The sequence below is a fragment of the Gemmatimonadaceae bacterium genome (genome assembly GCA_019752115.1).
Classification (GTDB): Bacteria; Gemmatimonadota; Gemmatimonadetes; order Gemmatimonadales; family Gemmatimonadaceae; genus Gemmatimonas.
On record JAIEMN010000004.1, the window covers coordinates 171,359 to 257,529 of the forward strand.

General features: G+C 67.3%; 73 protein-coding genes (1 of these 73 cut by a window edge). 39 read left to right on the forward strand and 34 right to left on the reverse strand.

The genetic code is table 11. The features are described 5' to 3' along the window. Together rocD and K2R93_02480 are read left to right on the forward strand one after the other, a co-directional pair. On the forward strand, nt 1-48 hold the 3' end of the coding sequence (gene rocD / locus K2R93_02475; GenBank protein ID MBY0488685.1) for an ornithine--oxo-acid transaminase. It extends 1,158 nt beyond the left edge of the window; the window shows 48 of its 1,206 coding nt (coding positions 1,159-1,206); its start codon lies off the left edge, out of view; its stop codon occupies nt 46-48. A gap of 70 nt (nt 49-118) precedes the next feature. After that, a complete protein-coding gene (locus tag K2R93_02480) occupies nt 119-3,823 on the forward strand; it encodes a carboxypeptidase-like regulatory domain-containing protein (GenBank protein ID MBY0488686.1) in 3,705 nt (1,234 codons plus the stop codon). A 10-nt stretch (nt 3,824-3,833) separates the two neighbouring features. On the opposite strand, the gene K2R93_02485 is transcribed toward K2R93_02480, so the two are convergent. Beyond that, nucleotides 3,834-5,105: an MFS transporter gene (locus K2R93_02485; GenBank protein MBY0488687.1), complete on the reverse strand. Its 1,272-nt coding sequence runs from the start codon at nt 5,103-5,105 to the stop codon at nt 3,834-3,836. 144 nt (nt 5,106-5,249) lie between these two features. Between K2R93_02485 and K2R93_02490 the strand changes: the two genes are divergently transcribed. The 3 genes from K2R93_02490 to K2R93_02500 all read left to right on the forward strand — a co-directional run bounded on the left by K2R93_02490 (nt 5,250) and on the right by K2R93_02500 (nt 8,815). Further along, complete coding sequence (locus tag K2R93_02490) at nt 5,250-6,848, forward strand: DUF3500 domain-containing protein (protein MBY0488688.1); 1,599 nt, start codon at nt 5,250-5,252, stop codon at nt 6,846-6,848. Beyond that, on the forward strand, nt 6,829-8,121 hold the full coding sequence (locus K2R93_02495) for a HupE/UreJ family protein (protein MBY0488689.1): 1,293 nt from the start codon (nt 6,829-6,831) through the stop codon (nt 8,119-8,121). The genes K2R93_02490 and K2R93_02495 overlap by 20 nt, the downstream gene beginning before the upstream one ends. 82 nt (nt 8,122-8,203) lie before the next feature. Beyond that, entirely contained in the window at nt 8,204-8,815 is a 612-nt protein-coding gene (locus K2R93_02500; protein ID MBY0488690.1) for a hypothetical protein, read from the forward strand. Here the strand turns inward: K2R93_02500 and K2R93_02505 are convergent. The 7 genes from K2R93_02505 to K2R93_02535 form a co-directional block, all read right to left on the reverse strand. Further along, on the reverse strand, nt 8,812-9,072 hold the full coding sequence (locus K2R93_02505; protein MBY0488691.1) for a VF530 family protein: 261 nt from the start codon (nt 9,070-9,072) through the stop codon (nt 8,812-8,814). The genes K2R93_02500 and K2R93_02505 overlap by 4 nt on opposite strands. Further along, nucleotides 9,069-9,386, reverse strand: coding sequence for a YbjQ family protein (locus tag K2R93_02510; GenBank protein MBY0488692.1), 318 nt, complete (start codon nt 9,384-9,386; stop codon nt 9,069-9,071). The genes K2R93_02505 and K2R93_02510 overlap by 4 nt, the downstream gene beginning before the upstream one ends. 75 nt (nt 9,387-9,461) lie before the next feature. Beyond that, entirely contained in the window at nt 9,462-10,166 is a 705-nt protein-coding gene (locus K2R93_02515; GenBank protein MBY0488693.1) for a hypothetical protein, read from the reverse strand. Nucleotides 10,167-10,567: 401 nt separating this feature from the next. Beyond that, entirely contained in the window at nt 10,568-10,855 is a 288-nt protein-coding gene (locus K2R93_02520) for a helix-turn-helix transcriptional regulator (GenBank protein ID MBY0488694.1), read from the reverse strand. A gap of 1,543 nt (nt 10,856-12,398) precedes the next feature. Then, nucleotides 12,399-13,181: a DUF4397 domain-containing protein gene (locus K2R93_02525; protein ID MBY0488695.1), complete on the reverse strand. Its 783-nt coding sequence runs from the start codon at nt 13,179-13,181 to the stop codon at nt 12,399-12,401. After that, complete coding sequence (locus K2R93_02530; protein ID MBY0488696.1) at nt 13,178-14,755, reverse strand: RagB/SusD family nutrient uptake outer membrane protein; 1,578 nt, start codon at nt 14,753-14,755, stop codon at nt 13,178-13,180. Before K2R93_02530 ends, K2R93_02525 begins: the two co-directional genes overlap by 4 nt. 3 nt (nt 14,756-14,758) lie before the next feature. Continuing rightward, nucleotides 14,759-17,845 (reverse strand): SusC/RagA family TonB-linked outer membrane protein, encoded by a 3,087-nt coding sequence (locus K2R93_02535; protein ID MBY0488697.1) that lies wholly within the window; start codon nt 17,843-17,845, stop codon nt 14,759-14,761. Nucleotides 17,846-18,085: 240 nt separating this feature from the next. Here K2R93_02535 and rfaD point away from each other — a divergent pair, with 240 nt between their 5' ends. The 3 genes from rfaD to K2R93_02550 all read left to right on the forward strand — a co-directional run bounded on the left by rfaD (nt 18,086) and on the right by K2R93_02550 (nt 21,706). Then, the gene (rfaD, locus tag K2R93_02540; protein MBY0488698.1) at nt 18,086-19,144 is read left to right on the forward strand and encodes an ADP-glyceromanno-heptose 6-epimerase; all 1,059 of its coding nucleotides are present in this window, start codon (nt 18,086-18,088) and stop codon (nt 19,142-19,144) included. 319 nt (nt 19,145-19,463) lie between these two features. After that, complete coding sequence (locus tag K2R93_02545; protein MBY0488699.1) at nt 19,464-20,960, forward strand: ABC transporter permease subunit; 1,497 nt, start codon at nt 19,464-19,466, stop codon at nt 20,958-20,960. Beyond that, on the forward strand, nt 20,957-21,706 hold the full coding sequence (locus K2R93_02550) for an ATP-binding cassette domain-containing protein (GenBank protein ID MBY0488700.1): 750 nt from the start codon (nt 20,957-20,959) through the stop codon (nt 21,704-21,706). Before K2R93_02545 ends, K2R93_02550 begins: the two co-directional genes overlap by 4 nt. 6 nt (nt 21,707-21,712) lie before the next feature. On the opposite strand, the gene K2R93_02555 is transcribed toward K2R93_02550, so the two are convergent. Next, nucleotides 21,713-23,152, reverse strand: a complete 1,440-nt coding sequence (locus K2R93_02555; GenBank protein ID MBY0488701.1) for a glycogen synthase — start codon at nt 23,150-23,152, stop codon at nt 21,713-21,715. Between the two features lie 43 nt (nt 23,153-23,195). Here K2R93_02555 and glgC point away from each other — a divergent pair, with 43 nt between their 5' ends. Continuing rightward, complete coding sequence (gene glgC / locus K2R93_02560; GenBank protein ID MBY0488702.1) at nt 23,196-24,458, forward strand: glucose-1-phosphate adenylyltransferase; 1,263 nt, start codon at nt 23,196-23,198, stop codon at nt 24,456-24,458. A gap of 31 nt (nt 24,459-24,489) precedes the next feature. Continuing rightward, complete coding sequence (locus K2R93_02565) at nt 24,490-24,900, forward strand: hypothetical protein (GenBank protein MBY0488703.1); 411 nt, start codon at nt 24,490-24,492, stop codon at nt 24,898-24,900. Nucleotides 24,901-24,933: 33 nt separating this feature from the next. Here the strand turns inward: K2R93_02565 and K2R93_02570 are convergent, their stop codons facing one another. Beyond that, nucleotides 24,934-26,928, reverse strand: a complete 1,995-nt coding sequence (locus K2R93_02570) for an MCP four helix bundle domain-containing protein (GenBank protein ID MBY0488704.1) — start codon at nt 26,926-26,928, stop codon at nt 24,934-24,936. A 110-nt stretch (nt 26,929-27,038) separates the two neighbouring features. Here K2R93_02570 and K2R93_02575 point away from each other — a divergent pair, with 110 nt between their 5' ends. Next, entirely contained in the window at nt 27,039-27,431 is a 393-nt protein-coding gene (locus K2R93_02575; GenBank protein ID MBY0488705.1) for a response regulator, read from the forward strand. Nucleotides 27,432-27,450: 19 nt separating this feature from the next. After that, the gene (locus tag K2R93_02580) at nt 27,451-28,779 is read left to right on the forward strand and encodes a response regulator (GenBank protein ID MBY0488706.1); all 1,329 of its coding nucleotides are present in this window, start codon (nt 27,451-27,453) and stop codon (nt 28,777-28,779) included. 15 nt (nt 28,780-28,794) lie between these two features. Here K2R93_02580 and K2R93_02585 read toward each other — a convergent pair whose 3' ends face one another. Both K2R93_02585 and K2R93_02590 read right to left on the reverse strand, forming a co-directional pair. Continuing rightward, a complete protein-coding gene (locus K2R93_02585) occupies nt 28,795-29,697 on the reverse strand; it encodes a class A beta-lactamase-related serine hydrolase (GenBank protein MBY0488707.1) in 903 nt (300 codons plus the stop codon). 365 nt (nt 29,698-30,062) lie between these two features. After that, nucleotides 30,063-30,203: a hypothetical protein gene (locus K2R93_02590; GenBank protein MBY0488708.1), complete on the reverse strand. Its 141-nt coding sequence runs from the start codon at nt 30,201-30,203 to the stop codon at nt 30,063-30,065. Nucleotides 30,204-30,360: 157 nt separating this feature from the next. On the opposite strand from K2R93_02590, the gene K2R93_02595 reads away from it, so the two are divergent. After that, entirely contained in the window at nt 30,361-31,830 is a 1,470-nt protein-coding gene (locus K2R93_02595) for a nitronate monooxygenase (protein MBY0488709.1), read from the forward strand. 279 nt (nt 31,831-32,109) lie between these two features. Here the strand turns inward: K2R93_02595 and K2R93_02600 are convergent, their stop codons facing one another. Beyond that, the gene (locus K2R93_02600) at nt 32,110-32,646 is read right to left on the reverse strand and encodes a fasciclin domain-containing protein (protein MBY0488710.1); all 537 of its coding nucleotides are present in this window, start codon (nt 32,644-32,646) and stop codon (nt 32,110-32,112) included. A 170-nt stretch (nt 32,647-32,816) separates the two neighbouring features. Between K2R93_02600 and K2R93_02605 the strand changes: the two genes are divergently transcribed. The 5 genes from K2R93_02605 (at nt 32,817) to K2R93_02625 (ending at nt 37,729) form a co-directional block, all read left to right on the forward strand. Beyond that, nucleotides 32,817-33,497, forward strand: a complete 681-nt coding sequence (locus K2R93_02605) for a sigma-70 family RNA polymerase sigma factor (protein ID MBY0488711.1) — start codon at nt 32,817-32,819, stop codon at nt 33,495-33,497. After that, the gene (locus tag K2R93_02610) at nt 33,494-34,249 is read left to right on the forward strand and encodes an anti-sigma factor (GenBank protein MBY0488712.1); all 756 of its coding nucleotides are present in this window, start codon (nt 33,494-33,496) and stop codon (nt 34,247-34,249) included. The genes K2R93_02605 and K2R93_02610 overlap by 4 nt, the downstream gene beginning before the upstream one ends. Nucleotides 34,250-34,322: 73 nt before the next feature. Then, nucleotides 34,323-34,889, forward strand: coding sequence for a sigma-70 family RNA polymerase sigma factor (locus K2R93_02615; protein MBY0488713.1), 567 nt, complete (start codon nt 34,323-34,325; stop codon nt 34,887-34,889). 12 nt (nt 34,890-34,901) lie between these two features. Next, entirely contained in the window at nt 34,902-35,504 is a 603-nt protein-coding gene (locus K2R93_02620) for a hypothetical protein (GenBank protein ID MBY0488714.1), read from the forward strand. A gap of 11 nt (nt 35,505-35,515) precedes the next feature. After that, complete coding sequence (locus K2R93_02625) at nt 35,516-37,729, forward strand: DUF2723 domain-containing protein (protein MBY0488715.1); 2,214 nt, start codon at nt 35,516-35,518, stop codon at nt 37,727-37,729. A gap of 24 nt (nt 37,730-37,753) precedes the next feature. Here K2R93_02625 and K2R93_02630 read toward each other — a convergent pair whose 3' ends face one another. The 4 genes from K2R93_02630 to K2R93_02645 are packed head-to-tail and all read right to left on the reverse strand — an operon-like array spanning nt 37,754 to nt 42,703. Continuing rightward, a complete protein-coding gene (locus K2R93_02630; protein ID MBY0488716.1) occupies nt 37,754-38,335 on the reverse strand; it encodes a hypothetical protein in 582 nt (193 codons plus the stop codon). Then, nucleotides 38,332-39,792: a YHYH protein gene (locus tag K2R93_02635; GenBank protein ID MBY0488717.1), complete on the reverse strand. Its 1,461-nt coding sequence runs from the start codon at nt 39,790-39,792 to the stop codon at nt 38,332-38,334. The genes K2R93_02630 and K2R93_02635 overlap by 4 nt, the downstream gene beginning before the upstream one ends. Nucleotides 39,793-39,818: 26 nt before the next feature. Continuing rightward, nucleotides 39,819-41,243: a metallophosphoesterase gene (locus K2R93_02640; protein ID MBY0488718.1), complete on the reverse strand. Its 1,425-nt coding sequence runs from the start codon at nt 41,241-41,243 to the stop codon at nt 39,819-39,821. Continuing rightward, complete coding sequence (locus K2R93_02645; protein ID MBY0488719.1) at nt 41,240-42,703, reverse strand: metallophosphoesterase; 1,464 nt, start codon at nt 42,701-42,703, stop codon at nt 41,240-41,242. Before K2R93_02645 ends, K2R93_02640 begins: the two co-directional genes overlap by 4 nt. A gap of 89 nt (nt 42,704-42,792) precedes the next feature. On the opposite strand from K2R93_02645, the gene K2R93_02650 reads away from it, so the two are divergent. Then, nucleotides 42,793-44,262, forward strand: a complete 1,470-nt coding sequence (locus tag K2R93_02650) for an aminopeptidase P N-terminal domain-containing protein (GenBank protein ID MBY0488720.1) — start codon at nt 42,793-42,795, stop codon at nt 44,260-44,262. Nucleotides 44,263-44,427: 165 nt separating this feature from the next. Here the strand turns inward: K2R93_02650 and K2R93_02655 are convergent, their stop codons facing one another. Beyond that, nucleotides 44,428-44,769, reverse strand: coding sequence for a hypothetical protein (locus K2R93_02655; GenBank protein ID MBY0488721.1), 342 nt, complete (start codon nt 44,767-44,769; stop codon nt 44,428-44,430). Between the two features lie 450 nt (nt 44,770-45,219). On the opposite strand from K2R93_02655, the gene K2R93_02660 reads away from it, so the two are divergent. Continuing rightward, a complete protein-coding gene (locus tag K2R93_02660; protein ID MBY0488722.1) occupies nt 45,220-47,949 on the forward strand; it encodes a prolyl oligopeptidase family serine peptidase in 2,730 nt (909 codons plus the stop codon). Between the two features lie 164 nt (nt 47,950-48,113). Here the strand turns inward: K2R93_02660 and K2R93_02665 are convergent, their stop codons facing one another. After that, nucleotides 48,114-49,436, reverse strand: coding sequence for a hypothetical protein (locus K2R93_02665; GenBank protein MBY0488723.1), 1,323 nt, complete (start codon nt 49,434-49,436; stop codon nt 48,114-48,116). Nucleotides 49,437-49,572: 136 nt separating this feature from the next. Between K2R93_02665 and K2R93_02670 the strand changes: the two genes are divergently transcribed. After that, complete coding sequence (locus K2R93_02670) at nt 49,573-50,109, forward strand: DUF1648 domain-containing protein (GenBank protein MBY0488724.1); 537 nt, start codon at nt 49,573-49,575, stop codon at nt 50,107-50,109. A 9-nt stretch (nt 50,110-50,118) separates the two neighbouring features. Here K2R93_02670 and K2R93_02675 read toward each other — a convergent pair whose 3' ends face one another. Then, a complete protein-coding gene (locus K2R93_02675) occupies nt 50,119-50,817 on the reverse strand; it encodes a hypothetical protein (GenBank protein ID MBY0488725.1) in 699 nt (232 codons plus the stop codon). Continuing rightward, the gene (locus K2R93_02680; protein ID MBY0488726.1) at nt 50,814-51,986 is read right to left on the reverse strand and encodes an MFS transporter; all 1,173 of its coding nucleotides are present in this window, start codon (nt 51,984-51,986) and stop codon (nt 50,814-50,816) included. Before K2R93_02680 ends, K2R93_02675 begins: the two co-directional genes overlap by 4 nt. 102 nt (nt 51,987-52,088) lie before the next feature. On the opposite strand from K2R93_02680, the gene K2R93_02685 reads away from it, so the two are divergent. Beyond that, complete coding sequence (locus K2R93_02685) at nt 52,089-53,093, forward strand: hypothetical protein (protein MBY0488727.1); 1,005 nt, start codon at nt 52,089-52,091, stop codon at nt 53,091-53,093. 6 nt (nt 53,094-53,099) lie between these two features. On the opposite strand, the gene K2R93_02690 is transcribed toward K2R93_02685, so the two are convergent. Next, nucleotides 53,100-54,323 carry a divalent metal cation transporter gene (locus tag K2R93_02690; GenBank protein MBY0488728.1) on the reverse strand — a complete coding sequence of 408 codons (1,224 nt, stop codon included), beginning with the start codon at nt 54,321-54,323 and terminating at the stop codon, nt 53,100-53,102. Between the two features lie 319 nt (nt 54,324-54,642). Here K2R93_02690 and K2R93_02695 point away from each other — a divergent pair, with 319 nt between their 5' ends. Both K2R93_02695 and K2R93_02700 read left to right on the forward strand, forming a co-directional pair. After that, nucleotides 54,643-55,170 (forward strand): PAS domain-containing protein, encoded by a 528-nt coding sequence (locus K2R93_02695; protein ID MBY0488729.1) that lies wholly within the window; start codon nt 54,643-54,645, stop codon nt 55,168-55,170. 11 nt (nt 55,171-55,181) lie between these two features. Next, nucleotides 55,182-56,456 carry a hypothetical protein gene (locus tag K2R93_02700; protein ID MBY0488730.1) on the forward strand — a complete coding sequence of 425 codons (1,275 nt, stop codon included), beginning with the start codon at nt 55,182-55,184 and terminating at the stop codon, nt 56,454-56,456. A 10-nt stretch (nt 56,457-56,466) separates the two neighbouring features. Here K2R93_02700 and cysM read toward each other — a convergent pair whose 3' ends face one another. Genes cysM through K2R93_02715 form a run of 3 tightly spaced genes read right to left on the reverse strand, consistent with a single transcriptional unit; the run spans nt 56,467 to nt 58,313 of the window. Continuing rightward, complete coding sequence (cysM, locus tag K2R93_02705; GenBank protein ID MBY0488731.1) at nt 56,467-57,375, reverse strand: cysteine synthase CysM; 909 nt, start codon at nt 57,373-57,375, stop codon at nt 56,467-56,469. Nucleotides 57,376-57,378: 3 nt separating this feature from the next. Then, complete coding sequence (locus K2R93_02710) at nt 57,379-57,852, reverse strand: hypothetical protein (protein ID MBY0488732.1); 474 nt, start codon at nt 57,850-57,852, stop codon at nt 57,379-57,381. Next, the gene (locus K2R93_02715) at nt 57,849-58,313 is read right to left on the reverse strand and encodes a YeeE/YedE family protein (protein MBY0488733.1); all 465 of its coding nucleotides are present in this window, start codon (nt 58,311-58,313) and stop codon (nt 57,849-57,851) included. The genes K2R93_02710 and K2R93_02715 overlap by 4 nt, the downstream gene beginning before the upstream one ends. 147 nt (nt 58,314-58,460) lie before the next feature. Between K2R93_02715 and K2R93_02720 the strand changes: the two genes are divergently transcribed. Together K2R93_02720 and K2R93_02725 are read left to right on the forward strand one after the other, a co-directional pair. Beyond that, nucleotides 58,461-58,988 (forward strand): four helix bundle protein, encoded by a 528-nt coding sequence (locus K2R93_02720; GenBank protein ID MBY0488734.1) that lies wholly within the window; start codon nt 58,461-58,463, stop codon nt 58,986-58,988. Beyond that, the gene (locus tag K2R93_02725) at nt 58,909-60,258 is read left to right on the forward strand and encodes an aminopeptidase P family protein (protein MBY0488735.1); all 1,350 of its coding nucleotides are present in this window, start codon (nt 58,909-58,911) and stop codon (nt 60,256-60,258) included. Before K2R93_02720 ends, K2R93_02725 begins: the two co-directional genes overlap by 80 nt. Before the next feature lie 4 nt (nt 60,259-60,262). On the opposite strand, the gene K2R93_02730 is transcribed toward K2R93_02725, so the two are convergent. Continuing rightward, the gene (locus tag K2R93_02730) at nt 60,263-61,198 is read right to left on the reverse strand and encodes a class A beta-lactamase-related serine hydrolase (GenBank protein ID MBY0488736.1); all 936 of its coding nucleotides are present in this window, start codon (nt 61,196-61,198) and stop codon (nt 60,263-60,265) included. Continuing rightward, nucleotides 61,195-63,840, reverse strand: a complete 2,646-nt coding sequence (locus K2R93_02735; protein MBY0488737.1) for a serine/threonine-protein kinase — start codon at nt 63,838-63,840, stop codon at nt 61,195-61,197. Before K2R93_02735 ends, K2R93_02730 begins: the two co-directional genes overlap by 4 nt. A 738-nt stretch (nt 63,841-64,578) precedes the next feature. Between K2R93_02735 and K2R93_02740 the strand changes: the two genes are divergently transcribed. Continuing rightward, the gene (locus K2R93_02740) at nt 64,579-65,259 is read left to right on the forward strand and encodes a hypothetical protein (GenBank protein ID MBY0488738.1); all 681 of its coding nucleotides are present in this window, start codon (nt 64,579-64,581) and stop codon (nt 65,257-65,259) included. 287 nt (nt 65,260-65,546) lie between these two features. Next, entirely contained in the window at nt 65,547-66,080 is a 534-nt protein-coding gene (locus K2R93_02745; GenBank protein MBY0488739.1) for a hypothetical protein, read from the forward strand. A gap of 198 nt (nt 66,081-66,278) precedes the next feature. Here the strand turns inward: K2R93_02745 and K2R93_02750 are convergent, their stop codons facing one another. After that, on the reverse strand, nt 66,279-68,258 hold the full coding sequence (locus K2R93_02750) for an amidohydrolase family protein (protein MBY0488740.1): 1,980 nt from the start codon (nt 68,256-68,258) through the stop codon (nt 66,279-66,281). A 77-nt stretch (nt 68,259-68,335) separates the two neighbouring features. Here K2R93_02750 and K2R93_02755 point away from each other — a divergent pair, with 77 nt between their 5' ends. Further along, nucleotides 68,336-69,757, forward strand: a complete 1,422-nt coding sequence (locus K2R93_02755) for a serine hydrolase (GenBank protein MBY0488741.1) — start codon at nt 68,336-68,338, stop codon at nt 69,755-69,757. Between the two features lie 3 nt (nt 69,758-69,760). Here K2R93_02755 and K2R93_02760 read toward each other — a convergent pair whose 3' ends face one another. Beyond that, complete coding sequence (locus K2R93_02760; protein MBY0488742.1) at nt 69,761-70,231, reverse strand: cupin domain-containing protein; 471 nt, start codon at nt 70,229-70,231, stop codon at nt 69,761-69,763. Nucleotides 70,232-70,269: 38 nt separating this feature from the next. On the opposite strand from K2R93_02760, the gene K2R93_02765 reads away from it, so the two are divergent. Beyond that, nucleotides 70,270-70,992, forward strand: coding sequence for a hypothetical protein (locus K2R93_02765; GenBank protein ID MBY0488743.1), 723 nt, complete (start codon nt 70,270-70,272; stop codon nt 70,990-70,992). Between the two features lie 15 nt (nt 70,993-71,007). After that, nucleotides 71,008-72,168 carry a metallophosphoesterase gene (locus tag K2R93_02770; GenBank protein MBY0488744.1) on the forward strand — a complete coding sequence of 387 codons (1,161 nt, stop codon included), beginning with the start codon at nt 71,008-71,010 and terminating at the stop codon, nt 72,166-72,168. On the opposite strand, the gene K2R93_02775 is transcribed toward K2R93_02770, so the two are convergent. Then, nucleotides 72,165-72,680 (reverse strand): pyridoxamine 5'-phosphate oxidase family protein, encoded by a 516-nt coding sequence (locus K2R93_02775; protein ID MBY0488745.1) that lies wholly within the window; start codon nt 72,678-72,680, stop codon nt 72,165-72,167. The two genes, K2R93_02770 and K2R93_02775, sit on opposite strands and share 4 nt — an antisense overlap. An 18-nt stretch (nt 72,681-72,698) precedes the next feature. Here K2R93_02775 and K2R93_02780 point away from each other — a divergent pair, with 18 nt between their 5' ends. Next, nucleotides 72,699-73,982, forward strand: coding sequence for an OFA family MFS transporter (locus K2R93_02780; protein ID MBY0488746.1), 1,284 nt, complete (start codon nt 72,699-72,701; stop codon nt 73,980-73,982). Here K2R93_02780 and K2R93_02785 read toward each other — a convergent pair. Both K2R93_02785 and K2R93_02790 read right to left on the reverse strand, forming a co-directional pair. Continuing rightward, nucleotides 73,930-74,316: a nuclear transport factor 2 family protein gene (locus K2R93_02785; GenBank protein MBY0488747.1), complete on the reverse strand. Its 387-nt coding sequence runs from the start codon at nt 74,314-74,316 to the stop codon at nt 73,930-73,932. The two genes, K2R93_02780 and K2R93_02785, sit on opposite strands and share 53 nt — an antisense overlap. A gap of 508 nt (nt 74,317-74,824) precedes the next feature. Next, a complete protein-coding gene (locus tag K2R93_02790) occupies nt 74,825-77,113 on the reverse strand; it encodes a carbohydrate binding family 9 domain-containing protein (protein ID MBY0488748.1) in 2,289 nt (762 codons plus the stop codon). 286 nt (nt 77,114-77,399) lie between these two features. Between K2R93_02790 and K2R93_02795 the strand changes: the two genes are divergently transcribed. Continuing rightward, entirely contained in the window at nt 77,400-77,852 is a 453-nt protein-coding gene (locus K2R93_02795) for a hypothetical protein (GenBank protein ID MBY0488749.1), read from the forward strand. Nucleotides 77,853-77,896: 44 nt separating this feature from the next. Continuing rightward, the gene (locus tag K2R93_02800; protein ID MBY0488750.1) at nt 77,897-79,192 is read left to right on the forward strand and encodes an alpha-hydroxy-acid oxidizing protein; all 1,296 of its coding nucleotides are present in this window, start codon (nt 77,897-77,899) and stop codon (nt 79,190-79,192) included. On the opposite strand, the gene K2R93_02805 is transcribed toward K2R93_02800, so the two are convergent. Then, a complete protein-coding gene (locus K2R93_02805; GenBank protein MBY0488751.1) occupies nt 79,179-79,850 on the reverse strand; it encodes a hypothetical protein in 672 nt (223 codons plus the stop codon). The two genes, K2R93_02800 and K2R93_02805, sit on opposite strands and share 14 nt — an antisense overlap. A 78-nt stretch (nt 79,851-79,928) precedes the next feature. Here K2R93_02805 and K2R93_02810 point away from each other — a divergent pair, with 78 nt between their 5' ends. Genes K2R93_02810 through K2R93_02820 form a run of 3 tightly spaced genes read left to right on the forward strand, consistent with a single transcriptional unit; the run spans nt 79,929 to nt 83,048 of the window. After that, entirely contained in the window at nt 79,929-80,519 is a 591-nt protein-coding gene (locus K2R93_02810; GenBank protein MBY0488752.1) for a TetR/AcrR family transcriptional regulator, read from the forward strand. Beyond that, nucleotides 80,516-81,913, forward strand: coding sequence for an alginate export family protein (locus K2R93_02815; protein ID MBY0488753.1), 1,398 nt, complete (start codon nt 80,516-80,518; stop codon nt 81,911-81,913). The genes K2R93_02810 and K2R93_02815 overlap by 4 nt, the downstream gene beginning before the upstream one ends. 40 nt (nt 81,914-81,953) lie before the next feature. Then, on the forward strand, nt 81,954-83,048 hold the full coding sequence (locus K2R93_02820) for a VOC family protein (GenBank protein ID MBY0488754.1): 1,095 nt from the start codon (nt 81,954-81,956) through the stop codon (nt 83,046-83,048). Nucleotides 83,049-83,094: 46 nt separating this feature from the next. Here K2R93_02820 and K2R93_02825 read toward each other — a convergent pair whose 3' ends face one another. Beyond that, on the reverse strand, nt 83,095-83,874 hold the full coding sequence (locus K2R93_02825; GenBank protein MBY0488755.1) for a hypothetical protein: 780 nt from the start codon (nt 83,872-83,874) through the stop codon (nt 83,095-83,097). 118 nt (nt 83,875-83,992) lie between these two features. On the opposite strand from K2R93_02825, the gene K2R93_02830 reads away from it, so the two are divergent. Both K2R93_02830 and K2R93_02835 read left to right on the forward strand, forming a co-directional pair. Then, nucleotides 83,993-84,472 (forward strand): hypothetical protein, encoded by a 480-nt coding sequence (locus tag K2R93_02830; protein ID MBY0488756.1) that lies wholly within the window; start codon nt 83,993-83,995, stop codon nt 84,470-84,472. Between the two features lie 53 nt (nt 84,473-84,525). After that, the coding region (locus K2R93_02835; protein ID MBY0488757.1) for a hypothetical protein at nt 84,526-86,171 on the forward strand (1,646 nt) is incomplete at its 3' end.

The window sequence follows — 86,171 nt, forward strand, 5'->3', positions numbered from 1 at the left end:
GCTGTCGATCAGCTCCGCGCGGTGTTTGATCGGGTCGCTGACTGCTGATTCGCCGCACTGACACAACGCTTCGGGCGCTTCCGTTGTCTCACTCGAGTCCCTGCCCTCGAGTGAGCCTGTGCGTCTGGTCCCATCCCTTGTACTCATTGCCTCGCTGACGCTGGCGTCAGCGGCGCGCGCCCAAAATGCCGAAACCCTCCGCGGCCGCGTCACTTCCGACAGCGGCCGCGTGATCAGCGGCGCCACCGTGATCATTACCCGGGGCCCCGATCGGCTCATACAGCAGGGCTTCACGAACGACAGCGGCACCTATCGCATCACCTTCGAGAACGGCACCGGCGACTATCTCGTGGCCATCCAGGCCACCGGCTACAAGCCAGCGCGGCGCCGTGTGACGCGGCAGGGCTCCGAGCGGGAATTCGTGGCCGACTTCACTCTCTCGAGCAATGTGGTGTCGCTGGACGCGGTGAAGATCGCGGCGAGTAAACCGGAACGCGTCTACACCGGTGTGTCGCCAAGCCTGCAGGACGCGGGCTCCAGTGAGCGCTTCAACGAAGGCGTGGTGGGCGGCGTGCCACCCAGCATGGCCGGGAACATCATGACCACCGTCAGTACGATTCCGGGCGCGACCATGGTGGGCGGCGGCCTCTCGATGCTCGGTGCGAGCAGCGCGAGCAATCTCACCACGCTCAACGGCATGGCAATGGGCGCCGGCAGTGTGCCGCGCGCGGCGCGGGTCAACACGCGCGTCACCGGGGCCACGTACGATGCGACGCGCGGTGGGTTTTCCGGCGCCAACGTCGATGTCCGCCTCAGTGGCGGTTCGCGCGATTTTCAGAATCGCAACATCTACGCCACGTTCGACGGCCCGGCACTCCAGGCGACCGACGCGATTGGTCGCGCCCTCGGCGCGCCGAACACCAACTGGAAGCTCTCCGGGGGAATGGATGGGGAGGCCATTCGCAATGCCCTCACCTACAATGTCGCCGTGGATGTGTCGCGTGAATCGCGCATCCGCCCTGATCTGACCGATGCCGATCCGCTCGCCTATCAGCTCTCCGGCATCGCGCTGGACTCCGTGCAGCGCATCCGCACGCTCGCCGCGCAGAGCGGATTGCCGCTCGCATTCGGTAGCCCGGCTGGTGGCGTGCGCCGCGATGCGCTGAGCGCGATCGCCCGTTTCGATGATACGCGCGACTCTGCCCGCTCGCATTCGCTGACGCTCTACGCCAACGAATCGCGTGCTGACAACGAGGGCGTCGGCGTGCTGAGCGCGCCGTCGGGTGGCGTCGCCCGGCTCGATCGCGCGATGGGCGGAATCTGGTCACGGGGGCACTGGAGTGGCCCCAACTTCAGTACGTATCGCGTATCACGCCTCAACGCGAGTGGCACGCTGGCGCGCACGACGCCCTATTCCGATCGACCGGCCGTGGATCTGCTCGTCCGCACGCTTGCCGACGCCACGGCATCGGATGCCGGCGTCGCGTCGGTCGCGCTCGGTGGCAATGGCGCCGCCGCGTCGGATGTGTGGCGCTGGACTGGCGAAGCCAATCACGAGTTCCAGCGCAACATTCGCGGCCGCCGTCATCAGCTGCGCGCGATCGCCTGGGGCCGCATGGACGCCCTCAGCCAAGAAGGTGGCGGGGCGGTGAACGGGCGCTACAGTTTCGCCTCACTCGCGGACCTCGCGGCGAATCGGCCCAGCAGCTACACGCGCACCCTCGTCAACCCGGATCGATCCGGCCAGAGCTGGAACACCGCCGCCGCCGTCTCGCACACCTACAACCCGTCACGGTTCTTTTCCCTGCTCTATGGTGTGCGCCTCGAGGGCAATGGTCTCCTCACGAGCCCCGCTCGCAACGGCGCCCTCGAGCAGGCACTCGGCCTCACCACCGGCGGCGTGTCGCCCACCGTGCACGTGAGCCCGCGCGTCGGTTTCAGCTACACCTTCAACAAGTCGCAGCGCAACGGCGGCGGCGTCGCGATGAATGGCTACGGCACTTGGTACCGCTATCCCACCGGGGTGCTGCGCGGCGGCATTGGTGAGTTTCGTGATCTGTGGCGCCCTGATGCCGTGGCCGATGCCGCCGCGCGGACCGGGCTCGCCGGGAGCGTGCTGTCGCTGACGTGCATTGGCGCGGCGGTACCGCCGGGCAACTGGAGCCTGGCGAGTTCTGCGTCGAGTCCGCAGCAATGCCGTGATGGGAGCGGTCCGCTCGCCGAGCGCGCGCCTTCGGTAACGCTCCTCGGTCGGGGCTACGATGCGCCGCGCAGCTGGCGGGCGAATCTCGACTACAACGCCACGCGCTGGCAAATGATGGTGCGCGCCAGTGCGCTTGCGACGTACGATCTCAATCAGGCGTCCACCATCGACGCCAACTTCAGTGGCGTATCACGCTTCACGCTGGCGAACGAGGGCAACCGGCCGGTGTTCGTGTCGCCCAGTGCCATCGACGCGGCCAGTGGCGCGGTGTCGGCGGCGGAGTCACGCCGGAGCGCCGAGTACGGTCGCGTGGGTGTCCTGCAGTCGGATCTCCGCGGGCGCGGCGCGCAGCTCACGATCGGCGTGGGCCCCGATCGGTTCAGTCGCTTCTGGCGCAATTGGCCATTCTGGGGGGTGAACTACACGGCGCAGCGCATCGATCGACAGGTCCGTGGCTTCGACGGCGCGGCCGGCGGCGATCCCCGCACCGTGGAGTGGACACCAGCGTGGTCGGATGCGCGGCATGTGTGGCTGTTGCAGGCGGGCCATCAGGGCAAGTTCGGCACGCTGTCGGTCTTCGCGCGCCTGCAGAGTGGCCTGCCCTTTACGCCGACGGTCCAAGGCGACGTGAACGGCGATGGCCGCGGCGGCGATCGCGCCTTTGCGCCCAATCCCGCCACCACGAGCGACGCCGCACTCGCGGCGGGGCTGCGCGCCCTGCAGACCAGCGGCAGCGACATCGCCAAGGCGTGTCTCGCCAGCTCGATCGCCAATCCCCTCGCGCGCAACGGCTGCCGCGGCCCCTGGACACGCACGCTCAATCTCACCTGGTCGCCGCCGGTGGACTACGCGAGCAAGGGATGGCGCAGCCGCGTGAACATGACGGTCTTTGCCAACAACATCCTGAGCGGACTCGATCAGCTCTTCAACGGCAGTGACCTGCGCGGCTGGGGCGGCGTGGCCACGCCCGATGCGACGCTGCTCATTCCGCGCGGCTTCGACGCGACGGCCAGAGCGTTCCGCTACGACGTCAATCCGCGTTTCGGCGAAACACGCCCGAGCCGCACCACCTGGCGCGAACCGTTCCGGGTGTCGATCGATATGCAGATCCGTCTGCACGTGGACTACGACGTGCAGACGCTGCGGCGGGTGCTCGAGCCGGTGAAGATGAACGGCCGCTACGAACGCCGCGGCATCGACTCCCTCATGAAACAGTATCTGGACGAGACGAGCAGCATCCATCGTGCCGTAGTCTCCGAAGGCGACTCGCTCTTCCTGCGCCCCGATCAGATTACCAAGCTGCGCCAGCGTGATTCGGTGTTCGCGGAAGGCGTGCGCGCCATCTATCGCCCGCTCGCCGAGTATCTGGTCAACGTCCCCGGTGGACGCGCGAGCGCCGAAGCGCTCGCCAAAGCCAAGGACGCGAAGGACGCCTACTGGGCGCTGTTCTGGAAGCAGCCCGAGATCGCGGCGGAGCTACTCGACTCCCAACAGATCGAGCTCATGTCGCTGCTTAAGGACATGCTGACGATTCCGCAGGGGAAGCGGAAGGGGCACCAGTACTTCTTCGGGAGCGAGGTCACGCTGAAGCACACGGTGGCGCAGGTACGCAAGGACTGAGGGCCGTTGATCAGTCCAGCTGGGCGCCCTGCGTATTCGGAATCACGCTCCACGTGAGGGCCGCAAGCAAGTACGCGGCGCCCGCCACCGCGAACGCCACGCTGAACCCCTGGCTCGTTGCCAGCGACCCCACCGTGAACGGCGCGGCGGCGCTCGCGATGCGCCCGATGTTGTACGTGAACCCCTGGGCGCTCGCGCGAATGGCGGTGGGGTAGAGCTCGGCCGTCACCGCACCAAAGCCGCTGTAAAAGCCCGTACCGAAGAACGCCACAAACGGGCCGAGGAGCAACAGGAAGACCGGGTTCGTCAGTGAACCGTAGAGCGGCAGCAGCAGACTCGCGCCCACGAGGTACGTCACGTAGACCCGCTTGCGACTGAAGACATCGCTGATGTAACCGAACGTGATGTAGCCGAGCCACATGCCGAGCTGCATGAAGGCCACGAAGCGCGGGCCGGTGGCGGCGCTCATGCCCAGGCCGCCCTGCTCGGTGGGGAGCGAGAGGTACGCTGGGATCCAGCTGTTCATCCCCCACCAGCCAAAGAGCGTGCAGGCGTTCATGAACGTCACCGCGCTGGTGCGGCCCAGCATCTTTCCGCGGAAGATGTCGAACACGCTCGCGCGCGCCGCGGCCGATGCGACGCCCATCTTTTCCGTGACCTTGAGCGCCACCCACCGCTCGGGTTCTTCGACGTTGCGGCGCACCCACAGCACGAGCAGCGCGGGGAGCACGCCCACGAAGAACACGGCGCGCCAGCCAAAGCGGGGAAGCACCACGCTCACCGTGAGCGCCGCCGCCCCAAAGCCAATGGCCCACGCGCTCTGCATCCACGCCAGCGCGCGGCCGCGGACATGCGTGGGCCACCATTCACTGACGAGCGCGGCGCCGCTGGCCCACTCACCGCCCATGCCGAGCCCCAGCAGCGCGCGGAAGGCGGCGAACTGCCAGAAGGTCTGCGACAGGCCGCAGAGCGCGGTGAAGCACGAGTAGAGCAGCACGCTGCCCATGAGCGCGCGCGTGCGGCCGAACTTGTCGGCCACCCAGCCGAAGAAGAGGCCACCGACCGCGCCTCCCAGCAGCGTAATGGAGCCCAGCACACCGGCCTGGACCTTGGTGAGGCCCAGTTCCTTGATGACGGCGGCCAACGTGAGCGAGAAGAGCATCACGTCGAAGGCGTCGAGTGCCCAGCCCAGCGCGGCCGCTATGAGCGCCCGTTGCGCCGCCGGCGTGCCTTCGTGCCACCAGGCGAGCAGGCCGCGGGAAGTGGAATGAGAGGTCGTCACCTCGGCAAGCTATCGCCCAAACGCGTCACCCGCAGCCACGGCGCGTTCCCTGACAGGGATTGTCGCCCCCAGGTAGGGCCGAACCGCGCGTCGCGTGTCTTTCCGCCAACCCCGACCCTGTGAGCACGAGTGATCGCGAACGTGATGCGTACGATGTGGGCGGCCCGCTATTCAGGTGGCGCCGCGATGTGGCTGGTCTTGGCGAGTGGTGCTTGTGGTGGCACGAGTAGCACAGCAACCACGGCGATCGCGCCCTCGATTACGACGCAGCCGACCGCGGTGTCGGCCGCCGTCGGCAGCGCCGCGAGCTTCAGCGTGAGCGCCTCGGGGAGCGCGCCGCTCAGCTATCAGTGGCGCAAGGATGGAAGCGCGGTCAGTGGCGCGACTGGCGCGACGTATGCGATCGCCGCCGTGGCCACCAGCCAGGCCGGCAGCTACGACGTGGTGGTGAGCAACAGCGCCGGCAGTGTCACGAGCAGCGCGGCCACCCTCACCGTCACCGGCGGGTCGAGCGCGCCCACGATCGTGACGGCCCCGGTCTCACAATCAGTGGCGGTGGGCTCCTCCGTTACGTTCAGCGTCACGGCCAGCGGGACGGCACCGCTCACGTATCAATGGCGCAAGAACAGCAGCGCGATCGGTGGCGCCACCGGCACGACGTATACCATCGTCAGCGCGGCCACCACCGACGCCGGCAACTATGACGTCGTGGTGTCGAACAGCGCCGGCAGCACCACCAGCGCAGTGGCGAGCCTCACGGTCACGACGAGCAGCGGCAGCGGCTTGAGTGCGCAGGCCACCGCGGCAGCGAATGCGTTCCTCGCCACGCTGAGCACGAGCCAGCAGACGACCGCCAAGATCGACTTCAGTGTGGCCTCGGCGCGGCGCTGGTCCAACCTGCCTGCGGCACTCTCGGCCCGGAACGGCATCAGCTGGGGCAGCCTCTCCACCACCCAGCAAGCCGCGGCCCGCACGCTCATCACAACGGCCCTCAGCACCGCCGGCAACACGTTGCATGTGGGGATGCAGGCGGCCGATGACTACCTCGCCGCGAACGGCGGTGGGAGCTCCTATGGCAATGGTCAGTTCTACCTCGTCATTCTGGGCACACCATCGGCCAGCAGCTTCTGGATGCTGCAACTCACCGGGCATCACCTCACGTTCAATCTCGCCTTCAACGGGACCTACAAGAGCCCGACCCCGCTCTTCCTGGGTGTCGAGCCGAAGGGAGCCTTCACGCAGGGCGGTGTGAGCTACGATCCGATGCTTGCGCAGCGAACGGCGATGGCCGCACTGGGCACGGCCCTGGTGGCGTATCCGGCGACCAAGCTGACCGGGACCTACGCCGATCTGCTCTTCGGCGCGAATGGCAGCGGCGGCATCGACAACACCTGCCCGCGCGCCTACGCCAGCGTGACGGAGCGCGGTGCGCTCTACACCACGCTCTCCGCCGCGGATCAGACGCTGGTGCAGGCGGTGATCACCGCCTACGTCAACACCCAGGCCAACGAATACGCCAACGAACTGCTGGGCAACTATCTGAGCGCCACGTCGCTCGCCAGCACATACGTGGCCTATGCTGGCAGCGGCACCGTGACCACCAACGGCAACTACTTCCGCATCGACGGGCCACGCGTGTGGATCGAGTTCTCGGTGCAGCGCGGGATCATCTTCAACAGCGACATCCATTTCCATACCATCTGGCGCGACAAGGTCGGGGATTATGGTGGCGCCTGTCAGTAAGCACCTCCGTCGTTGGTCGCTGGCCGCGGCGCTCCTGGCCGCGCCAGCGACGGCCGCGGCCCATCCCCTGCCCGAGACCCGCGCATGGATCGACGTGATGCCGGGCGGTGTGCATCTGCTGCTGCACATTCCGCTCAATCGCCTCGAGTTCGCGGTGGGGCGTCCGCTCGCGGATCATCCGACGCAGCTCCTGGCACGGGATGGCGAGATGCTCACCCGCTACCTCCTGCAGCACGTCGGGGCACGCACCGCCAACGTCGGCTGGTTGGTGGAGCGCCCGGTGCTCTCGGTGCTCGGGACCGATCGACGCGCAGAGCTCGTGGCCGATCTCACGCTGCGGGCCCCCGTCGGCATGGATGCTCGTCGGTTCACGTTGCTGTACGACGCGGTGCTGCATGAAGTGCGCACGCATCGGGTCGAGGTCATGCTGCGCAACGACTGGGCGGCCGGCCAGGCGGCGCAACCGCCGCGGCTCCTCGGAGAGCTCCGCGCGCCGATGCACCAACTCGACATTGCGCTCCCCGCCCCGCGGGTCGGGGGCGCCATCGGCAGCCTCGTGGCCGCGGGGACGCGGCACATTGCCGACGGGAGTGATCACCTGCTCTTCCTGCTGCTGCTCATCCTCGTCGCCCCGTTGCGCGTGCGGGCGCAGCGTTGGCGCGAGGCGCTGCCGCTGCGCGAGGCATGGCGGGGCGTGGTGCGCGTGGTGACCGGCTTCACCGTGGGCCACAGTGTCACTCTGGCGTTGGGCAGCCTCGGCGTCGTGCACGCCCCGTCGACTTGGGTCGAGGTCGCGGTGGCCGCCACGATCGTCGTCGCGGCCGTGCACGCCATCCGCCCGCTCTTCGCCCGCGCGGAACTCGCCATGGCGGTGGGCTTCGGACTGGTGCACGGCCTCGCGTTCGCCGCGAGTCTTGATGGGGCGGGGCTCTCGGCGTGGCAGCAGGCGCAGGCGCTGCTCGCGTTCAACGGCGGCATTGAGCTCATGCAGGTGGCGATCGTCGCGGTGGTGATGCCGGCGTTGATCGTGGTGCTTCGCCGGGCGCCAGCCGCCTATGCCCACCTCCGCGTGGGGCTCGGCGCGGCCAGCGGCGCCGTGGCGGTTGGCTGGCTCGCCGATCGGAGCGGACTCGCCACCGTCCCCGCGCTCGCGGTGGTCGATACCCTCATGCCGTGGATCCCGGTGGCAGTGTGGAGTGCCGCGCTCCTGTCGTGGGCGTACGCGTCGTGTAACCTGCGTCACGCGCCGAGGCCGCACCCGGCCGGTTCGTGACCCTTCATGCCGGCGGCGGACGTAACGGCAAGGAATAGGATCCGTCTCCTCGGTGAGAGTTCACCCGCCCTCACCGCTCGCCATGACGCCACGCCCTGAGCCGATCGACGCCATCCCGGATCTCGAGCCCCGTGATCACACGGCGATCGGACCAGACATGGGGCAGCTCGCGCCGTTTATTCCGGCCGATCCGGCGGCGTTCGCGCATCTCGATCTCGCGTGGTACGATCGCGTGCGGCGACGCTTCGAAGCCTATGGCTTTCGGCATCTCGGTGACTACGACGCGCCCGCCGATGCGTGTGACCACACGTGGCAGCCACTGCTCGTGCGCGCGCTCGTCTCGCGCGATGGCACCGTGACCGTGTCGCTCTCGGCGCCGCAGCTGCAGGGATTCGCGCGCCGCGTGACGCATACCCTGCTTGGCACGCTCCCGCGGCCGGTGGTGGCGTGTACAACGGCGTGCACCGATGGCACGCTCGTCCACACGAGCAATGGGCCCGCCGATGGGGCCCCGTCGCTGCCGTCCCTGCGCGACGTGCGCTGGCTCGCGCCCCGAACGTCGCCGGAAGATGTGTACGCCACGCACACCGCGCGCGTGACCGCCCATCTGCGTGCGCGGCCTGGCGTGCGGCCGCTGGTGGTTCGCACCGCCGACGCGTGGTGGGCGTCGGAGGCGCGACGGCGCGGCCGCTAGTCGGCGGCGGGAGGCTCGGCGGGCCTCGCCGCCTTGCGTGGATGCGCCGCCGAGTGCCGGTATAGCGACTCGACCTTGGCGCACGCCCACGGCGTCTTGCGCAGGAACTTGAGCGAGCTGGTGATGCTCGGGTCGTGCGTGAAGCAGCGGATCTCGATGCGCTGCCCGAGCCCGTCCCATCCGTAGCGATCCACGAGATGCTCGAGGATGGCCTGCAGGGTCATCCCGTGCATCGGATCCTTCGCCGGGGCGTTCACGCCTCTTCGACGCGCACCGCGGTGCCGTAGCAGAGCACTTCGGTCACACCGCTCATGAGCTCATTGGCATCGTAGCGCACCCCGATCACCGCGTTGGCGCCGGCGAGGTGCGCCTGATGCAGCATCGTTTCGAAGGCCTGCGCGCGCGTGCGCTCCGCGAGCTCCGTGAACAGCGAGATGTTGCCGCCCAGAATGGTCTGGAAGCTGGCGCCAATCGTGCCGAAGACGGAGCGTGAGCGGACGACCACCCCGCGTACCACGCCCAGGTTCATCACGATACGATACCCGGCGAGGTCGAAGCCGGTGGTGGTCATCTCGTGGGGGACGTCGAACGTCTGCGCAGGAATGACCGGGGGCATCGGCGTACGGGTAGGCGTGGGGAGCGGCGATCAGCTGCAGGGCGGATCGTTGGGAGCCGCCGGGTGCCCCTGAATGGCGAGCGCCGCCGTGGCCACGATAGTGGTGTCGGCGAGCGCGATCGCCTGCAGGGTGGGATAGGTACTCGTGCGCTGACAACGATAGCGCACGGTGCCGGTCTGCGCATCGAGCGAAACGCCACTCGTGTCGCCATCGAGACGCCAGCGCACCGCGGTGGAGATCCCCGGCGTGGCATCGACCACGGGTGTGAAGGTGTAGGCGGTGGTGTATGGCTCTCGATCGAGCAGGATCCGCGGCGGCAGCAGATGCGCCGAGCGAACGGCCGGCGCCCCAGGCGCGAGGGTGAGTACGACGGGCAGCGTGGCCGGCGGCTTGTCGCCCGCGCGGCAGGCGTTCCGGCTGACGCGCACCTTCCGCACAACCGCGTCCTGGTAGAACGGTTTGGAGACCACCACATCCACCACCGAGGCGCCCGCGGTTTGAAAGTACGTCACGCGCAGCGAGTCCTCGCGGAGCGTCTGCGGGTAGCGCGCATCGCCGTCCACGAGCGTGACGGTGCTCCCCACGCCCTGGGCCCGCCCGTTCGCATCGCGGATCTCCACCGTCAGCATCGGCCCCACCGTCAGGAGGCAGTCGCCCGCGCCGAACAGCCCACAGCGAGTGAGCCCCACGGCGCCCGCGCACACCGCGGCCATCGCGACCCATTGCTTCCCCACATTGCCTCCCGTTCGAGGATTCTGCTGCAACATACGCACCCCCGGCGGCGCGAAGCATCGGGGACCGCTCCGGCCAAACGAAGTTTCGCTTAGCGTTTGAAAGCGTCATCGGGGAACGACCGATCTGTCGCGGTCCCCAACTTGGACAGCATCGCGCCAAAATACTGGAGATCCTATCGAGGCGCACCTCTGGAGTCTTGCTTGTTGCTCAGAGGACCGTTCACCTTCCCCCAGCACGAGCGCTTCGACCCGATCGCCATATCACCGCGTTCGGATGAAGGACACGATCGAAGTTGAGGCGAGTCCAATCTGAGCACTCGCAAAGTAAATTATCGCCTGAGGCGCTTCGAAGTGTTTGCTGCGCGGCGGCGTAAAACGACGCAAGAGACGGACGTAATCCGCTACTCCTCAACGAGCAGCCTACAAAGGAGGAGGCCGATCGCCTCCGCTCCGCCCCTAACCGCTAACTTGCGATACACGCGAGTGCGGATCGCAGTGACATTTGCAACAGAACAATCGAATACCGCCGCGATTTGCCTCGACGATAGGCCTCGGACGATAAGCTCCGCCATCTCGCGCTCCCGCGTCGATAAACCATAAATCGAGCAGAGACGGCACCACCTTTGCGTCGCGAACACTTGCTCAAGATCACGAGTGTAGGCAGTCTCGCAAGAATGGCGATTCAGCATTTCAGTGGTGGATTTGGCAACAAGAACAAATTGAACAGACAGAGAGTTGCGTTCTGCTAGAGCGCAGTCAAGTATCGCAGGTCACACACACACTTTTCTCATCAAAGCGACCTGCAGCTCCTATTACTACTGCTAATTGCCGAGTTGGTCGATAGACGTAACGTGGGCGATGCGATCGACGGCGTGTCATGAGAGCTCAGTTCGGCTCCAAAGACCCCGACTCGATCGTGATTTCTCACCCACGGAGGGAATTATGAAACGCAGTACAAGACGCATCGGATTGCTGGCCGCAGCCCTCTCTACCGTAGGCCTCACGAGTGCTTGTCGAGACGTAATCAGCGTCGCTGAGCCAGCAATATCGAGGCGAACGGAGGTATACCAAGCCGAAGCAACGCAAGTGGCTAGCTCATCAGTGGAATTCGCCAATGCCAGCACCGGGTTCTCACCCTTCAGCAAGGACATTGCGATAGGATGGGGAAACTCGGGGAGTGGGAACACCTCCGTTTACTTTCCCCATGATTCTACGGTTGTCGCGGGCACCTTTGAGTACGCGTGCAGCACTCCGCTTAGTATCTGTCCGGTAGTGGTCGACTCAGCGAAGTTCCTCTTGAGCAACACGTCATCCTCGTATTCCCTCTATACCGCCGCGGGGCTTCACACGTTGTCGGTTGACGGTTGGCAGACCCAGCGGTTTAACGGATATCTGTGGGCTTGGAGCATGTGTACCATGAGTGGCAAGCTCCCGGCCCTTAACTGGTGTTCGAATCGGAACGCTGACGGTAGCGTTGACAGCTTTGCGCGCTATCTCAAGTTCATCTACACCAAGTCATTTTCAGCTGCACCAAGCTTGAACATATCCTTGTCGCGTGTTGGCAGTGGCCCGCTCTATGGCGAAGTAGGCTATCAGATTAGCGCGAGCTCCTCCGGTCGCTGGCCTCCCGATGTTCCCGCTCGTTACGCGTTCTGCATTCGCTCAAGCGGGGGCGCGTGCTCGTACACTCAAGCGGCAAGTTACACCTCAACTTATGGCTTCTCGATTCCATGTGAGGATATCGGCGTCAATAAGTGGATCATCGGAGCGGTGTACGACGGCTTCAATCGTTTCAAGACAGACTCGCTCGGGGTGAGCGCATCGTCCGGCGGTCCTTCTTGCGGTCCGCCAAATGTGATCATAACTGGGTACACCGACGCGAATTCGGGCAGCCAATGCCGCCTACGATACACAGCAGTAACGACTGGACGGTTCCCGGGAGGCGTAACCTCCATCGCATTATCTACGAGCACGGGGTCAGTTCACGAGGCCGGCAGTGACTACTTCGTGGTTTCGTACGACAATATCAACGGAGGCAAGCTGATCTCTGCTGTGGTGACCGATGGAACCGGAGGTACACACAGCGCGATGCTGGAGGTAAACGCATCCAGCACAGAGTACGATTGCTTCGGCCCGTATTAAATCGACACCGAAACTTGAGTGGGCAAGCGTAGGAACAGTGAACGCCCTCCGCTGAAATTGAGCGGAGGGCGTTCAGCAATACGGAGTGAATCACCGATTGAGAGTATTATCTAGGAAAGCTCGGTTCGTCGCGGTACCGGTGGTCGATACGGTCGCATCGCCTCGAGCGCCAATAGTGTAAACACGACCGGCCAAGAAAGTTACGTTCGACCGGGCGAAGACGTTTGTGCTTGACCCAGCTACCCGCGCATTCAAGTTGTAAATGCCGCTTGGCACCGCGGTAAACGCGGCCGCCGACTTGTAGGCCGCGGCCGCCCCGACTGCCGACTCGGCATTCGTGGTGGTATTCGTTGCATACAGTGTCATCGGGCTGGAGTTCGGGCTCGCGTTGACGAACCGTACGAGCGCCTGGCTGTAATCGAACGTCGCCGGATAGTCGTCGGTGACGACGAATCCTTCGACGGTCTTGGCCGTGGCGTCGTAGAACCCACTCATGTACACCGAGTAGGACTTGCCGCTCTCGAGTGTTGCCGTGATTCGAGAGACCGCGAGGTCCTTGTCGATCGTCGCGGCGATCTTCCCGGTGAACGTGTAGGCGCCAGCCGGCAGATCGGAGTAGAAAGCACCGTTCCCGGCATTCCCGTACGTCACGCCGGTCGTGGCTTCGAAGCCCGTGGTGGAGCCCACTGCCGTAACCTTGGCATCATTGGCGTAGAAGTTCACGCCCGGTGCATTGATGCCAAAGTTGAAGAACTTGACCTTGGCGCCGGCCGTGGGCGCGGCGATTTCCTGCACCGCGTTCTTGTCGCATGCGCCCAGAGTCAGGGCGCCGGTGATCGCAAGGATGAGTGATCGTGTCTGCATGGTCATCACGGCTGGAAGATCCACAACGGCTTGGTATGGTAGTCGGTGGCCAGACCGCCGATCGCATCAAGACCAGCGCGATTCCACACGTATTCAGAGTTGTATCGCGGGCGCATGCGCTGCACGATCTTCGCGCTGTTGTCCACGAACAGGTTGGTGGGGGGCGTGAAGCCCGGGTATACCTGCTGCCCCGTCTTCGGGTCGAGCCCGGTGTAGTTGTAGCGACGCATGTCCGACCACAGCTCGACATGCGACCAGGCCCACTGCGCGATGTACTTCTGCGACATGATCATCGTGAGCGTCAGGCTCGACGGGTTCGTCGGAATGATCTTGGGATCCGTGAGGAAGGCCGCCTTTTCCGCCGCGCTGATCTGCGTGACGGCCTGGGCGTTGTCGAGGTTACGCGCGTTCACGAAGTCGATGTGCGCTGACACGCCGTTGGTGTACGCCTGCAGCGCCGTCGACAGCTGCCCCGCCTTGTAAGCCGCCTCGGCCTTGATGAACTGCAGCTGCGCATACGTCATGATGGGCATGCGGCTCTTGTCATCGAACAGGTAGCGCGACGGCTGTCCTGCGCCGCCCGCCGTGCCGACATTGCCGAAGAAATTGTTCGGCAGCTGCGCGGTGGTGAAGCCCGACAGGCCACTGTTGATATCCCACCCGCGGTACTGCCCGTCCGGGCTCGGTGCCAGCATTCGCGACAGCCTCGGGTCGGGCGTGCCGAGCGAGGTGCCGTTGAGCAGGTTCAACACGAACTGCGTCTGCCGATGGGAACGGATGTTGTTGCGGGCCCAACCGAGCGGATTGGCATCCGCCAGATCCGGACTGACGTTCGTGTACTGAATGAGCGCGTCGTCCGCACTGCCTGCAAACGACTTGTCGACCGCCGCAATCACGTCAGCCGGATTGTACGTCGCCTTGTTCGAGAAGTGATTGAGCGCCATGGCGCGCAGTCCCCACGCGAACTTGAGCCACTTGGTCCGGTCGCCGCCGTAGACCTTGTCACCGCGCGCCATGTACGTGGCGCTGACCGCCCCGTCCGTGCGCGAGAGGTTGACGACCGCCGAATCGAGGAGTCGGAATACCTCCTGATACGCGAACTCCTGTGAGTCGTAGTCGAACGAGAAACGATTCTGATCGATAGCCTGCTTGATGATTAGTTCACCGTGCATCTGCGTGAGCATGAGCCAGCCCCACGCCTTGATCGTGTAGCCTAGGCCGAGCAGGTCATATCGCTGCTCCGCCTGCGACTTGGCCATCATGTCAACGAGGTTCTGCCCCATGCTCCAGTACACGTCACGCCAGAGCTGTGCGCCGCGGTCGGTGCCGGCATCATAGCCCATGCGATCCCACGTATTGGGCGTCGACGAGCCGGACGGCAGCGTCCACTCCTGCATGTAGCGGCCAAACCAGACCCCATCGAGCTGCTGCGACGTGGCCATCCAGTGCAGCATCGGCGCGAGATACAGATTGGGCGCCACGACCTGCGGGGCATTCGGATTAGTATTGACGTCCAGGAACTTGTCGCATCCTGACGTCGCCACCAGCGAGCCGGCGAGAAGCAGCGTGGTGAGTTTCTTCATGTCTTAGTACCCCACCTTGAGACCGAACGCCAAGCCACGCGGCATCGGGAAGTTGCCGTAGTCGATACCAGCCGCGCCCGAGCCGCCCACCGCTGCGGTGTTGCCGTTCACTATCGGGTCGAGGCCGGAGTAGTTCGTGAAGAGGAAGAGATCCGTGCCCGTCACGAAGATGCTCGCACTGCGCGCGCCGATGATCTTGGGCGGCAGCGTGTAACGCAGAGTGATGTCCTTGAGACGCACCCAATTGATGTCCTTTTCGATAAATAGCTCTTCCGAAATATTGGTGTAGAACGTCGGCTGGACCTGCGGAATCACCACGATAGTGTTCTTGGTCGGCGTGGCCGAGTTTTCCTTGCCGTCACGGAGCACGCCGGCAATGACGCGCGGCTGCTCGCGATCGAGCGTCCGCTTCGAAAGTCCACGTGCGGTGAGGAACTGCTCGGTGGCGTTGAATACATCACCGCCCTTCCGGATGTCGATCAGGAAGTTGAGACTGAAGCGCCTGTACTTGAACGTGTTCGTGACGCCCATCGTCCAATCGGGCTGGCGATCGTAGCCCTTGCCGGGGCCCGCGATGAACACCGACGAACGAATCGGCAGACCGGTCGTCGGATCGATGAGCAGGTCACCTGCGCTGTTGCGCAGGTAGAAGAAACCGGTGAGCGAGCGCGTCGACTGACCCGGCGCCGTACCGTTGCGCACGTTGCCGAAGAGCCACGTGTCGGACACATACGATTCCGGCAGCGCGTTCGGCAGCGCGATCGTCTTGCCGCGCGTCTTGTCCACGTTGACCATCACGTCCCAGCTGAAGTTCGGCTTCAGCAGTGGCGTGCCGCGGAGCATGACCTCGGTGCCGTTGTTGCGCGTCTTGGCGCCGTTGAGGTTGAAGAGAATGAAGCCCGTGCCGTACGAGCCACGGATGTCGTTCACGATCTGGTCGCGCGTTTCCGACTTGTAGGTCGTGATGTCGAGGCCGAGGCGATCCTGCAGGAAGCTCATTTCGGCGCCGAACTCACGCGACACCTTGAACTCGGGCTTCAGGCCGAGGTTCGGACCGGTGAAGCCGTAGCCGTAGCCGCCGCCCGTCGTCGTCTTGGACTCGAGGCTCGGGCGATACGCGTACGGGCGCGCATCCTTACCCACCTCGGCGTAGCCACCACGCAGCTTGAGCGACGTGAAGTAGGTGCGGAGGAACGGGAGCGCGTCGGTCGCGATGAACGACGAGTTGATCGAAGGATAGAAGAACGAGTTCCGCTCCACCGGAATCGTCGACGTCCAGTCGTTGCGGCCGGTGATCGTGGCGAAGAGGTAGTCGTTGTAGCCGAACGTCGCCTGCCCGAAGGCACTTACCAGTCGGCGCTGCGAGAGCGTGGTCCGCGAGAAGCGCTTCGTGGGGTCGGTGTTGTTGATCGAAATGAAGTTGAGGTCGTAGAAGTCACGCCCGACGTCGCCCGTCGTCTGCGAGCGCGCGTCCTGCAGGCTCTGGCCCACGAGCCCTTCCACCGTCAGCCCATTCCACAGCGTGCGTCGATTGACGTTGAAGAGGTTCTGCACGTTGAAGTTGCGCACGACATCGGTCGCCAGGTCGAGGATACCGTTGTTGCTGAAACCGGCGGCCGACTCGGGATGACGCAGAATCGTATTCTCGTTCGTGTAGCTGTCGGAGCCGATGTTCGACTTGATGCTGCCCCAGCTGAACGGCGTGATCGTGAAGCCGATATTAGCGATCAGACGACCCGTCTTCGCGTTCACCTTGTTCTTGTTGACCGAGAAGTAGGGGTTGTCCGTCTCGGCACTCTGCGTGAGGGTCGTGATGCGGCGGCGGGTGCCCGCGGGCGTCAGCCAATCGCTCGCCTTGTCGGTCTGCGGCCAGAGAAGTAGGCCGATCAGTGGACCGCCATCGCCCTTAAGCACCTGATCGTTGGTCTGATTCGAGTAGTTCATGGTCAGGTCACTCTTGAGCCACTTAGTGACCTGCGCTGTGGTCGCTCCGGTCAGATTCACGCGATCCAACCCCGCCTTTGGGACTACCGAACCTTGCTGAATGCCGCTGGCGGCGATGCGGTAGCTAACCTTGTTGTCGGCCGTGCCACCAGATAGCGCCAAATTGTGCTGCTGCGAAACCGCCGGCTTAAAGAAGCCATCGATGTTGTCGTAGAACTGCGTTCCAGCCGCGTACGGCCCGCCAAAGTACTGGAAACCGACGGTCGAATTTGGGGTCAATCCGTAGGTGTTCTGCACCTCCGGAGTCGCACGTGTTCGGTCAAGGCGGATATTGTTGCTGTACTCGAGCGTCCCGGTGCCCGGCTTGCCGCGTTTGGTGGTGATCACGATCGCGCCATTGGCCGCGTCGATGCCGTAGAGCGCAGCGGCTTCCGGACCCTTGAGGACGACGAGCGTCTCGATGTCTTCCGGATTGATGTCGGCGCCACGGTTCGTGAAGTCCACGCCGCGGTTGCTGAACGCCGTCGCCGAACCCGGCGCGTCGGAGCCCAGCACGCCCGTGTTGAGCGTCTTGTTGTCCATCGGCAGGCCGTCGATGATCATCAGCGGCTGGTTGCTGCCGGAGATGGACGAGACACCGCGGATGGTGATGGAGGTCGACGCGCCCGGCACACCCGAGGAGCTCGTCACTTCCACGCCGGCCACACGGCCCTGCAGCGCGTTGATGAAGTTCTCGCGGCCGGTCTGCGCGAGGTCGGGGCCGACGACCGTCTGCTGGGCGGTGCCCAGCGACCGCTTCACCGCGGTCTGGCCGAGGGCCGTGACGACGACGGCGTCGAGGTTGGTCGCCGACTTCTCGAGCGACACGCTGATGGAGTTGGCCTCGCCCACGGTGCGCTCCGCGGGCGCGTAGCCGATCAGGCGATACTGCAGCACCTGGCCGACGGCCGCGCGGATGTTGTAGTCACCATTCTGGGCAGAGATGCTGCGCGTCTCCGTCCCCTTCACGACGATGGACACACCCGCAAGCGGCTGTCCAGCATCGGACGTGACCTTCCCGGTCACGGTCTTCGGCTGCTGGGCAAACGCCTGCGCCGCGAAGAGGAGGGAGCTTATCAGCACCGGGAGGGATCTGGTCTTCAGCATGAAGGGAACCGGGTGTGACGAGCGGTGGGCAATGCGTGCCGCCGGGCCGGAGCAACCGGACCTGTGGAGTCGGCCGAGGGAGGCCAGCACGGCACTGCAGGGAGGGACGTCCAGAGCCGCGCGACCGGCGAACCGGGGCATCACGGTTAGGATTGCAACAAAGAACAGCGGATCCCGCGTTTACGCCACACGGCTACCTTCCGGTAACGTGCTGGTGTATTTCGACTTTCTCCCATCCTCATGTCTGAAACACTCGCCGGTTCGTCACCCGCCGTGTCGCCGCTGCCCCTCCCGGCCGCCCCGCCGCGCCTGCCGCAGCGGGTGCTGGTCACCGGCGGCGCCGGATTCATCGGCAGCGCCCTCGTCTGGGCGCTGAACCAGCTGGGGATCGAAAAGGTCGTTCTGACCGATCGACTCGGCACCGACGAGAAGTGGCGGAATCTCGTGCCGCTCCGCTTCGAGGACTATCTCGAGGCCGACGACCTGCTCGCCCGCCTCGAATTCGACAGCCTCGGTCGTTTTGACCTGATCTTGCACCTCGGGGCCTGCTCGGCCACCACCGAGCGCGACGCGACCTTCCTCGCCAAGAACAACTTCGAGTTCACCAAGGACCTCGCGCACTGGGCCCTCGTCCGCGGCGTCCGCTTTGTGTACGCCTCGAGCGCCGCGACCTATGGCGACGGCACCGCCGGCATGGCCGATCAGGACGAGAGCACCGAGGCCCTGAGCCGCCTCCGCCCGCTCAACGCCTACGGCTACTCGAAGCACCTGTTTGATCAGTACGCCGCCCGCGCTGGCATCCTGCGCCAGCTGGTGGGCCTCAAGTACTTCAACGTCTATGGCCCCAACGAGGCGCATAAGGGCGACATGCGCTCGCTGGTGCACAAGGCGTACGGCCAGATCGAGCAGACGGGCGGGGTGCAGCTCTTCAAGAGTCATCGCCCCGACTACCGCGACGGCGAACAGCAGCGCGACTTCCTGTACATCAAGGACGCCATCGCGATGACGCTGCACCTCGCCATGACCCCCCACGCGAACGGCCTGTTCAACATCGGCAGCGGCCAGGCGCATACGTGGCTCGACCTCACCGGCGCCCTCTTCGCCGCGATGGGGCGCACGCCGCAGGTGTCGTTCATCGACATGCCGGAGAGCATCCGCGCCAAGTACCAGTACCACACGCAGGCCGACATCGCGAAGCTGCGCGCCGCGGGCTATGCGGCGCCGGTGACACCGCTGGCGGAAGCGGTAGGCGACTACGTGCGGGGGTACCTGGTGGGAGATCGGCGACTGGGCGACTGAGGGGATTCTGAGGTCAGAGGGACTCGGAGGTCGGTCTACGGACATCTATGGACGGTGGGAGTCGGGATCGGGCTCGGAGGTGGGGGTCGGCTTGCCCGGGGCGAGCGCCTGCTGCGCTCCGTGCGCGGCGCTGTGCGCGCGTCGCTCCGTACCTCTCACACACTGCCTGATCAACGGAGCGCAGCACGCCCTCGCCCCCGGCAAGCCGACCCCGATTGTCCGACCAGCATCCCGACTCCCACGGTCCATAGTTGTCCGAACACCGAGCTCCGATTTGAGTTGTCCGAACACCGAGCGCCGATTGGCGATACACTGAGTAGTGCGCCGCTTCGTCCTCCTCCTCCTTCTCCTCACCGCCTGCGGTCGCGAGCGTCCGCCGGCGGGTCCGCCATCGCGCGTGCTGCGCTGGGGCGGCGACGCCGAGGGGGGCGCCCCGTTTGTTGAGGCCGATCCGCAGGATCCCTCCAAGCTGCGGGGCTTCGACGTCGAGATTGCGCGGTTCCTCGCGGCCGGCCTTGGCCGCACCCCGCAGTTCACGCAGGTGGCGTGGGCCTCGATCGCGCAGTCGGTGGAGCGCGGCGACTTCGACGTGGGGCTCTCGGGGCTCGAGGACACGCCGGCGCTGCGGGCGCGCTTTGCGGTGTCGCTCCCCTACTTCGAGTTCCGGCAGGTGCTCGCGGTGCGCGCGGCCGACTCGTCGCGCTATCACGCGCTCGCCGATCTGCGGGGCAAGCGGGTGGCCACCCTCGGCTCGACCGGCGCCTATCAGCTGCTGCTCGACGCCGAGCGTACGCACGGCCTGGTGCCGGTGTCGTACGACGACGACGTGCACCCCTATACCGATCTCGCCGAAGGGCGCGTGGATGCCGTGCTGCTCGATCATGTGATCGCCGAGCGTGCGCTCCGGCGCACGGGGGGCTTCGTGATTCAGCCGGTGCCGATTGCGCTCGGGCATTACGTGGCGGTGTTCGCGCGGCGCGATTCGCTGCTGCGCGACTCGGCGGATGCGGTGCTGCGGGCGGCGATGCGCGATGGCCGGTTGGAGCGGGTGTTTCGGGAGTGGCAGGTGTGGGATGCGGGGCAGGCGGCGTATGTGCGGCGGGTGGGGATGGCGGAAGCCCGTACGGCGGAAGCTGGGACGGCGGAAGCTGGAACTGCGGAAGCTCGTACGGCGGGAACGGCTTCGATTGGGACGTACCTGCCGGCGTTGCTGCGCGGAACGGGGCTGACGCTCGTTATCTCCGTCGCGGCGATGCTGCTCGCGGTGGGATGCGGGGCGGCGATTGCGGCGGGGCGGGTCTATGGTGGGGCGCTGCCGCGGGCGGTGCTAACGACCTACGTCGAGATCGTGCGGGGGACGCCGGTGCTGCTGCAGCTGTTCGTGCTCTACTATGGGCTGAGCAGCGTCATCAAGCTGCCGGCGCTCTTGGCCGCCATCATTGGCCTGGGGCTCAATTACGCGGCGTACGAGTCGGAGATCTATCGCTCGGCGTTGCTCGCCATTCCGCGCGCGCAGCTCGAAGCGGCGCGGACGTTGGGGCTGGGGGAGTGGCAGATCTTCCGGTTGGTGCGCGGGCCGCAGGCGTTTCGCCTGGCGCTGGCGCCGATGACGAATGATTTCGTGGCGCTGCTCAAGGATTCGTCGCTGGTGAGTGTCATCACGGTGGTGGAGCTCACGAAGCAGACCGCGATCTATGCCACGAACGTCGGGTCGTGGGCCATTCCGGGGGCGTTGTGCGCGCTGTTCTACCTGGCGTTGTCGCTGCCCCTGTCGCGCCTGGCGCGCGCGCTGGAAGCGCGATGGAGTGCGGCATGACCGTCGCCCAGGGGACCACCGTGCTGCACGTGGACGCGCTGCGCCTGCGGCGGGGGCCCCGCGAGGTGCTGCGCGGCGTGTCGCTGCGTGTGGCCGCGGGGGAGATCGTCGCGCTCATGGGTGTGTCCGGCGCCGGCAAGAGTACGATCCTGCGCGCCGCCGTCGCGCTTGAAGCGTTCCACGAGGGGCAGATTACCGTGGGCGACGCCACCCTGCGCCCCGGGCCGGTCCCGCGTGAGTCGCAGCTGCGGGCGTTGCGGCGACAGGTGGGGATGGTGTTTCAGCAGCACGCGCTCTTCACGCACCTCTCGGTGCGCGACAACATCACGCTCGCCCCCATCCATGCCGCACGCGTCGCGCCCGAGGCCGCCGCGCGCGAAGCCATGCGCCTGCTGGAGCTGCTGGGCGTGGCCCACCGCGCCGACGCGTTTCCAAGTCAGATCTCGGGCGGCGAAGCGCAACGCGTGGCGATCGCCCGCGCGCTGGCGCTCGATCCGCCGGTGCTGCTGATGGATGAACCCACCGCGGCCCTCGACCCCGCGCGACGGGGGGCGCTCGCCGATTCCCTGCGCGCGCTGGCGCAGGCCGGGCGTGGCCTGCTCGTGACCACGCATGACCTCGCGTTCGCCAAGGACGCCGACCGCGTGGTGGTCCTTGCCGACGGCAACGTGGTGGAAGAGGGGCCGGCGCGCACCGTGCTCGAGGCGCCGCAGCATGCGGCCACGCGCGCGCTGCTCGAAGACTGACGGCGCTCAGCCCCGCCGCAGCCGCTGCGCCCAGGCGTACACGCGGCCGTAATCGTCGGCCGCGCGCGTCCAGGAGTGATCCTCGCGCATGCCCCGTGCGCGCAGCTGCGCCCACCCGACCGGATCGCGGTATGCCTGCAGCGCGCGCCCGATCGCATCGGTGAAGTAGCGCACCTCGTAGGGGTGAAAGCGGAAGCCGTTCCCCTCGTACCCCTCCTGCACGGTGTCATTGAGCCCTCCGGTGGCTCGCACGATCGGCACCGAGCCGTAGCGCAACGCGATGAGCTGGCCGAGTCCGCACGGTTCGAAGCGTGACGGCATGAGGAACGCGTCGCTGCCGGCGTAGATACGCTGCGCGAGGGCGGCATCGAAGGTCAGCCGGGCCACAATGCGACCCGGCACGCGCGCCGCCACGTGGCGGAACGCCTCCTCGAGGTCGCGCTGCCCGGTGCCCAGCAACACCAGCTGCGCATCGGTGTGCTCCACCAGCCACGGCAGCGCGGCATGCAGCAGGTCGAGCCCCTTCTGGTTCACCAACCGCGACACCACCCCCAGCAGCGGGCGCGTGGAATCCACCGCCAGTCCGGTTTCTCGCTGCAGCGCGCTCTTGCAGGCCGCCTTGGCATGCACCGCGTCCACCGAATAGTGCGCGGTGAGCGCGCGGTCGGTGCCGGGATCGAACGCGCGCGTATCGATGCCGTTCAGGATCCCCACGACCCGGTCGCCCCGCCAGCGCAGCAGGCCGTCGAGCCGCTCGCCGTACTCGGGCGTGCGAATTTCGTTGGCGTACGTGGGGCTCACCGTCGTGACGACGTCGGCGTACTGAATGCCGCGGGCCATGCAGTTGAAGCTGCCGGCGATCCCGGAGCCCATCCCGTTCTCGATCAGGCCAAAATCGGCGAGCCCGGCGAGCCCCAGCACCTCGGGGGCCACCTGCCCCTGATACGCCAGGTTGTGAATCGTGAACACCGTGGCGATGTGGCCGAACGTGTAGGCGTAGCGGGTGCGCAGGTAGTTCACCACCAGCGCGGCATGCCAGTCGTGGCAGTGCACCACATCGGGCTGCCACCCCTCCACCTCGCGGAGGTGTTGCATGAGGTGCAGCACACCGCGGGCGAAGAGGATGAACCGCCGGTGGTCATCGCGCTCGCCGTAGATCTGGCCGCGCTCGAAGGCGGCCGGAATGTCGAGAAAGTAGGTCGCTGCGCTTTCGCGCCCGCGCCAGACCCGCAGTTCGTGGGCCTCTTCCCCGAGCGGCAGAAAGGCGCCGGTGATGGGTCCGGTCATCGGGACCCCCTGCTCCCGAAGCGCCCGGTAGCGCGGGAGCGCCAGGCGCACGTCGTGGCCGGCCGTCCGCAGGGCCTGGGGGAGCGCGCCCGCCACATCGGCAAGGCCGCCCGTCTTCACATACGGGGCCGCTTCGGCGGCCACGAAGAGCACGTTCATGGGGGAACCTTACGTTGCGCGTGCCACCGACGCAAAATGCGGCATGACTCCCACGCCCCGTGGCACCCTCGCCCGCAACGCCATGGCCTATGTCCTGGCCGGCGGCCGAGGCTCGCGCCTGTACGAGCTCACCGATCGCCGCGCCAAGCCGGCGGTGTACTTCGGCGGCAAGACGCGCATCATCGATTTCGCGCTGTCGAACGCCATCAACTCCGGGATTCGGCGCATTGGCGTGGCCACGCAGTACAAGGCGCACAGCCTCATCCGGCATCTGCAGCGTGGCTGGAACTTCCTGCGCCCCGAGCGCAACGAAAGCTTCGACATCCTGCCGGCGTCGCAACGCGTGAGCGAAACGCAGTGGTACGATGGCACCGCCGACGCCGTCTACCAGAACATGGACATCATCGAGGCGTACCACCCGGAGTACATGGTCATCCTGGCCGGCGACCACGTGTACAAGATGGATTACGAGCTCATGCTGCAGCAGCACGTCAACCAGGACGCCGACGTGACGGTGGGCGTGCTGGAGGTGCCGCGCCTCGAGGCGACGGGATTTGGCGTGATGCACGTCGATACCCACGATCGCATCGTGCACTTTCTCGAGAAGCCCAAGGATCCGCCCGGTATTCCGGGGAACGAATCGATGGCGCTCGCCAGCATGGGCATCTACGTCTTCAAGACGAGCTATCTGTTCGAACTGCTCCGGCGCGATGCGGCCGATCCCGCGTCCACGCGCGATTTCGGCAAGGACATCATCCCGTACATCGTGCAGCACGGCAAAGCGGTGGCGCACCGCTTCAGCACCTCCTGCGTCAAGGCCGACCGTGAAACCGAAGCCTACTGGCGTGACGTCGGCACCATCGATGCGTACTGGGAAGCCAACATCGATCTCACCTCGGTGCGCGCCGGTCTCGACCTGTACGATCAGGAGTGGCCGATCTGGACCTACGCCGAGCTCACGGCGCCAGCCAAGTTCGTCTACAGCGAGGATGGCCGTCGCGGCTTTGCCCTCGATTCGCTGGTCGCGGGCGGATGCATCATCTCGGGCTCGGGCGTCTTCCGCTCCCTGCTGTTCACCGGCTGTCGGGTGCACTCCTTCGCCCATCTCGACGGCGCGGTCGTGCATCCCGACGTGGAAGTGGGCCGGAATGCGCGCCTGACGAACGTCGTGGTGGACCGCGGGGTACGTATTCCGGCGGGGCTCGTCGTCGGCGAGGATCCGGCGCTCGACGCCCAGCGGTTCCGGCGCACCGAGAAGGGGATCGTCCTGATCACCCAACCCATGATCGACCGGCTGTCGCTCTGAGACACCGGCTCCCTTACTGCAGGATCATCGCATGCGCACGCGCATTGCCGGACTGCTGCTGGCCGCGCTGGTCGTGGCCGGATGCAAAAAGAAGGACAGTGACCTGCCCCCGACCCCGTCCGGGCCGTTCACGGTGTACGTGGCCGTCACGAATCAGGGCTACTTCGATGTGAACGTCTATCTCATGCGCGCGAACGATGCGTTCGGACGCCGCCTGGGTACCGTCAATGGCAACAGCTCGCAGACCTTTCGCTTCCAGGACACGGAGCTGCAGGCCGGTGGGCGCCTGCAGGTCGGGGCGCGCTCCATCGGGTCGCGCAGCAGTTGGGTGAGCCCCACCCTGTCGGTGGGGCCCGGCATGGTCGCCCGTCTGCTGCTCGTCTCGAACCCCAGCGGTGATCTCTCGCGCTCGCAGTTCTTCCCCGAAACCGGGGACTTCTGACGAGCGAACGCGTAGGCGCCGACGCGTTCGCGCCTACGCCGCCCAGCGTTCGCGCGGACGCGCGCGGACCGGCGCCAGACGCTCGGCGTCGCGCAGCTGGAACTGCCGCACGATCTCCTGCAGCTGCCGCGACTGACTCGCCAGCGACTGCGCGGCCGCACTCGATTCCTCCGCATTGGCCGCAGCGGCCTGCGTGCCCGCGTTCATCTGCGTCACGGCGGCATTGACCTGCTCGATGCTCCGCAGCTGATGCTCGGTGGCTTGCGCGATATCCTGCATCATCGCGCCGGCCCTGCTCACGCGGTCGCGCACCTGCGTCATCGACGTCACGACCTGCTCGGTGACCGACGCGCCTTCGCCGGCCATCGTCGCCCCCGACTCGATCAGCGCCGCCGTGGAGCGCGCTGCTTCAGCGGCGCGAATGGCGAGCGAGCGGACTTCCTCGGCGACCACCGCGAACCCACGCCCCGCATCACCGGCGCGTGCCGCTTCAACGGCGGCGTTCAGCGCCAGCAAGTTGGTCTGGAACGCAATTTCATCAATGGTTTTCACAATGGCCGCCGTGGAGCGTGAGGATTCAAGAATGCGCGACATCGCCTGCCTGAGCGCGTCGGCGCCTTCATCGCTGACCTGCATGGCGCGCTGCGCATCGTCCGTCAGGTGTCGCACTTCCACCGTGATGCCGGTGGTCCGACGCGCCGTGGCTTCGACCTCCTGCAGCGATCCGGAGATCTCCTCGATGGCCGCCGCCTGCTCCGAGGCACCGCTCGCGAGCAACTCGCTGCCGTCGGCGATGGCATCGGAGGAGGTATGGACTTCATCGCCCGCCGCCACGATCTGTCCGAAGGCCTCCTCGAGGTGGTCGAGCGCGTGATTGATGGCCCGCGCAATCGCCGCGTGGTCTCCCGCATACCCCTCCGATACACGGGACCGCAGATCGCGCGCGGCGATGCGGGCCAACACTTCGGACGCTTCGTTGATCGGGCCGGTGACGGCGTCGAGCAACGCGTTGGTCCCCTGCACGAGCGACGCATAGGCCCCGGCATGGCGGCTCGCCTCGGCGCGTGCACTGAGCGTGCCGTTCGCGGCCGCGGTCGTCAGGGTCGTGCTGTCGTGCATCACCTGTTCGATCGCGGCCTGCGTCCGGCCGTAGTTCGCAATGGTCTCCGCTGACCGTCGAATCATTTCATCAATGCTGTGGGCAAGCGCCCCCAATTCATCACCACGGGTCAATCCCGTGGGCGTCGTGGTCGCGGTCACCGCGACCGAGAGATCGCCGCCAGCCATCGCCCGCAGGCCGCGGTTCAGGTCGGCGACGCTATGCTCAGCCAGCGCCTGCGCTCGCTCCACGACCAGCGCGAGCGGCGCCCGCAGATCACGCGTCAGTGCCACACCCAGCACGATCGCAATGAGCACGGCGAGCACACTGAACCCGACGGTGGCCCGCGTGCCGGTCGCCGCCGCCTGCGAGGCAGCGGCCACCCCCGTCTGCGCAAAGGCACTTTGCATGAGCACGAGCGAGTCGGCCTCGATCGTGGCCTGCACATACAGTTTGCGCCCTTCGTTCAGCACCGGCGCGAGATTCGCCACGTCCTTCTGATCGAGCCGGGCACGGAGCGCCTCGAGGTGCTTTTCGTACGCCTGCTCGGCGGTCACGAGATCGCCCCACGACCGATCCTCCTCAGCCTCGCGCGGGAGCGGCTCGTAGAGCTTCCAGCCGGCCTTGAGCTCGTTGGCGAGCGACTCCTCGAGTTCCTGGCGGCTCTGCTGGTAGCCGGCCTCATCGCCTTCGACCCGAGCTTGCGCCATGGACAGCTCCAGGCGTCGCATATCGGTGAGGCCGAGGTTGATCATCATGATGCCGCGCAGCGACGGCAGGTTGTTCGTGCCGATCTGCGTGGCGGCCGCGTTCACGGTGCGCAGCGACAGGGCCCCGGTGAGACCTACCGTGAGGACGAGTGCCGCCAGGGCCGTAAAGGCGACACCGAGCTTGGTACCTATGCGATAGCGAGCGAGCATGGATGACATGGGGAATGGGGTACGGCGAGGTGTGTCGGCTATTCCCCCGGCATATCCGGAACTGTCCAAGAATTGAACGCTTTGGGCGGACCGTCCCTGCCGGACCGAGCCTTGTTGGCATGACGGCATCTTCAGCACGCTGGATCCTGGTGGTGGATGACGAAGCGGATATCCGCGGGCTGCTGGTACGCCTGCTGGGCCGCTACGGCTTTGCGGTGCGCGAAGCCGGGGAGGGCGCGGAGGCCATCCACATCCTGGAATCGTGCGGCGACGATCGGCCCGCGTTGGTGCTCACCGACCTCTGCCTGCCAACCCTCACCGGCGCGGCGCTCGCTCGCTACGTTGCCAAGCGGTTCCCCGGGCTGCCAGTGATGCTCATGAGCGGCTACTACGCGGATCTGGTCTCCATGGATGAAGTGAGCGCCCACGGATGGATTCTTTTGCAGAAGCCGTTCACGACCAGCCAACTCGAGCTGGCCTTGGCGCGCACCTTCGGGCGCGGGCTGCCATGACCGACGCCGGACGACGCGCATGACCGAGACGCCCTCCATGGGCCGGCGCCTGCTGGTGGTGGACGATGAGCCGACGCTGTTGCGCTATACGCGGCTGCAGCTCGAGTCCCGCGGCTTCACGGTGAGCACCGCCGCGAGCGGCGCCGACGCGATCCGGCTGGCCGCCGGGGATGCGTTCGATGGCATCGTGCTCGACCATCAACTCGGCGACACCGACAGTCTCGCGGTGCTCGAGGCGCTGAATGCGCGCGACCGGGGGATCACGGTCGTGATCCTGAGCGGCACGATCGACGTCCTCGAAACGGTGCGCGCCATCCGGGCCGGCGCCGAAGATGTGCAGATCAAGCCGGCGAATCTCGATCATCTGGTGGCTGCGCTGGAGCGCGGGCTCGCGCGCACCGCGCTCGCGCGGTCGCGGGCGCTCCTTGCCACGCAGGTACTCGATCCGTACGGCGTGCTCGATGAATCGCCGGCGATGCAGCGCGTACGACAGCTCGTGCAGGCCTCGGCCGGCAATGACCTGCCGCTACTCCTTCGGGGCGAACCGGGGACCGGCAAGCGCGCGCTCGCCGAGATGGCGCATCAGCTCTCCCCGCGCGCCGGTGAACCGCTGGTGTGCGTCACCATTCCGGATGGGCCCGAGGCCACGCAGCTGCGCGCGCTGCAGTCGGCGCTGGCGCACTTTCCCGCGACGAACGGGCGCCCTCAGCTGCGCGGGACGCTGCTGCTGGCGGATGTGGCCTCGCTCGCGCCGGCCGTGCAGGCGGCGCTGTTGGGGCTCGTGGACCCACGCCAGGCGGAGCGACAGGGGCAACCGCCCAGTGACCTGCGGGTGATCACCACGACGAGCGTGACCGAGCTGCATCCGTTCGGCACGGGAGCGGGGAGCGCCAGCCTGTGGCAGCGCCTCTCCACGATTCCCATCGCCGTGCCGGCGCTCGCCGAGCGCGGGCCGCAGGCGATCATGGCGCTGGCGACGCGCCATCTGCAACGATTGCGTCTCGACGGCGGCGACGGCCCGTCGCGCTTCACCACGCCAGCCGCCGAATGGCTCGGGAGTCTCCCCTGGCCCGGCAACGTTCCGCAATTGCGGCATGTGGTGGATGAAGCGTTCCTGCGTGCCTGGTCGGATGCGCAGGTGGACGTGTCCCACCTCGAGCCGGTGCTGCTCGAGGCAGGGCTGCATGCGGGGAGTGAACGGCAGGAGGCCGACTGGTCGCTGCGGACACTCGAGCGTCGGCATATTCGGACCGTGCTCGCGATGACCGGCGACAACCGCACCCGCGCCGCCAAACTCCTCGGCATCACGCGGGCGACGTTGTACAACAAGCTGGCGGAAGACGCCTGATTCGCGCGGCGCGCGCTATTTCGTGCGCCAGGTCTTCACGACCGCTTCACCGATCCGCGCGATCACGGTGTTCCCCTCGCTCTCCCCCCAGTAGCGCGTATCCGCGTTCTCCTTCGTCAGCACGCACGCCACCACCTTGGCCGGCAGCGTGAAGACGCCGCAGTCGGCGCGGGCCTGATCGACATCGCCGGTTTTGTGCGCGAGCGGCACGCCGTACGCAAACCGGGCCAGCTTCATGTCGTCGCGATTGTTGGCCAGGATGTCCAGCATGGTGCTGTCGGCGGTGGCGCTCACCGCCTTCCCCTCGGCCAACAGCGTGAACAGCTGGGCCATCTCGTTCGGCGTGGTAACCCCGAGCCCGTACTTCGCGCTGCTGTCGGGGGCGACGCTGCCGATGCGCGTCATGGAGCCCGAGTGGACCTTGGTGTGCGGCAGCCCCAGCGCCTCCATCTTCTGCCAGACGCGCCGGATCTTGATGCGATCGAGAATGAGATTCGTGCCGGTGTTGTCGCTCAGCGTGCTCATGAACCACGCGATGTCCCAGAGCCGGAAGGTCGCCGGGGTCCGCAGGAATTGCAGTTCGCCGGCGCCGCCGACCTTATCGATGGGCGTGAGCACCACCGGATCGTCGAGGGAGAGCTGCTTCTGCTCGGCGAGGTCGAACAGTGTCACCAGAATGGGGACCTTGATCAGCGACGCGGTGGGAAAGGTTTCGTCGCCTTTGCGTTCGAGGTGTTCGCCGGTGGCGAGATTGGTGATGCTGTAGCCCACGACCCCGCGATGGGCGGCGGCGAGACTGTCGAGCGTGCGGCGGAGTGCGGCGGGGGCATCACGGCGCGGCGTCGACTGCGCGGCGGCCGGGCAGACGGGCGTCGCCGTGGCGAGCCCCAGCAACGCGAGAACGGGGAGGAGTCGCATAACCGGAACTTAGCATTCCGTTAGCGCCTCGCTCCCCGTCTCGATGTTCCTCACCGCCCCTCAGCGGCGGAACGTCCCTCCGGCTTTCGGTCCCCTCAGACCTCAACCGGTATGGCAGTCACGCGGCTCCCTCAAGCCTGCGTGCTGCGCGGTCACGGAGCTCCCTCAAGCCGCCGTGCCGCCCCGCTCGCGCTCGGCCCTCTCAGACCGGAGCGCGCCCTGCATCGGTGTCTCTTTCTACAAGACACCCCAGGAGAAAGATCCCCTAGGTGCCGTTTCACAGAATTGGACGAGCCAACCCCGCTCTCGTTAACGAGTCTGGCGGCGCCGGCGGCCGCCAACCGTCCCACGCCGGGAGCGCTCTGTCACCCCGTCACAGCCACGGTCCGTGACGCAACGAATCCGTTACGCACGTTGCCGGTCATGGTGGCGAACTGCAGGTGAGCGCGATGGCCGAAGATGTTGTCGGTGGCGAGCGAGTGCTGACCGAGCAGCGCGTTGAACACTTCGAAAGGGGATATGCGGCCACCGGCGCCGCTATTCGCGAATGTCGAGATTCCCTGACAGCGGTGTCGGGGAGGTTGCGAATGGTCGGGGCCTCGTCCGTGGGCGCACATTGGGATGTTGACCTCCCCTCTCCGGATTTCGATGGACACCTCGCCCATGACGTCTGCCCCGCCGCTGCCCACCGCCGCCCCGGAGGCTCCGGGCCTCGACGCCACTGCGCTGCCTGCCATCATCCAGGGCGGCATGGGGATCGGCGTCTCAAATTGGCGACTGGCCAATGCCGTCGCGCGCGCCGGCCAACTCGGTGTGGTCTCCGGCACCGTCATCGACACGTTGCTGGTGCGCCGCCTGCAGGACGGCGACATCGGCGGGCACATGCGCCGCGCGCTCGCGGCGCTCCCGATCCCGCAGCTGGGCGATGAACTGCTGCGCCGTTACTTCCGCCCCGACGGGCGCGAGGCGGGTGCCCCGTATCGTCTGCTGCCGATGTACAAGCAGACGGTGAGCGCCGCACGTCAGCGCGTCACCGTGGCCGCGGCCTTCGTGGAGACGTGGCTCGCGCGCGAAGGGCACGACGCGCCCGTGGGGATGAACCTGCTGACCAAGGTGCAGATGCCCAACCTCGCCACGCTCTACGGCGCGATGCTCGCGGGCGTCTCGTGCGTAATCATGGGTGCCGGCATTCCGCGCGAGATTCCGGGGGCACTCGATGCACTGGCGCAGCATCAGCCGGCGCGCATCCGCTTCGATGTGGAAGGGCTCGCGAAGGACGAGGCCGAATGGCTGGCGTTCGATCCGGTCGAGGTGTGGCCGGACGGCGCGGTCCCGAGCACACCACTCACACGACCAGCGTTTCTGCCGGTGGTCTCGGCCGTTTCGCTCGCGGCCACGCTTGCACGCAAGAGCACGGGGCGCGTGGATGGCTTCGTCGTGGAAGGGCCCACGGCGGGTGGCCACAACGCGCCGCCCCGTGGCGCGATGACGCTCGATGCGCTCGGGCAGCCGATCTACGGCGAACGGGACGCCGTCGACCTGGAGAAGCTGCGGGAGCTCGGGCTGCCCTTCTGGGTCGCCGGTGGTGCCGGCACCCCCGACGGCCTCACGGCCAGCCGGGCCGTAGGCGCCCGCGGCATTCAGGTTGGTACGCTCTTCGCCTTCTGTGAAGAATCGGGGCTCGACGAGCCGGTGAAGCGCGAGGTGCTGGACGCGGTGTGCCGTGGCACGGCCCGGGTGCACACCGATCCGCGCGCTTCGCCGACGGGCTATCCGTTCAAGGTGGTGCACGTGGATGACCGTGCCAACGGGAGCGATGCGCGCGAGCGCATCTGCGATCTGGGGTATCTGCGCATCGCCATCAAGCGCGCCGACGGGCGGCTCGACTATCGCTGCGCCGCCGAGCCGATCTCGGCCTACGTGCAGAAGGGTGGCGCAGCGGAAGACACCGAAGGCCGTCGCTGTCTCTGCAACGGCCTCCTGGCCGATGTCGGTTACGCCCAGGAACGCGAGGGCACCATCGAACCGTCACTGGTGACGAGTGGCGATGACCTCGTGTCGCTCAAGCACTTCGCCGAGCACGGGAGTTATCGGGCGGCGGATGTGATTGCCTGGCTGGTCTCGGCGACGTAGCGCGCGGGCGATCGCTCGGATGGGTTGGGATTGCGCGGATGGGTTGGGATTGCGCGGATGCGTTGGGATTGCGGGGATAACGGAAACAGCACATGGGGATGCCACGGATGACGCGGATTACACGGATACAGCTCGCGTGAGGTTGCTCACGCCACGTTACTCATCCGCGTAATCCGCGTAATCCGTGGCATCCCTGTCTGCTGTTTCAGTTATCCCCAAGATCCTCTCCAGAAATCCACACAATCCCGTTCACCTATCACGCTGACGCGCGTGAACGCCTTACCAGCCGCGGCGTGACTCGGTATTGCACGGCTGCGGCGTCGGCATCAGGACGCGATCGATGACGTGCACCAGCCCGTTGCTCGCCGGAATGTCGGCGATGCGCACGACGGCGTCATTGATGCGGAGCTCACCGTCGCTGGTGCGAATACGCACGTCCTGATTGGCCACCGTCTTTGCGCTCGAGAGCTGTCGGGCCTCGGCGGCCGTCACGCGACCCGCCACGACGTGATACGAGAGCAGCGTGCGCAGCTGCTCGCGGTTCTCCGGCTTGAGCAGGTCGCTCACCGTGCCATTGGGCAGGCGACGGAACGCCTCGTCGGTGGGGGCGAACACGGTGATGGGGCCGCGCCCGCTCAGGAATTCTCCCAGACCGGCCGCTTCGACCGCGGCGAGCAGCGTGGTGAACTGCCCGGCCGTCTTGGCGACCTGCGGGATGCTCGGCCCCCGCGGATGCTGGGCCTGGGCGGTGGTCGCGGTGGAGGCGGTGAGGGCGAACGCGAGGACGCTGAGTGCGGTGAAGAAGCGGCGGGACATGACGACTCCGGGGTGAATGCGTGGACGATGCAATGGCGGGATCCCCCCGCCGTGCCTCCCTGTTCGTCCGCCAGGACCGTTCCGGATGCACCCCGCGCCAATTTCCGGCTGGGTGCATCCAAGCGGACGCCGCGAGCGAATGCTCGGGGGTGCTTCCTTTCTCTCGCGTCATGCCCGCTTCCGATCCCGCGCCGCCAGCCCCGTTGCCCGTGACGCGCCCCCATCTCAGTCTCGTGTCGTCCGACCGCCTCCCCGAAAGCGTTCCGCTCGAGGACGGTGCGCCGTTGCTGCTGCGCATCGCGGCCGGCGACGAACTCGCCGTGCGTGAATGCGTGCAGCGCTTCGGCCCCCTCGTGTGGGCGCTCGCGCGGCGCTGGTCGCCCGATCCGCGCGATGTGGAAGACGCCGTGCAGGAGGTGTTCGTGGACCTCTGGCGCAGCGCCGGCCGCTACGATCCCACCAAGGCGACGCAGGCGGGGTGGGTGGCCATGGTCACGCGGCGGCGGCTCATCGACCGGCTGCGGCGGCGACAGCGGGCGGTGGAGCTCGAGCCGCTCCCCGACGACTACGATCAGGCCGATGATCGCGAGGCCGACGTCGATCAGCAGGATCGCGTCGAGCAGGCCCACGCCGTCCTCGCCGCGCTGCCCGCGCCCCAACGCACCATGCTGGAACTGTCGCTGCTCCATGGCCGCACCCACGACGAAATCGCGCGCGAGACCGGTACGCCGCTCGGCACCGTGAAGTCGCACATCCGCCGTGGGCTGCAGCGCGCCCGCCGCTTGCTCACGACCAGCGACGCCGTATCATCCGAGCGCCGCCCGAACCCTTCGGCGGAATCCGACGAATGACCACGCCCCGCCCTTCTCACCCCACCCCGCTCCCCGACGATCTCTCGGCGCTCTCGGCTGATGAACTCGTCGTGGGCGAACTGACGGCCGCCCTGGTCGACGCCGAACGCAGCGAGCAGGACGCCCTGCCGCCGGCGCTCGCCGAACGGCTCGTCTTCACCGGCGAGGCGCTGGTTCGTGCCACCCGTGCGCCTGTCATGCCTGCTCCCGTTTCCCCGTCCCGCCGCCCCTCGGTCCTCGCCTGGACCGGATGGCTCGCGGCCGCGGCGCTGCTGGCCATCACCGTGGTCCGCACCCGTGCGCCCAAGCCGGCCGCGCCCACGGCGCCGGCCGTCAACACCGCCGCGCTCGATGGCGATGTGCGCCTGCTCCGCGCGACCATCGCCACCGATACCCGCACCCTCGCGCTCAAGTGGACGCCCGGCAATGACTCCACCGGCCGCTTCATCGAAGACGGCGAAGTGCTCTGGAGCCCCACCCTGCAGAAGGGGGTCATGCGCCTGATCGGGCTCATGCCGAACGATTCGACGCAGTGGCAGTATCAGCTGTGGATCTTCGACAAGACCCGCGACGAGCGCTATCCGGTGGACGGGGGCGTCTTCAACATCGCCAAGGGGCAGGCCGACCGGCTGGTGCCGATCCGGGCCCGCGTCCCGGTCGGCGACGCGATAATGTTCGCGATCACCGTGGAGAAGCCGGGTGGTGTGGTCGTCTCCACCCGGGAACGCCTGGCGATGCTGGCCAAGCTCTAGCCGCCCGTCGGGGGGAGGACGGGGGCGGGCGCCACGCGATGTGACGATCCCGCCGGAACCCGAGTTGCTGGATGTGACCCTGCCCCACCCTGCCCCCCAACCGCTGGCCGACGCCGCCCTGGTGCGACGCGTGCTGACCGGCGACGTCGAGGCCTTCAGCCTCCTCGTCGACCGGCATCATGCGCGCTGCCTGCGCGTCGCCACGCACCTGCTGGGGAGTCCCGACGACGCCGAAGACGTGGTGCAGGACGCCTTCCTGCGCGCCTATCGGCATCTGGGCTCGTATCGGGAGCAGGAGCGCTTTGGGGCGTGGGTCGTACGGATTGTAGTCAATCAGTGTCGTACCCGTGTCGCGAAAGAGTCGCGATACGAACCGCTCGACGTGCTGCCGGCGGACCTCGATGCAGGGCTGCCGTCCGCCGAGGAAACGACCGATGCCGCGCTGCAGCGACGCCTGCTGGCGGCGGCGTTGGCCAAGCTCCCCTTCGAGCAGCGCGAGGCCCTCGTGCTCCGCTTTGCCGACGCGCTGAGCTACGACGACATGGCCGTCGTCACCGGCGCTGGGGTGTCGGCGCTCAAGATGCGCGTCCAGCGGGCCTGCGCGCGGCTGCGGGCGCTCCTCGCCGAACAGTTCTCGTAACCGGCTTCGATCATGACTTTCCGGCCCGATTCCGATTCCCTCCCCGACTGGATGTGCGATGCGCTGGGCGCCCCGGTGGCCAGTCGCGCCGATGCGCGCGCCGCCATCATGGCGGCGGTTCGGGCGATGCCTGCCCGCCGGGTCGCCGCGCCGCGGATGGCGCACGGCGTGTCACGGTGGCGTCGCCGCGGCGCGCTCACCGGGATGGGTGGGGCGCTCGTCACGGCCGTGCTCGCGCTCATGCTCACTGTGCGCCATGGCGAGGAGCTGACGTGGCGCGCCGCTGTGCAAGCCGAAGCGTTGGTGCGCGGCGACAGCGTCATCCCGGTGGCCGGGAGCGTGCATGGCGATTCGCTCGTGGCCCGGGTGGGCGCCCGCCTGCTCGACACCCTGCGCATCGTGGACCTCGCGCTGCGGGGGCCGCACATCGGGCAGGCCATCATCACGGTCGCCGACGCACGGGTGCAGGCGTCGCTGGTGCGCACCAGCGCCGGCGCCGAGGAGTGGCATGCGCGGGCGCTGGTGCCGCGCGACATGGTCGCGCTGCGGGTGGTGGTGGATGGCGCGTCGCGCGCCGTCCCTCTTGATTCCGTTTCCCCGCCTTCTTCGTTCTGACTCGGGATTCCATGACTGATCGTTTGCGTTCCGCGCCCATGCTGGTGGGCGCGGCGAGCCTGCTTGCGGTACTGACCGGCTACACCCTGCTCTGGAACGGCGGGACGTCGCTCGCCGCGGCCCTGCTCACCCTGGGCTATGCGGTGGGCATCCCCAGCGCCCTGCTGCTCGCGACGCGCGATGGCGCGACCGAGGCCGAGACACCGCCGTACAAAGTGGCCGCCGCGCTTTTTGCCGTGGTGCTCGCGCTCTACGTCGCGACGCTGGCGCCCACCACCGCGATGTGGGACACGAGCGAGTACATCGCCGCCGCCAAGATCCTGGGCATCCCGCACCCCCCGGGGAATCCCGGGTTCGTGCTGCTCGCGCACACCTTTGCGCTGCTGCCCATTCCCGTGTCGTATGCGGCGCGCGTGAACCTGCTCGCGGCCACCACCAGCGCCGCCAGTGCCGCGCTCTGGTTCCTCGTGGCGTGGCGCTCGCTTCGTGGCTGGGGGATGCCGGCGTGGGTGCGCACGACCACCGCGATTGCCGCGAGCTGGCTCGGGGCCACCTGCTTCACGGTGTGGAACCAGAGCGTGGTGAACGAGAAGGTCTACACGGTGGCGATGCTCGGCCTCGCGCTGGTGGCGTGGCTTGCGTTGCGCTGGCGCGATGCGGAAGCGAGCGACAGCCGCGCCACGCGCGCGACGGTCTTCCTCTGGTGCATCGCGTATCTCTGCGGGCTGGGCTACACCAACCATCCGGCGGGCTTCCTGCCGCTGCCGGCGCTCGGCGTGTTCATCCTGTGGCAGCGGCCACTGGTGCTGCTGCGCTGGAAGACGCTGCTTGGTGCCGCCGGCTTTCTGTTCCTTGGGCTCACGCCGTTTCTGTTCGAGCCCATTCGCGCGGCGTATCACCCGGCGATCAACGTGGGCGAACCCACGGCCTGCGCCGGGAAGCCGGAGATCGGCTGTACGTTCAGCAGCGAGACCTACGCGAAGCTGATGAGCAACATCAGCCGCGAGCAGTATGGCGGACACGCCGTGGCCGAACGCATGGCGCCACTGGGCGCGCAGTTCGGCATGTGGTGGCTCTACTTCTCGTGGCAGACGATGCGCGATGCGGCGCAGGCGTACCCCGGGCTGCAGGCCGCGCTCGCCGTGATCTTCCTGGCGCTCGGGCTCATCGGCGGCGTGACGCACTGGAAGCGCGACCGGAGTTCGTTCGCGTTCGTGGGGCCGCTGATCTTCACACTGACGCCCGCGCTCATTGTGTATCTCAACTTCAAGTACGGTGCCTCACAGGCGCCGGAGTTGGGGGACACGGTCAACCGCGAAGTGCGCGATCGTGACTACTTCTATCTGTGGAGCTTTGCCACCTGGGGGCTCTGGGCCGGCCTCGGGCTCGGTACGGTGTGGCAGGCCATCGCGAAGCGCGTCAGCGACGGCGTGAAGGGCTGGCAGCTCTCGAGCGCGCTGATGGCCTTCGCGCTGGTGCCGCTCCTGCTCAATCGCGATGCGGCGCCACGCAATGGCCAGACGTTCACCCGCGAGTGGGCCGCGGATCTGCTCAACAGCGTGGAGCCGAACGGGATCCTGATCACCAACGGCGACAACGATTCGTTCCCGGTGTGGTACGCCCAGCTGGTCGAAGGCGTCCGCCCCGATGTCACCATTGCCATCGTGCCGTATCTCACGATGGACTGGTTCGCCAAGACGGTGGTGAAGGACCCGAGCACCGTGCCGCCGTACGTGGAGCTGCAGCAGCCGGCCACCTTCGAGCATGCCGGCATCCGGGCCACCGTGCCCGCCGGGGCGTACTCCCGCGATCAGCTGATGGTCTTCCAGATGATCAAGGAACACTACCCCGCGCGACCCATCCATTTCTCGATTGGCGGCTACGCGAACTCGCTGGGGCTCGGCGACTACACCGTCACCAACGGCCTCACCTCCAAGCTGGTGAACGCGCCGGCGTCGCAGAATCCGGCGTATCTGCCGTCGCCACAGGGCGCGATCGACCCGGTGGCCGCCGACTCGTTGTGGCGCCGCTATCGTGCCCCCGCGGCCCTGCTGCAGCAGTCGCGATGGGTGGACGGCCCCAGTGTGATGATTCCGTTTGCGTACGTCGCCACCGGGCAGATGGTCGGGCAGATCCGCGTGGCCCGGAAGGAGCTCGCGGCGGCCGATTCCATCGGCAAGCAGATCCAGGCGATGGCGAAGGTGACGGGGATCTCGTTGCGCTGATCGGCCGATCGTTCGCGCGGTGGTCTAGCGGCGCATGGGGAACGGCGCTGACGGACTGCCGCGCGGAATGAGCTGCTCCATCGGATGGGTCACGGTGAGCAGCACCGGCCCGAGGAGTGCAGGCACAAGCAAACGCGCCTGCGCGGCCGGCGCGGTGGGGCGCACGCTGGCCGTGGCGGCCAGACGCGACGCATGGCGGAACGCCGCCCCGTCGGCGAGTCGAGACATCAGCTCCTCGCGCAACGCCGCCTGAATGACGGCGGGGGTGGGCCACTGCCAGCGCGCGAACGGCAATCCTCGCCCCGCATCGGCGAGCCGGAGCTCACGCGCCATCTCCGCTTCAAGCGTCTCCACCGTGCGCGCGAACGACGCGGCCGGCTGATTGACGAGCTGCGTGAGCAACGCGATCGGATCGAGCCGCGGGGCCAGGCGCTGCTGAAGCACCGTCGCCCACGGCACCATCAGCCGCGCCTCGACGAGTCCATCGGGGCGTACGACCAGCGCGACACTGGCTTCCTCGAGCTCGTGCGCGCGCAGCGGCACCACGCTGGGCGCCAGCAGCCCGAGCAGCAGCAGCCCGCCGCGCACGATACGGCGTGTGCTCATCGCCGGCAGTAGTCGGCGGTGGACGTCGTCACGCCATCGGTGAGGAACGTGAAGGTCCAGCAGGCCGTAGCCGTACGCGTATACCGGACCTGATGCGTTTTGCCGGCATTCTGCCACTGCATGGTAGAGGTCCCTCCAACCGCCAACGAGGTCGCGTTGGCCTGCAGCGTCATGTTCGTGGCCGCCATGGGCGTCCCCGGTGGGCGGATCGGCGAGTACTTGGCCGCCTGTCCCGCGAGATCGGGGCTCGGTACGCCATGAAAGCAGCTCAGCACGTACGGGCTCACGTCGGTCACGTGATACGCGTAGCCGGTGGGCGCGTTGGCGTGCGTGACGGTGTTCCCCCCGCACACGCCATCGCGCGTGGCCGTCGTCCCATCGGGATTGCGATAGCCGAAGATTGCGTAGCCATCGAGCGCCCAGCCGACCGGATGCGAATCCCAGTACGCGGTGCCCTGATCGCTCATCAGACACACCGGGGCCGCGTGGTAGTGGTAGTCATCCGCGCGGCCCGCGTGTCCGTTGCAGAGATCCAGCTCGCCCAGGACCTTGGTGTCGCCGCCCCCAGGTCCGGAGCAGCCGCCCTGCTTGCACGGGTTGAAGATCGGCACCCCATTGATCGCGATGCCGATCGGTCCGTCGAGCGCCGCCGTCTTGGTAGTCGCGACCACCGGGACGAGCGGAATGCGCCACGCGTTCGTGCCGGTGAAGTTCTGCGGAATCGGCACCTGCTGATTGGTGGCCGTGATGCCGTTCATCATCGCGTGCTTTGCCTGAATGCCAAAGGTCGCGATGCTCGCGTACGTGGCATCACACGTCACGGCGAGACTGTTGGCCACGCGATAGGGTTCGAGCGAGGCGCGCACATAGCCGCAGTTGATCATCGCGGCGGTCCGCGTCACGCCCACCGAGAGCGAGGCCTTGGCCAGCGTGACGCTGGCCAACGCGGCTTCGAGCACGGCACCGCTGACCTGACTGGGCGTGGCCGCCCCCAGCGACGGTGCCGCCGAGAGCGCGTAGATGGTGAAGGTGTACTGCTTGAGCCCAGGGCCCTGCGAACAGGGCGGCGCGTAATTCGTGCCCGCGCCATCGTCCGCCTGGCCCACCGTACCGGCGCTCGTGCCGGCCGCGATCTGCGTGACCGTGGCGGGGATGTTGTAGAGCACCCAGTTGTACTTCGTGGTGCCCGCCGTGGGGATGGTGGTCATCAACAGCGCGTACTGCACCGTGCCCGTGGGGGCGCCAGACCAGCTGATCGGCGGCGATGTGGCCGCGCCGTCGCAGGTGTAGGTCACCGGCAGCGTGGCGTTGGCCATGTCACTGCTCGCCAGCGCCAATGACGACGGCGTCGTGGGCGTGGTCGGGGTCGTGGGTGTCGTCGGCGTCGATGGTGTGGTCTTGGCGGACGAGCCGCCACACGCGCCCAGGACAGACAGGGTCAGGAGTGCGCGACGCATAGGCGGACCTCCGTGCAGAGCGCGGCTCATGGCCGGCGCGGGGAAATATCGTAGGCATCGACGACAGCGCCGTTGCCGGTACTCAGTCGCGATCGGATGTATTCGACCGTGGCCTTGGCGGGGGTCACCGTAACTCGCAGGTGCCCCGAACTGCCAAACAGCACGCCGGACAGATAGCCGTAGTCCACCGCGCTAGCGATCGAGTTTTCGCGCGCAAAGCTAGGCTGCGGCACTTCCTGATACCGGATGCCGTCGCGCTGCTGATTCACATAGAGGTGATCGTGTCCGTGAAAGACGGCCGAGACCTGATACTGCACCAACAGATCATGGATCGGCATCGACCACCCCGGACGCTGCGCGGCAAAACCGCTGCTGCCATCGAGATTGCGGCCGCCCCACTCGAAGAACACACTCGCTTCGCTGCCGCCGCGCGCCTCGGCGCCGTTCCCACCGACGAGATGGTGCAGGAACACGAACGTGTAGGGCGCCGTGTTGCTGCGCAGGACGCCCTGCAGCCAGTCGTACTGCTCCTTGCCCAGCGTCCAGGCCCACGGGCTGGTGTTGCCGCTGGGCTTGGTCATGGTGAACTGGTAGGGATCGAGCGCGATGAGCAGCGCGTCGCCCCACCGGAACGCGTAGTAGTTGCGCGGGGTGGGGAGCGATGGCGCAGAACTGTAAAACGTGTTCGCGACCACCGGGGCGAAGTACTTGAGCCGTTGCCCGGCCGCCCACGTGGCGTTCGCCGGAAGCCATCCCAGTTCCGCATCGTGATTGCCCTGCACCAGATAGAGCGGCAGCTGCGTCCCGGTCAGACCGAAGTAGTGGCGCTGCGCGTAGTACTGGCCGTCGGCGTTTTGAAAGTTGGCGTACTTGTCCGACATGAACGTGTCGCCAAGATCCATCAGGAAGTCGGCGCTGTCGGCCAGCATGTTGCGCAACGTATTGGTATAGACGTTGGGATCGCTGTTGTTGTCGAGGTGCGAGTCGGCCTGCATGACGAACCGGAAGCTCGTGCCCGCTGGCTTGGCGGTGCGGAACTGGCCGCGATACGTGAGCGACGGCCCGTCGATGCGATAGGCATACGTGCGCCCGGCCGACAAGCCCGTCAGCTCCACGAGACTCGTCGTCCCCGCCGTGAGCGCCTGCGACAGCGTCCGATTCACATCGGGGACGGTGATGGTCACCGTGCGATCGATGCCGGAGTACAGGCTCAACGTGATGGTCGTACTCGTCGGGCGTGCCGGTACCACGTTGAAGTCCATGACCGGCACGGCGGTGAGAAACCCATCGGACGGCGCGGGCTGCGGCACGGGCGTGGCCGGCGTCGTGGGCGTCGTCGGTGTCGTTGGGGTCGTGGGCGCGGTCGGCCCGGTGGTGGTCGGGGGCGCGCTACCGCCACACGCGACGAGGCAGAGCAGCGCCGCCAGCGAGGGGAGCCGGGTGGGCATCATGGGATCGTGTACCGGTACGCGACGGTGCCACTGGTGCGCCCGGCCCCTTCGTCCGCGGCGCGATACATGCGGATGTACTCCACGGTGACGCCGGTGGGCGCGACACTCACGCGCGTGTACCCGGAATTGGGGAACTTCACGCCCGTATCGTACGCATCGGCGTTGAACAGCGAGTAGTTCGGGTCGGCCGGCTCCGAGAGCGACTGGTAGATCACGCCGTCGAGCTGCTGCTGCACCCAGATGTGATCGTGTCCCTGAAAGAAAGCAGTCACCTTGTTGGTGACGAAGAGCTGGTGAATGGGCGCCGCCCACGTCGGGCGTTTTGCGGCGAAGTCCGTCGCGCCATTCGGGCTGCGCCCGCCCCATTCGTACAGGCGTGCCACTTCAATGCCCCCGCGCCCGGTGCCCATCACATGGTGCGCGAACACGAATTTGTACTTCGCGGTGCTGCGCTCGAGGGTCGTCTTGAGCCATTGATACTGCGCGTCCCCATGCGTGACCGTCCACAAATCGCTGCGCTTGTCGCCGCCAAAGAACGGGTTGTCCACGCAGACGGGTGAGCCCCAGTAGGGATCGATCATCACGAAGAGCGCATCGCCCCACGTGAACGCGTAGTAGTTGCGCAGCAGGCCGATGTTCGGCACCACCTCGCTATTGCCGCTGTAGAACGCATCCGGCGCCGGCTGACTGTACAAGCTGTTCCGCGCGGTCTGTGCCCAGACGGCGGGATTGTTCGGCGTGCCATCCAGCAGATACTGCGCCGCCTGTTCGTGATTGCCGTTCACCAGGAAGACCGGCGACATCGCGCCAATCACCCCGAGATACGGTCGTTGCAGGGTGTACCGCTCGCGGACCTGCGCCGCGGTGATCGTCGCCGGGTTCAGGTTATCGATGCTGAAGTCGTCGCCGAGCATGACGTAGAAGTCGAGACTGTCGGCGGCAGCGGCGGTCAGCGTGCGGGTATAGAGCCCCGCATCGAACTGCGAGCGCTCGCGCTCGGGGTGGGAGTCGCCCTGGATGCCGAAGCGAAAGGCTTGCCCCGCGCGCGCGGCCGTACGGAACGACGCCTCGGCGGTGTAGCCCGTGGTCGCCCCACTCAGCTGCAGGCGATAGAAGTAGCGGGTGCCCGGCTGGAGGTTGTCGAGCGCGAGTTCGACCGGGCGGTCGGCGATGAGAGGCGTGGCGGCCGACCGCACCGTATACAAGTTCGGGGCGGTCCCCACCAGCAGTTCAACGGTCCCGCCCTGGGTCGGGGCGTAGACGTTCGCCCGGATGCTCGTGGCTGTGGGTGAGCCGAGGACTACTGAGCCGGTAAAGCCGCCGGCGCTGCCGGTCGGGGGCACCGGTGCGGGAGCAGGCTGGGTCGGGGAGGGGGTCGCGTCGGCAGCGCCGCCGCACCCCTGAACTGAGAGAAGGGCGGCGGCGAGGAGGAGGGCGCGCCCAATGGCTGGGACCGTCATGCCGTTTTAGACGACGGGGACGAGCCGCTGTTAAGAGGGACGGATGCCACCGGTTTACGGAGTGAAGCCGGGCGCGCTACCGTTCGCCCATGCCCCCCTTCCCTCGATTCCTTGCCGGCGGCGCCCTGGCCGCGGCCGCGTGGGCCGCGCCGACCATGGCCCAGCCCACCGCCTTCGCCCCGACCGAACTCGCCGCCCGCCGCGCTGCCTTGGCCGAGCGGATTGGCGATGGCGTCGTGCTGGCCTTCGGTGGCCGCGCGCTCGTGCACGATTTCTCGACCTTCTATCAGCTCTCGGCGTTCCGCTATCTCACCGAGTGCAACGAGCCCGACGCGGCGTTCGTGATGGTGGTGCGCAACAAGACGGGCGAGGCCACGCTCTTTCACGATGCGCTCGATCCGCGCCGAGCCTTCTACTACGGCCAGCGCACCGATTCGGCCACGAGCCTGGCGCGCTACGGCATCCCGGGGCGCCCGTACGCGTCGCTGGCGCGCGTGCTGGACTCGCTCGCCGCGACCGGCCTCCCCTTCTACCACATCCCCGATGTGGAGACGATGGACTTTGCCGCCAACGACACGCTCACGCGTGGGCAGGAAGCGGTGAAGACGCTGGCGAAGAAGTATCCGCAGCTGGCCATCCGCAACGGGATGCCGCAGGTGCTGGCACTGCGTGCCAAGAAGAGTGCGGCGGAGCTGGCGCTGATCCGGCGCGCGGCGGAGATCAGCGCCGAAGGGCACAAGGCGGCGATGCTCACCGCCAACCCGAGCCACGAATACGAGCTGCGCGCGGCCCTGGAGTACGAGTTCACGCGCCGCGGCGCCGAGCGGCCGGCCTACGGGTCCATTGTGGGCGCCGCACAGAACGGCACCACGCTGCACTACATGCGCGACAGCGACCCGGTGCGCGCGGGAGATCTCGTCGTGATGGACGCCGCCGCGGAGTTCCGTGGCTACGCGGCCGACATCACGCGCACCATCCCCGTGAGCGGCACCTTCACCAAGGAGCAGCGGCAGGTCTATCAGCTCGTGCGCGATGCGCAGAACGTGGCCGAGCAGATGTCCAAGCCCGGGATCAGCGTGCGCGCCGCGGCCGATTCCAGCGTGGCGGTGCGCACGCGGGGCCTCGCGGCGCTTGGGCTGATCGAGAGCGATACCGCGAGCTTCGATCCGCCCTGGCGCGTGGACTGCGCCCAGCAGCCAATGCAGTGCCGCCAGGCGAATCTGTGGATGATCCACGGCATCACGCACGGCATCGGGCTCGCCGTGCACGACCCCATGCAGGGCACCGGCGCGAACGCGACGTTCATGGTGGGCGACGCGTTCACGATCGAACCCGGCATCTACATCTCGACGCGGGCGCTCGATGTGCTGCCGGATACGCCCAAGAACCGCGCGTTCATCGCCAAGGTGCGCGGCACGGTGCAGCGCTATCAGAACACCGGCGTGCGCATCGAAGACGATTACGTGATCACCGAGCGCGGGCTGGAGCGGATCTCGCTGGTGCCGCGGGAGATCGACGAAATCGAAGCGCTCATGCGGAAACGGAAGATCACGCCGTAGGCCAGGGTGGTGCGGGCGGACGGCAACCCCTGAGAGTTCAGGGGGCAGATGATCAGGGGGAGGAGCTCAGGACCACCGCAGTCCTGAGCTCCTTCCCCTGACGTTCTCCCCCCTGAGCTCTCGGGGGTTCCGCTGTTCAAGCGCCCTCCTCGGTCAGTTCGCCTGCTACAACGCCACGTCCCACGCCCTCGTCGTCCCGCACACCAGACAACTCGCCCTGTTCTCCCCCACCAGCGCGAACTCGACCTCGAAGTCGCAGCTCTCGCAGTGCCCGGTGACGCGCGTCAGCTGATCGGTGGGGAGGCCGTGGCGGATCAGCCGGTGCACCATGGCACTGGGCTCCGCCGCGCCCAGCGGGCAGAGCGAGCCGGAACAGTTGGTCCCGACCTCCAGGCAGGCCACCTCGCTACCGGTCACATTGGCCTGCGCGTCGTCCGGGGCGCCATCGGTCACGACGACCGCGACATCGCGATCGCAGCCGCTGCAGTACATCGCCGTGATGTTCATCTGGGCACTCCGGGAGGACGGTGGGGGTGGGAAGACCGGGGGTCTCTGGGTCGAATTTCGGATGGAGGGATGCGGGAGGGTGTCGGGGAATTGGCTACGGGGAGGGGGAAGTCGTCGGACAGGCTTGCCGTTCCGGAGTCGGATGTCGGAGGTCGGTTTCGGACCACTATGGAATCGGGAGTCGGGATTGGTGTCGGAGGTGGGGGTCGGAGTGCCCTCGGCGGGAGCGTGCTGCGCCACGGGCCACGCTGAACCGCGGTCCAGCGGCACCGGCGTCGCCAGCAGGTAGATCGGCCCCGGCACTCCGACCCCCACTTCCGACCAGAATCCCGACTCCCAACTCCATAGTGGTCCGAAATCGACATCCGACGTCCACAGGCGGAGACCTAAAGCATGCGACGCCGAACCGCGCAGTACCTTCCCCTATCCGTCCCCCTCTCGCGCCCAATCATGCGTCGACTCCCTCTCGCGCTCCTCCTCCTTGCGCCGGCGCTGCTGCCGGCGCAGTCGAAGCCCACCCTGACGCCGGCTGACTACGGCCAGTGGCAGACCCTTGGCGCGGTGCGCCTCTCCCCCAAGGGCGACTGGCTCGCCTCCGGCATCAGCCGGGTGAACGAGGAGAATGAGCTGCAGCTCCGCGGTGGCCCGCGCGACACCACGATCGTGGTGCCCTTCGCCACCCAGCCGTCCTTCAGCGCCACCAACGCGTGGGTGGGCTACCTCGTGGGGGTCTCGCCCAAGGAGCGGGATCGCCTCACCGCCGCCAAGAAGCCGGTGCGCACGAGCGCCGTGCTCCGCAACCTCGCGACCGGCACGCTGCTGCAGGAGAGCGACATTCAGGCGTTCTCGTTCAGCCCGAATGGCCGCTTCGCCACCATGACGCGTTACCCCGCCGAGGGGAAGCGCGTGAGCGACGTGCTGGTGTGGGATCTCGCCAGGGGGACGCGACTCACCTTCAGCAACGCGAGTGAGCAGCTGTGGGCCGACGGCCAGGTGGGTGGGGGCGCGCTGCTCGCGCTCACCATCGAAGGCGATGGTCCGACAGGACAGAGCGTTCAGCTCTACGATGCGTCGACCAACACGCTCAAGGTGCTGGCGACCGGCGGCACGCCCTTCCGCGCGCTCGCGTGGCGCAAGGGTGCGGCGGAGCTCGCCGTGATGCAGAGCAAGCCCGACAAGGCGTTCCGCGACACCACCTACGCGGTGCAGCTCTTCACCAACGTGAGCACCGCCTGCACGTGCACACCGGCCGTACTCGACGGCAAGGCCGTGGCCTACCCCGCCGACATGCGCATCACCGACTACCGTCGCCCGACCTGGTCGGCCGACGGACGCACGCTCTTCGTGGGGCTGCGCCAGCGCGAACCCGCCGACAAGGCGCTCAAGAAGAGCGACGAGAAGCCGAGCGATGTGGAAGTGTGGCACACGAACGATGTGCGCATGTTCCGCCAGCAGATGGCGTCGGAAGCAGCCGACCTGCGCCGCACGGTCATCGCGGCGTGGCACATCGCCCCCAATCATCTCCTGCCGCTGACCAAGGAGCTGAACGAGGCGAGCGCGCTGCTCGAGGGTGGCCGCTTCGTCACCGAGCAGGACACGAAGAGCTACGCCTGGGAAATGAAGTTCGGCCGCAACGTGACCGATGTGTACGCCATCAACACCGGCAGTGGCGAGCGCACCAAGATCGTGACGCGCACGGGGCACTGGTTCGGGGGAGATCCGTCGGGGACGCGCGTGGCATGGGGCGATGGCCGCGATTACTGGGTTCGCGACCTGACTACGGGCACGGCGGTGAATATCACGGCGTCGCTCACCAAGACCGGCAAGGCCGACTTTGTGGATCACGACGACGATCATCCGAACCCCATTCCGCATCAGTTTGCGCCGGGGGCGTGGTCCAAGGATGGGCGCTTCCTCTTCCTCAACACCATGCACGATGTCTGGCAGGTGGCGAGTGACGGCAGCAGCGCCACGCGCCTGACCGACGGCGCGAAGGAGGACCTCACCTATCGCGTGGTGACCTTCGCCGGCTTTGGCGCCAGCGCCGCCGAGCGGGCCATCGATGCCGGCGCACCGATCACGCTCTCGCTGTTCAACAACCACACCAAGGCCAGCGGCTGGGCGCGTGTCGCCAACGGGACGGTGGAGCGTCTCGTGTACGGCGACGCCTCGTATCGCGCGTTGGTCAAGGCGGACAGCGCGCCGATCTACGCGTACGTCCGCGGGTCCTACACCGAGTCGCCGAACGCCTACGTGGGTACGTCGCTGGCGCAGGCGAAGGCCATGACCGCCACCAATCCGTTCCAGGGGAACTACGCCTGGGGGAAGGTGGAGCTGGTCAACTTCACCAGCACGATCGGGCAGAAGCTGCAGGGGATTCTCTACTACCCGGCCAACTACGACGCCAGCAAGAAGTATCCGCTCATCGTGTACACGTACGAGCGGCTGAGCGACGGGCTCCACAACTACGTCGCGCCGAATCAGACGAACTACTACAACACGACGCTGTTCACCCAGGCCGGCTACTTCGTCCTCTATCCCGATATCGTCTTCCGCCCGCGCGAGCCCGGACTGGGCACGCAGTACGCGGTGGAGGGAGCGGTGAAGGCCGTCCTCGCGCAGGGCCACGTCGATCCGGCCCGCATTGGCCACGTCGGCCATTCACAGGGCGGCTACGAAGCCGCCTTCCTCGGCACCCACTCCAAGCTCTTCGCCACCACCGTTGTGGGCTCCGGCATCACCGATATGGTGAGCTTCGCGGGCCAGCTCCACTGGCAGGGTGGGAGCGCCGAGTTCGACCACTGGGAGACGGGGCAGTTCCGCATGGAAGTCGCGCCGTGGGAAGATGAGCGCGCCATGCGCGCGAATTCGCCACTCGCGACCGTGCAGAACATGCCCGCCAAGGCGATGCTGCTCATGGTCGGCCTCGACGACGGCACCGTGGACCCGCGCCAGGGATCGCTCTTCTACAACTACGCACGTCGCGCCGGCAAGCAGGTCGTGCTGCTCCAGTACCCGGGCGAAGGGCTCGGCCTCACCAAGAAGGAGAACCAGCGCGATTACCAGGCGCGCATTCTCCAGTGGTTCGGCCACTACCTCAAGGGGGATCCGGCGCCGAGCTGGATCACGCGCGGCATGACCGCGCTGGAGCGGCGGGCGCTGCTCGAGGCGAACAAGTAAGTCCGCGCTGCCGTCGCAAGCTTGAACGGCTCGCACAGAGCACGCAGGGGGCCACAGCGCACACAGGGAACAGCTTCAAAAAGTGAATGCGGTTCCCTGTGTGCGCTGTGGCCCCCTGTGCCCTCTGTGCGAGCCGTTCCGGCAATCGAGCCCCCGCGACGCCATCAGCGCGGCCGCGCCGCCGCAAAATCGGGTTTGGTCGCCGACAGAATCTCCACGATCGCCGCGCGGTCCGCCGCCACGATCTGTACATCCGGCAGCGGATCTCGCCCGAGCAGCAGTGTCCAGAGGCGCGCGTACACTTCGCGCTTGGCGTTCGCCGGCAGGGCGTCGAACGCCTCCGAGTACACCAGAAAACTCATCGGATAGCGGAAGAGCCGCTTCTCGAGGTCGAACGCACGGAGCGTGCGCCCCTGCCGGTCGAAGGGGCCGCGCGTGGCAAAGTCGGCCGCGAAGGTCGTGCTGCCCTGCACCCGCGCGGTGAGCGGCGCCTCGCCGATGAACAGCATGGCCCGCGCGAGATTCTCCACGGCGCCACGCAGCCGGGGCGTGACCGTGTCCGCCGATCCGCCCGTGGAGACGGCGCTCATCGCCGCTTCCCGCGCGGCTTCGTGCACGGCGGTAATGCGGTTGTGCACGACCGTCTGGTGCGTGAGCACCATGAGCGCCACCACGTCACTCTGCCCCGTGAGATAGGCGGCGGTGTCAAAGACCTGCGCGAACGTCTGCTTCTCCGCGGTGGGCAGCGCGGCGAACGCGGTGCGATAGGCCGCCTTGTCGGACACCTCGTGGTTCAGCTTGTCCGCGTAGCGGTTCCCCGCGTGACCGTTCGCCCCCACCTGACCGGTGACATACCAGCCGCCGTAGCGCTCGCGGTGCGGCGTCGCGTCGGTGGTGGTGCCATCGTGCACCCCAGTCATGGGGTAACCCATGCGATCGGCAAGCGTGGAGAGCACCATGAAGCCGGGCACGCCACCGGTCGCGCTGCGCGACTGATGGCACATGAGGCACGTCATCGACTCGCGATTGGCCGTGGCGCGATCGCGCTGGGTTTGGGTGAGCGTGTAGAAGACGCCGCCGGTGGTGGGGTTCACCGCGGCGATCTCGAGAATGGGGCTCTCCTGCACGAACCCCACGTACACATCGTCGTTGAAGTACAGCGCCCGCGGCGTCCAGGGCGCGATGCGATCGGTCTGCAGGCTCGTGCGCGAGAACACCAGCACCTGGCTCGACACCGGCACGTTGAGCGCCGACAGCAGCGCCGGCAGGTAGCCGCGCGCCGTGTCCCAGGCGAGCGTCCGGCGGCCAGTCATCAGGTCGGCCTGCAGGCGGGCCATGGGGTCGCGGGAGCTGTCCGCCGCCGCGACGGCGGGCGCGCTCGCGGGCGCGCCCGGGGCCACCGGCGCCGACTCACTGCGGCGGCTCACGGAGAGCACGGCCACGGCGGCCAGGGCGCCCCCGGCGAGAAGGAGGGTTGATCGTCGCATCAGGGCTCCAGGGAGAACTGGAGTGTTACGTGCCAGATTCTGGGACGTTCGAAGATCGCCGTTCCAGCGACTGAGACAATGAGGAGATGCCTGACACTGGGCCTTCCGCGGGGCGCATATGAACTAAGTTTCACATATGCGTCCCACGCGTGTGCTCGTCTGGCTGTCCGTCTGCATCCTGGTCTTCGCCAGCGCGCTGGCCTATCCGGGGCTCCCCGCCGAGATCCCCCAGCATATCTCCAGCGCCGGGAAGTCCACCGGGTTTGTCCCCCGCTCGCCGCTCGCCTGGGGCTTTCCCCTGGTGATTGCGGTGATCGGCATCGCGTTCGTGGACCTGCTCACCGCCCGCATTCCCCGCCGCGTCGAACTGTTCAACTTCCCGGGCAAGGAGCAGCTCCTGAAGCTGCCCGAGGAGTACCGCACGGAGACTGTACGGCTCATGCAGCGGTTCATGGATTATGTGAACCTGCAGCTGGTGCTCACGTTTGCCGTCGTGCAGTGGATGCTCTGGCGCGGGGCGCATGGCGCTCGCACGCAGACCGAGACCATCGCCCTCCTCGTTCTGTCGCCAGCACTGGTGGTGTTTGCCGGGCTCTACATCCAGAAGATCCAGAACGCCGTGGACGACGCGCAACGGCGGTACGACAGCCGTCGCAACCCGCTCAAGAGCTGACCGCGGCGATTACGGCGTCGGCAGCTCGACCAGATCGCAGTACGCGAAGCGCTGCTCCCGCAGGACGCGCTCGCCGGTGACCACCGGGATGCGCGCGCGGTAGATGGGGCCATCCACCACACACGTGTGGAACTCGCCCTGCTCCCCGCACGGATCGCATGACGCGGGCAGCTCCGCGAGCAGGTCGGCGTCGTAGCGCCGCCCGACGAATCGTTCGGCGAGCTGCTGCGTGTCCACGCAGCTCAGATACGCCTCGTAGCCACGCCCCACGAAGTACTGGGCCAGCACGTCGGTCGGACGGCCCCAGAGGGGATACACCCCCTGCCAGCCATGGCGCGTCAGCAGCTGCTCCCGATACGCGCGCACATCCTCCAGAAACAGATCGCCGAACGCCATCGTGCGGAGCCCCGCATACGCGTGTGCGAGCTCGCGCAGGCCAGCGGCAAAGGCGGCTTCGTAGTCGTCGTTCGATGACGTGGCGCCGAGCGTCACCTCGTGCAGCGGCAGACCGAGCGAGGCCGCTTGCCGATGGAGAATGGTGCGCCGCACCCCGTGAATGCTGATGCGATCGTACACGCTCGACACGGTGGTCAGCAGCGCCACGACCTCGAAGGCCGGGTCGTCGAGCAGCGCTTCGAGCATGAGCGTGCTGTCTTTGCCGCCCGACCAGGAGACGGCAAGCGGTGTGCGGGCGTGCGGCGCGTTCATCCCCGAATCCTAGCGGGGCGCGGCGCGAGCGGCACCGTGCCCGACCCGAGCACCAGCACGGCGCACGCCACCACCAGCACGCCCATCGCCACGCGCAGACTGAGCGCGTGCGCAAGACTGCCCACGAGCGGTGGCCCCAGCAGGAATCCCACGTAGCCGATCGAGCTTGCGCTCGCGAGCGCGGCGGCGCGACTCACGCCGGGCACACGGGTCGTCGCGTTGTAGAGAATGGGCACCACGGTGGCGAGACCGGCGCCCACCAGCGCGAAGCCCACGAACGCCGCGCTCTGGTTCGCCGCGAGCAGCACGCCGATCATTGCCACCGACGCCAGTACGGCACCAGCAATCAGCACCGTACGCTCGGCCACACGTGAGCGTACGGCATCACCGGCGAATCGCATCGCGGCAGTAGCCGCCGAAAAGGCGACATACGCGAGCGCCGCCCGATCGGCCGGAGCCCCGAGCGATTCGCGCACGTAGAGCACGCTCCAGTTGTACATCACGCCCTCGGCGAGCATGCCCGCAAGAATGAGCAGGCCGATCATGAGCAGGACGCCGCGCGGCCACGCGAAGTGGGCACCGTCGTCGGCGGGGTGCGCCGGGAGCATGCCGCGCGACGCGCCCACAAGCAGCGCCGCCAGCACGAGTGCCAGCCCGAGCAGTTGCGCCACCGGTGCCGCCTCGAGGCGAAAGAGCAGCGCGATGATGGCCGATCCGATCATCGCGCCCACGCTGAACATGGCGTGAAAGCCGCTCATGATGGCGCGGCCGCCCAGCTGCTCGAGCATGGTGCCTTCGGCATTGATGGCAATGTCGAAGAGATTTTCGCCGGCGCCGAGCAGCATCATGACCGGCAGCAGCGCCCACACCGACGGCATGCGCAGGAGCGCGGCGATGGCCACACAGAACGCGAGCCCTCCCACGACGCTGGCCCGCCGCGCCCCGAGGTGCCCGATGAGGCGCCCGGCGGCCACCAGCATGGTGAGCGAGCCGAGCGTCGCACAGAGCATCGTGCCGGCCAGTGCGCGCGCATCGAGGGCGTAGACCTGCGCGATGGAGGGGACGTGCGCGCCGTAGGCGCCCGCCACCAATCCCAAATTGAGGAACTGCACCCGTGTGGACCACGCCGCGCGGCGCTGGGCATCAGACGTGGTCGTGACTTCGGCCATAGGCCAACGCTCTCGTGCCGCACCACGTGGGTCAACTGGTGTGCACCGCACGTCGCGTTGTAACCGCTTACACCGCGCCGGATCGTACAACAAATTCCGCCCATGCTGCTCATTCCTCGCTTCGCCTGGCTCGCCGGACTGGCCGCGGTACTGTCACTGGTGCCCCAGCCCGCCGGATTTGCGCCGGGGCGCCGCGTGCTGCTCGATGCCCACAATGCGTATCCCGAGCGCGGCCAGTACGCCGATCGTATCGACCGCGCGCTGCGCACGGGGCTCCCGCTCGCCATCGAGCAGGATCTGTACTGGTCCACCAGTGGCGCGGTGCCGCAGGTCGTCGTGGCGCATGACGACGACGCGCTCGACGGGGCTCCCACCTTCGCGGCCCACTTCTTTGCGCGGGTGGCCCCGATCATGGCAGCGGCACTCCGCGAGAATCGGCGAGACACGTGGCCGCTGCTCGTGCTCAATCTCGACTTCAAGGATAACCAGCCGGCCATCCTCGATGCCGTGTGGGAGCAGCTGCGCGCGCATGAGGCGTGGCTCACCACCGCGCCGCGCAGCGCCGATCCGTCGTACGTGGCGCCGCTGCGCGTGGGGCCAATGCTCGTGCTCTGCGGATCGGATACCGCGCAGCGTCGCCGCTTTCACGACGACATCGCGCCTGGAGAAGCACTCCTCGCCTTCGGGGCCATGGCGCCAGCTAAGGTTGACGGGCTGACGCGCGGCGCGCGGCTGCATCAGGCCGTGGTCATGGATGCCGCCGCGCATATCCCGCGCGGGGCCGACAACTTTGCGCGCTGGGTGAACTTCCCCTGGAGTGTGATTGAAGAGGGCGGTCAGGCGCAGGCGGGGGCATGGACGGCGGCGGACAGCGCGCGCCTGACCAGCTTCGTGCAACGCGCGCACACGCAGGGCTACTGGATTCGGTTCTACACGCTGGATGGCTTTACCGCGGCCGACGATCGCGGGTGGACGGCGAGCTACAATTTTGGATCGCTCACGTCGGCCCAGACACGCTGGCGGGCTGCGCGCCGCGCCGGTGTGGATTTCATCGCGACCGATCATTACGAGGCGTTTGCGGACGCGCGCTCCGCCGATCGCCGCTGACGCCCGTCATCCCCAGGCCAACATCGCGGCGACACACGCCAGCACGAGCGCGACACCGAGCCAGCCGCGCTGTGCGGTCCCGCGACTGAGCCGCGCGTCGCCCATGCGGGTGGCATCGCGGCCGAGCACCAGCAGCAGCACCAGATGCAGCGGCAGCAGCACCGCGTTCACGACCTGACTGCCCACGATCAGCGGAATGAGCGGCAGCCCCGGAATCGCCACGACCACCACGGCGACGATGGTGAGCACGACGAACGCGGCGTAAAACCACTGAAAGTGATGTGCATCGAGACTGAGCGACGCGGGGCGCGCCGCCGCTTCGGCGATGCTGTACGACGTGGCCAGCGGCACGATGGCGGCCGCGAGGAGCGACGCCCCCAGCAGCCCCACGCCAAAGAGCGCCGTCGCGCCCCGTCCGGCGAGTGGCCGCAGCGCGGCCGCCGCATCACCGGCACTGTCGATGTGGACGCCGGCCTTGTGCAGCGTGGCCGCGCAGGCAATCGCGACAGCGAGTCCGATGATGCCGGTGAGGAGCGACCCGATCAGCACATCCCAGCGCTCGAGCGGGATATCCTTGGTCGTGAGCCGCTTGTCCACGACGTACGATTGAATGAACGCGAGCCCCCACGGCGCGAGCGTGGTCCCCAGCGTCGCCGACACGATGAGCCATCCGCTTCGCGAGGTGGGCAGCAGCGGCACGAGCGTCCCGCGCGTCACCGCCGACCAGTCGGGCGCGGCGAGCACGCCATCGATCACGTAGAGCACGAGTGTCCCCGAGAGCAGTAGCAGCACGTGCTCCACGCGATGAAACGAGCCGAACACCACCACACCGGCGATGAGCAGACCGGCCAGCGGGGCACTCACCCACGGCGGAATGCCAATGAGCGATCCGGCGGCAGCCACGCCGGCGTACTCGGCGCAAATCGTCCCGAGGTTGGCGAGCAGGAGCCCGATCAGCGCCGCATAGCCGGCACCGATGCCCCACCGTTCGCGCACCAGCGTGACCAGCCCTTTGCCGGTCGCCGCGCCGAGCCGCACGGCGATGAGTTGAAACTGAATCAGCAGGACGACCGAGGCGGGAATGACCCACAGCAGTCGATAGCCATGATCGGTGCCGAGCACCGAGTAGGTCGTCAGTCCAGCCGGATCGTCGTCGGAGAGCCCCGCGAGCAGCCCCGGCCCCAGCACGGCCAGAAACGTCGCCAGCGCCGAGGCACGAGCAGCCCGCACCTTCTCCAGTCGAACGGAAACGGGGCGACGGTGACGCGGGATTGGCGATGCGGATCGGGGCATGATCGCAATATGGGCCCGAACACACACCCCTGTCGGCGGCGGCGGCGCCATGCCGGTCACGGTCGAGGCAGGCGAGCGTGCAGCTGAGGTCGACGTCCGGCGCGATTGCGCACCTGAAGATGTGCAATGCAGCCTCGGTTTTTTCGCGCGACGTCAGGGAGTCCCTGATCAAGTGCCGCACGCCGACCGCCGATACCGTACAGATGCCTCTGGTGCGCGACGCGGTGCGCCGGTTCTCCCGCTATCCCTCCCGCAGATGCTCACCCATACGCGCGCCGTACCCACCGGCCAGGAACGTTTCTTCGACACCGAAGAGATCATCGTGTCGAAGACCGACTGCACGGGCAAGATCCTGTACGCCAACGACGTCTTCCTGCGTGTCTCCGGATACGACGAAGCCGAACTCCTTGGTGCGCCGCACAGCATCATCCGCCATCCGGATATGCCGCGGGCGGTCTTCAAGCTGCTCTGGGATACCGTGGAATCCGGCCACGAGATCTTTGCCTACGTCAACAACATGGCGCGCTCAGGCGATTACTACTGGGTGCTGGCGCATGTGACGCCGTCGTTCGACCGGGATGGTCGCATCGTCGGCTATCACTCGAATCGCCGCTGCCCCGATCGCTCGGCCATTGCCAAGGTCGCGCCGCTCTACGACCAGCTGCGCGACATCGAGCGGTCGTTCCCCGATCGGAAGGATGGACTCGTCGCCTCGGTGGCGCGTCTGGAAGGGATACTGGCGTCCGCCGGTGTCTCCTATCACGAGTGGGTGTGGTCTCTCTGAGGAATGACGCCATGCGCCTAGCCACGCCCCCGCGAACGGTTGATGCCTCCCCTGAACTCAGCGCGCTGCGCACCGAGCGTGATGCCCTGCGCACCGAGCGTGACGCGCTGCATGCCGAGCTCGAATCCCTCCGGCAGGGCATCGGCGTCGTCATCGCCGTCTGTGAGCAGACGGCCAATGGCGATCTCGAGCCTCGCGTCCTCGGCATTCCGCGCGAGAGCGCCCTCGGGCCGCTCGCACGAGCCGTGAATCACCTGCTGGACCTCACGGATGCCTTCGTGCGGGAGTCACGTGCATCGCTGCAGCATGCCAGTCAGGAGCTGTACTGGCGGCGCGTGCTCGAACGCGGCTTGCCCGGGAGCTATCGAAACGCCGCGCGCCTGATCAATGGCGCGACCGAGCAGATGGCGGCCAAGACGCAGCAATTACGTGATGCCCGAACGCATCGCTTGCGCCTGGCTGACGATTTCGAAGCCGCCATCAAGGGTGTGGCCGACAGTGTTGCTGCGGCGGCCACCGAAGCTAGTGCCACGGCCGCGACGCTCACCAACACCGCGAACCACACCACCGATCGTTCCACCATGGTGGCCGCGGCCGCCGAGGAAACGAGCCGGAGTATGGAAGTGGTGTCGGCGGCGTCCGAGGAGATCTCGATCACGGTGAATCAGATTTCCCAGCAGTCGCACGACAGCCGCACCATTGCCGAACAGACGGTGCAGGCGGCGAGCACGGCGCGCGAAGTGATGCACGGACTCTCCACGGCGTCGGAGCAGATCTCCCGCGTGGTGAAGCTGATCACGGAGATTGCGAGTCAGACACGACTGCTGGCGCTCAATGCCAACATCGAGGCCGCGCGCGCGGGAGAACTCGGGCGAGGTTTTGCCGTGGTCGCGAGCGAGGTGAAGACGCTGGCCACGCGGACCCGTGATGCGACGGGCGAGATCGAACAGCGCGTCAACGATATTCAAAGTGCCACGCGGAACGCCGTGGCGAGTATTGAAGGAATCGCCGAGGCGATTATGCGCGTCCGCGATACGTCAGCGGCGGTGAACGAGTCGGTGCAGCATCAGCGCGTCGCCACCGAAGAGATCACCCGCAATATTCACGAGGCCGCCGTGGGCACGCGCGAGGTCACGGTGAGCATTACCGCCGTCTCGCAGAGCGCCACCGACACCAGCCTCGCCGCGGGCGATCTGGCGAGCGCGTCGGGCGAGCTGTCGCACATGGCGGAAGTGCTGCAGCTCGAGGTCGTGAAGTTCCTGACCGCCGTGCGCAGCGATCAGTAGCGCACGGTGGTCAGGCGGGAAAGATCCCCGTGGACAGATAGCGGTCGCCACGATCGCAGACGACGAAAACGATCGTGGCCTCGCTGAGCATCTGTGCAATGCGCAGCGCGATCACGCACGCACCGGCTGCACTGGGGCCGCAGAAGATGCCTTCTTCGGCGGCCAGCCGTCGCGCCATGTCCTCGGCGTCGGTCTGTGACACCAGTTCGATGCGATCGACACGCGCCGGATCGTAGATGCGAGGCTGGTAGGCCTCGCTCCATTTGCGGATACCGGCGATCTGCGAGCCTTCGCTGGGCTGCGCGCCCACGATGACGATGTCCGGGTTCTGCTCGCGCAGGTAGCGCGCCGTACCCATGATCGTGCCGGTGGTCCCCATGGCGCTCACGAAGTGCGTGATGCGGCCGTCCGTATCGCGCCAGATTTCGGGGCCAGTGGTTTCGTAGTGCGCGCGTGGATTATCGGGGTTGGCGAACTGGTCGAGTACGCGCCCTTCGCCGCGAGCCTCCATCTGCTGCGCCACATCGCGGGCGTACTCCATGCCCCCCGCGCTCGCCGGCGTGAGGATGAGCTCCGCGCCGTACGCGCGCATGGAGGCCCGTCGCTCGGCGCTCAGGTTGTCGGGCATGATGAGCGTCATGCGATAGCCCGTCATGGCCGCGATCATCGCCATCGCGATCCCGGTGTTGCCACTCGTGGCCTCGATGAGCCGGTCACCTGGGCGGATCTCCCCGCGCTCCTCGGCGCGACGAATCATGCTCAGCACCGGGCGATCCTTCACCGAGCCGCCGGGGTTGTTGCCTTCGAGCTTGCCGAGGATCGTGACGCCCCGGGCCTCGAGCGCGGCGCCGGGTAGGCGCTGCAGCCGCACGAGCGGCGTGTTGCCGATGGTCTGGTCGATGGTGTGGAAGCGATCCATGGCTCAGCGAGAAGCGGAACGTTGCGTGGCGCCGTGCACGAAGGCACCCACCGCGATACCGGCGATGGCGTACGCCAGTTCCCAGCTGCCGGCGCCAAGGCCGGCGATGCTGGGACCGGGGCAGACGCCACAGAGCCCCCAGCCAATGCCGAAGATCGCCGCCCCCACGATGGTATCCCGATCCATCACGCTCTCGTGCCTGCCGAATGCGCCGCCGAAGAGCGGCTGGGTCATGAGTCGCGGGGCGAATTGATAGGCCACGAGCGTGACCGACAGGGCGCCGCCCATGACGAGCAGCAGGCCGAAGTCGGTGAGCTGCAGGAAACTCAGCACCACGCCCGGCTGGATCATGGTGGACCACGCGAGCCCAAAGCCAAAGAGCGCGCCGGCCGCGAGCGCCGCACCGAGCTGGGTGAGCGAGCGCACGGGGACCCGCGACGTGGTGGTTTCGGCCGGCAGTACGGTCGCGGGGGTCATGCGCCCACCCGGAGCATCAGCTGCGCGGTGAGGATGGCGGTAGCCATGAAGGTGAGGACCGCGGCGAGCGATGGCCGGCCGAGCGACGCCAGCCCGCAGATGCCGTGCCCCGACGTGCAACCGCGGCCCAGTCGCGCGCCGTACCCCACGAGCAGACCGCCCACGAAGAGCTGCAGCGGGGGCACCGTGACCGCGACGCGCGTGGCCGGACCCACGGTACGCCACCACACGAAGGCGCCCACGATCAGCCCCACGGCATACGCCACCCGCCAGCGGCGGCTGTTCACCAGCCTGGGCTGCTGAAAGAACGGGCGGCGCGAGAACCACGACCACGTGGACGAATACACGGTACTCATGCCGCCCACGAGGCCCGTGAGCACAAAGAGCAACGCGACGCCGGTCCCGATCAGCAGACCGCCGGCGAGATAGTGCTGCCAGCCGTGAGGAAAGAGTTGGGGCATGGAGGGAATCTGGTGGGGGCGTCCAGTGGTGGGGGCAACCTTTCGTCCCATTGCGTCGATTCGGCACCGTGTGCGTTGAAATGGTGAGACTCGCGCCCGGCGTCGGCGCTAGGGTAGCGCATGGCACACAATCCCCAACGTCTCCTCGTGGTCCAGCGCGCCGATGCGCTGGTCATTGAGGTCCATCGCCTGGCCAGCCGCCGTGCTCGGCAGCTGAGCCAGCTGTCGCCTGGCTTGCGAAACCAGCTGCTCCGCGCTGTCGTGTCGGTGAGTGCGAATCTGGGCGAGGCGTGCGGCCCCCACTCGCCGCAGAAGGCGGCCTCGCAGATTGATATTGCGATCGGCTCGCTGAATGAGGTGGAGCGTATGCTCACCCTCATGCAGCAGCTAGGCGCACTCGGCGAGGACGCCGGCGAACGTATTCGGGACACGCAGCAGGTGCGGGCGTTGGCCTACGGCTTCCGGCGACGTGTCCTGGGCACCCTCCGCCCCCAAGATCCAGATCGGACATCCGACCTCAGCGCCCGAGACCGACTTCGGAGGCCCGATGGCTTTCGAGTTCTGATGTCCGATGATCTGGGGCTACTTTTGTCGCATGCGCCGAATCCTGCCCCTCCTCCTTCTCGTGGCTGCACCGCTCGTGGCGCAGCCGCGGGCCTCCGTGCGTGTGCCTGAGGCCGACGCCCTGCTCTCCTGGTCGCAGCAGATCGCCATGCGCGAGTCGTGGCTCGCCAAGCGGCACGCGCTGCTGCTGCCCATGATGCGCCGCCACCGCATCGGCATGTGGATCGTGGTCAACGAAGAGTTCCACGATGATCCGCTGACACCCTTCATCGCACCGCCGCGGCCGTACACCGGCAACCGCGACCTCTTCGTGTTCATCGACGCAGGCGACGCCGGCCTCAAGAAGTTCGCCGTCACCGGCTATACCGAGGAGAATCTCGCGCGCTTCTTCGACGCGCCCTTCACGGAACCGCGGCCGCCCGCCGCGACGCTGCGCGATCTTTATCAGCAGTACAAGCCGGCCACGGTGGGGCTCGCCATCAGGGGCACGCGCGGGCAGACGCGCTCGCTCGGCTTCGACGCCTATCGGTTCATCGCCGAGACGCTGGGACCAGACGCCGAAAAGACCTTCGTGAGCGCCGCTGACCTGACGCAGGAGTACCTCGACACCCGGCTGCCCGAAGAGCTCGAGCACTTCCGTACGGCGGTGGCGGTCACGGAAGCCATCACGAAGCGCGCGCTGTCGAACGCCGTGATCACGCCGGGCAAGACCACGGTGGGCGATGTGCGCCGCGCGCTCTATGACATGCTCTGGGCGGCCGGCGTGCGCACCTGGTTCCAGCCGGATCTGCGCGTGCAGCGCGCCGGCGAAGAGAACGCCACGTCACGCGGCTTTCTGGCGATTGCACCCGAGTCGATGGTGCTCAAGCCCGGCGATGCCGTGCACGTGGATTTCGGTATCAGCTACATGGGCTTCGATACCGACTGGCAGAAGATGGCCTACATCCTCAAGCCGGGCGAAAAGGATGCGCCGACCGGGCTCAAGCAGGCGATGGCCAACGCGAGCGCGCTCCAGGACGCGCTCACCCAGAAGGTTGCCCGCCCCGGCATGACGGGTGGCTCGGTGTTCAACGGCGTCATGGCCGAGATGAAGCAGAAAGGCATCGAGGCCATGATCTACTCGCACCCCATCGGCAATCAGGGGCATGGGCTCGGCACGAGCATCGACTTTCGGAGCCCCCTGCGCAGCGACACTACGGCGCAGAACGCGCGCCTGCGGCTCGGCTCGTATCTCTCGGTGGAGCTCAACGCCGCCACGCCCGTGCCCGAGTGGGGCGGCAAGAAGCTGTTTGTGATGATGGAAGACGACGCGTATCTGACGGAGACGGGCTACAAGTTCTTCCGGCCGCGTCAGGAGGCGTGGTACCTGATCAAGCCGTAGGCGATCACTTCGCGGCGCCGTCGAAGTAGGCGACGACCGTGCGGGCCATCTCGCCGATGCGATCTTCAGCTTCGCCGTAGTTCCCCTTGATGTCGTTCGTGCACACCACGATCACGATCGGCCCCGACTTGGCGAAGATTACGCCCACGTCGTTGGCGAGATAGGGCGGCCAGTCGCCGGTCTTGTGGGCGACGGGGACCTCGAGGTAGTGCGGGAGGCGGCGGTCGCCCGAGAGCTGATTGCGCATCATGCGCATCATCTCCTCACAGCGCGCTTTGCTGGCCAACGGCGTCCTCTTGGCCGAGCCGTCGGCGCAGCGTTGCATGCGTTCGAGCAGGGCGCCCACGGCGCGCGGCGTGATCGCGCCCAGCCAGTAGGCGCGCTTGTTGGCGACGGCGTCGCGCGGATTGGTGGTGTAGCCAGGCGTGCGCACCGCAGCGAACACGTCAGCCACCGTGAAGAGCAGTTCCATCCCGCCGCCGTTGGACGCGATCCATTCGTTGACCTTGGCAACGCCGCCCACCTGACCGATCGCGAGATCGGTCGCGGTGTTGTCGCTGGTGATGACCATCTGCGCCAGCACATCGCGCAGCGTGGGCTGCAGCCCCGGATCGAAGCGCTGCAGGATCCCACTCCCGCCGCGCTTGTTCTCGGCGGTGATGGTGAGGCGGCTGTCGAGCGAGAGCATGCCCTTGTCCACCATCTGCATGGCGAGCGCGAGCACCGGCAGCTTGATCACACTGGCCGAGTTGAAGCTGACATCGGCGCGGACCTCGGCTTCTTCGCCGGTGGTCAGGTGCTTGACGTAGACGCCGGCGGAGCCGGGAAAGCGGGCGACCTGTTCAGCAAGCACGCGGGAGAGTGCACTGGACGCCTGCGCGTGCGCCGCGTGCGTGCTGATCGCGCCGGCAAGGATCAGCGTGGTGACGCGACGGATCATTGTTTGAGGCGCTCCTCGACGTACTTGGGGAAGTTGGTGAGGACGTTGATGCGATTCGTACGAACGGCTGGTGGCGACGTGATAAGAATCAGATTGCCCTTGGGATCAACGGAGTACGAGACTTGCGCCTGCGCGAACTCGCCGCGGAGATATGGACGCTCTGGACCTATCCGACGCCCACTCTCGTCAATGGTGAGTTGATACCAGGTATCGCCAGCTCGGCCGATGACGCTGCGGCTATCGGCGGTCCATGCTGGACCATCGTAGTCGCCACGACTGCTGATCTGTACAACTGATTCACGACTTGCGCTCGCCGTCGGTGCGAGGAACAGTCCCGATGGATTTCGAACAATCACCCACTTGCCGTCAGGCGAGAACGCACAGCTCCCAAATCCTTCCGGTGTGAGCTGAATTATGTCGTTCGGTGCGTTGGACGCCCAGAGCTTTCCATTCCGACAGCGATAACGATCGTTTGCCGATTGACCCAACAGGCCCGGCGCGCTCGCGTCCAATGTCACGAGTCCATCGATACTCGACAGCAAACGATGCCCATAGCGACGCGAGATCACGACCATGGGAAAGAACGCATTCGTGACGAAACTGAATGGTTCGATTGAGCTGGTGAGGCGTTTCACTTCTCTCGTACCGGTCACCAGATCCAAGAGAATCAGCGAGGTGGAGCTGAGGATGTGGCCCAGGCTGTACGCGACATACCGTCCATTTGGGGACATGATCACGCTCGTGATTGGCTCATCGGCCACGGCGATCGTATCGACAACTTTGCCGCTCGGCGAGACGCGCACGATCGCCGACTGTCCGCTCGTTCCTCCCTGGAGGTGGTTCGACGCCCACACCATGGTCCCTTCGTTCGTAAAGCTGATTTGCGCCTCACGGGGCATCGATTCACTGCGGATTCCGGTGAACACCATCTTGGGCTGCTGGCGAAGTCTCGCGGAACCCAAGTCAACCGGTGCCACCCACAAGTTCGAGTCGCGAACGAAGGCGAGATACTTTTCACCAATGATCCGAGGGCTTATGCCGGCGATATCCAGCGTGGAATCTTCAGCTGGATGCACAGTCCGAACCTTACGTTGCTTGAAATCATAGAGCGCGACACTTGTGTCCACGGTGATGGCGGTGAGATCAGCGCGCGTGCGCGCTGTCGCAGGTACGACGGCAAGGCATGCCGTCGAGTCCGGGGGAAGAACACGTCCGTTCGTGATATCCAGAGTTGAGAAGCACGTTTGGAAATCACCGTAGTTCAATCGACTATCGCCTGCCCACGACAGATTCTGCAGGATTACGGTCGTCCGATGAACGAGCGTGGGTACGGGCGCATCCAAGGCCACTTTCCAGATCTGAGTGCCCGAGGCCCCCTGGATTCTCGCGAATGCGAGTTCATCGCTACGAGGAGAGACGGTAGGAAGAAGCGCCCCGTCAGTTCCCGGGATGAGCTTCACTTGCCCGCTCGCAAGGTCAGCAACCGCCAGCCGTGGCGTACTGTCGACTATGGTGTTGTAGACCAGCCTCCGACCATCCGGGGAAATGTCGAGACTTCGCAAGCGCACACCCCAGATGTCTTTTGCCGACACCATCGGCAGACTATCCGGCAGCGCAATCGAGTAAAACCGCGGCTCCCCGCTACTCGCCGCCGCCGTATTCACCGCCGGCGTCATGACCCGCGGCACCACCAACGCCGCCGCCACTCCCGCCACACCCACACCCGCATACACCATCGCTCGCCGCTTCCACACCCGCTCCGCGCCCGGCAGCGCGCGTGTGCTGCGATAGCCGCCACTCGCGTCCGCGCCCAGCGCCTCGATGAACTGCGCCACCGTATCGAAGCGATCGGCCGGCACCTTCTCCAGGGCACGCGCCAGCGCATCGCTCACACCCGACGGCACACTCGCGCGCGCGGTCTCGATGCGCGCCGGCACCTCCGTCATGAGTTTGCTCATCACCGCCGCCGCACTCGCGCCCGTGAACGGCGGCGCGCCGGCGAGCATCTCGTACAGCACGCTCGCCAGCGAGTACTGATCACTGCGGCCATCGAGCTGGCGCTCGGCGGCGGCCTGCTCCGGGCTCATGTACGCGGGCGTGCCGACACTCAAGCCCGTCTGGGTGATGCGCGTCCCGCCGGCGTTGCTCACGGCGAGGGCAATGCCGAAGTCGGCGACGAGCGGCTGCCCGTCCTGCAGCAGGATGTTCTCGGGCTTGATGTCGCGATGGATCACGCCCTGCCGGTGCGCGTAGTCGAGCGCCGCGCCGATCCCGCGCGCCAGGCGCACCGTTTCGGCGACCGAGAGCTGCCCCTCCCGCTGCAGCCGGCTGCGCAGCGTCTCTCCCGACACAAACGGCATGACATAGAACACCAGCCCCGCCGCCGCACCGGAATCGAAGAGCGGCAGGATGTTCGGATGCTGCAGGTTCGCGGTGGTGCGGATCTCCGACAGGAACCGCTCTGCGCCCAGCACCGCGCCCAGTTCGGCGTGCAGCACCTTGAGCGCGACCTGACGCTCATGACGGAGATCGCGCGCGAGGAACACGGTGGCCATGCCGCCCCGTCCGAGTTCGCGCTCCAACGCATAGCGGTCGGCAATCGCCGATCGCAGGGTATCGAAGGTCCCGGTGTCCGAGCTCATCGGGGGAACGTATCCCCCGCCCTCAGACCTGCCAGCCGCAGCTTCCTCGCGTTGCGGCGAGGTCCATCCCGCGACGTCTATTACGGATCTCGGAAATCGCGCGCGTTGCCGTGATCGCTGGCGAATACGCGGCGCCGCGCAATCGCGCCGACAGCGCGTTTGGGTACGCAGTTGATCGGACCCTCTGAGTTCGGGCCCGGTCGGGCCTCAGAACTCGGTCTCGGCCACGGGAGTCAGACAACAGACTTCGGGATTCAGCCATCGACGCCGATGTCCGAGTCCCGAGGTCTGCGTACCGACATCGGCGTCCGAGACCGAGTTCCGAGGCCCGACTAGGGCCTGAAGTCCGATATCCGACCTCTCCCCTTCGCAAACGGGGTTAGCGGGCTCGGCAACGCCCCGGGCGACGTGCCTGCTCGCAGTGATGAGGTCGGCACTCATCGATGAACGAAGGTTCACGCGCCGAACGCTTACGCGGCACGCCACGACGCCGACTATTCAAGGACGCAGCGACGGCCGTGTCGACCGCCTGCCCAAGTTCGTCGCAGCTGGAGGCCTGAGCCGACGACGTGGTCGGCGCGTACCGCTTACGCTGGAGTCGTGATGCGTCGTGCCAGCTCCATCTCATTCGGACCGCTCGTGCTCGCCCTGTGTGCCGCGTGCACGTCCGCGGCCGACCGTTCGACCGGCCCTGACGTCCCCTCGCCGCCGGTGTTGAACGCCAAGCGAGACAGCGTTGTGTCGTTCACCGTGCTCGAAGGTGCGCTCGCCGCCACATGGTATCGCTGGACCACGATGCCAACCCTTCGCATTGCGGCCAAGGCGGACAGCAATCGGGCCGCCGTGGGGGCAACGGTCTCGGTCAGCGTCCTGCGCGGCGGCGGCTCGGTCAGCGCCACACGCTTCGTGCTCGGCGCGGACGGAGAGATTCGCGACCTGCAATGGACACTGGGGCCGGACATCGGCCTGCAGCAGATCGTGCTGTCCGCCGCGAAGGGCCGCACCGACACTCTCTCGGTAGTGGCGCGCTCCACGAGTCCCGAGCATCCAGGCGATGGCATCTACGTCCTGTTTGAGCAGTCCGGGCTGATGCTGCCGAGCCGCGCCAGCGGCATGGTCAGTGGTCAGTGGATGACCAACGCGATGCTTACGGGAGCGATCATCGATATTGTCGATCACCGCTTCACCGTCCGGCATCAGTTCGCGAATACCCAGCCGGCAGCCATGAGCGGTGAGGTGATCGAACAGGCCGACCGATCGTTGACGTTTGTGGCGATTGACGCCTCAGGCATGCGCGCGACGGTGGCCACCGGACGACGCGAAGTGAACGACGTGCTGACCTTGCTCGGGTCGTCGTCGACGGGGCCGTGGTTCGCGTATGGCCTGCAGAAGTTTGTTCGGGCGCAGGATCCGTTCTAACCGATCGACGGGCTCGGCGCGCCACACGCCCCGCTGACGGCCTCCGCGCCTTCAGCGGGGCGTTTGCCGTTCAGCCGAACCGCGTGTGCATGTCACGTTGCGATACAGTGGAATTCACCCTGTTACGTCTGTTTCGAATTCAGGAAGACACGACCCGCATTGCAAGTTCTTGTCATTCAACGCTTTGCTTGAAATGGGGCGCTCGAGTACGCGAGGCGCGGCTTATGCCTGATGTGATGGCACGGCGGACGACCCGCCACACTCTTTCCTCGCTCACGGAACCGACCATGCGCCTCCGCTCACTCCTCGGCCTCTTCGCCGTCGCGACGCTTGCTGCCTGCAGCAATGCCGACGTCACGGCGCCCACGGTTGCTGCCCTCCCCCGCCTCCAGGGCGGTTCGGGCGGCGGCATCGACACCTCGACGACCAGCGGCGGTGGTGGTGGCGGCGGTGGTGGCGGCGGTGGCGGCGGCAGCACGTCGGGCTCGTGCGGCACGCTCTCGGCCACCATCTCCACGTACAACATCGTGGTCTACACGACGCGCACCGGCATCGGCTTCAGCGGCAGCGCCTACAACTGCGGCACGCGCAACGAAGCGTTCGAAGTGGATGTGGTGGATACGGAAACGGATCCGGCCTGCGTCGTGAACGTCCCGCACTTCATCGCCGCGAAGAACACCGCGCCGGGCGGCACGCAGTTTTGGTCGGCCAACTCCACGCTCGTGCCCTGCCAGAACCGCACGCACACGTTCAACCTGCGCCTGTGGGATACCAAGAACGGGCAGACGCTGGATACCAAGACCGTCAGCGCCTTCCTGTAGGCCATTCGTCGGACGTCCGACGTCAGGTCAAAGTCGGGCCTCCGAACTCGGTCTCGGCCACAGGAGTCGGAAAACAGACCTCGGGATTCAGACATCGCCACCGATGTCCGAATCCCGAGGTCTGCGTGCTGACATCGGCGTCTGAGACCGAGTTCCGAGGCCCGACTCAGGCTGAGGTCCGAGGTCCGACTTTTCGCTCTAGAAGTCGGGGTCGCCGGGCTCGGCGATACCCCACGCGCCGAGTCCGCTCGCACCGCCGGCGCTCCCGGCGGCCTTCTCGAGTTCACTCACCGTGTACATCCGTCGCCCGCGAATGACCGTCTCGAGCTTGCTCAGGTCTGCCATGCGCTCCAGCGGATTGCCGTTCACGATGAGCACATCGCTCACCTTCCCCACCGCAACACTGCCGTAGTCACGCTCCTCGCGCATGATGCGGGCGGATTCGATGGTGGCGACCTGCAGAATCTTGGCCCGCGGAATACCGGCCAGCTCCATCATCGTGAGCTCGCGGCGATACGTCGTGCTCGCCGCGTTGTCGGTGCCCGCCGTGAGCGGGACGCCAGCGGCGTACAAGCGCCGCAGCAGGGTCATGTACGCCGAATCCGCGCGCAGCTGATCGCGGGAGCCGCCCGCCCCCACCGACGCGCCGCCGCCACCGATCCACAGATTGAAGGTGCCGTCCACCACCGTGTTGTGCGCCTTGAGGTACTCGATGAGCCGCGTCATCGGGGCGCCGTTCACATCGATCGTGGGCGCCACCGCCGTCGCGACCTGCGAATACGCGCGCATCTGCGGCAGATAGAGCGAGTCCTGATAGAAGTTCGAGAAGAAGAACGCCGCGTGCTGGATCTCGTCGTAGCCAAGTCCCACCGCGGCCTCGATCGACAGGCCGCGCGGGATGTGTCCGCTCAAGCGCATGCCGCGCTTCTTGGCCTCGGCGGCAATCACCGGTACGAGATCGGGGTGCAGCACGTTGTACAGCTTGATCTGCTTGTAGCCGAGCGAGTCGTAGCGCGCGACCCAGCGCCGGGCTTCGGCTTCGGTGCTGACGACGGTGGCCGTCGGACCGGCCCACGCGAGCGGGCCTTCCATGAAACCGGCGAGGATGTAGCGCGGCGCCGCGAGTTTGCCGGCGCGTACGCGATCGCGCAATGACACGGCGACATCCACATCGGCGGCCAGATCGCGCGCGGTGGTGATCCCCTGCGCGAGCTGCGTCATGCCGAAGACGTACTGCGTGGCCACCTGCGCGTGCGCATGCATCTCCCACATGCCGGGCATCACCGTCTTGCCGGTGACATCCACCACGGTGGCGCCAGCGGGTACGGTGACGCTCGAGGCGGCTCCCACCTCGACGATGCGCCCGTCACGGATCACGACCGACTGCTGGGGCACGAGCACGCCGCGCTCGCTGTCGAACACGTTCCCGTTACGCAGGACCAGCGTGCCGACGTCCTTGCCCACGGTCTTCGCTGCCGCTTCCGCGCGGGCATCACGCCAGCGCAGTTCGATGGCGCGCAGCGCCGGCATCAGCGGCACCACGTCCGGACGCACCGTGATGAACCAGGCGATTTCGGTGGCCAAGAGCCCACCGCGTTCGTCGATCCACACGCCATACGGATTGGGGGTCGTGCCGCGATAGATCATCACCAGCCGGGCGCGCTGTCGCGCGGCGCCGCGGCGCAGCACCGTATCGGCAATGAGCTCGGCGCGCAGCGTCGGCCCACCGGCGATGCGCGCCGGGCGACGCTTCGCGCTGAGCAGCGCCTGCGCGAGCTCCGCTTGCGCCCACGGCGTGTCGCCGCGCAGCGCGAGCCAATCGGTCGCGCCGCGCGCACTCGCCCGTACGCCGCCAGGTCCGCTGGGCACCCCTTGGCGCACCGAGTCACGCGTGCTGCTGAACGCCTCGGTGGGTTCGCCGGCGGAGCCATCGGCCAGCACCGGGCGGGATTCTCCGCTGACCACGCGACCGTCCGGACCGACGCGATAGCGGGTCTCGAGCCGTGTGCCGCGATTGCGGTCGGTAAAGACCCACCGCGCGATCACCGAATCGCCGCGATGCGTCACCACGAGGTCACCGGCCTCGCGACCGTGGTTGCTCACGATCCAGCGCGCGCTGTCGGCGGCGGATCCGTGCAGAACGGCCGCCATCGCGACCGAAAGCAGAAGAGTCGTCATGCCCGAAAGTGTGGCGCGGCGCCGGGATTCGGCTAGTCTCAAGGCATCGTTGCTTCCACCTCTTTCGGACTCCGTGCATGTTCGCGCTCGATCGGCGTTGCCTCGCTCTGGTGACGTGCGCAGCACTCGCTGCCGTCACCCCCTCGCTCTCCGCTCAGCCCCGCGCGTTTCCCTCCGATTCGGCCATCCGTGCCGTGCTGGTGGCACGCGTGAACGGTGGCATTGCCCCGGGATACGCGGTCGGGCTCATCGACTCGACGGGCGCAACGCGCATCATCACCGTGGGGACCGGCGCAGGCTCAGCGCCAGTGGACGCGCACACGCTCTTCGAGATTGGCTCGATCACGAAGACGTTTACGGGCACCATCCTCGCGAGCATGGTCGCCGACCGGTCTGTCCGGCTGGACCAACCCGTCGCCGAGCTGCTTCCGCCGGGCACGCGCATTCCCGCTCGCGGTGCGCGGCAGATCACGCTGCTCGATCTGGCCACGCAGAGCTCCGGGCTGCCGCGCATGCCCGGCAACTTCGCGCCGAAGGATCCCACGAATCCGTACGCCGATTACGACGGCGCCCGCATGCTGAGCTTTCTCGCCAGCTACGAACTCACCCGCGATCCGGGCGCGGCGTACGACTACTCCAATCTCGGCGTCGGCCTCCTGGGCTATGCACTGGCGGCCCGCGCAAAGCAGAGCTACGAGCAGCTCGTGACCAAGCGCGTCCTGGCGCCACTCGGCATGCGCGAATCGGCCGTCGCGCTCACGCCGGCGCTGCGGGCCCGTATGTCCACCGGCCATGATGCCAGCGGGGCGGCCGTTCCCCTCTGGGATCTCGATGCCATCGCGGGCGCCGGCGCCCTACGCAGCAGCATCACCGACATGCTGCGCTATCTCGAGGCCAATCTCGCGGCCGATGTGGATCCGACCAGCGCGAAGACGCATGGCCTGGGCGCCGTCCTCGCCGACGCTCACGCGGCGCGCTATACCAAGGGGCCATCCGGCATGTCGTTGGGGCTCGCCTGGCATCGGCTGCCAGGCCCCGGCGGCGACACGATCGTGTGGCACAACGGTGGAACCGGCGGCTTCACGTCGTTCCTGGGCTACAGCGCGAAGCGCAAGATGGGCGTGGTCATTCTGGCCAACTCCACGTCGGGCCCCGATGGCATCGCGATGCACTGGCTGGCCGGTGCACCCCTGCCGGCGGCGACCAAACCGCGGAATGCCACGCGGGCGGCCATCACCTTGCCCCCCGAGACGCTCGACCGCTACGTCGGGCGATTCGAGATCACGCCGGCGTTTTCGCTCACCGTGGCCCGCACCGGCAACTCGCTCACGCTCACGGCCACGGCGCAGCCCACGTTGGCGCTGCTCGCCGAGTCTCCCACGCGCTTCTTCGTGCGCGAAGTCGAAGCCGACCTCGAGTACGAATTCGATGCCGCCGGCAACGCCGTGTCGCTGACGCTGCTGCAGCAGGGCGCCAAGATGCGCGGCGTCCGGAAGTAACGCCTACAACAGCGCGGGATCGAGCGACGGCCGCTGATACGCCGGCACGTCTCTCAGCAGCGTGAAGTCGGCAAAGTCGAACCCGGGCCCCACCGTGCAGCCGCTCAGCGTATAGCTGCCGGTGGGACGCGCGGCTTGCCACCACCCGGCGGGGACGACGTACTGCGGCGTCCCGCCGGTCGCGAGCGGTCCCAGAAGAATGCGCGTGGTCGGCCCGCCCTCAGGCGGCGAGACGAACAGTTCGAGCGGTTCCCCTTCGTACCAGTGCCACGATTCATCGCTTTCGACGCGATGCCAGGCGCTGTACGTCCCATTGACGAGCAGGAACCAGATCGCCGTCAGTGCGGCCCGATCGCCACGACGATCAGCGGGCTGAACCACATGCGGCGAACGAAACGTCTCGGCGTACCAGCCCCCCTCCGGGTGGGCGCGCAGGCCGAGTTGCGAGATGAGGACGGCAACACGTGTGAGCATGCTGTATTCTACTTCCCGTCCCCAACAACGAGATGCTGATGTCCGCTGATGTGCATCCACACCGGACCACTGAGTCCGAAGCGACCCGCCGCGCCTTTCTGCAGCAGCTTGGACTGACGCTCACCGCGAGTGGACTCGCCGTGGCCGGTGCGCCGTCACTGCTGTCGGCGGCCCCCTTCGCCGACGTGACCTCGGCGGGCGCGGCCGACGACTTTGATATGACCTGGACGGCGCGCGTTACCGGGAAGCACAAGGCCGTCTTTGACTCGCCGGATATTGCCGGCGGCCTGGGCGTGATTCGCGGAGCCGTGGTCAAGAAGCAGTACATGGATGCCTTCAAGATTGCGGCAGCGGACTTCACGACCGTGATCGTGCTGCGCCATGACGGGATCGCGCTCGCCATGAATCAGCAATTCTGGGACACGTACGGCATCGCCAAAAGCAACAATGTCAAGCACCCCTGGACGGGCGAGCCGATCACCAAGAACCCGGCCACGCTGACGCCCGCCGATGGCCTCCCCGCCACGCTGGCGGGCGCGGACCTCGCCTCGCAGCTCAAGAACGGCGCCATCGCACTCGCCTGCAACCTGGCCTTCGGTGACATGGTCGATCTGGTGGCCAAGACGGACAAGCTGTCCGACGCCGACGCGCGCAAGAAGGCGCTCGGCATGATGATGCCGGGGGTGATCATGCAGCCGAGTGGCGTGTTTGCCACGACCGTCGCGCAGGAGAAGGGCTGCGTGTACGTCCGTGCCACCTGAACGCGGATTCGGGCGATGATGGGATGGTGTGTGGCGGCGCTCGTCGCGCTGGCGTCCAAGGCGGTCGCCCCGGTCTCGGGGGTCGTCTATACCGATCGCAACGCGAACGGCGTTCGCGATGCTGGCGAGGTGGGTATGGCGGGCGTCGCGGTGTCCAATCAGGACACCGTCGTACTGACCGACGCGAGTGGCCGCTACACACTGCCCGGCGCGGGGCTGGGCAATGTGTTTGTGTCGGTGCCCCGCGGTTCCCGCGCGGTCGGCGCCTGGTGGAAGCCGGCCGACGCGCCCACGCTGGATTTTGCCCTGACGCCCTGGAAGGAGCCGGTGCCCTTCCGGTTCGTGCAGGCGTCGGATACGCACATTGCGGCGCCGGTGGTGCCACGCACGCGGCGCATGATCGCCATGGTGGATTCGATCGCGCCGGCGCTGCTGCTGGTGACCGGCGATCTGGTGAAGGACGCGCTGCGCGTGAGTGAAGCCGAGGCGACGGGCTACTACGAACTGTTCGCGAACGAGATGCGTGCGCTGCGCACCCCGTTCCGTACGGTGCCGGGGAATCACGAGATCTTCGGTATCGAGCGCGAGTTGTCGAAGGTGCCGGCGACGAACCCGCTCGTGGGCAAGGCGATGTATCGCGGTCGCTTGGGACCCGAGTACTACTCGTTCAATGCCGGCGGCATGCACTTCGTCGCCCTGAATACGGTGGATATCGACGATCAGTGGTACTACGGACACGTCGATTCGCTGCAGCTCGCGTGGCTGCGCCGCGATCTCGCGGTGCTCCCGGACAGCGTGCCGGTGGTGACGTTCAGTCACATCCCGCTCGTCTCCGCCTCCGAAGGCGTGGGCGGCTACACCGAAGCCCCGCCGGCGCCCACGATCATCACCGTGAAAGGCAAGAAGCAGTTCCGGCACACGGCGTCCAATCTGGCCGACGTGCTCGCGGCCATTCGCCCGCATCGCTTTGAGATTGCCCTCGCCGGGCACATTCACGCCCGCGAGATGGTCACGATGCAGACCACGAGCGGCCCGCTGCGGTTCTTTCAGACGGCGGCGGTTGTGGGCGACACGCCGAAGGCCGGCACGGTGCTCCCGAGCGGCATCACGGTGTATACCGTGCGCAACGGGCGTGTGGACGACGGCGTGTTCGTCCCGCTGGGCGCAGTGCGCTAGCGGTTCTTCGCGCCGGTAGGCTTCCAGACCGGCGGGCGCCAGGTCGCGTTGTCGCCCGTGATGTGATCCTTGTCGCTCACGATCTCCAGGTGATCGGGCGTGACACCAATCAGGACCACACCGTTCTCGCGATCCTTGTAGAAGGCATCCCACGCCGGATCCCAATGCGCGTCCTTGGTGGCCTTGTCGCGGGCTACTGTGGCGGTACCCACGATCGAGACATATCCCTGGCGTACGGGATCGAAGTAGTGCAGGACGACGCGCCCATCGCGCGTGATGTCCTGCACCTTTCGCGTCCGCGGGTTCGTCGCGAACCACACCGTGAAGTCCCGCTCGGGCGGCTTGGGCTGGACCATGCGGCTGCGTGGGGCGCCCCGTTCATCGAGGGTCACAAAGGTCGCGTATTTGGCGCCCGCAATCAGTCGGCGCACGATGGCCGCCGTATCCTTCGGGGCGACCTGCGCGCCAACGGCGGCCGGTAACAGGAGGAGGAGAGCGGCGAGCTTGTGCATGGTAGTAGGTTAGCGGCTATGACCGAGAAACGCTGGCCCATCCCGCTGGGTGCCATCCTCGTTCACCTGGGCATCGGCTCGGTGTACGCGTGGAGCACGCTCAACCGTCCGATCACCGCGGCGTTTCCGGCGCTCCCGTGGTGGCTTACGCCGCCCTATCCCACGTTCACGACGGCGCTCGTGCTGCTGGGGCTGAGTGCCGCGACGTTGGGGCCCTGGGTCGAGATGCGCGGCGCGAAGGTGGCCGCGCGCACGTCGGCGGCCTTCTTCGCGAGTGGGCTGCTGGTGGGCGCGCTGGCGCTCGTGCTCGTGCAGCCGCTGCTGCTCTTCCTGGGCATGGGGATCCTCTGCGGTATCGGCTGCGGCATCGGCTACATCGCCCCGGTGAGCACGCTGGTGAAGTGGTTCCCCGACCGGCGTGGCATGGCCACGGGGCTGGCCATCATGGGCTTTGGCGGCGGCGCGTTTCTGGGCGGGTATGCCAACGCGTTTCTCATCGAGCGCGTCGGCGTTGCCGGGGCGCTGGCGGTGCTGGGCGTCTCGTACCTCGTCATCATGCTGGGTGGCGCGCAGCTGTTACGCCACGCGCCGGGCCATCCGCCGCGCGGCCGTATGACGGTCACGCTCGAGCAGCGCATCGTGGCCGCCGGACTCACGCGGCGCGAAGCGGTCAAGACGCCGCAGTTCGCGCTGCTCTGGGCCATGCTGTGCATCAACGTCACCGCGGGGATCGGCATTCTCGCGCAGGCATCGCCGATGATGCAGGACCTCTTCGGACGCACGCCCAAGGCCGCTGCGGCAGTGGTGGCGGTGATCTCGGTGTTCAATGCTGGTGGGCGCCTGCTCTGGTCGAGCATCTCCGATCACATCGGGCGGCGCACCACGTATCTGGTGTTCTTCGGCGCGCAGGTGGTGCTGTTCCTGCTGATCCCGCGCCTCGCCGAACAGGGGGCGTGGTGGCCCTTCCTGGCGTGCCTGCTGGCGGTGTTCACCATGTACGGCGGCGGCTTCGCCACGATTCCCGCGTTTCTCGCCGATCTCTTCGGCGTCGCGAATGTCGGCGCCATCCACGGCGCCCTCCTGACGGCGTGGAGCGTGGCCGCGGTGGTGGGGCCGGTCATCATCACCGAGCTGTCGTCGCGGGCCAAGGCGGCGCTTCCGCCCGGCGGCAGCAAGGTCCACATCTACGATCAACCGCTGATGCTGTTGGCCAGTCTGCTGGCGATCGGCTTCGTGCTGACGCTGCTCGTCAGGCCTCTTCGCGATACGTCTCCGACGCAATCATCCAGCCCACGTCCGTAAGCCGCCACGTGGCGCTGTAGCTGCCATGCTGCTCGTGCGCGCGCCCACCCATGCGCCAGCGGCCGACCCAGGTGCCGTTCTCGGTGGCGCTGGTGCCATCGGGCGCCACCACGACGAGCACGGGTGAGCGGCGGTAGCCGCCAAAACCCTTCTCGTCCATCTGCACGGCAAAGGCGTCGCGGTTGGCGACACGCCCGGTGAGCGTCGGCCCGCCGGCGACGGCCACGACGACATCCGCCGTCATGAAGGACACCACGTAGTCCGGATCGCGCGCATCAATAGCGGCGTTGGATTGCTTGCGCAGAGCGCGAATATCGGCGGCATGGTCTCGCATGCGCACAATTCTAGCAGCTGCGCCTGAAAAAGCCGCAGCCGGCGCACCTCAACACGAAACGCGCCGAGCAGTGCACGCTCGGCGCGTTTCTGTGTCGTCCCCGGAGGGTCTTAGCGACGCATGCGGTCGCGGGAGAATCCAGCGGCTCCCTGAGTCCGGGTCGGCACCCGCTTGGGCGAAGCTCGAGCCTCGGCCAACGGTGCAAGCCACTCGGTGGTGGCATGTTGCAGCGGGTCGGCGCACGCGACACCTTCGCGCTTCGCCCTCATCCCACCTCGGGGGAACCGGGATCGATGCCCAGTCCGCTTGGGGCGTCGTGGAGGCGCTGCCCTCACTCTGCGAGAGTACAGTGGGATGATTCGGAGGATTTCGCCATACGGAAAAACCCTACACCACCCGAAACCCGCAACAACCCACAACCGACAACCCACAACCAGGAGCCCGAAACCCATAACGGATCAGTTTGGGGTTTCGGGCTTTTGGTTGTGGGTTGTGGGTGGATTTCGGGTTATCCCCCCGTCCCGAACTGCCGCGTGTACTTCAGGAACACACTCCGCTGCAGCGGCTGCTCCCAGTTGAAGAACCCGCTCGCGGTGCGCCCTTCGTTGAACACGAGAAACAGTCCCGTGCCGGCCGTATTGAGCCAGCCGAACCGGACGTTCGCGCCCCACACCTTCTGCTGATTGTTGTACTGCGTGAGCGTCTGCACGAAGATGCGCGGCGTGAAGAAGTAGTTCACGCGCAGCGCCTGCAGCGAGCTCGTGAAATTCCCCTGCGGCAGGTGCACATCGTTCAGTTCGGCGGTAAGCGAGCCGGAGATCGTGGCGCCACGACGCACGGTGAGCGTGGTGCTGCCGCCGTTGCGCGTCCCATTGTAGAAGCCACCGAAGTCAAAGCGGCCGGCGATGCTCACGTTCTCGCTGGGATCGCTGTTGTAGTCGAACCCGAGCGTGCCCCAGTCGTACGCGCCCACCGGCAGCACGACGCCCTTGGCGATCGTGAAGGGCTGCTGCAGCCCTTCATGCGAGATGTTGTACTCCGGACCGAATCGGGCGCCGTTGGCCAATTCGATCTCGGTCATGTCGATGTGCCAGTAGCCCGTCTGGAAAAAGCCGTCGCGGCCCACGAAGCGCCGATAGCTCGTGTGCGGGTTCCACTGCTTGAACCACGTCCACTCCGGCTTGCGCACCAGGCGCATCAAGGAGAAGTCGTACGCGCGGTAGCCCCCCGGGCGGCTCATGAAACCCACTTCCGGATTGAAGTCGTCGCCCACCTGCGCCACGCGCGCGTTGTGGTTCCACACGCTCGTCTGATAGGCGATACGGCCGCTGTAGCTGTAGCTGTCGCCGGTGAGACGCGGCGTTTCCGTCTTGGCGGCCCACAGATCACTCGTCCATGCCTGCCCCAGCCCGATGCGGCCATCGACCGCGTAGGTGCGGTTCACATCGGCCGTGCTGTCGGTATTGAGCCGCTGCACGACCATTGCGCCGAAGCGGGAGCGATTGCCGAGCTCACGCACCACGCGGCCGACCGAGTAGCTCTGACCATCGGAGGCGCCGGTCTTGTCGGTGAGCATCTGCAGCACCCCGATCGTCGTACTCCCCACACGCCCCGTCAGACGGCCGCCGCCCAGGATGGGCTGCGCATTGCCGTTGGCATCGATGCCGATGCGGCGCGTGAAGAACAGATCCACCGCCTGCGGCGTCCCCGCCGAGAAGACGCCGGCGTTCTCGAGGAAGAACGGTCGCTTCTCGGGAAAGAAGACCGGGAAGCGCGTCAGGTTGAGGCGCTGGTCGTCGACTTCGACCTGCGCAAAGTCGGTGTTGTACGTGAGGTCGAGCGTGAGCGACGGCGTGAGACCGTATTTGATCTCACCGCCCACCTCGGTGGGCGACCGCGTTCCCCGCACGCCGTTGGTCCAGGCGGACTGGCTCGACGACAGGAAATACGGCGTCACCGTGCGAATGCGGCGCACCGGGACCTGCAGGCTCGCCAGATTGCCGGCGAGCGACAGGCGATAGAGGTTGAACGCGCGCGGGATGAACGACCAGTACAGCTCCTCGTTCTTGCGACGGATGCTGCGCGTGACGTTGAGCCCCCACGTCTGCACATCGCTGCCGCTCTGGTAGCGCAGCGTCGAGAACGGAATGCGGAACTCCGCCGTCCAGCCGAGCGAATCGATGGTGGTAGCCACCGTCCAGCTGGCGTCCCAGTTCACGTTGAAGCCGCCGAGCGCGCCGGCCTGGGTGCGATTCTGTCCGGCGATCTGGGCGCCACCGCCTTCGCCTTCGCGGATCACCTGGCCGTCGTACTCCACGCCGGCCGGCGTCGTCCCGAAGACGAAGCCGTTCTGATGGTCGTGATAGGTATCGAAGATGAAGGCGATGTGATCGCTGTTGGTGAGCGTCACGTCGCGGATCTTCTCGCCCGGCACGATGAGGTGCGGCTCGCGGTCGTACATGCGCGCGCCGATGTAGAGGTTCACCCCATCGGTGGCAAAGCGGACTTCGGTGCGCTCCGAGGCCGGCACCCCTTCATTCAGCTCCCGCTGTACGAAATCGGTGACCGCCTTGCCGCGGCTCCAGACCGCCTCATCGAGCTTGCCGTCGATCGTGGGCGTTTCCGTAATGCGAATGGCGTCGATCGTGGGGCGCGAACGCTGCCGCGCGAGCTTCGCGAAGGAGTCGGCCACGGCCGCGTCCATGCGGGTCGGCGTGACCATGCCCGGTTGTGCGGCGGCCGACACGGAGAGGACGGCCAACAGCGCGAGGGAACGCCAGGGGCGGAAGAGAGACACGAGGAGTGGGCTTGGAACGGAGGGAGGCAAGACTGGACCGGAATGTAGCGCTGGTGATGCCGCGCACACGTTCGCGTCGGTCGCTGTAATAGCGCGTGACAGCGGCGAAGCGTTGTATGCCACCCCACCGAGACCGGACCGGGCTGCCGGCCGTGCGCTAAGTCGTTGTGGGGCAACGCGCGGGCACGCATGCCCCCGCGTGGAGCGCGCGCGGCATTGTCCCTGCACTCCCCGGGGTCGTGGCCACGAGGGCCCACATCCCCCCTTTGCTCGAGGAGTCCCGCCCATGTTCCGTTCCATCCGCCGCATCACCTCTATCGCCTCCGTCGCCGCAGTCGCCACCCTGGCCGCCTGCGCCGACTCGTCGCCGACGGGCCTGACCAACGACGCCGCGTTCGCGTCGGGCAGCGGCACCACCAGCAGCAGCACGGCCACGAAGATCGAGATCGCGTTGACCCGCCCGGCGGATGGCGTGTATCGCAACGCCAAGGGCAAGGCCAAGTACGCGACGTCGGCCAACGAGCGCGAACTGCAGATCGAAGTCGAGAACGTGCCCGCCGGCACGATGCTCACCTTCACCGTGGGCGGCAGCGCAGCCGGCACCGCCACGGCCGATGCCTTCGGCAAGGCGCGCCTGAATCTCAACACGAAGCTGGGCCAGACGGTCCCGATGGTCAGCACCGGCACCACGGTCCGCGTGTCGTCGCCCGCCGGCGTCGTGGTGACCGGCAGCTTCTAAGCGCAGCACTGGACAACGGCGGCGGGAGGGCACCTCTTGATGGCATGTCCATTGAGCCCTCCCGTCGCCAGTTCGTTGCTCTCCTCGCCGGCAGTCCGCTGCTGGCCGCCCTTGGCTTTGACCGCGCCGAGTTGACGCGCTTCCTTGCCGGTCAGCGCGACCCGCACCGCGCCGCCCTCGATCTCGCCCAACGTGCGAGCGAAAGCGCGCAACCGCCGGTGCTCATCACCAAGGCGGCCGACGCGCTCGACGTCATGGACTTCATGCCGGTCGCCAAGGAGAAGATCCCGGTCGCTCACTGGGGCTATCTCATGACCGGCACCGACGACGATCGCACCATCCAGGCAAACATCGACGGCTACGACCGCTGGGCGCTCAAGCCGCGGCGGCTGGTCGATGTGAGCACGATCGATATGGCCACCACGTTCTACGGCCAGACGTACGGCTCTCCCATCGTCATCAACCCGCTCGGATCGCAGAAGGGCTTCCACCCGCAGGGCGAAGTCGCCGTGGCGCGCGCCGCGAAGGCCAAGAATCACCTGATGGTCCTCTCCACGGTGGCCACCACGAGCATCGAAGAAGCCATTCAGGAGCGCGGCGGCCCGGTGTGGTTCCAGCTCTATCATCAGGCCGACTGGGCGATCACCAAGCAGATGATCAAGCGCGCCGAGAAGGCGGGGGCCACGGCGATCGTGTTCACCGTGGACCTGCTCGGCGGCAGCAATCGCGAAACGATGATCCGCTACGCGCGGCAGGACACGCGCGAGTGCATCAAGTGCCATCTGGGCGGCGCGCCACTCCCGGGCGTGAGCGGGCGCGTGGATGATCGCGACAACCGCCGCAAGCCGAATCTCGTGGGCTACGACACCACCGCGCACCAGATCGACAAGGGAACACCCACGTGGGAGTACGTCGATCGCATTCGCCAGAGCACCTCGATGAAGGTGTGGGTGAAGGGGATCGTGACCGCCGAAGACGCCGCGCTCGCCGTGCGTCATGGCGTGGACGGCGTGTTCGTGTCGAATCATGGTGGCCGCGCCGAGAATTCGCGGCGCGCGACGGTCACCTCGCTCCCCGAGGTCGTGCAGGGCGCCGCCGGAAAGCTCAAGATCATCTGCGACGGGGGCGTGCGCCGCGGCACCGATGTGTTCAAGGCGCTCGCGCTGGGCGCGAACGCCAGCGGCATTGGCCGCCCCTACATCTGGGGGCTCGGCGCCTTCGGTCAGGAAGGCGTGGAGACGGTGCTCGCGCTGCTCAAGAAGGAGTTCGAGATCACCATGAAGCAGAGCGGCACGACGACGCTCAAGCAGATCTCACGGGCGCATATCACGGCGGCGTGACGGCGGCGATCGGCGTGGCGTCGCCCCGCGCGACCCACGCCGCCGTCATCATCCACGCGCTGTGCAGGACGACCACCAACCCGAAGCCGCGCACGTCGAGCCGTAAATGGCCAACGGCGACGCCGATGATGGGAAGGATGCCGGCGAGCACCGCGCCCCATCGCAGGGCCGCCGGGAACGCGCGATCGCCACGCATCGCGAGCGCCCAGAGCCCGAATGCCGCGCCCGCGAGCCCCACATACACCGTGGCGAACGCCTGATTGAGCACCCCCGTGTAGTGCAGCTGCTGCAGGGCAAGCTCACGCGCCGGATCGCCGACGGGGCGCAATCCGGCCAGCAGGGTGGGCGCGACCAATCCACTCATGGCGGCGGCGAACAGGACGGCCACCGACGCCAGCGCGAAGCAGATCAGGGCGCCGATCGCCAGTTCCCGCGCGGCGCGGAGCCGCCAGGTGAGCGCAGTCATGCCGGCCAGCAGCAGCGGCACCGCGCCGATCGCCACCGCGTGCACCGCCGTCGCCAGCGCCAGCGTATGTCGCGTACCGCCGGCACTGGCATCGGCCACCGCCTCGGCGCCCGTGGGATGCAGCAGCATGACACCAAGGATGAGCCCCCCACCAACGAGGGTCGCCGCGCGTGCGTTATGTCGAGAGGTCATGGGAGAGAAGGGGGAGCGGTTGCGGACATCCGTGCACACCCGGACCTTATGACAGCTCCCCCCACCGCGAGGCCGTTGTTGAACAAACCCACGCCCGATGTTCAGGACGACGAGGAGGCGCTGACCGACGCCCGCGTCGCGCGCAGCTCGCGGGCGTTGCGGATGGCCATGCACGACCTCCTGTACGAGCAGGCGTTCGACACCATCACGGTGCAGCACATCATCGAACGCGCCGGCGTGTCGCGCGGCACCTTCTATGCGCACTATCGCAACAAGAACGACGCGCTGCTGGCGAGCTTTGAAGGGATGTTCGGGAGCATGGTGGCCCACCTGGACGCGGCACCGCGAGATCGTCGCCTGGTGCCGGTCCAGGAGCTGCTCTCGCACTTCCACGACGCCCAGCCGGTGATGGCCTCGCTGCGCGCCGCCGGCACGCTGGATGGCATTCTCGAGTACGGCGTGGATCTGCTGGCGGACTGCATCGAGCGACGCCTCCCCCGCATCGGCGCCCGTCCGTCGCTCCCGCCGCGATTGGCGGCGCGCATGCTCGCGGGCGCCCTGCTCGAGATGATGCTCTGGTGGCTGGATCACCCCGAGCGCTCGACGCCCCCGATTCTCGACCGCGAGTTTCACACCATGGCGCAGCGCATGCTCGTCACCACCGCATGAGTCGCCGGTCACGCCTCCTCGGCCTTGCCCTCACGCTCGGTGTCGCGCAGCCGGCGGCCGCACAGCAAACGGGTGCGCAAGCCGGCACGGCCACGCCGGCGCCGCGCCCCGCCGCCACGCCGTCGGCGCCGCACGATCGGCTCAAGAACATCCCGCTCGCTGGCACGCATCCGCTCTCGCTGTCGATTGGCGGGCAGCTCCGCTGGCGCGAGGAGCTCTATCGCGGCTTCAACACGCTCGACGTCAACGACGACAACAGTCAGTCCCGCGTGCTGCTCAGCGCCGACCTCGTGGCGGGGCGCAAGGCGCGGGGCTACGCGCGCCTCTTTACCGAAGTGCGCGACGACCAGAGCTACGGCCGCACGCTCCCCGGCGGTGCGCGACCGCAGGACGAAGACCGGCACGATGTGCAGACCCTGCAGGCTGAGGTGGGGCGCGGCGCGAATTTCCTGCGCGTCGGGCGGCAAGAAATCGCGTTGGGGCAACAGCGGCTGATCGGTGTGGCCGACTGGTCGAACACCCGCCGGAGTTCGGAAGGTGTGCGCCTGCAACTCGTGCGCGGGACGCTCGCGTTCGAAGCCGTCGACGCGCGCCCCGTCACGGTGCGACAGTTCGCGCGCAACGTGGCCGATTCCACGCAGCGCTATCGCACGCTGTCCCTCGGCAGCGCCGCCGGCGCCAAGCCGTTGGCGCGCGGCCTGCCGGCGGTGTGGCAGGCGTACTGGTACGAGCAGGCAATTCATCCGGTGAGCGGCGCGCGCACCTATCGGCTGACCACCGGCGGACGCGTGCAGTGGAACTGGGGTACGCCCAAGAGCGCCATCACCCGATCGTTCGAAGTCGAAGCCGCGGCCCAGCGCGGCACCGTCGGTACGAAGGACATCCACGCCTGGTTTGCCGTCGCCGAAGCGCAGCTGCAGTGGAAGCATGTGCACGGCGCCCCGACGCTCGCACTGGGGATCGAGCAGGCGAGCGGCGAGCGTCCCGCCACGACCGGCACGCTCGAAGCCTTCACCGTGCTCTATCCGGCCGCCCATTCGCACGGCGGCTATGCCGATGTCATTGGGCGCACCAACGCCCGCGAACTGCACACCGTGAGCTCGTGGGACCCGTTCGCACCGCTCAACCTGCGGCTCGCGCTCTATCGCTTCGATCGCGTGCGCCTGGACGATGCGGCCTATACCAAGCAGAGCACCGTCTTCCGCGCCGCCGGCACCAACCGCGATCGCCACATTGCCGATGAGCTCGATCTCACCGGCACATGGCGCCTCGACACGCACTGGCGCGTGGTCTTCGGTGGTGGCCTCGTCGCCCCCGGCGCCTTCCTCGAACGCACAACGACCCAGAGCCGCACCGAACACTGGGGCTTCGGGGGAATCACGCTCACGTTCTGACCCACCGTCCCCGCTCCTCCCACCTCGGGCCACCCCACCGATGACGCGATCCTTCCCCGCGCTGGCGCTTGCCGCCCTGCTCCTCCCCGTTGCCGCACAGGCCCAGGGCCGCTGCGGCGGTGATCGTGCCGGTACGCCGGCGTGCGACACCTCGGCCATCAAGGCGCCGTTCGCGCCGACCGGCTGGAAGACCGTCGCCCTCGATCACTTCTCGATTCAGGCGGCAGACTACAAGAAGGAGTCGGCCTACTACCAGGCGCTCATGAACTGGACGCTGCGCAGCGACGATGGCACCAAGGCGGTGCTCGACGCCGGCGCGGCAGGCCAGGTGGTGATTCGTGGTGGCTACGTGGCCCCACCCGCGCCTCCGGCGCCGCCGCGTCCGGCGGGCGACAGTGCGGCGGGCCGCGCCGGTGGCGCTGGCGGACGGGCGGGTGGGGCGGGCGGCTTTCAGCGGCCGCCGCGCAACACGGCCTGGGATGCCTTCGCGTGGGTCATCAGCCCGTGGGATACCAAGAAGGTCGAGGCCGAGCTCACCAAGCGCGGGTTGAATCCCGTGGCCGAGAACGACGGCGCCTCCCAGTGCTTCCGCTTCAAGGATCCCGACGGCTTTTCGGTGGCGGTGTGCAACGATGCGCACATCAAGGCGGCGCGCGCCAAGACGGCGGCGGCGAAGAGCGACACGCCGGCGCCCTTCGAGAACACCAACTGGAAGACCGTCTGGCTCGACCACATCTCCTTCCAGGTGACCGACTACAAGGAGAGCGCGGCCTTCTATCAGAACCTGCTCGGCTGGCGCCCCACCGGCGATGAAGGGTCCCAGAACGAGATGGAGATCGGGGCCGACGTGGGCAACATCATCGTGCGCGGCGGCAACCCGCTGGCGCCGAACTTCCAGTCGCCCAACCCGCGCCGCGCGCAGATGGATCACGTCTCCTTCGGCATCTCACCGTTCGAGGTGGACCCGGTGAAGGCCGAGCTGACCAAGCGTGGCCTCAGCTCACGCGAAGACACCGGTGGCCGCGGCGACATGCACGATCCGAAGGTGCCGTACAAGAGCTACCACACGACGACGCCGAACGGCTACGACCTGCAGATCTCGAACGCGAACAAGGGGACGCGCACCCCGCGCTGAGCATCGCGAGCGACGCCGTCCCCGCGTGGCGCCGTGACGCACTCCGTCATCGGCGCCACGCGTGCCATTGGAGCATGAGGGTGACCGTTCGCGCGGTGATGTCGCCCCCCGTGGCCTGCGCCACGGCCGTCCCCAGTGGCTCGGCACGGAGCTGCAGCCCCAGGCGGCCGTGGTCCACGCCCACGGCCAGCACGACGCCGGCCCCGTGGCCGACCTTCGAGAAGAGGCGCCGCTGCTGGGTGTCTTCAAACGTCTCGCACGACTGGGTCACGTCGCCGGGAAAGAACCCGACATCGGACAGCCCCCCCGATTCGTTCACCGAACAGCCCTGCGAAAAGACGGCGAGCCCCGCGTCGGCGTACCACTGGGTGCGGACGGTATCCGGGGTGAAGTAGCGACGGCCGAGCAACGCCGCGCTGGCCCGACCGACGCTAAGGTACGCCCGCTCGCTCGTGGCGCCGTGCACTGTGAGATCGCCCTCGAGCGGCGAGCTGGCGAGCTCCGCCCGCACGCCCCACTGCGGCCGCACGCGACGGGTGAACGCCAGCCCGAACAGGCCCGCCGATTTGTTGCCCGCCAGGAACGGGCCGCTCCACGACGCCGTGCCGCCGCTCAGCATCAGCGAGAGCGTCGTCGTTGGCGCGCGGACCGGCGAGGGAGCGGGCGCGGGCTGCGCCTCCACCACCGATCCCAGCAAGCACGAGGCAACCATCGGCACGACAGCGAGGCGGACCACAGCGCGCAGCAGCAACACGAGAAGCTCCGGTTCGAGGTGCCCCGATCGTACCGTCGAACGATGACGCACCCCATACGTCGAATGACGCACGGCAGCCGACCTCGACTGTACGAAGATGGAGATTGCGTCATCATTGCGTGATGTAGCGCACATGTTTTGTTTCGGGCGACTTCCGGATGCCCGTTCCCTCCCGCCCTTGCCATTGCCCATGCGACTGTCGCTTGCCGCGCCCTTCCTGGTCGCCGCCAGTCTCCTGACCGCCTGCGGATCCCCGCTGACGGCACCGGCCGACCTCACCGCCGCCAGCGCCATGCTCGACAACGCGCGGGGCGACGCCGTCTTCATCATCGACGGCAATGGGTGCAGCGATGACATGATTGGCATCGGCAGCGCGCAGTTTCAGCGCAGCCTCACCACCCCTGCGAGCGGGGGATTCATCGCCTGGATCGATGTCGATATCCGCGGCGAGGCGTTCAACACACGCGGCGAGCGCTATCGGTTCGCCAGCAGTGAGCGGCAGTCGTTCCGCGTGACCTCGGGTGACGCGTACACCCTGACGTCTCGCCTCCGCTTGATTGGGCAGGGCGCCGCGCCGAACATCGACGCGAAGCTGAGCTACAAGGTCGCCTTCAATCCGAACGGCGAGTTGACCGTCTACCGCGACAGCTACCGCATTTCCTGCGAGTAGGAATTCGCGGAGCGCTTGCCGCGGTGCCCGGCGGTCTGCAAAATCGCAGACCGATGGTCACCGCGCTCCTGCTGCTTGCCGCACTGGCGGGATCTCCCGCCTCGACCCCTGCTGCCCCGCGCCCCCCGCGCGAGGATGTCGCGCGCCGCAACGCTGCCGCCCGCGCAGACACCACGCCGCGCACGCTCCTCTGGGCCATCGACGGCCTGAGCTTCGAGGCATTCACCGAAGCGCGGGCGCGTGGGCTCTTCCGCCGCTTTCCGAACGCCGGCCGCCACATCGCGCCGTATCCGTCCATGAGCCACCCCTCGTGGACGGAGCTCACCGGCGCGCGCCGCGTCTTCGGCGAGCGGGCGAACATCCGTACCGTGGAAGCGCGGTGGTTTGATCTCGACGCGATGCGCGTCGCCGACGATCCGCGGCAGGTGTTCGCGCGGCAGGCGGCGCCCTTCAACTACATGCGCGCCTTTGACTGGTTTGCCGATCCGCTCAGCGAACCGCTCATGTACTTCAAGGGCGACGCGCTCCCGGACAAGGAGCTGGCTGACGCCGAGCGCGATGTGCTGGAGCACTTCAGCGGGCGCCAGTACACCGTGTTCATCGGCGGCGTCGATGCCATTGCGCACACGCAGCGCGGCGTCCTCTTTGGCTACCTGCGCCGCCTCGATGCGATGATGACGCGGGTGATCGATTCCCTCGAGCGACGCGGCGGTGCGCCGGTCCACCATGTCATCGTCTCCGACCATGGCAATGCCGGCCGCTTTGTGGAAGGGGCGGCGGAATCGTATCTGACGCCGGTGTCGCTGGCGAACGCCTTTCGCAGTGCGCAGCTCGTGCGGCGCGACACGGGGTCGCTCACCGCCCCCAATCAGGCCGCCGTCGTCACCATCGCGCTGGCGAGCATGGTCAATGTGTACGTTGCCGATCTGTCACGGCGCCGCGCGTTCGCCGAAGCGGCGGTGCGCGATTCGGCCGTGGATCTGGTCACGTGGCTCGAGGTCCGGCCCGCTGACCGGTACGTGACCGTCGTGAGTGGGCGGGGCGAAACCCGCGTGCGCTGGGGGACTACCGCAAGCGGCGGGTTCGTGTACGCCGTGGAAGCGGTGCGCGGCAATCCGCTCGCGCTACCGGCGGAGTGGTTCTCGCCGGCCTCGGCGCCGCGCTGGCTCGCTGACAGTGTCACACGAGCCACCGTGACGACGAGCGCGTATCCCGATGCCCTCAATCGGCTCGTGCGCAGTGCCGCGAAGGAAGTTGAGAACGCCCCCGATCTCATCGTGAATCTGCGCGACGGCTTCGCCTTCGACGGCGACTTCGGCAAGTACGTGCGCATGGTGCGCACGCACGGCGCGTTGGGCGCGCGCGCCACCTTCGGCCTCGTGGCCACCACGCACCGGCAGGTGCCCGCCGCCCTGCGCAGCCACGAGGTGCTCGGGGCGATCGGGCTCACCCCCGATTCGCTCTTCCGGCGGGTACTCGCGCGCGCCCCGCACGACGCGCGCGCCCTCGCCGACAGTCTTGCCGGCGCGGCCCCCCGCCTGAGTACCGGGCGCGACGACGAGTCCACCGACGCCAGCTTTCTCCGCCGCGTCGCCCCGCTCGTGCAGTCGGCGGGCTACTTCGATGCCGGCACCATGCGCGCCCTCGTGACCGCCGCCCGCCCCGACTCCGGCGCCCGGGCCGCGCGCGACCGCCGCGT

Coding starts and splice junctions, on each gene's coding strand:
- K2R93_02490 (MBY0488688.1), top strand. CDS start 5,250: ATGCGTACGATGTGGGCGGCCCGCTATTCAGGTGGCGCCGCGATGTGG.
- K2R93_02495 (MBY0488689.1), top strand. CDS start 6,829: ATGGTGGCGCCTGTCAGTAAGCACCTCCGTCGTTGGTCGCTGGCCGCG.
- K2R93_02500 (MBY0488690.1), top strand. CDS start 8,204: ATGACGCCACGCCCTGAGCCGATCGACGCCATCCCGGATCTCGAGCCC.
- K2R93_02510 (MBY0488692.1), bottom strand. CDS start 9,386: ATGACCACCACCGGCTTCGACCTCGCCGGGTATCGTATCGTGATGAAC.
- K2R93_02520 (MBY0488694.1), bottom strand. CDS start 10,855: ATGCTGAATCGCCATTCTTGCGAGACTGCCTACACTCGTGATCTTGAG.
- K2R93_02530 (MBY0488696.1), bottom strand. CDS start 14,755: ATGAAGAAACTCACCACGCTGCTTCTCGCCGGCTCGCTGGTGGCGACG.
- K2R93_02535 (MBY0488697.1), bottom strand. CDS start 17,845: ATGCTGAAGACCAGATCCCTCCCGGTGCTGATAAGCTCCCTCCTCTTC.
- rfaD (MBY0488698.1), top strand. CDS start 18,086: ATGTCTGAAACACTCGCCGGTTCGTCACCCGCCGTGTCGCCGCTGCCC.
- K2R93_02550 (MBY0488700.1), top strand. CDS start 20,957: ATGACCGTCGCCCAGGGGACCACCGTGCTGCACGTGGACGCGCTGCGC.
- K2R93_02555 (MBY0488701.1), bottom strand. CDS start 23,152: ATGAACGTGCTCTTCGTGGCCGCCGAAGCGGCCCCGTATGTGAAGACG.
- glgC (MBY0488702.1), top strand. CDS start 23,196: ATGACTCCCACGCCCCGTGGCACCCTCGCCCGCAACGCCATGGCCTAT.
- K2R93_02565 (MBY0488703.1), top strand. CDS start 24,490: ATGCGCACGCGCATTGCCGGACTGCTGCTGGCCGCGCTGGTCGTGGCC.
- K2R93_02570 (MBY0488704.1), bottom strand. CDS start 26,928: ATGTCATCCATGCTCGCTCGCTATCGCATAGGTACCAAGCTCGGTGTC.
- K2R93_02575 (MBY0488705.1), top strand. CDS start 27,039: ATGACGGCATCTTCAGCACGCTGGATCCTGGTGGTGGATGACGAAGCG.
- K2R93_02580 (MBY0488706.1), top strand. CDS start 27,451: ATGACCGAGACGCCCTCCATGGGCCGGCGCCTGCTGGTGGTGGACGAT.
- K2R93_02585 (MBY0488707.1), bottom strand. CDS start 29,697: ATGCGACTCCTCCCCGTTCTCGCGTTGCTGGGGCTCGCCACGGCGACG.
- K2R93_02595 (MBY0488709.1), top strand. CDS start 30,361: ATGACGTCTGCCCCGCCGCTGCCCACCGCCGCCCCGGAGGCTCCGGGC.
- K2R93_02600 (MBY0488710.1), bottom strand. CDS start 32,646: ATGTCCCGCCGCTTCTTCACCGCACTCAGCGTCCTCGCGTTCGCCCTC.
- K2R93_02605 (MBY0488711.1), top strand. CDS start 32,817: ATGCCCGCTTCCGATCCCGCGCCGCCAGCCCCGTTGCCCGTGACGCGC.
- K2R93_02610 (MBY0488712.1), top strand. CDS start 33,494: ATGACCACGCCCCGCCCTTCTCACCCCACCCCGCTCCCCGACGATCTC.
- K2R93_02620 (MBY0488714.1), top strand. CDS start 34,902: ATGACTTTCCGGCCCGATTCCGATTCCCTCCCCGACTGGATGTGCGAT.
- K2R93_02625 (MBY0488715.1), top strand. CDS start 35,516: ATGACTGATCGTTTGCGTTCCGCGCCCATGCTGGTGGGCGCGGCGAGC.
- K2R93_02630 (MBY0488716.1), bottom strand. CDS start 38,335: ATGAGCACACGCCGTATCGTGCGCGGCGGGCTGCTGCTGCTCGGGCTG.
- K2R93_02635 (MBY0488717.1), bottom strand. CDS start 39,792: ATGCGTCGCGCACTCCTGACCCTGTCTGTCCTGGGCGCGTGTGGCGGC.
- K2R93_02640 (MBY0488718.1), bottom strand. CDS start 41,243: ATGATGCCCACCCGGCTCCCCTCGCTGGCGGCGCTGCTCTGCCTCGTC.
- K2R93_02645 (MBY0488719.1), bottom strand. CDS start 42,703: ATGACGGTCCCAGCCATTGGGCGCGCCCTCCTCCTCGCCGCCGCCCTT.
- K2R93_02650 (MBY0488720.1), top strand. CDS start 42,793: ATGCCCCCCTTCCCTCGATTCCTTGCCGGCGGCGCCCTGGCCGCGGCC.
- K2R93_02655 (MBY0488721.1), bottom strand. CDS start 44,769: ATGAACATCACGGCGATGTACTGCAGCGGCTGCGATCGCGATGTCGCG.
- K2R93_02660 (MBY0488722.1), top strand. CDS start 45,220: ATGCGTCGACTCCCTCTCGCGCTCCTCCTCCTTGCGCCGGCGCTGCTG.
- K2R93_02665 (MBY0488723.1), bottom strand. CDS start 49,436: ATGCGACGATCAACCCTCCTTCTCGCCGGGGGCGCCCTGGCCGCCGTG.
- K2R93_02670 (MBY0488724.1), top strand. CDS start 49,573: ATGCGTCCCACGCGTGTGCTCGTCTGGCTGTCCGTCTGCATCCTGGTC.
- K2R93_02675 (MBY0488725.1), bottom strand. CDS start 50,817: ATGAACGCGCCGCACGCCCGCACACCGCTTGCCGTCTCCTGGTCGGGC.
- K2R93_02680 (MBY0488726.1), bottom strand. CDS start 51,986: ATGGCCGAAGTCACGACCACGTCTGATGCCCAGCGCCGCGCGGCGTGG.
- K2R93_02685 (MBY0488727.1), top strand. CDS start 52,089: ATGCTGCTCATTCCTCGCTTCGCCTGGCTCGCCGGACTGGCCGCGGTA.
- K2R93_02695 (MBY0488729.1), top strand. CDS start 54,643: ATGCTCACCCATACGCGCGCCGTACCCACCGGCCAGGAACGTTTCTTC.
- K2R93_02700 (MBY0488730.1), top strand. CDS start 55,182: ATGCGCCTAGCCACGCCCCCGCGAACGGTTGATGCCTCCCCTGAACTC.
- cysM (MBY0488731.1), bottom strand. CDS start 57,375: ATGGATCGCTTCCACACCATCGACCAGACCATCGGCAACACGCCGCTC.
- K2R93_02710 (MBY0488732.1), bottom strand. CDS start 57,852: ATGACCCCCGCGACCGTACTGCCGGCCGAAACCACCACGTCGCGGGTC.
- K2R93_02715 (MBY0488733.1), bottom strand. CDS start 58,313: ATGCCCCAACTCTTTCCTCACGGCTGGCAGCACTATCTCGCCGGCGGT.
- K2R93_02725 (MBY0488735.1), top strand. CDS start 58,909: ATGCGCCGAATCCTGCCCCTCCTCCTTCTCGTGGCTGCACCGCTCGTG.
- K2R93_02730 (MBY0488736.1), bottom strand. CDS start 61,198: ATGATCCGTCGCGTCACCACGCTGATCCTTGCCGGCGCGATCAGCACG.
- K2R93_02735 (MBY0488737.1), bottom strand. CDS start 63,840: ATGAGCTCGGACACCGGGACCTTCGATACCCTGCGATCGGCGATTGCC.
- K2R93_02745 (MBY0488739.1), top strand. CDS start 65,547: ATGCGCCTCCGCTCACTCCTCGGCCTCTTCGCCGTCGCGACGCTTGCT.
- K2R93_02750 (MBY0488740.1), bottom strand. CDS start 68,258: ATGACGACTCTTCTGCTTTCGGTCGCGATGGCGGCCGTTCTGCACGGA.
- K2R93_02755 (MBY0488741.1), top strand. CDS start 68,336: ATGTTCGCGCTCGATCGGCGTTGCCTCGCTCTGGTGACGTGCGCAGCA.
- K2R93_02760 (MBY0488742.1), bottom strand. CDS start 70,231: ATGCTCACACGTGTTGCCGTCCTCATCTCGCAACTCGGCCTGCGCGCC.
- K2R93_02765 (MBY0488743.1), top strand. CDS start 70,270: ATGTCCGCTGATGTGCATCCACACCGGACCACTGAGTCCGAAGCGACC.
- K2R93_02770 (MBY0488744.1), top strand. CDS start 71,008: ATGATGGGATGGTGTGTGGCGGCGCTCGTCGCGCTGGCGTCCAAGGCG.
- K2R93_02775 (MBY0488745.1), bottom strand. CDS start 72,680: ATGCACAAGCTCGCCGCTCTCCTCCTCCTGTTACCGGCCGCCGTTGGC.
- K2R93_02780 (MBY0488746.1), top strand. CDS start 72,699: ATGACCGAGAAACGCTGGCCCATCCCGCTGGGTGCCATCCTCGTTCAC.
- K2R93_02785 (MBY0488747.1), bottom strand. CDS start 74,316: ATGCGAGACCATGCCGCCGATATTCGCGCTCTGCGCAAGCAATCCAAC.
- K2R93_02795 (MBY0488749.1), top strand. CDS start 77,400: ATGTTCCGTTCCATCCGCCGCATCACCTCTATCGCCTCCGTCGCCGCA.
- K2R93_02800 (MBY0488750.1), top strand. CDS start 77,897: ATGTCCATTGAGCCCTCCCGTCGCCAGTTCGTTGCTCTCCTCGCCGGC.
- K2R93_02805 (MBY0488751.1), bottom strand. CDS start 79,850: ATGACCTCTCGACATAACGCACGCGCGGCGACCCTCGTTGGTGGGGGG.
- K2R93_02815 (MBY0488753.1), top strand. CDS start 80,516: ATGAGTCGCCGGTCACGCCTCCTCGGCCTTGCCCTCACGCTCGGTGTC.
- K2R93_02820 (MBY0488754.1), top strand. CDS start 81,954: ATGACGCGATCCTTCCCCGCGCTGGCGCTTGCCGCCCTGCTCCTCCCC.
- K2R93_02830 (MBY0488756.1), top strand. CDS start 83,993: ATGCGACTGTCGCTTGCCGCGCCCTTCCTGGTCGCCGCCAGTCTCCTG.